Source organism: Brevundimonas sp. (assembly GCF_032055285.1).
Taxonomy (GTDB): domain Bacteria; phylum Pseudomonadota; class Alphaproteobacteria; order Caulobacterales; family Caulobacteraceae; genus Brevundimonas.
The window spans coordinates 227,547-339,857 of record NZ_DAMBRE010000003.1; the positions used below are offsets into that span (position 1 = coordinate 227,547).

General features: G+C 66.9%; 107 protein-coding genes and 1 tRNA gene (2 of these 108 running past the window's edge). 58 read left to right on the plus strand and 50 right to left on the minus strand.

All coding sequences use genetic code 11. From position 1 onward, the window contains the following. The 3 genes from RTY13_RS09285 to RTY13_RS09295 all read left to right on the plus strand — a co-directional run. On the plus strand, nt 1-1,476 hold the 3' portion of the coding sequence (locus tag RTY13_RS09285) for a glycosyltransferase (protein ID WP_312782884.1). It extends 330 nt beyond the left edge of the window; only the last 1,476 of its 1,806 coding nucleotides appear in the window; its start codon lies beyond the left edge, outside the window; the stop codon is at nt 1,474-1,476. Nucleotides 1,477-1,621: 145 nt separating this feature from the next. Beyond that, nucleotides 1,622-2,587: a glycosyltransferase family 1 protein gene (locus RTY13_RS09290; protein WP_312782885.1), complete on the plus strand. Its 966-nt coding sequence runs from the start codon at nt 1,622-1,624 to the stop codon at nt 2,585-2,587. Then, on the plus strand, nt 2,587-3,255 hold the full coding sequence (locus RTY13_RS09295) for a hypothetical protein (RefSeq protein WP_312782886.1): 669 nt from the start codon (nt 2,587-2,589) through the stop codon (nt 3,253-3,255). Before RTY13_RS09290 ends, RTY13_RS09295 begins: the two co-directional genes overlap by 1 nt. A gap of 45 nt (nt 3,256-3,300) precedes the next feature. Here RTY13_RS09295 and RTY13_RS09300 read toward each other — a convergent pair whose 3' ends face one another. Beyond that, nucleotides 3,301-5,517: an AGE family epimerase/isomerase gene (locus RTY13_RS09300; protein WP_312782887.1), complete on the minus strand. Its 2,217-nt coding sequence runs from the start codon at nt 5,515-5,517 to the stop codon at nt 3,301-3,303. A gap of 318 nt (nt 5,518-5,835) precedes the next feature. Between RTY13_RS09300 and RTY13_RS09305 the strand changes: the two genes are divergently transcribed. Together RTY13_RS09305 and RTY13_RS09310 are read left to right on the plus strand one after the other, a co-directional pair. Continuing rightward, on the plus strand, nt 5,836-8,490 hold the full coding sequence (locus RTY13_RS09305; RefSeq protein WP_312782889.1) for a DUF4214 domain-containing protein: 2,655 nt from the start codon (nt 5,836-5,838) through the stop codon (nt 8,488-8,490). Between the two features lie 64 nt (nt 8,491-8,554). Continuing rightward, a complete protein-coding gene (locus RTY13_RS09310) occupies nt 8,555-9,382 on the plus strand; it encodes a hypothetical protein (RefSeq protein ID WP_312782891.1) in 828 nt (275 codons plus the stop codon). Nucleotides 9,383-9,395: 13 nt separating this feature from the next. Here the strand turns inward: RTY13_RS09310 and RTY13_RS09315 are convergent, their stop codons facing one another. Beyond that, the gene (locus tag RTY13_RS09315) at nt 9,396-9,593 is read right to left on the minus strand and encodes a hypothetical protein (RefSeq protein ID WP_312782893.1); all 198 of its coding nucleotides are present in this window, start codon (nt 9,591-9,593) and stop codon (nt 9,396-9,398) included. Nucleotides 9,594-9,667: 74 nt separating this feature from the next. Between RTY13_RS09315 and argB the strand changes: the two genes are divergently transcribed. The 3 genes from argB to dapD are packed head-to-tail and all read left to right on the plus strand — an operon-like array spanning nt 9,668 to nt 12,158. Next, nucleotides 9,668-10,597, plus strand: a complete 930-nt coding sequence (gene argB / locus RTY13_RS09320) for an acetylglutamate kinase (protein ID WP_312782895.1) — start codon at nt 9,668-9,670, stop codon at nt 10,595-10,597. Beyond that, nucleotides 10,594-11,292, plus strand: coding sequence for a pyrimidine 5'-nucleotidase (locus tag RTY13_RS09325; protein WP_312782897.1), 699 nt, complete (start codon nt 10,594-10,596; stop codon nt 11,290-11,292). Before argB ends, RTY13_RS09325 begins: the two co-directional genes overlap by 4 nt. Next, nucleotides 11,289-12,158, plus strand: coding sequence for a 2,3,4,5-tetrahydropyridine-2,6-dicarboxylate N-succinyltransferase (gene dapD, locus RTY13_RS09330; protein ID WP_312782900.1), 870 nt, complete (start codon nt 11,289-11,291; stop codon nt 12,156-12,158). The genes RTY13_RS09325 and dapD overlap by 4 nt, the downstream gene beginning before the upstream one ends. A gap of 81 nt (nt 12,159-12,239) precedes the next feature. Here the strand turns inward: dapD and RTY13_RS09335 are convergent, their stop codons facing one another. Next, complete coding sequence (locus tag RTY13_RS09335; protein WP_312782902.1) at nt 12,240-13,412, minus strand: acetyl-CoA C-acetyltransferase; 1,173 nt, start codon at nt 13,410-13,412, stop codon at nt 12,240-12,242. Nucleotides 13,413-13,560: 148 nt separating this feature from the next. Between RTY13_RS09335 and trhA the strand changes: the two genes are divergently transcribed. The 3 genes from trhA (at nt 13,561) to RTY13_RS09350 (ending at nt 15,332) form a co-directional block, all read left to right on the plus strand. Beyond that, nucleotides 13,561-14,271, plus strand: coding sequence for a PAQR family membrane homeostasis protein TrhA (gene trhA, locus RTY13_RS09340; RefSeq protein WP_312782904.1), 711 nt, complete (start codon nt 13,561-13,563; stop codon nt 14,269-14,271). Between the two features lie 72 nt (nt 14,272-14,343). Further along, nucleotides 14,344-14,973 (plus strand): polyhydroxyalkanoate synthesis repressor PhaR, encoded by a 630-nt coding sequence (gene phaR / locus RTY13_RS09345; RefSeq protein ID WP_312782906.1) that lies wholly within the window; start codon nt 14,344-14,346, stop codon nt 14,971-14,973. Then, the gene (locus RTY13_RS09350; protein WP_312782908.1) at nt 14,970-15,332 is read left to right on the plus strand and encodes a hypothetical protein; all 363 of its coding nucleotides are present in this window, start codon (nt 14,970-14,972) and stop codon (nt 15,330-15,332) included. Before phaR ends, RTY13_RS09350 begins: the two co-directional genes overlap by 4 nt. A 145-nt stretch (nt 15,333-15,477) precedes the next feature. Here the strand turns inward: RTY13_RS09350 and RTY13_RS09355 are convergent, their stop codons facing one another. The 4 genes from RTY13_RS09355 to RTY13_RS09370 all read right to left on the minus strand — a co-directional run bounded on the left by RTY13_RS09355 (nt 15,478) and on the right by RTY13_RS09370 (nt 20,905). Continuing rightward, complete coding sequence (locus RTY13_RS09355) at nt 15,478-16,782, minus strand: GSCFA domain-containing protein (RefSeq protein WP_312782910.1); 1,305 nt, start codon at nt 16,780-16,782, stop codon at nt 15,478-15,480. Next, nucleotides 16,779-17,675, minus strand: coding sequence for a WcbI family polysaccharide biosynthesis putative acetyltransferase (locus RTY13_RS09360; RefSeq protein WP_312782912.1), 897 nt, complete (start codon nt 17,673-17,675; stop codon nt 16,779-16,781). The genes RTY13_RS09355 and RTY13_RS09360 overlap by 4 nt, the downstream gene beginning before the upstream one ends. 165 nt (nt 17,676-17,840) lie before the next feature. Continuing rightward, nucleotides 17,841-19,175 (minus strand): HlyD family type I secretion periplasmic adaptor subunit, encoded by a 1,335-nt coding sequence (locus tag RTY13_RS09365; RefSeq protein ID WP_312782914.1) that lies wholly within the window; start codon nt 19,173-19,175, stop codon nt 17,841-17,843. Beyond that, nucleotides 19,172-20,905, minus strand: a complete 1,734-nt coding sequence (locus RTY13_RS09370) for a type I secretion system permease/ATPase (RefSeq protein WP_312782916.1) — start codon at nt 20,903-20,905, stop codon at nt 19,172-19,174. Before RTY13_RS09370 ends, RTY13_RS09365 begins: the two co-directional genes overlap by 4 nt. Before the next feature lie 209 nt (nt 20,906-21,114). Here RTY13_RS09370 and RTY13_RS09375 point away from each other — a divergent pair, with 209 nt between their 5' ends. Next, the gene (locus RTY13_RS09375) at nt 21,115-21,438 is read left to right on the plus strand and encodes an AprI/Inh family metalloprotease inhibitor (protein WP_312782917.1); all 324 of its coding nucleotides are present in this window, start codon (nt 21,115-21,117) and stop codon (nt 21,436-21,438) included. 2 nt (nt 21,439-21,440) lie between these two features. Here RTY13_RS09375 and RTY13_RS09380 read toward each other — a convergent pair whose 3' ends face one another. Both RTY13_RS09380 and RTY13_RS09385 read right to left on the minus strand, forming a co-directional pair. Beyond that, on the minus strand, nt 21,441-21,866 hold the full coding sequence (locus RTY13_RS09380; RefSeq protein WP_312782918.1) for a hypothetical protein: 426 nt from the start codon (nt 21,864-21,866) through the stop codon (nt 21,441-21,443). Nucleotides 21,867-21,945: 79 nt separating this feature from the next. Further along, complete coding sequence (locus RTY13_RS09385; protein WP_312782919.1) at nt 21,946-22,683, minus strand: glycosyltransferase family 2 protein; 738 nt, start codon at nt 22,681-22,683, stop codon at nt 21,946-21,948. Between the two features lie 105 nt (nt 22,684-22,788). On the opposite strand from RTY13_RS09385, the gene RTY13_RS09390 reads away from it, so the two are divergent. From RTY13_RS09390 to RTY13_RS09405, 4 genes are read left to right on the plus strand one after another with little or no spacing between them, the layout of a single operon-like run. Further along, nucleotides 22,789-24,462 (plus strand): glycosyltransferase family 39 protein, encoded by a 1,674-nt coding sequence (locus RTY13_RS09390; RefSeq protein WP_312782920.1) that lies wholly within the window; start codon nt 22,789-22,791, stop codon nt 24,460-24,462. Further along, nucleotides 24,462-25,385 carry a hydroxymethylglutaryl-CoA lyase gene (locus RTY13_RS09395; RefSeq protein ID WP_312782921.1) on the plus strand — a complete coding sequence of 308 codons (924 nt, stop codon included), beginning with the start codon at nt 24,462-24,464 and terminating at the stop codon, nt 25,383-25,385. Before RTY13_RS09390 ends, RTY13_RS09395 begins: the two co-directional genes overlap by 1 nt. 56 nt (nt 25,386-25,441) lie before the next feature. Beyond that, nucleotides 25,442-26,452 carry a class I SAM-dependent methyltransferase gene (locus tag RTY13_RS09400; RefSeq protein ID WP_312782923.1) on the plus strand — a complete coding sequence of 337 codons (1,011 nt, stop codon included), beginning with the start codon at nt 25,442-25,444 and terminating at the stop codon, nt 26,450-26,452. An 11-nt stretch (nt 26,453-26,463) separates the two neighbouring features. Then, complete coding sequence (locus tag RTY13_RS09405; RefSeq protein ID WP_312783151.1) at nt 26,464-27,324, plus strand: FkbM family methyltransferase; 861 nt, start codon at nt 26,464-26,466, stop codon at nt 27,322-27,324. Here RTY13_RS09405 and RTY13_RS09410 read toward each other — a convergent pair. Further along, nucleotides 27,321-28,556, minus strand: coding sequence for a tetratricopeptide repeat protein (locus tag RTY13_RS09410; RefSeq protein ID WP_312782925.1), 1,236 nt, complete (start codon nt 28,554-28,556; stop codon nt 27,321-27,323). The genes RTY13_RS09405 and RTY13_RS09410 overlap by 4 nt on opposite strands. A 79-nt stretch (nt 28,557-28,635) precedes the next feature. Beyond that, entirely contained in the window at nt 28,636-31,752 is a 3,117-nt protein-coding gene (gene putA / locus RTY13_RS09415; RefSeq protein WP_312782927.1) for a bifunctional proline dehydrogenase/L-glutamate gamma-semialdehyde dehydrogenase PutA, read from the minus strand. A gap of 117 nt (nt 31,753-31,869) precedes the next feature. On the opposite strand from putA, the gene RTY13_RS09420 reads away from it, so the two are divergent. Next, the gene (locus tag RTY13_RS09420) at nt 31,870-32,331 is read left to right on the plus strand and encodes an Lrp/AsnC ligand binding domain-containing protein (RefSeq protein ID WP_207823431.1); all 462 of its coding nucleotides are present in this window, start codon (nt 31,870-31,872) and stop codon (nt 32,329-32,331) included. Nucleotides 32,332-32,404: 73 nt separating this feature from the next. Further along, on the plus strand, nt 32,405-33,490 hold the full coding sequence (locus RTY13_RS09425; RefSeq protein WP_312782930.1) for a glycosyltransferase family 1 protein: 1,086 nt from the start codon (nt 32,405-32,407) through the stop codon (nt 33,488-33,490). An 81-nt stretch (nt 33,491-33,571) separates the two neighbouring features. Here RTY13_RS09425 and RTY13_RS09430 read toward each other — a convergent pair whose 3' ends face one another. The 4 genes from RTY13_RS09430 to phnC form a co-directional block, all read right to left on the minus strand. Further along, on the minus strand, nt 33,572-34,657 hold the full coding sequence (locus RTY13_RS09430) for a substrate-binding domain-containing protein (protein WP_312782932.1): 1,086 nt from the start codon (nt 34,655-34,657) through the stop codon (nt 33,572-33,574). Nucleotides 34,658-34,773: 116 nt separating this feature from the next. Then, entirely contained in the window at nt 34,774-35,517 is a 744-nt protein-coding gene (gene phnE, locus RTY13_RS09435; RefSeq protein ID WP_312783153.1) for a phosphonate ABC transporter, permease protein PhnE, read from the minus strand. A gap of 77 nt (nt 35,518-35,594) precedes the next feature. After that, entirely contained in the window at nt 35,595-36,602 is a 1,008-nt protein-coding gene (gene phnD / locus RTY13_RS09440) for a phosphate/phosphite/phosphonate ABC transporter substrate-binding protein (RefSeq protein ID WP_312782933.1), read from the minus strand. Beyond that, nucleotides 36,599-37,396 carry a phosphonate ABC transporter ATP-binding protein gene (phnC, locus tag RTY13_RS09445; protein ID WP_312782934.1) on the minus strand — a complete coding sequence of 266 codons (798 nt, stop codon included), beginning with the start codon at nt 37,394-37,396 and terminating at the stop codon, nt 36,599-36,601. Before phnC ends, phnD begins: the two co-directional genes overlap by 4 nt. A 273-nt stretch (nt 37,397-37,669) precedes the next feature. Between phnC and RTY13_RS09450 the strand changes: the two genes are divergently transcribed. From RTY13_RS09450 to RTY13_RS09475, 6 genes are all read left to right on the plus strand, one after another. Beyond that, a complete protein-coding gene (locus RTY13_RS09450) occupies nt 37,670-38,932 on the plus strand; it encodes a type III PLP-dependent enzyme (RefSeq protein WP_312062168.1) in 1,263 nt (420 codons plus the stop codon). A gap of 118 nt (nt 38,933-39,050) precedes the next feature. Then, nucleotides 39,051-40,103, plus strand: a complete 1,053-nt coding sequence (locus tag RTY13_RS09455) for a 1,9-bis(guanidino)-5-aza-nonane synthase (protein WP_312782937.1) — start codon at nt 39,051-39,053, stop codon at nt 40,101-40,103. Between the two features lie 108 nt (nt 40,104-40,211). Further along, on the plus strand, nt 40,212-40,532 hold the full coding sequence (locus RTY13_RS09460; protein ID WP_312782938.1) for a ribonuclease: 321 nt from the start codon (nt 40,212-40,214) through the stop codon (nt 40,530-40,532). Nucleotides 40,533-40,604: 72 nt separating this feature from the next. Beyond that, nucleotides 40,605-41,099 (plus strand): hypothetical protein, encoded by a 495-nt coding sequence (locus RTY13_RS09465; protein WP_312782939.1) that lies wholly within the window; start codon nt 40,605-40,607, stop codon nt 41,097-41,099. Next, nucleotides 41,099-41,917 carry a phosphatase PAP2 family protein gene (locus RTY13_RS09470; RefSeq protein WP_312782940.1) on the plus strand — a complete coding sequence of 273 codons (819 nt, stop codon included), beginning with the start codon at nt 41,099-41,101 and terminating at the stop codon, nt 41,915-41,917. Before RTY13_RS09465 ends, RTY13_RS09470 begins: the two co-directional genes overlap by 1 nt. Continuing rightward, complete coding sequence (locus tag RTY13_RS09475; protein ID WP_312782941.1) at nt 41,917-42,888, plus strand: right-handed parallel beta-helix repeat-containing protein; 972 nt, start codon at nt 41,917-41,919, stop codon at nt 42,886-42,888. Before RTY13_RS09470 ends, RTY13_RS09475 begins: the two co-directional genes overlap by 1 nt. Here RTY13_RS09475 and aguB read toward each other — a convergent pair. The 5 genes from aguB to RTY13_RS09500 all read right to left on the minus strand — a co-directional run bounded on the left by aguB (nt 42,885) and on the right by RTY13_RS09500 (nt 50,142). After that, the gene (aguB, locus tag RTY13_RS09480) at nt 42,885-43,751 is read right to left on the minus strand and encodes an N-carbamoylputrescine amidase (protein WP_312782943.1); all 867 of its coding nucleotides are present in this window, start codon (nt 43,749-43,751) and stop codon (nt 42,885-42,887) included. The genes RTY13_RS09475 and aguB overlap by 4 nt on opposite strands. Beyond that, nucleotides 43,752-44,765: an agmatine deiminase family protein gene (locus RTY13_RS09485; RefSeq protein WP_312782944.1), complete on the minus strand. Its 1,014-nt coding sequence runs from the start codon at nt 44,763-44,765 to the stop codon at nt 43,752-43,754. A gap of 201 nt (nt 44,766-44,966) precedes the next feature. Continuing rightward, the gene (locus RTY13_RS09490) at nt 44,967-47,348 is read right to left on the minus strand and encodes a TonB-dependent receptor (RefSeq protein WP_312782945.1); all 2,382 of its coding nucleotides are present in this window, start codon (nt 47,346-47,348) and stop codon (nt 44,967-44,969) included. Between the two features lie 193 nt (nt 47,349-47,541). Next, complete coding sequence (locus RTY13_RS09495; protein WP_312782947.1) at nt 47,542-48,729, minus strand: capsular biosynthesis protein; 1,188 nt, start codon at nt 48,727-48,729, stop codon at nt 47,542-47,544. 261 nt (nt 48,730-48,990) lie between these two features. Next, complete coding sequence (locus RTY13_RS09500; protein WP_312782949.1) at nt 48,991-50,142, minus strand: OmpA family protein; 1,152 nt, start codon at nt 50,140-50,142, stop codon at nt 48,991-48,993. A gap of 199 nt (nt 50,143-50,341) precedes the next feature. Between RTY13_RS09500 and RTY13_RS09505 the strand changes: the two genes are divergently transcribed. Together RTY13_RS09505 and RTY13_RS09510 are read left to right on the plus strand one after the other, a co-directional pair. Beyond that, the gene (locus RTY13_RS09505) at nt 50,342-51,250 is read left to right on the plus strand and encodes an SDR family NAD(P)-dependent oxidoreductase (protein ID WP_312782951.1); all 909 of its coding nucleotides are present in this window, start codon (nt 50,342-50,344) and stop codon (nt 51,248-51,250) included. Between the two features lie 173 nt (nt 51,251-51,423). Then, nucleotides 51,424-52,626, plus strand: coding sequence for an acetyl-CoA C-acyltransferase (locus tag RTY13_RS09510; RefSeq protein ID WP_312782953.1), 1,203 nt, complete (start codon nt 51,424-51,426; stop codon nt 52,624-52,626). On the opposite strand, the gene RTY13_RS09515 is transcribed toward RTY13_RS09510, so the two are convergent. After that, the gene (locus tag RTY13_RS09515) at nt 52,620-53,327 is read right to left on the minus strand and encodes a YafY family protein (RefSeq protein WP_312782955.1); all 708 of its coding nucleotides are present in this window, start codon (nt 53,325-53,327) and stop codon (nt 52,620-52,622) included. The two genes, RTY13_RS09510 and RTY13_RS09515, sit on opposite strands and share 7 nt — an antisense overlap. Before the next feature lie 111 nt (nt 53,328-53,438). Here RTY13_RS09515 and RTY13_RS09520 point away from each other — a divergent pair, with 111 nt between their 5' ends. After that, on the plus strand, nt 53,439-54,050 hold the full coding sequence (locus tag RTY13_RS09520; RefSeq protein ID WP_312782957.1) for a glutathione S-transferase family protein: 612 nt from the start codon (nt 53,439-53,441) through the stop codon (nt 54,048-54,050). Between the two features lie 6 nt (nt 54,051-54,056). Here RTY13_RS09520 and RTY13_RS09525 read toward each other — a convergent pair whose 3' ends face one another. The 3 genes from RTY13_RS09525 to otsB are packed head-to-tail and all read right to left on the minus strand — an operon-like array spanning nt 54,057 to nt 58,014. Beyond that, complete coding sequence (locus tag RTY13_RS09525) at nt 54,057-55,469, minus strand: trehalose-6-phosphate synthase (protein ID WP_312782959.1); 1,413 nt, start codon at nt 55,467-55,469, stop codon at nt 54,057-54,059. Further along, nucleotides 55,466-57,253 (minus strand): glycoside hydrolase family 15 protein, encoded by a 1,788-nt coding sequence (locus RTY13_RS09530; RefSeq protein ID WP_312782960.1) that lies wholly within the window; start codon nt 57,251-57,253, stop codon nt 55,466-55,468. The genes RTY13_RS09525 and RTY13_RS09530 overlap by 4 nt, the downstream gene beginning before the upstream one ends. Beyond that, on the minus strand, nt 57,250-58,014 hold the full coding sequence (gene otsB / locus RTY13_RS09535) for a trehalose-phosphatase (protein WP_312782962.1): 765 nt from the start codon (nt 58,012-58,014) through the stop codon (nt 57,250-57,252). Before otsB ends, RTY13_RS09530 begins: the two co-directional genes overlap by 4 nt. A 185-nt stretch (nt 58,015-58,199) precedes the next feature. Between otsB and RTY13_RS09540 the strand changes: the two genes are divergently transcribed. The 4 genes from RTY13_RS09540 to RTY13_RS09555 are packed head-to-tail and all read left to right on the plus strand — an operon-like array spanning nt 58,200 to nt 62,164. Next, nucleotides 58,200-59,192 (plus strand): KpsF/GutQ family sugar-phosphate isomerase, encoded by a 993-nt coding sequence (locus RTY13_RS09540; protein ID WP_312782964.1) that lies wholly within the window; start codon nt 58,200-58,202, stop codon nt 59,190-59,192. Continuing rightward, nucleotides 59,192-60,463, plus strand: a complete 1,272-nt coding sequence (locus tag RTY13_RS09545) for a glycosyltransferase family 1 protein (protein WP_312782966.1) — start codon at nt 59,192-59,194, stop codon at nt 60,461-60,463. The genes RTY13_RS09540 and RTY13_RS09545 overlap by 1 nt, the downstream gene beginning before the upstream one ends. A 30-nt stretch (nt 60,464-60,493) precedes the next feature. Further along, on the plus strand, nt 60,494-61,642 hold the full coding sequence (locus RTY13_RS09550; RefSeq protein WP_312782968.1) for a polysaccharide biosynthesis/export family protein: 1,149 nt from the start codon (nt 60,494-60,496) through the stop codon (nt 61,640-61,642). A gap of 51 nt (nt 61,643-61,693) precedes the next feature. After that, nucleotides 61,694-62,164 (plus strand): hypothetical protein, encoded by a 471-nt coding sequence (locus RTY13_RS09555; protein WP_312782970.1) that lies wholly within the window; start codon nt 61,694-61,696, stop codon nt 62,162-62,164. A 3-nt stretch (nt 62,165-62,167) separates the two neighbouring features. On the opposite strand, the gene RTY13_RS09560 is transcribed toward RTY13_RS09555, so the two are convergent. The 6 genes from RTY13_RS09560 to rpmH all read right to left on the minus strand — a co-directional run bounded on the left by RTY13_RS09560 (nt 62,168) and on the right by rpmH (nt 66,868). Further along, nucleotides 62,168-63,157 carry an LLM class flavin-dependent oxidoreductase gene (locus tag RTY13_RS09560; protein WP_312782972.1) on the minus strand — a complete coding sequence of 330 codons (990 nt, stop codon included), beginning with the start codon at nt 63,155-63,157 and terminating at the stop codon, nt 62,168-62,170. Between the two features lie 60 nt (nt 63,158-63,217). Beyond that, the gene (locus RTY13_RS09565; RefSeq protein WP_312782973.1) at nt 63,218-63,724 is read right to left on the minus strand and encodes a DUF3617 family protein; all 507 of its coding nucleotides are present in this window, start codon (nt 63,722-63,724) and stop codon (nt 63,218-63,220) included. A gap of 72 nt (nt 63,725-63,796) precedes the next feature. After that, complete coding sequence (yihA, locus tag RTY13_RS09570; RefSeq protein WP_312782975.1) at nt 63,797-64,468, minus strand: ribosome biogenesis GTP-binding protein YihA/YsxC; 672 nt, start codon at nt 64,466-64,468, stop codon at nt 63,797-63,799. Nucleotides 64,469-64,472: 4 nt separating this feature from the next. Continuing rightward, nucleotides 64,473-66,266: a membrane protein insertase YidC gene (yidC, locus tag RTY13_RS09575; protein WP_312782976.1), complete on the minus strand. Its 1,794-nt coding sequence runs from the start codon at nt 66,264-66,266 to the stop codon at nt 64,473-64,475. 5 nt (nt 66,267-66,271) lie between these two features. Then, entirely contained in the window at nt 66,272-66,700 is a 429-nt protein-coding gene (gene rnpA / locus RTY13_RS09580; protein ID WP_312782977.1) for a ribonuclease P protein component, read from the minus strand. Between the two features lie 33 nt (nt 66,701-66,733). Further along, nucleotides 66,734-66,868, minus strand: a complete 135-nt coding sequence (gene rpmH, locus RTY13_RS09585; RefSeq protein ID WP_003164000.1) for a 50S ribosomal protein L34 — start codon at nt 66,866-66,868, stop codon at nt 66,734-66,736. Between the two features lie 168 nt (nt 66,869-67,036). Between rpmH and RTY13_RS09590 the strand changes: the two genes are divergently transcribed. From RTY13_RS09590 to RTY13_RS09600, 3 genes are all read left to right on the plus strand, one after another. Continuing rightward, nucleotides 67,037-67,765, plus strand: a complete 729-nt coding sequence (locus RTY13_RS09590; protein WP_312782978.1) for a TVP38/TMEM64 family protein — start codon at nt 67,037-67,039, stop codon at nt 67,763-67,765. Continuing rightward, on the plus strand, nt 67,762-69,270 hold the full coding sequence (locus RTY13_RS09595; RefSeq protein WP_312782980.1) for a HAMP domain-containing sensor histidine kinase: 1,509 nt from the start codon (nt 67,762-67,764) through the stop codon (nt 69,268-69,270). Before RTY13_RS09590 ends, RTY13_RS09595 begins: the two co-directional genes overlap by 4 nt. A gap of 94 nt (nt 69,271-69,364) precedes the next feature. Beyond that, the gene (locus RTY13_RS09600; protein ID WP_312782982.1) at nt 69,365-69,865 is read left to right on the plus strand and encodes a cell wall hydrolase; all 501 of its coding nucleotides are present in this window, start codon (nt 69,365-69,367) and stop codon (nt 69,863-69,865) included. 9 nt (nt 69,866-69,874) lie between these two features. On the opposite strand, the gene RTY13_RS09605 is transcribed toward RTY13_RS09600, so the two are convergent. Continuing rightward, nucleotides 69,875-70,906: an oxidoreductase gene (locus RTY13_RS09605; RefSeq protein WP_312782984.1), complete on the minus strand. Its 1,032-nt coding sequence runs from the start codon at nt 70,904-70,906 to the stop codon at nt 69,875-69,877. Nucleotides 70,907-70,911: 5 nt separating this feature from the next. Continuing rightward, on the minus strand, nt 70,912-71,955 hold the full coding sequence (locus RTY13_RS09610) for a ribonucleotide-diphosphate reductase subunit beta (protein WP_312782986.1): 1,044 nt from the start codon (nt 71,953-71,955) through the stop codon (nt 70,912-70,914). Nucleotides 71,956-72,110: 155 nt separating this feature from the next. Between RTY13_RS09610 and RTY13_RS09615 the strand changes: the two genes are divergently transcribed. Next, nucleotides 72,111-72,755 (plus strand): glutathione S-transferase family protein, encoded by a 645-nt coding sequence (locus tag RTY13_RS09615; RefSeq protein WP_312782988.1) that lies wholly within the window; start codon nt 72,111-72,113, stop codon nt 72,753-72,755. Here RTY13_RS09615 and RTY13_RS09620 read toward each other — a convergent pair. The 3 genes from RTY13_RS09620 to RTY13_RS09630 all read right to left on the minus strand — a co-directional run bounded on the left by RTY13_RS09620 (nt 72,752) and on the right by RTY13_RS09630 (nt 77,104). Continuing rightward, nucleotides 72,752-74,848, minus strand: coding sequence for a response regulator (locus RTY13_RS09620; RefSeq protein ID WP_312782990.1), 2,097 nt, complete (start codon nt 74,846-74,848; stop codon nt 72,752-72,754). The two genes, RTY13_RS09615 and RTY13_RS09620, sit on opposite strands and share 4 nt — an antisense overlap. Before the next feature lie 119 nt (nt 74,849-74,967). Continuing rightward, complete coding sequence (locus RTY13_RS09625; protein WP_312782992.1) at nt 74,968-76,287, minus strand: acetyl-CoA hydrolase/transferase C-terminal domain-containing protein; 1,320 nt, start codon at nt 76,285-76,287, stop codon at nt 74,968-74,970. A 67-nt stretch (nt 76,288-76,354) separates the two neighbouring features. Next, entirely contained in the window at nt 76,355-77,104 is a 750-nt protein-coding gene (locus tag RTY13_RS09630) for a phosphatase PAP2 family protein (protein ID WP_312782993.1), read from the minus strand. A gap of 274 nt (nt 77,105-77,378) precedes the next feature. Between RTY13_RS09630 and RTY13_RS09635 the strand changes: the two genes are divergently transcribed. Beyond that, nucleotides 77,379-79,268, plus strand: coding sequence for a ribonucleoside-diphosphate reductase subunit alpha (locus tag RTY13_RS09635; RefSeq protein WP_312783155.1), 1,890 nt, complete (start codon nt 77,379-77,381; stop codon nt 79,266-79,268). Between the two features lie 162 nt (nt 79,269-79,430). Next, entirely contained in the window at nt 79,431-80,300 is an 870-nt protein-coding gene (locus tag RTY13_RS09640; RefSeq protein WP_312782994.1) for a lipid A-modifier LpxR family protein, read from the plus strand. A gap of 5 nt (nt 80,301-80,305) precedes the next feature. On the opposite strand, the gene RTY13_RS09645 is transcribed toward RTY13_RS09640, so the two are convergent. Then, nucleotides 80,306-82,069, minus strand: a complete 1,764-nt coding sequence (locus RTY13_RS09645; protein ID WP_312782996.1) for a gamma-glutamyltransferase family protein — start codon at nt 82,067-82,069, stop codon at nt 80,306-80,308. Nucleotides 82,070-82,221: 152 nt separating this feature from the next. On the opposite strand from RTY13_RS09645, the gene RTY13_RS09650 reads away from it, so the two are divergent. The 3 genes from RTY13_RS09650 to RTY13_RS17700 all read left to right on the plus strand — a co-directional run bounded on the left by RTY13_RS09650 (nt 82,222) and on the right by RTY13_RS17700 (nt 83,506). Further along, nucleotides 82,222-82,298: transfer RNA gene (locus tag RTY13_RS09650), tRNA-Arg, on the plus strand. A 315-nt stretch (nt 82,299-82,613) separates the two neighbouring features. After that, a complete protein-coding gene (gene trxC, locus RTY13_RS09655) occupies nt 82,614-83,078 on the plus strand; it encodes a thioredoxin TrxC (RefSeq protein ID WP_312782998.1) in 465 nt (154 codons plus the stop codon). A gap of 134 nt (nt 83,079-83,212) precedes the next feature. Beyond that, nucleotides 83,213-83,506, plus strand: coding sequence for an excalibur calcium-binding domain-containing protein (locus RTY13_RS17700; protein WP_409450302.1), 294 nt, complete (start codon nt 83,213-83,215; stop codon nt 83,504-83,506). Between the two features lie 126 nt (nt 83,507-83,632). On the opposite strand, the gene RTY13_RS09660 is transcribed toward RTY13_RS17700, so the two are convergent. Both RTY13_RS09660 and bdcA read right to left on the minus strand, forming a co-directional pair. Beyond that, nucleotides 83,633-84,286 carry an NAD(P)-binding domain-containing protein gene (locus RTY13_RS09660; protein ID WP_312783000.1) on the minus strand — a complete coding sequence of 218 codons (654 nt, stop codon included), beginning with the start codon at nt 84,284-84,286 and terminating at the stop codon, nt 83,633-83,635. Between the two features lie 19 nt (nt 84,287-84,305). Then, a complete protein-coding gene (gene bdcA / locus RTY13_RS09665; RefSeq protein WP_312783002.1) occupies nt 84,306-85,019 on the minus strand; it encodes an SDR family oxidoreductase in 714 nt (237 codons plus the stop codon). A 72-nt stretch (nt 85,020-85,091) separates the two neighbouring features. Here bdcA and RTY13_RS09670 point away from each other — a divergent pair, with 72 nt between their 5' ends. Beyond that, nucleotides 85,092-85,685 (plus strand): TetR/AcrR family transcriptional regulator, encoded by a 594-nt coding sequence (locus tag RTY13_RS09670; protein WP_312783004.1) that lies wholly within the window; start codon nt 85,092-85,094, stop codon nt 85,683-85,685. A 218-nt stretch (nt 85,686-85,903) separates the two neighbouring features. On the opposite strand, the gene RTY13_RS09675 is transcribed toward RTY13_RS09670, so the two are convergent. Genes RTY13_RS09675 through RTY13_RS09685 form a run of 3 tightly spaced genes read right to left on the minus strand, consistent with a single transcriptional unit; the run spans nt 85,904 to nt 88,444 of the window. Next, complete coding sequence (locus tag RTY13_RS09675; RefSeq protein ID WP_312783006.1) at nt 85,904-86,281, minus strand: DUF427 domain-containing protein; 378 nt, start codon at nt 86,279-86,281, stop codon at nt 85,904-85,906. Continuing rightward, on the minus strand, nt 86,278-87,783 hold the full coding sequence (locus tag RTY13_RS09680; protein WP_312783008.1) for an FAD-containing oxidoreductase: 1,506 nt from the start codon (nt 87,781-87,783) through the stop codon (nt 86,278-86,280). The genes RTY13_RS09675 and RTY13_RS09680 overlap by 4 nt, the downstream gene beginning before the upstream one ends. Before the next feature lie 58 nt (nt 87,784-87,841). Continuing rightward, nucleotides 87,842-88,444 carry a peroxiredoxin-like family protein gene (locus tag RTY13_RS09685; RefSeq protein WP_312783009.1) on the minus strand — a complete coding sequence of 201 codons (603 nt, stop codon included), beginning with the start codon at nt 88,442-88,444 and terminating at the stop codon, nt 87,842-87,844. Between the two features lie 376 nt (nt 88,445-88,820). On the opposite strand from RTY13_RS09685, the gene RTY13_RS09690 reads away from it, so the two are divergent. Then, nucleotides 88,821-89,378: a DUF4439 domain-containing protein gene (locus RTY13_RS09690; protein WP_312783010.1), complete on the plus strand. Its 558-nt coding sequence runs from the start codon at nt 88,821-88,823 to the stop codon at nt 89,376-89,378. A gap of 3 nt (nt 89,379-89,381) precedes the next feature. Next, complete coding sequence (locus RTY13_RS09695; protein ID WP_312783011.1) at nt 89,382-89,792, plus strand: c-type cytochrome; 411 nt, start codon at nt 89,382-89,384, stop codon at nt 89,790-89,792. A gap of 73 nt (nt 89,793-89,865) precedes the next feature. On the opposite strand, the gene RTY13_RS09700 is transcribed toward RTY13_RS09695, so the two are convergent. Further along, complete coding sequence (locus RTY13_RS09700; protein WP_312783012.1) at nt 89,866-90,762, minus strand: LysR family transcriptional regulator; 897 nt, start codon at nt 90,760-90,762, stop codon at nt 89,866-89,868. 79 nt (nt 90,763-90,841) lie between these two features. Here RTY13_RS09700 and RTY13_RS09705 point away from each other — a divergent pair, with 79 nt between their 5' ends. The 7 genes from RTY13_RS09705 (at nt 90,842) to egtB (ending at nt 98,635) form a co-directional block, all read left to right on the plus strand. After that, the gene (locus RTY13_RS09705; protein ID WP_312783014.1) at nt 90,842-91,633 is read left to right on the plus strand and encodes a class III extradiol ring-cleavage dioxygenase; all 792 of its coding nucleotides are present in this window, start codon (nt 90,842-90,844) and stop codon (nt 91,631-91,633) included. Nucleotides 91,634-91,662: 29 nt separating this feature from the next. Continuing rightward, nucleotides 91,663-92,277 (plus strand): NAD(P)H-dependent oxidoreductase, encoded by a 615-nt coding sequence (locus RTY13_RS09710; RefSeq protein WP_312783015.1) that lies wholly within the window; start codon nt 91,663-91,665, stop codon nt 92,275-92,277. A 28-nt stretch (nt 92,278-92,305) separates the two neighbouring features. After that, nucleotides 92,306-92,749 carry a GNAT family N-acetyltransferase gene (locus tag RTY13_RS09715; RefSeq protein WP_312783016.1) on the plus strand — a complete coding sequence of 148 codons (444 nt, stop codon included), beginning with the start codon at nt 92,306-92,308 and terminating at the stop codon, nt 92,747-92,749. 176 nt (nt 92,750-92,925) lie between these two features. Further along, nucleotides 92,926-94,542 (plus strand): FAD-dependent oxidoreductase, encoded by a 1,617-nt coding sequence (locus RTY13_RS09720; RefSeq protein ID WP_312783018.1) that lies wholly within the window; start codon nt 92,926-92,928, stop codon nt 94,540-94,542. A 153-nt stretch (nt 94,543-94,695) separates the two neighbouring features. Continuing rightward, nucleotides 94,696-95,673 (plus strand): phosphogluconate dehydrogenase (NAD(+)-dependent, decarboxylating), encoded by a 978-nt coding sequence (gene gnd, locus RTY13_RS09725; RefSeq protein ID WP_312783020.1) that lies wholly within the window; start codon nt 94,696-94,698, stop codon nt 95,671-95,673. Nucleotides 95,674-95,917: 244 nt separating this feature from the next. Then, nucleotides 95,918-96,391, plus strand: a complete 474-nt coding sequence (locus tag RTY13_RS09730) for a GatB/YqeY domain-containing protein (protein WP_312783021.1) — start codon at nt 95,918-95,920, stop codon at nt 96,389-96,391. Between the two features lie 87 nt (nt 96,392-96,478). Continuing rightward, nucleotides 96,479-98,635 (plus strand): ergothioneine biosynthesis protein EgtB, encoded by a 2,157-nt coding sequence (gene egtB, locus RTY13_RS09735; protein WP_312783022.1) that lies wholly within the window; start codon nt 96,479-96,481, stop codon nt 98,633-98,635. 174 nt (nt 98,636-98,809) lie between these two features. On the opposite strand, the gene RTY13_RS09740 is transcribed toward egtB, so the two are convergent. Genes RTY13_RS09740 through modA form a run of 3 tightly spaced genes read right to left on the minus strand, consistent with a single transcriptional unit; the run spans nt 98,810 to nt 100,914 of the window. Then, nucleotides 98,810-99,457: an ATP-binding cassette domain-containing protein gene (locus tag RTY13_RS09740; RefSeq protein WP_312783023.1), complete on the minus strand. Its 648-nt coding sequence runs from the start codon at nt 99,455-99,457 to the stop codon at nt 98,810-98,812. Beyond that, nucleotides 99,454-100,149, minus strand: coding sequence for a molybdate ABC transporter permease subunit (gene modB, locus RTY13_RS09745; RefSeq protein ID WP_312783024.1), 696 nt, complete (start codon nt 100,147-100,149; stop codon nt 99,454-99,456). The genes RTY13_RS09740 and modB overlap by 4 nt, the downstream gene beginning before the upstream one ends. Beyond that, nucleotides 100,150-100,914 carry a molybdate ABC transporter substrate-binding protein gene (gene modA / locus RTY13_RS09750; protein ID WP_312783025.1) on the minus strand — a complete coding sequence of 255 codons (765 nt, stop codon included), beginning with the start codon at nt 100,912-100,914 and terminating at the stop codon, nt 100,150-100,152. Nucleotides 100,915-100,964: 50 nt separating this feature from the next. On the opposite strand from modA, the gene moaA reads away from it, so the two are divergent. From moaA to RTY13_RS09785, 7 genes are all read left to right on the plus strand, one after another. After that, nucleotides 100,965-102,017: a GTP 3',8-cyclase MoaA gene (moaA, locus tag RTY13_RS09755; protein WP_312783026.1), complete on the plus strand. Its 1,053-nt coding sequence runs from the start codon at nt 100,965-100,967 to the stop codon at nt 102,015-102,017. Nucleotide 102,018: 1 nt separating this feature from the next. Then, on the plus strand, nt 102,019-102,273 hold the full coding sequence (locus RTY13_RS09760) for a MoaD/ThiS family protein (protein WP_312783027.1): 255 nt from the start codon (nt 102,019-102,021) through the stop codon (nt 102,271-102,273). Between the two features lie 4 nt (nt 102,274-102,277). Further along, entirely contained in the window at nt 102,278-102,736 is a 459-nt protein-coding gene (locus RTY13_RS09765) for a molybdenum cofactor biosynthesis protein MoaE (protein WP_312783028.1), read from the plus strand. Next, on the plus strand, nt 102,733-103,299 hold the full coding sequence (gene moaB, locus RTY13_RS09770) for a molybdenum cofactor biosynthesis protein B (protein WP_312783029.1): 567 nt from the start codon (nt 102,733-102,735) through the stop codon (nt 103,297-103,299). Before RTY13_RS09765 ends, moaB begins: the two co-directional genes overlap by 4 nt. Next, nucleotides 103,299-103,799, plus strand: coding sequence for a cyclic pyranopterin monophosphate synthase MoaC (gene moaC / locus RTY13_RS09775; protein ID WP_312783030.1), 501 nt, complete (start codon nt 103,299-103,301; stop codon nt 103,797-103,799). The genes moaB and moaC overlap by 1 nt, the downstream gene beginning before the upstream one ends. Then, nucleotides 103,796-104,995, plus strand: coding sequence for a gephyrin-like molybdotransferase Glp (gene glp, locus RTY13_RS09780; protein WP_312783031.1), 1,200 nt, complete (start codon nt 103,796-103,798; stop codon nt 104,993-104,995). Before moaC ends, glp begins: the two co-directional genes overlap by 4 nt. A gap of 138 nt (nt 104,996-105,133) precedes the next feature. Next, nucleotides 105,134-105,475: a LysR family transcriptional regulator gene (locus RTY13_RS09785; RefSeq protein WP_312783033.1), complete on the plus strand. Its 342-nt coding sequence runs from the start codon at nt 105,134-105,136 to the stop codon at nt 105,473-105,475. Between the two features lie 94 nt (nt 105,476-105,569). On the opposite strand, the gene RTY13_RS09790 is transcribed toward RTY13_RS09785, so the two are convergent. The 3 genes from RTY13_RS09790 to cysS form a co-directional block, all read right to left on the minus strand. Beyond that, complete coding sequence (locus tag RTY13_RS09790) at nt 105,570-106,115, minus strand: carboxymuconolactone decarboxylase family protein (RefSeq protein ID WP_312783035.1); 546 nt, start codon at nt 106,113-106,115, stop codon at nt 105,570-105,572. Between the two features lie 213 nt (nt 106,116-106,328). Beyond that, nucleotides 106,329-107,771 (minus strand): aldehyde dehydrogenase family protein, encoded by a 1,443-nt coding sequence (locus tag RTY13_RS09795; RefSeq protein ID WP_312783036.1) that lies wholly within the window; start codon nt 107,769-107,771, stop codon nt 106,329-106,331. After that, on the minus strand, nt 107,764-109,230 hold the full coding sequence (gene cysS, locus RTY13_RS09800; RefSeq protein WP_312783037.1) for a cysteine--tRNA ligase: 1,467 nt from the start codon (nt 109,228-109,230) through the stop codon (nt 107,764-107,766). The genes RTY13_RS09795 and cysS overlap by 8 nt, the downstream gene beginning before the upstream one ends. A gap of 313 nt (nt 109,231-109,543) precedes the next feature. On the opposite strand from cysS, the gene RTY13_RS09805 reads away from it, so the two are divergent. Further along, entirely contained in the window at nt 109,544-111,178 is a 1,635-nt protein-coding gene (locus tag RTY13_RS09805) for a Na+/H+ antiporter (protein ID WP_312783039.1), read from the plus strand. A gap of 59 nt (nt 111,179-111,237) precedes the next feature. Here RTY13_RS09805 and RTY13_RS09810 read toward each other — a convergent pair whose 3' ends face one another. After that, nucleotides 111,238-111,597 carry a hypothetical protein gene (locus RTY13_RS09810; protein ID WP_312783040.1) on the minus strand — a complete coding sequence of 120 codons (360 nt, stop codon included), beginning with the start codon at nt 111,595-111,597 and terminating at the stop codon, nt 111,238-111,240. Between the two features lie 192 nt (nt 111,598-111,789). Then, a protein-coding gene (locus tag RTY13_RS09815) for an epoxide hydrolase (RefSeq protein ID WP_312783042.1) crosses the window boundary here: on the minus strand, nt 111,790-112,311 show its 3' end. It continues 630 nt past the right edge of the window; 522 of the gene's 1,152 nt are visible here — the last part of the coding sequence; its start codon lies off the right edge, out of view; its stop codon occupies nt 111,790-111,792.

Genomic DNA, 112,311 nt, shown 5'->3' on the forward strand with positions numbered 1-112,311 from the left:
GATTTCCAAACGGCCGCGCGCGAGTTCGCGACGGCTTCGGACCTCGGTCATGTCGATGTCGAACGGCTCGCCTTCGAGCAGAAACTCCTGCGCAAGATCGACAACAGCATCGTCTTCCGCGGCGTCAATCCCAGCGCGCCGAAGTCGGCGCTACGCGTCTTTCTGTCGGTTCCCGGCGGCGTGGTGCACGAGGACAGCAAGGAAACCGCGGGCGCAGGCCTCGGGGTCGCCGACTATTCCTACTCGTTCGCCATGCGCGGGTTCATTCAGGCCTTTGAAGAACTGGAAGTCGATTACACCGTCATCGACAAGCCCGAGTACATCGCGGATATCCGGGATCGTTCAGGGGCGAGCATCAACATTCACCTCGGCTTCTATCCGCCCGAGCGGATGCGCGTCCTGAAGGGAGCCTACAACATCAACTGCTTCGCCTGGGAGTTCGACCGTCTCCGGGCGCCCACCGAAGGTCTCAGCCACCACGCCTTCGCCGATCAGGCGCAAATGCTCGATGTGGCGGACGCTTTGTGGATTCCTTCCCAGCATGGCGCGGACACGGTTCGCGCCAGCGTGTCCAAGCCGGTGGAACGTGTCGCTGCTCCGGTCCTGTCCAATCTCGCTCGGCGTCCGCGCACGCGCCGCCCGGATCTGCGCGAGTTGGAACGCATCGGTCGAGACCTGGCGAGCATCAGTTGGGAGCCCCTGAGCATCTTGCCGCGCATGCAGCCGGCATTCGACACCACGGCGCGGGCCAAGGCCGCTTCCCTGCCCGCCATTCTATCGACCCTCGCCGGTGATGAACGGCCTGAGATCTTCCTGACCGTCTTCAACGTCCACGACTATCGCAAACAGATCGAACCCCTGCTGACGGGGTTCATGCGCCTGCTGGAAAAACACCCGAACGCCCTGCTGTTGCTCAAGATGACGACACCGCACCGGGCGGCGCGGGTCGCCAATCGCAATCTGATGGAGGAGCAGGTGTTCGACGTCGGACGGCTGATCCCGCCCATGGTCAGCGATCGAATCTGGATGACCGAAGCCGTCCTGACACGGGCGGAATTGAACCGCCTCTATGACGCAGCCACCTATTACGTCTGCACCTCGCACGCCGAGGGTCAGAACCTGCCTTTGATCGAAGCCATGGGCCGCGGCGTCGTGCCCGTGACGGTGGATCACACCGCCATGAGCGACTACATCTCGGACAACGACGCCATCGTCATTCCGTCAGAAGTGCGACCATTGGATATCAGACTGTCCAAACGCTATCAGATGTTTGGAACTCACACACACTACGTCACCCCGGCGGACGTCACTACAGCGCTCGAAAAAGCGATGTCGATTGAAGAGGGCGACTACGCCCATCGCTCGGCCGCCGCCTTTGAAGAAGTGCGAACCCAGTTCGGCCTCGCCCCCTTCGCCGAGCGCTTCTGGAGCATCGTCGACGCGCTCAAGGCCCAGGAAATCAAGCATGACGCATAAGGCCGTTCTGGATGTGAGCGCTCTTTTTGAAGAGCACTGGACCGGCATCCCAAACGTCGTCGCGGCCATCGTCCGTCACGCCCTGGATGACGGGGCCATCGATTGGACCTTCACCTATGAAACCGTGCCCGTCCCCCGCGACGTGGTGATCAACTTCCTGCGCCAAAAATCCGGCGCCGGCGGACTGGATCTCCTCTCTCGGCTGGTTTGGGATGCTCCCGCCATTTCCCAAGAGGTCGCGGCGGAAACGGTCGCCATCTTCCCCAGCATCAAGCCGGTCCAGCGCTACTTCCGCAAGGAAGCCGCCATCATCCACGACCTGAGCCCGCTGGTGACGCCGCAGTTCCACAATGCGGACAACATCAACCACTTCGCCAACCGCATCCGGTCCGATGTGGAGTTTTCCGATCATCTGTTCTGCGTGTCCGAAGCGACCTTGACGGACGTGGAGGCCTACTTCCGCAAGCCGCGCTCCCAGATGTCCGTCATTCGTCTGGGCTGTGAATTCGAGCCCAATGAACTGAGCGCCGGCGCGTTGCAGGTCCGGCCCGATGTCCTCGTCGAGCCCTACGTCGTCGTCATCGGCACGCTCGAACCCCGCAAGAACGGCAGCCTCATCTTCGACTACCTGATGACCAATCCGGGCTTCGCTTCGCAGTTCCGGATCGTCTTTGTCGGACGTGACGGCTGGCTTGATGAAAAGACGCGGCTGATCAAACGCCTGGATGGCGCGGGCGTGTCCGCCGACCGCATCCTCTTCACCGGCTTCATCTCCAACGAAGAGCGCACCGCGCTCATGCTGAACAGCGCCTTCTGCATCTACCCCTCCTTCTTCGAGGGATTCGGCCTGCCCATTCTGGAAGCCGGCGCCCTCGGGAAGACCACGGTATGCTCCAATAGCTCCAGCATGCCCGAAGTCATGCCCGAGCAATGCGTCTTCTTCGATCCGACCGAACCGTTCGAATTCGCCCAGGCCCTACGCACAGCAGAGCTTCGCGCCGCTCAGACGCGCGCTTCGCATCAGTCCGTTTCGGATCTTATGAACAGAACCGCATCGCACGGCTGGGAACGCTGCTATGGCGAGATCGCGCGCTGGGTGAAGGATCAGTGATGACCAATTCCTACTCCTCCTATACGCCGGTTTCAGTATTCGATTGTGATATCAAGGGCGATCGGATCGTCGGCTACGCCATGCCGCAAGCCGTCGGTCCGTGCCTTCTGCGACTATCGAGCGACGACACGCCCATAAGCTACGCCACAGCGACAGCCTATTCCGAAGCCGCCGCCGAGCAGGGGCTTCGCGGCGGTTGGTGCGGGTTTGAGCTGCATGGCCTCAGGCTCGCCATGGGGCTGGGAGAGCGCGTGGAGATCAGTTGCGCAGTATCCGGCCGTATCTTGAAGTCCGTGCCCGCGACCCTCGCAGACATGCCGACGGCGCCGGCGGCGAGCCGCACCTTGACGGTTGAGGGGCTGCTCCGTCTGGTGCGGGAGCCCCGCTCCTGCGCCAGCACCGCCCAGTTGTTGCCGTTTGCGTTGAACCACTACCGTCGCCACGGCGCGCAATCGTTCCGGGACCGGGCCTACCTCACGATTCTCGGCCGCTGGCCGGACGCCTTGGCGCCCTATCCGGACGACAGCATCGCGGAAGAGGAACTGCGGATCGCCACCTATATCGAGGATCTGGCGGAAAGCGCGGAGCTTACCGAAAAATGGACAGAAGGAACCCTCATCGGCCCCTTCCATCCGGACTTCCGCTTCGACACCACCGGACTGCTCTAGCCTTGCGGCGGGCTGACATGGCGACAGGCCGTATCAGCCCTGCCCCTACCCCAGAGGCATGCTCGCATCGCTTAGCGAGAAGTCCAGCCGACGCGCGCTGGCGCTGATCTGCCCGAACGCCCCCATGATGTGATAGAAGGAACTGGCGGGTGCGGCTTCGTTGATGAATCCCTTGCGCCCCAGTTGCTTGTCTCGCCACGCGCCAGTCGGCGTCAGGTAAAGCCACAGGGCGCGAAGGGCGTCGGCGGCGTCATTCAGGTAGCGTCGGCGCTCCCCGTCATCGGACACTTCAGCAAGAAGCAGCGCAGCCTTCAGCCATTCCGTTTGGGGCCACAGCCGTGCGCGGTCGCCGCGCGGGCGACCTTCGACATTCAAGACGTCAAGCGCGACCCGAGCGTCGCTTACGCCGCGGGCGCCGAACTCGTACAGTCGGCGCGCGGGAGCCAGCAAGCGATTGTCACCGCGCATCCGGGCATGACGCGCCAGGAGCCAGGCCCACTCAAACTGATGTCCTGGCTCGACGAGCCGCCCGTCGTCACCCGACGCCGGGTTCCAATGCTCGTCGAAAAACTCAAGAAGGCAGCCGGATTGGGCGTTGATGAAACGCGAATGAGCCAGTTCGACGATGTGATCCGCCATCTCGCGCCAAACCGCATCCCCTCCCCCTTCCTCCCAGGCCAGGCAGGCCTCGAGAAGATGCATATGGGCGTTGGCCTGGAAGGGATGCTCCCCATTCTCCTTCCAGCCGCCCTGGCTCCGCCGTTGCGACAGAAGGGTGTCGCGAATGCGCAAGGCCTGCCGCTCCAGGCCGCTTCCATCCTCGACCACATGGCGAGCCGACTGCAAGGCCAGCATGACAAACGCCTGATCGTAAACCATGAAGGTTTCATCCAGAGGCGCGCCGGTCGGCGTGAGCAGAGTTCGACACAGACCGTCTGGTCGCAAATATTCAGCTTCCAGGCACTGGACGCCCAAGGCCGTCGCCCGGCGCCATGGCCCCCCCCACCCCAGGCGACCCGCTTCGGCATAGGTCCAGATCTGGCGGCCCTGGACGCGCGCGCGCCTGGCGACCTTCATGGCCCGCCCGTCGAGGCTTAGGGATTCAGCAAACCGTCCGGCCTCATCCTGTCCGATAGTCGCCCAGAGCGGCAAAGCCGACTGCCGCAACCAATCCGCCAACCGACGAGCACCCGCCTCCAGAGTCTCCGGCTTCGGCTTGCTGAAATCGAGATACTGAGGGAAGCCGACGCGCACCCGCTCGACCACCCCTTTGACATCCTGCGCTCGCTTGAGATCGCAAACCAAGATGGCGTCGTCTTCGGCGATGATGGCGAGATCACTGACGCCAAGCACGCCCACCAGCACGCCCTCCGGCGCCCGGACCAGGCACCGTTCGGAGTCCTCGAAGATATGGGCGCCGAACTCTCCTTCTCCGGTCTCAGCGATCGCGTCCCAGGCGCCCAGGTCCGACCAGGCGAAATCGACCGCCAGCACCGATGCGCGCTGCGTCTTCTCCATGACCGCGTAGTCGATCGAGATCTTGGGCGCATCGCGGAAGGCGTCGCCCAGCACTTCTACATGCCCTTGCGGCATGTCGCTCAAGGCTCGGCTGGCGGCGTCCGCAACGGCCGGCGCCCTTTCCTGCAACTCCGCTACAAGCGTGGCTGCTGATACGATGAAGTTGCCGCTGTTCCACAGATAGCCGTCGCGAATGTACTCCTGCGCGCTTTCGCGATCAGGCTTCTCCCGGAAGGTCCGGACTTCCGACAACCCTTCACCCTCAGGGCAGATATAGCCGTATGCGGTCGACGGAGACGTCGGTTTGACGCCCAAGGTGACAATGCGTCCCAGACGTGCAGCTTCCGCCGCCTGGACGACCGCGCGTTGAAACGCCCCCCGATCAGGGATGTGGTGATCCGAGGCGACGAAGATGTTCACGGCCTCGGGATCCCGGTTCATGGTCCAGCACGCCGCGGCGGCCATGGCGGCCGCCGAATCGCGCGCTTCCGGCTCCAGCAGGATTTGGCAACGATCCAGCAGGTTCAGTTGCTCGATCTGCTCGAGCACCAGTTCGCGGTGGCGGAGTCCTGCGACGACGACCAAGACCCCGTCCCCAAGAAGAGGCGCGATCCGCATCGCTGTTTCCTGAAACAGAGAACGATTGCCTGCGAGCGGTATGAACTGTTTGGGCCGCGAGGGTCGAGACGTGGGCCACAGCCGCGTGCCGGAACCGCCACACATGATTACAGGGTAGAGAGCCATACCCCCTGCTAGACCGTGCCGCGACTGTTGCAAAGGGCGGGCCCGAACTTCGTGGGAGTCACTCACGCGCCTCAATCGAGCATCAAAGACGACAAGGACACCAAAAGCATGCCGACAACTGAGGACATGTCTCAATTCCACAATCGCTCAACAAAGCACGCGCTCATCTCTCAAGTTTGATCCTAGAGACGCAGCCGGGCGCATATATTGTTGATACTATAAGGTCACGATCGACGCTCGCCGCTGTAAATTAAAGCGCCGCTTGCCAGGCACGAGCCAACCTTTACGATGCTGAACGTTCATTTTCGGCAGGTGCGTATGTCCCCGTTTCAGACTGATCAAGCTGGCTCGGCCAATCTCTCCGACGATCCGGCCGATCGGCTCTACTTCCTGAACGCAGACCAACGCGGTCAGGGCGCAGGCCCTGGCGGAAAGCCGTCGCTGTCGACCAACGACGCCGCCATTCAACTGACGCGGACGGGCGCCACCTGGCTAGGAGGCCAGCCGCTGGGGTCCGGCGTCACGGTCAGCTTCGCCTTCCGCAGCAATGCACCCGCCGCCATGCCCGGCGATACTGCGGGCTTCAGCCAATTTTCCGCCGTTCAGATCGCCGCCACGCTTCTGGCGCTGCAGTCTTGGTCCGATGCGGCCAATATTCGCTTCGTCCGCGTCGATGACGGAAACGGCTATTCGGACAACGCCACCCTGCTGTTCAGCAACTATTCCAGCGGCGAAAACGGCGCGGCCGCCTTCGCCTACATGCCCGGCTCCAGCGCGGTGGGATCGGTCTCCGGCGATGTCTGGATCAACAACAGCCTCAGCTATAACGCTTCGCCGATCCAGCTGGGATATGGCGCTCACACCCTGGTCCACGAGATAGGGCACGCCCTCGGCCTCAGCCACCCGGCCGCCTATAACGCGACCAAGGACGAGTCCATCACCTATAACCAGCACGCCACCTATTATGAAGATTCTCGCCAATACACGGTGATGAGCTACTTCAGCGAGAGCAATACCGGCGCCTCCTTCTACCGCGCCTATTCCTCGGCTCCGCTGCTTGACGACATCGCCGCGATCCAGCGCCTGTACGGCGCCAATATGACCACGCGGACCGGCGACACCGTCTATGGGTTCAACTCCAACACCGGCCAGCCCTGGTTCACGGCCAACAATTCCAGCATCGGCGTCATCTTCAGCGTCTGGGACGCCGGCGGCGTCGATACCCTGGACTTCTCACAGTACAGCCAGGTCCAAGTCATCGATCTGCGTCAGGGGCATTTCTCGAACGTCGGCGGCATGGTCGGCAATGTCTCCATCGCCATGGGCGCCGTGATCGAAAATGCGATCGGCGGCAGCGGGGCCGACGTCATCATCGGCAACGCCGCCAACAACCGCCTGGATGGCGGCGGCGGCAGCGATCAGATCGACGGAGGCGACGGTATCGACACGGCTGTCTTCAATGGCAACAGAGGGGACTTCACGATCTCGGCGACGCCCTATGGCCTCAGGGTCGATGGCGCAACGGGCTCCGTCCTCCTCAACAACGTCGAATTCCTGGCCTTCAAGGATCAGACGATCTCCATTGCTGATGCTGGCGGCGTCCACCTCACCGGCACCGACGGCAACGACTTCCTGACCGGGACCCGATTCGACGACATATTGAAGGGAGGCTACGGCAATGATCTTCTCATTGGCTTGGAAGGCAATGACTATCTTGACGGAGGCCCCGGCAACGACATCCTCATCGGAGGATCAGGCGACAATCACCTCATAGGCGGCGATGGCATCGACACCGCTGTGTTCAGCGGAATGTACCAAGGCTATGCCTATGTCACCCGTAGCACTGCGGGCGGAGGACGTGATGGTGGCCACAACGTCTTCGATGTCGAAAGAGTCCAGTTCCTCGACGGAGTACGATCATTCGTATCCGATGACCTGTTCGCCACGGCCTACCGCCTCTACGACGCAGCCTTCGATCGCGAGCCCGATCCGGGCGGACTGGCCGCCTACGTCCACATGCTGGCGAACGGCACCACCGCCGCGGATATTCTCAAGGCCTTCTCAGCCTCCGCCGAGTTCCAGGCCAGATACGGCGGCACGGACAATGAGACCTTTGTCCGGCGAATGTATCAGTACTCTCTTGATCGGGAGCCCGATGCCGGCGGGCTGGCTCACAACGTCGCCGCTCTGAACAACGGCATGTCTCGCGCTGAACTTCTGACCATCTTCAGCGAATCCGACGAGCATAAGAATCTGATTAAGAATCAGATCGAAAGTCGCGGCATATGGATCCAGGACGAAGGCACCCTGGCCGTTGCTCGGCTCTATGACAGCATTCTGGACCGCGTGCCTGATCTGGGCGGTCTGGAGGCGTATCGCGGCCTCCTGGATCGTGGGTACACCCTCCAGCAGCTTGCGGACTCCATGGTCCAGTCGGTTGAATTCCAGACACGCTACGGCAATCTGTCCAACGGCGACTTCGTCAAGCAACTGTATCGGTTCGTTCTGGATCGCGAGGCCGATCCGCAGGGCCTCGACGTCTACGTCTCCGCACTCGAACGGGGCATGACGCGCGCCGAACTGACGGTCATTCTCTCGGAATCCGCGGAACACCGCGCGTCCTACCAATCGACTTGGGAAAATCAGGTCCGCACGCTCGAGAACGGCCTCTACAGGACCCCCGCCGCCGAAGCATCGGCAGACGCCGGCGCGCCGCAAACCCTGCCGCTCGCCGACGACCATTTCGCCGCTCAGAGCGACGACTGGGGCCATCGCGACGCTTTCGTCCTGCCCGCCCTTGTGGAAACGCCGCTGGTTCAACCGGCCCTGGCGTCCGATGAGGCCTATGATTTCCAGCCGCTGACGCAACCCCTGTTCGAACAGATGGATCTGACGCTGACGATCAACGGCCCGCACCCGGACCTGGGACTGCTCGATCATGGTCAGCACAATGACTGGTTCCTTGCCGCCTGACGCCGACAGCGACTAACAAGCGCGGGGCCGGCCGCATCGCCGGGGCGCAGACAGGGTCAATCGAATGAGCGGCAAGACGGCCCTGGTGGTTCTGGGGATGCATCGCAGCGGCACCTCGTCAGTGGCGGGCGCGCTCGCCCTGCTGGGCGCCACCGCGCCGCAGACCCTGATGCAACCCGCCGAGGACAACCCCAAGGGCTTTTGGGAGAGCGAGGTCCTGGCCGGTCTCAACGACCGCCTGCTGGCGGCGGGCGGTTCGACCTGGCACGACTGGCGGCGCTTCGACCTGGCGAGCGTCGGCGAGGCCCTGGCCGGCTTCCGCGCCGAGGCCGCGGACAAGCTGGCGGCCGAGTTCGGCGACGCCGACCTGATCGTGCTCAAGGATCCGCGCATCTGCCGTCTGTTCGGCTTCTGGCGCGGCGTACTGGAGGACAGCGGCTATCGCGTCGTCGTCGTCAGTCCAGTGAGGCCCCCGGCCGAGGTGGCCGCCTCGCTGATGACCCGCAACGCCATGTCGCGCAGCCACGCCCTGCGGCTGTGGCTGCGCCACGTCTCCGACGCCGAGCGCGCCAGCCGCACCCTGCCGCGCCGCGTCCTGGCCTGGTCCGACTTCATCGCCGACTGGCGCCGGCAGGTCGACCGGATGAGCCGTGATCTCGGCGTCGCCTTTGATCGCAGCCCCCAGGCCGAGGCCCGCGTGGATGACTTCCTGTCCGCCGAGCTGAAACGTCAGAACGCCGATGAACGGGTTCCTGATCAGGTCCGACGCGCGCACCAGCTTCTGCTGCTGACCGCCCGCGACGGCGACCACCCCGATCTGCAGCGCGCGCTGGACGACATCCGCCAGGCGTTTGATCAGGCTTGCGACCTCTTCCAGGATGCGCCCTGCTGAGGCCCGCCAAGCCTCAGCCGCCGCCCGTGCGACCGACCGCCTTGCCGGTCCCCTCGCACACGGGGCAGGTCTCGCCTGAAACCAGCGCGCCTGTGCCCTGACATTCAGGACACAGGGTCGCGTCGGGATGCTGCAGCGACGCCGGATCGACGGGATCGCCCGGCCCCATGTCGCGGTCGTCGATCTCCATGGGGTCTATGGACGGGCTCATGAGAGGCGAACGCCCGGTCGCCGCCCCGGTTTCATCGTGACTCGCGCGGCCTTCGACGCTATCGAGCGGCCATCATGCAAGAGACCGAACGGCAATCCGAGGAACGCAGCTGGGAGACGGCGAAGACGCTCGCCGAGGCCCTGCCCTATATCCAGGTTTATGATCGCGAGACCGTGGTCATCAAATACGGCGGCCACGCCATGGGCGAGAGCGCCGTGGCCAAGCAGTTCGCCGCCGACGTGGTGCTGTTGAAACTGATGGGCGTGAACCCCGTGGTGGTCCACGGCGGCGGGCCGCAGATCAGCGCCATGCTGGACAAGGCGGGCGTGAAGTCGGCCTTCGTCGACGGCCTGCGCGTGACGGACAAGGACACCATGCAGGTGGCCGAGATGGTCCTGTCGGGTGCGGTCAATAAGGAGATCGCCCACTGGATCACCGTCGCCGGCAAGGAAGCCGACGTGCGCGGCGTCGGCCTGTCGGGCAAGGACGCCGGCCTGCTGACGGTCGAAAAGACCAAGCGCACCAAGCGCGACCCCGACAGCATGATCGAGCACGAGGTCGATCTGGGCTTCGTCGGCGAACCGACCAAGGTCGATCCCAAGCTGATCAAGGGCCTGATCGCCTCGGAGACCGAGGACTGGGTGCCGGTCATCGCCCCCATTGGGGTCGCCGAGGACGGCATGACCTATAACGTCAACGCCGACACGGTGGCCGGCGCCGTCGCCGGGTCGCTGGGCGCCAAGCGGATGCTGCTGCTGACCGACGTGGCGGGCGTGAAAGGCGCGGACGGCGAGATCATCCGCCAGATGAACCTGGAAGAGGCCCAGGGCCTGATCGACACCGGTGTCGCCAACGGCGGCATGATCCCCAAGCTGGAGACGGCCATGGCCGCCGTCCGCGCGGGCGTCGAGGCCGTGGTCATCCTGGACGGGCGTCGCCCCCACGCCATGCTGGTCGAGCTGTTCACCGAGTTCGGCGCCGGCACCCTGGTGAAGGCGAAGTGACCATTTCGCCGCTGGCGGCGAGCACCGAGATCGGCGCCGACCTGCGCCACGTCCGGTCCTGGGTGTTCGACCTCGACAACACCCTCTACCCGCCAGAAAGCCTGTTCCTCAAACAGGTCGAGCAGCGCATCAACGCCTATGTCGTGCGTACCTCGGGTCTTGAATCAGCCGAGGCCCTGGCGGTGCAGCGCGGCTATCTGCACGACTACGGCACCTCGCTGGCCGGGTTGATGATGCATTATCAGATCGACCCGCACGACTTCCTGGCCGAGGTCCACGACGTGCCGCTGGACGTGCTGACGCCGGATCCTGGCCTGCACGCCGCGCTGGAGCGTCTGAGCGGCCCGCGCCTGATCTTCACCAACGGCTCGATCGGCCACGCCCGCCGGGTGATGGAAAAGCTGGAGCTGACGCGCTTCTTCGACGGGGTCTTCGCCCTGGAGGACGCCGACCTGATCCCCAAACCGGACCCACGCACCTTCGACAAGATGCTCGCCCGCTTCGGCGTCGATCCGACCACCGCCTGCTTCTTCGAGGACACGCCCAAGAACCTGGAGCCGGCGCACGCCATCGGCATGACCACGGTTCTGGTCGGTCCCAAGGCCTTCATCGCTGAAGGTGAGCACATCCAACACCGGGCCGTCAGCGTCGGCCCCTTCCTGACCACCGCCATGCTGGACGGAGATCCGCAATGACCGACCTGACCCATCTGGAATCCGTGATCGAAGCCGCCTGGGAGGCCCGCGCCGAGGTCTCGGCCGCCACGCGCGGCGAGGTGCGCGACGCCGTCGACACCGCCCTGGCCCTGCTCGACGCCGGTCAGGCCCGCGTCGCCACGCGCGACGAGGACGGCGTCTGGACCACGCACCAGTGGCTGAAGAAGGCCGTGCTGCTGTCCTTCCGCCTGAACGACAACGTCATCATGCGCGCGGGCCACGCGCCCACCCTGCCGCTGTCGGCCGACCACCCCGTCGCCGTCGGCCCCTTCTGGGACAAGGTGCCCAACAAGTTCGGCGACTGGAGCGCCGCCGACTATCAGGCCGCCGGCTTCCGCTCGGTGCCGGGCGCCATCGTCCGCCGCGGCGCGCACATCGCCAAGAACGTCGTGCTGATGCCGTCCTTCGTGAACATCGGCGCCTTCGTTGATGAGGGCTCGATGGTCGATGCCTGGGCCACGGTCGGCTCCTGCGCTCAGATCGGCAAGAACGTCCACCTGTCGGGCGGCGCCGGCATCGGCGGCGTGCTGGAGCCGCTGCAGGCCAATCCGACCATCATCGAGGACGGCTGCTTCATCGGCGCCCGCGCCGAGGTGGCCGAGGGCGTCATCGTCCGTGAAGGCGCGGTCCTGGCCATGGGCGTCTATCTGTCGGGCTCGACCAAGATCGTCGACCGCGCCACCGGCGAGATCTTCCGCGGCGAGGTTCCGGCCTATTCGGTCGTCGTGCCGGGCGCCCTGCCCGACCCGAACGGCGGCCCGTCGCTGTATTGCGCCGTCATCGTCAAGCGCGTCGACGCCCAGACCCGCGCCAAGACCGGGGTCAATGAACTGCTGCGCGACTGATCCGGAGCGCCGCTCCGAACGGACAAAAGGCCGGTGGATCGCTCCACCGGCCTTTTTCGTATCAGCCTGCCGTCTGAAGACTTAGCGCTCGACGCACATGGCCACGCCCATGCCGCCGCCGATGCACAGGGTCGCCAGACCCTTCTTCGCGCCCGAGCGCTTCATCTCGTGCAGCAGGGTGGTCAGGACGCGGGCGCCCGAGGCCCCGACCGGGTGGCCGATGGCGATGGCGCCGCCGTTGACGTTCACCTTGGCCGTATCCAGACCCAGTTCCTTGACCACGCACAGCGACTGGGCGGCGAAGGCTTCGTTGGACTCGATCAGGTCCAGGTCAGCGACGGTCCAGCCCGCCTTCTCCAGCGCCTTCTTCGAGGCCGGGATCGGGCCGGTGCCCATGATCGACGGATCGACGCCCGCCGTAGCCCACGACGCGATGCGGGCCAGGGGCTCCAGGCCCCGCGCCTTGGCTTCATCGGCCGACATCAACACCAGGGCGGCGGCGCCGTCGTTGATGCCCGAGGCGTTGGCGGCGGTCACCGAGCCGTCCTTAACGAAGGCCGGCTTCAGCTTCTCCATCGCCTCGATGGTGGCGCCTTGGCGGATGTATTCGTCCTGATCCACGACCACGTCGCCCTTGCGGGTGGCGATCGTGACCGGAGCGATTTCGTCGACGAACTTGCCGGCCTTCTGGGCGGCCTCGGCCTTGTTCTGCGAGGCGACGGCGAAGGCGTCCTGGGCGGCGCGGTCGATCGACCACTTGTTGGCGATGTTCTCGGCCGTCTGGCCCATGTGATAGCCGTGGAAGGCGTCGATCAGGCCGTCCTGCAGCATGCTGTCCTTGAAGCCCAGCTCGCCCATCTTCTGGCCGTTGCGCAGCTGGGCGGTGTGGGGCGACTGGCTCATGCTTTCCTGACCGCCGGCGACGACGATCTTCGCATCACCCTCGCGGATCTGCTGATAGGCCAAAGCCACAGCGCGCAGGCCCGAGCCGCACAGCTGGTTCAGGCTCCAGGCCGGGGTCTCGTTGGGCAGGCCCGCGCCGATCGACGCCTGACGCGCCGGACCTTGCCCCGCGCCGGCCTGCAGGACCTGCCCCAGAATGACTTCCTCGACGTCGGCGGGGGCCACGCCCGCGCGTTCCAGCGCCGCCTTGATGGCGACCTCGCCCAGCTTGGAAGCGGGCAGGCTGGACAGGGCGCCGAGGAAGGAGCCGACCGGGGTCCGGGCGGCGGAAACGATCACTACGTCAGTCATGATATTCACTCCGGGGAGAAATTCTGATCGAGGTTGTGCCGCATTGCACACTCCGCGTCACGTCTCGCAAGTGCGAAGTTCAGCACTTCGTCATCATCCGGGCGCATTCTGACGGGAACGATCCCCGCGGCGAACGCTTTCAGGAGTGATGCTGGTGCGGCTGAAATCCTTGGCGAGACGGGTGTGGACGCCCGACGACCTCGACATGATCGAGCATTATCAGTCGCGCGCCGAGCGTCTGGCCGATCTGTGGGTTCATATCGTGGGCCTGGGTCTGGCGGCGGTCGGCGGCGTCATCCTGGCGGTCCTGGCCGGGCTCTACAGCGGCATCAGCGCGGTCGTGGCCACCGCCATCTACGCCGTCTGCCTGCTGGCCATGCTGACGGCCTCGACCATCTACAACCAGACCCATCCCTGCGCCGCCCGGCCTGTGCTGCGACGCCTGGACGAGGCGGCCATCTTCCTGATGATCGCCGGCAGCTACACCCCCTTCACCACCCAGAGGTTCGAGGGCGCCTGGTCGATCGGCTTCACCATCGCCGTCTGGACCATCGCCCTGTCGGGCGTGGCGGTGAAGATGTTCGCCCCGCGCCTCTCCGACGCCTTCTGGAGCGCGGTCTATGTCCTGTTCGGCTGGGTGGCGATCTTCGCGCTGAAGCCGATGATCGAGACGGTCCATCCTCTGGCTCTGGGGCTCCTGGTCGCAGGGGGGGTGATCTACACCTCGGGCGTCTTCGTCTTCATCAGCCGGACGGTGAAATTCCGCCGCGCCATCTGGCACGGCTTCGTCGTCGCCGGCGCCGGCGTGCACTGGGCCGCCATCCTGATCGGGGTGGTCCTGGCGCCCGGCGCGGCCTGACCTGACGGCGCCCTCTAGTCTTCGCGCGCGCAACGCGTGATAGTGCGGCGTTGCAACAACGCGAGAACAAGCGTGAACGACAAGAAATCCGAGGGCGGAAAAACCCGTGACGGCGTCGTCGTCATCAAGAAGTATGCGAACCGGCGGCTCTACAACACCGCCACCAGCGCCTATGTGACGCTGGAAGACCTGGCGCAGATGGTGCGCGAGGGGGTCGAGTTCGTCGTCTATGACGCCAAGACCAATGACGAGCTGACGCGTCAGATCCTGACGCAGATCATCTTCGAGGAAGAGAGCCGCGGCGAGGCCCTGCTGCCCGTGCAGTTCCTGCGCCAGCTGATCGGCTTCTACGGCAATTCCATGCAGTCGGTCCTGCCGTCCTATCTGGAGATGTCGCTGGACAGCTTCACCCGCCAACAGGAGCAACTGCGCAGCCAGTTCAGCCGCGCCTTCGCCAACACGCCGGGCGGCGGACTGATGGAAGAGGCCGTGCGCCAGAACATGGCCATGTTCGAGCGCGCCATGAAGATGTTCCCCGGCATGGCCGCCTATGGCCGTCCTGAGGCCGAGGCGGAGAAGGCGTCCGCACCGGAACCCGCGCCCGCGTCCGCGCCCAAGGCAGACCCCGCCCTGGACGAGATGCGCCGTCAGATGGACGAGATGCGGGCCCAGATCGAGCGCCTGGCCGGCGCCGGCAAATGACTGACGGCGTGCGCCCGGTCGGCCCGATCGAGGGCCACACGGTGCACGAGCGCCGCGAAGGCGACCGGCGCGGCCGTGACCGGCGCGCCGCCGCCGAGGCCGAAACGACGTCGCGCGCCGTCATCCCGGCCGGCGAGCGGGTCGATCATGCCGCCTCCCCGGCAAAGCCTGCCGTGTCGCCAACCGCCCCTCCGGCCCTGTTCGCCGCCCAGGTGATCGGACAGACAGGCCAGAAACGCGGCCTGAAGGGCGGACCGCCGGTGCTGGACGCGGCCCGCTCCACCTATCTGGGTGCGGAATACTCGGGCAAACGCGACCGTCGCCCCCGCGTCGGCAAGGCGACCCAGACCGAAATCTAGGTCCCTTCGGCCGCTGGCACGGCCCTTGCGACGGCTCCGGCGTCTTCGACCGGAGTTTCCCCCATGGCCGCCCTCAACCTCGCCGCCCGCCTGTTCGACGTGACCGTGGTCGCCCTGGTCTTCGTCGCCTTCAGCTAGGCAGCCGTCAGAACGACCATTCGATGAGCCGACGTAGACGCGCGGCCTCTTCGGGGCCGACCCGGGTTTGGAACTCCTCAGACTGGATCAAGGTCGAGACGAGGGATCGTCGGTCCTTCTGCCTGCGGTGAGCATCGATGGCATCCTCGGACTCCGGCTCCCGCCCAAGGAACAGTTGATAGCCCGCACGCACTTCACGCTCTGAAAGCGCCATCACCGGCTCGTCGGTGCTCTGCGCCTTGCCATGCTTGACCTCGATCTTGCTGACCTGCAGAGCCGCCTCGATCACATCTTCATCACAGACGATGTCCCCGTCGGAACGTTGGCTGGCGATGACGATCGGCGCGACGCTGGCGGCGCCTTCCCCCCGAATGAAGTGCTGTTCGAAAATGCGCATCACATGGGCCACACCGACATCGCGGACCTCGCGCAGGTCGGGCGCATAATATCGACCGGCGCTCCCTGGGCCCGAGATGATCTCGAAGGACGGGAAGTAGGCCACGCCCTCATGGGTATCAGCAGCATGCTGCGCGGCCACGCGGAGCACTGACTTGCTATAGACCGTCGACTGCAGGACGTGGCGATCTTCAAACGTCGCCTTCAGCGGCACAGGCGACACAGTCAGGATCACGCGCATGCCCGGATTGACCGAACGCGCCTTGGCGATGAATTGGTCAAGGTCGGCGATGACCTCCTGAACCTTGAAGTTCACAGGCTCGAACAGGCTCGGATCGAACGCCCCGCCAGTCACCCCCGGCGCCGTCGGATAGACCGCACCGCTTTCCTTCGAGCGCCAGGCTTCTGTCAGGCCCAGGGTGAAGACCATGACGTCCGCTTCTTCAAACACACGGCGCACAGCTGCGAGATGCGCCTGGCGAGAGCTCTCGAGGCTTTCGCGATCCGCAAAGCCCTCAGGTTCGATCTGCGGGCGGAAGGGGTCCACCCAATGATCCGCCTTTTCCCAGACCTCGTCGAAAGTCGAGATCCCGAAGGCGCGGTCGAATAGCTGCACCGCCTGTTTGACGGTGTACAGGTTTCCATAACGCGCGGAAAAAACGCCGTAGTTGGCCTTCTTCGCCTCAGTCGCCGACATGCCCTCGGGCGCGGTTTCCGGCACGAAATAGTTGAAGCCGGCCGCCTGAAGGCGACGCGAAATATGCTGGGCGAAGCAACTTCCCATGGTCGCCACCTTGTCCGACGGCGCAATCAGGAAGGGAGCATTGGACATGGGATCGATCTGGGCAGGATGCACCCAGGTGATGCCCCGGCTCCAGAAACAGTAGTCAGGCAAAGAGCTGTAGGGATTCGTCATCGCGTGGCCGCCACTCGCATTACGGCATCAAAACCAGGGGCATCGGTCATGTGGCAATCTACATGGGCGCCGACAGCGTCCAGTGCTCGGAACTGCTCATTCAGGTAGCCATCCAGATCGTAGAAGGCGTTTCCGAACTTCCACGACAGGCTGGGCGGCAGGGCGAGCGACTCGGCGACGCCCGGATAGATGGGCCAGATCGCGCCCATTCCCAGGGCGTCCGGCACGACGGTCTCGACAGCTTGCCTCAGGTTCGCTTCTTCCGCCCCCAGCAGCCGCGCGACGCCGCGGGCGAGCTGTGCGATCGCCGAAATATTGGGGTGGTTGAAGGTATGCATGAAGGGCCGGCCCGAGGCCTGAAGCGGCAGGAAGAAATCGGCGAATGCGACCGGACTGCCTTGGAAATGCGCGCGCATCTGCGCGACGGCAGCGTTCCATGAACGGTCAAAGCCCAGGGCGGCCATCGTTTCCACGGTGAACAGCCTGCGCGTCTGCTCGAGGTCCAGCCCCTGCTTCCAGCACCATACCCCGATTGCGGATTGATACGGCGCTCCGAAAATCCCGCTGACCAGTTTTCCGCCGCTGAAGGCGTTGGTCAGGTCCGGGTGGAAACCGGGGAAGAAGAGGCTGGGCACGACCAGACACTTGGCTTCATCGAAGCCATGCTCATCGGCCAATCGCGCCAGAATCTCCGGCGGGGCGTTGGTGACGACGACATCAGATTCGGCTGCCGCATCCGCGACCTCGGCCTGTCCCTTGCCGGCATCCCAGGGCAAACCGCTGACGACGTCCTTGGGCAGGAAAAGACTCAGACAGGAGGTCAGTCCGCCGGTCTGGCAGTTCGCCAGGACAAGGATACGCCTGCCCTCTGGCGGAAGAGTTCGGAAATCCATGTCAGCAGGCATCCCTTTACCGCAGCCCGGAGAACCGACGCGTCCGAGCAGGAAGGCAGATACACGCCGTCTTGCTAAGGGACCACAAAAACTCACACGGCAGATTTCTGGGCGTCGGTCGATCAGTTGCCTGCGCTTGCCCGTCAGGTACGGCAGACGCGAGATCTAGCGTTCGCTTCCCGCGCGGAACAGGCTCCTGGCCAGAGGCTCGAACAGATACTGCAAGGCCGTGCGCTTGCGCGTGACGACCACTACCTCGACCGGCATGCCTGGACGGATGTTGGCAGCGGACGGCCCGAGCTGGTTCATCTCGCCGGCCGGCACGATGATCTCCACCCGATAGAAGGGATGCGCTCCTGACGGCGTCTCGGAGGTCAGGCGGTCGGCGGATATGCGTGTGACGCGGCCGTGAACAATGGGTGGATTGCGGTCGCGCAGGCCGGGGAATTTCACCTCGGTCATCAGGCCGGGACGCAGATTGTCGATGTCGCCTGGGCTAACCGAGGCGACGATCACCTGAGACGCGTCGTCCGGCACGATCTCCATCAGGATCTGACCGGGCTGGATCACGCCGCCGACGGTAAAGACGCTGAGGCCGACCACCTGACCGGTGGAAGGCGCCCGGACCTGGTTGCGGGCGATCTGCGCCCGGGCCTCGGCCAGACGGGGGCGCAACTCGTTCAACTGCACCTCGACCTGCTTCAACTGCTCGGCGACGTCCTCGTTCAGCTTGGTCGTCACACCGGACATCTCCAACCGGGTCTCGCCTATGGCTTCGCGGGCGCGGGCGACCTGGGCGCGTAGCGAGCCCTCTTCGCCTTCCAGCGAAGCGGCCGTGCGCTCCAACGCCCGGACGCGGGTCAGGGGCGCGTATCCCTGGGCCGCGAGAGAGCGCACGCCGTCCAGTTCCTCGACGATCAAACGACGCTGTTCCAGGTTGGACGCGATCTGGCGCTCCAGTCCTGCGATCTGCTGCTCCAACTGCTGCCCACGTTGCGACAGGACCCCCGTCTCTGTGCCGCGCCCGACACGACGAGCGGCGAACTGCAGTCGTTGCAGGCGCATGGCTTCATCGGCCAAGGCCTGGTCCTCGGGCGCCAGACCGGTCAGATCGAGCGGGATGGGAACAGCGCCCAGCCGATCACGCTCGGCTGTCATGCGCGCTCTTTGCGCCAGGAGGGCGTAGACCTGCCCCGCCAGTCCGCGCTCGGCGGCGATCAGTTCGCCAGACGCCAGTTCGACCAGGACCTGACCGCGCGCGACATGATCGCCCTCGGACACCTTGAGCGCTGAAACAGTCCCGCCCTCACGGTGCTGAACAGCCTGACGGTTGCCTGACACGGCGACCTCGCCCTGGGCGTAGGCGCCCGCGTCCAGTCGCGCAAAGGCGGCCCAACCCAGAAAGACGACGAAGAAGGCGACGAATATCGCCGCGCCCAGGCGGATGTCGCGGCCCGGCGCGTCGCTGACGGCGACCTGTGACGATGGCGCGGCGGTCATGCTGCCGTGCTCCGATTGGAGCTTGCGTGACGCAAGCGTTCCAGCACGGTCTCACGCGGGCCTTCAAGCTGAACGGAGCCGTCAGCCAGCACCAAGAGCCGATCGACCTGAGCCAGAACCCCGGCCCGATGGGCCACCACCACCACGGCAGCCCCGCGCGCCGCCGCGCTTTTGACGGCGGCCAGGAGGGCGATCTCCCCCTCTTGATCCAGGTTGGAATTGGGTTCGTCCAGCACCAGCAGGACCGGGTCGCGGAACATGGCCCGCGCCAGGGCGACGCGCTGGGCCTGTCCCGCCGACAGACCGGCGCCGAAGGGCCCCAGCAGGGTGTCATAGCCCTTGGGCAGCCGCAGGATCATGTCATGCGCGCCCGCCGCCTGGGCTGCGGCGACGGCGTCGCGATCCACTTGCGCCGGATCCTGCTCCAGCGTCGAGGCGAAGCGGGCGATGTTGTCCTTCACCGTCCCGGCGAAGAGGCTGGGCGTCTGGGGCAGGTAGCCGATATGCCGCGCCAGGTCGTCGCCGGGCCGCGCCTCATAGGCGGCGCCGTCAAGGCGGATGACCCCCGCGGTCGGCTTCATGCCCCCCGCCAGAATGCGCGCCAGAGTGGTCTTGCCCGAACCGCTGGCCCCGATGACGCCCAGCACTTCGCCGGGCGTCAAGACCAGCGACACCTGCCGAAGTTGCGGCGCCTCCGTATCGGCGTAGCGCTGGGACACGCCCTCCAAGGTCACACGGCCAATTGGCTTGGGCAGCGCCGTCCGCTCGGCGTCCTGGGCCGCCGTCGAAGAGAAAAGATCCACCAGCGCACGCCAGCTGGTGCGGGCCTGGACCAGACCCGGCCAGGCGCCGACCAGCAGCTCGACCGGCGCAACGGCCCGGCTGAGAAGGACGGAGGAGGCGATGATGGCCCCTGGCGACAACTGGCCCCGCACGGCCAGCAGGGCCGCCACGCCGAGCGCCAGAGACTGCAGCGTCAGGCGCACGAACTTGATGGCGCCGCTGTATCGTCCGCCGGTCAGTTGGGCGTCTGCCTGGCTGGACACAGCTTCGCGACGCTGGCCGACCTGCCGGGCGATGCTGGCTTCGCGCATGCCCAGGGCGCGCACGACCTCCGCCTGACCAGCGATGGCCTCCTGAGCCGCGTAGGCGGCGTTGGCCGCCTTGATGGAACTGCTTAAGCGCGCGCGGCTGTCACGCTCATTGGCGACAGCCAAGGCCACCAGAACCGCCCCGCCAACCAGGGTCAGCACGCCGATGGCCGGGTGCAGCAAAAAACAGCACAGCAGATAGATCGGCGTCCACGGAGCATCGAACAGGGCCAGCGCGCCCTGCCCCGCCACGGCGGAACGGACATTGTCGAACTCACGCAAGACCTGGGCGCCGGGCGCCGGCCCTTGCTTGTCGGTGATCCGCGCCAGGATACGCGCCGACAACAGGCGGTCCAGACGCAAACCGGCGCGCAACAGCAGCCGCCCCCGTATCCAGTCCAGCCCCGACAGCGCCGCCAGGGCCAGGACGGCGATCACCGTCAGGAAGGCCAGGGTCGTCAGCCCGCCGGTCGGCACGACCCGGTCATAGACCTGCATCATGTAAAGGGTCGGCGTCAGGTAGAGCAGATTGACCAGGGCGCTGAAGCCTGCCGCCCACAGGAAGTGGGTCCGGCACGCTCGAAAGGCGTCAGCCAGAGGCTGGGTCCCCGGTCCATCAGGCAATAGGCTTTTGAACACGCAGCTTTCCAAAAGGCCCGAAGCAGAAACCCGTGGGCGAAAGCAGACAACCTATCGTGTCGGTTGCTGTCGGGATAGACTGACCGCCAACGACCGGATCGCCGAGAGGCCCCGTCACGGACAGACCCATGCGCCGCCTCTCCTTTCTCGCCGTTCCGATCCTTGTCTGGGCCGCCTCCGCTGCAGCCTGCCGTTCAGAGGCGCCGTCCGTGACCCCTGCCGCTCCCGCCTCCGCTTCCGTCACGCCTCAGGACGCCGTGGGCCTGTGGCGCATTTCGGCGGCGGACGAGGCTCGGTCCTGCCTTCTGGCGCTCAATCTCAAGGCCTCGGACGGGGGCTATGAGGTGATGCTGGAAGAGTGCCGCCTGCCGGATCTGAGCAAGGCGAGCAGTTGGCGCCTGACGGCAGACGGCCTGGAGTTTCGCGCCGCCGACGGCGTCGTGCTGGTCCGCCTGCGCCGCGAAACCTTGGATGCCTATAGAGCCGTCGACGGCGGACCGGCCTACCGCATGGAACGCGCCCCGCTGGCCTGACCTCAGCGCGGGTTCAGGTCGAAATCACGCCGCGAGGCGATGATGGTGACGATGAAGCCCGCCAGCACATCCAGCAGCACCATGGTCAGGATCAGGAAGAAGACCGATCCGGCGAACCCCGGCAACAGCAGGAACTCGACCAGGCAGACCACGAACAGCGCCATCGACAGGGCGTGATTGACGATGGCGACCCGCTGGCTGGAGGTCGATTTCAGCAGCTCCACGAACAGCAGGATCAGCGACAGGAAGAGGATCAGGTCGCCGATGCTGACGCTCCAGACCGCGCCCGAGGTCATGGGCACGCGGAACAGGACCTCGCCCAGCACCGCCGTCGGTCCCAGCAGCGGATCAGCGCCCGCTCCGCCGAGCAGGATCACCAGATTATAGATCACGACCGGCACGATCAGCAGCGGTATGGCGATCAGCATGGGCGGCCCCTCCAGATCACCCTGCTTAACCCTGTTTCCGGCGCACGGCCATATGGCCCTAAAGGCCAGAATGTCGGGGTCAGAACTCGCTGATCGGGCCCGGCCGGCGCGAGCGCGACTTCAACCACATCACACCCAGCAGGTCCGAGAAGGAGGCCCGCAACCGGCCCCAGTTGGTGTATTTCGACCGGCCCGTCTCGCGGTGACGGTGATCGACGTCGAGGTAGCGGTTCTCATAGCCTTCGCGGATGGTCAGCGCCGGCAGGTAGCGGTGGATATGATCGAAGTAGGGCAGCCGCAGGAAGACGTCGCGACGGAAGGCCTTGAGCCCGCAGCCAGTGTCGTCGGCGTCGTCGGACAGCAGCTTCTTGCGGATGCGGTTTGCCCACAAGGAGGCCTGACGCTTGGCGTTGCTGTCCTGACGCTTGGCGCGGACGCCGCCGACCAGGGCCACATTGGCTGGGGCGGCGATCAGGGCGTCAGCCAAGCGCGGCGCATCGGCGGGCGGGTTCTGACCGTCGCCGTCCAGGGTGACCACGATGGGCGCCCGCGCCGCCAGGACGCCGGTGCGCACCGCGCGGCTCTGGCCGGCGTTGGTGGCGTGAGACAGCACCCGCAGAGCCGGCAGTTCCGCCATCGCCGCCTGAAGCTCGGCCAGGGTCGAATCCCGGCTGGCGTCGTTGACGAAGATCATTTCATAGGACCGACCGGCGAAGGCCTCGGCGATCTCGCGCGCCAGAGGCACGGCGGCGCCGGATTCGTCATGCACCGGCACGACGACGGAGATGTCAGGAATGGAAGCAGGGCTGTCGGTCATTTGTCGCTCTGTAGCGCATCGCCGGGTCTGAGGAAAACCGGGCCGCGCGAAGAGGTTACAAGCTGAAGCTTCCGGGGGGCGCCGTCGGCGTGATACGACAGCGCCATGAACCGCCCGAACCTGGATCACCTCATCGCCGGTTGGCGCGGCCCCGTTCTGGCGGCCCTGCTGACCCTGCTTGCCGGCCTGCCCAGCCTGATGCTGCTGCCGCCGCTGGATCGCGACGAGAGCCGCTTTGCTCAGGCCACGGCGCAGATGCTGGAAAGCGGCGACTTCGTCGACATCCGCTTCCAGGACGAACCGCGCTGGAAGAAGCCGGTCGGCATCTACTGGATGCAGGCCGTCGCCGTCGGCCTGACCTCGGACGTCGAGGACCGCGCCATCCAGCCCTATCGCCTGCCGTCGCTGTTCGGGGCCATGCTGGCCGCCTGGGCCACAGCCTGGGCGGGGGCGGCCCTGTTCGGCAATCGCGCGGGCTTCTTGGCGGGCGCCATGCTTGGCGCCACCTTCCTGCTGTCGTCCGAGGCGGGCATCGCCAAGACCGACGCCATGCTGTGCGGCCTGACCACCCTGTCGATGGCGGCGCTGGCGCGGATCTATATGGCGACGCGGGCGGGCGAGAAGCCGGTGCGCTGGCACAAGCTGCTGTTCTGGCTGGGCATCGGCCTGTCGATCCTGATCAAGGGACCGATCGGCCTGCTGGTCGTGGCCCTGTCGATCATCGCCCTGTCGGTCTGGGACCGAAACATCAAGTGGCTGGGCAAGCTGGGCTGGGGCTGGGGCCTGCCTCTGGTGGCCCTGCTGGTCGGTCCCTGGGCCATCGCCATCACCATCGCCACCGACGGCGGTTTCTGGCGTGAAGCCATCGGCGGCGACCTGGCGCCCAAGCTGGCCGGCGCCCACGAAAGCCACGGCGGCTTCATCGGCATGTACGCCCTGCTGTCGCCCCTGCTGCTCTTCCCCGTCACCCTGATGCTGCCCGCCGCCTTGTCGACCGGCTGGCATCGTCGGGCCGAGCCGGCCATCCGTTTCGCCGTCTGCTGGCTGATCCCGGCCTGGCTGATGTTCGAGATCGCCCCGACCAAGCTGTGGCACTATACTCTGCCCACCTTCGGCGCGATCGCCCTGCTGGCCGCCGCCGCCTTGACCCAGCCGATCGGCAAGGTCTCGCGCATTTCCGGCGCCCTGCTGGGTCTGTTCGCCGCTGTCGTCATCTGCGCCATCACCGTCTATGGCCTGACCGAGTTCGGGCGTTCGACAGCCCAGACCTGGGCCACGGTGACCATCGTCTTCGCCGTCATGGCGGCGGCGGTCGGCGGCTTCCTGCTGCTCAACCGTGCGGCGATCACCGGGGTTCTGGCCGCCATCGCGTGCGGCGTCATCGCCCACGCCGGTCTGGCCGGGACCATCCGCCAGCTGCGCCCCCTGTCCATCGCCCCACGTCTGGTGAAGACCATGGAGTCGGCCGAGTTGAGCCCCGCCCAGGGCCGCTATCCCGGCCCGGTGGCCATCACCACCTTCCATGAGCCCAGCTTCGTCTTCCTGACCGGACGCGACACCCAGCTGACCGACGGTCCCGGCGCCGCGCGTGCGCTGGCCGAGGGCCGCCCCGCCATCGTCGAGGCTCACGACGACGAAGAATTCCGTCGCGCCCTGGCCGACCTCGGCGCCGCCGGACGCGCGGTCGGCGTGGTCAGCGGCCACAACTATTCCTCGGGCGACGACGTGCGCCTGACCGTCTATGCGCCTGCCGGCGCGGGCGAGCGGAGCGCCCGCTAATGGGTCGCTTCATCCAGATCGTCGAGGTCGGGCCGCGCGACGGCCTGCAGAACGAAAAGGCGGTGCTGAGCCCCGCCGTCCGCGCCGACTTCGTGCGCCGCCTCGAAGCTGCGGGCGCCAAGCGCATCGAGGCCGTCAGCTTCGTCCATCCCAAGTATGTGCCCCAGATGGCCGGCGCCGAAGAGGTCATGGCCGCCCTGCCCCCCGCACCGGGTCACAGCCGCATCGGTCTGGTCCTGAACGGCAAGGGCTATGACCGGGCGCTCGGCACGGCGGTGGACGAGGTCAATGTCGCCATGTCCGCCACCGACGGCTTCGGCCTGAAGAACCAGGGGCTGAACGTCGACCAGCAGGTGCAGATGCTGGCCGACATCATGGCTGGCCGCGCCAATGCATCCGGCGCGCCGGGCGCGACGCCGAAGCTGTCGGCCACCCTGTCCTGCGTCTGGGGCTGCCCCTTCGACGGCGAGGTCTCGGTCGAACAGGTCGGCGATCTGGTCACCCGCATCGCCGCCCTGGGCGTCGAGGAAATCGCCCTGGCCGACACCATCGGCGTCGGCGACCCGTGGAGCGTGACCAGGAAGGTCGAGGCCGCGCGCAAGGCCGCGCCTGATGCGACCTTACGCCTGCACTTCCACGACACCCGCAACACCGGCCTGGCCAACGCCTATGCCGGGGTCGAGGCGGGCGTGGATATTCTGGACGCCTCGGCCGGCGGCATCGGCGGCTGCCCGTTTGCGCCCGGCGCCACCGGAAACATCGCCACCGAGGACCTGGTCTATATGCTGGAACGCGCCGGCTTCTCGACCGGCTACGACCTCGACAAACTGATCGATAGCGCCCGCTGGATCGGCGACCAGATCGACAAGCCGCGCCTCAGCGCCCTGAGCCGGGCGGGGGGATGGCCAAAGCAGGCCGGTTAGGACAGAAGCTCAGTCGCCCGCTCGCTCGAGTTGCTGCAGTCGCCATCGAGGTTCCCTTGTTCAATCCCTTCTCGAAACGCTCGGCTCGTTTTCGTCAGCGACTCGCCCAGTCCCCCGCCCGGCTGGAAGTGCTGGAAACCCAGGTGGCGCGCCTGACCCAGGCGCTTGAGGAGCATCGCCGTGAAACCCGCCTGCTCTACAGCGTGCTGGCCCTGCCCGAACGCCGCGCCTGGGACGGCCAACCGCCGCTCCTGGAGGGACAGCCCGGTCAGAACGTCTTTCCTTTCAGCACGGTCTGCCGGCAAGACAGCTTCGAAACCCCGGCCTTTTCCTATTGGTGCCGGCGGCTGGACGAAGGTCTGCGCTATCACCGCAAGCTGTGGGAGTTCGTCTTCATCTGCCAGGCTCTGTGGGAACGCGGCGCAATACGCCCCGGCGCGCGCGGGCTCGGTTTCGGCGTCGGGTCGGAACCGCTCAGCGCCTATTTCGCCTCCGAGGGCTGTCGGATCACGGCGACCGACATGGCGGTCGAGCGCGCTGAGGAAATGGGCTGGATCCTCACCAACGAACACGCCGAGGGCAAGGCGGCGCTGCGCAAGCCGGTGGTCTGTCCCGACGATCTTTTCGAGGCCAATGTCGAGTTCCGCACCTGCGACATGAACCACGTGCCGGACGATCTGACGGGCTATGATTTCTGCTGGTCGGCCTGCGCCTTCGAACACCTGGGCTCCATCGAAAAGGGCCTCGCCTTCGTCGAACGTTCCATCGACTGCCTCAAGCCCGGCGGCTGGGCCGTGCACACCTCCGAATACAACTACGGCTCCAACACCGAGACCATCGACCATCAGGACACCGTCCTGTTCCGACGTCGGGATCTGGAAGAACTGGCGGCGCGCCTTCAGGCCAAGGGCCACCGCGCGGCCCCGTTCGACTTCTCCATGGGCAATGGGCTGGTCGAGCAGTACGTCGACGTCATGCCCTATCGCGACCAACCGCATCTGAGGATGTCGCTGTGGGGGCACCCGACCACCTCGGTCGGCATCATTGTTCAACGCGGCGAGGCCTGATCGTGACGACCATGAGAAAGCGCCTGGCGCGCGCACGTCGACGTCTGCTGGGGACCGCGCCGGCGCCCGTTTGCAATTGCAGCGGCAAGGCTGAGCGCTACTTCTATCTCGCGCCCGATCTGGCGATGGTGCGGCTCAACTGCGGCCATATGCTCTACGTGGACCCGCTGGACGAGCACGTCAGCGCCAACATCATCGCCAACGGCGCGTGGGAGGCTCATATCCATCGGGCCTTGCTGGCGCTTATCCGCCCCGGTTTCAGGATCGTCGAAGTGGGAGCCAACGTCGGCTACTACACGACGACCATGGCCGGCGCCGTCGGAGCAGAAGGCTTCGTCACCGCCTTCGAGGGTAATCCGCGATTGGCCGGACTGGTGCAAAGGTCGGTGCTGCTGAACGGCTATGCGCCCCGCAGCCGGATCATCCCCAAGGCCGCCCTGGATCAGCCGGGCCACATCGATTTTGTGGTGTCCCGCAGGAACTCCGGCGGCGGCTTTGTCACCCTCTGGGAAGGCAATCCCTACGAAGACGGCGAAACCCTGAAGGTCGAGGCCGTGCGCATCGACGATCAGGACGTCGGGCGCGTGGACCTGATCCGCATCGACGCCGAAGGCTCGGAGCCCTTCATCCTGCGCGGCGCCGAGGCGGCCCTGCGCGCCAACCCCGACATCATCATTGTCCTGGAGTGGAGCGTGATCCAGATGGGATCACGGACCTCGGTGCCCGACTTCGTCGCCTGGATGGACGGCATGGGCTTCAAGTTCTGGCGTATCGGAGGCGATTCCCGCCTGACGGAGATGCCGATCGACACGCTGGCGTCGTTGGAGAACTGCGACCTTGTCGCGGCGCGGCGGCTTCCCCAGAAACCCTAGCGGGCGCTGCGCAGCAACCGGGCCGGCCCGCTGGCACGCGTTGTCCGGGCGCTGCGACGGACGAAGCGCAACAAGCGCCCGAAAGCCCCGTCGCCGCCTGTCCGTTCATCCCTCTCGCGATAGCGTTCAAGCGTGTGGAGATAGCGGGGTTGATGCGGATCCAACGCGATCGCCTCCTCGATCGCATTGATCGCCGGATCGACCGAACCAAGCTGCCACAGAATCAGACTGCGCCAAGCCCGCAGGTGAGCCTGTTCCGGCAATTGTTCGATGACTTCGTCGGCAAGGGCCAGGGCTTCTTCCAGGCGCCCCGCCGCTACGAGGGCGTTGCCGTGCGACACAAGGCAGTTGGCTGCGCGCTGACTGACTTCCGTGGCGCGCTCATGCAAGGCCACCGCCTGCTCATGATCGCCAGCATCACCGCAATATCGTCCCAGAACGCCTAGGGCGATCGGATCATTGGGCGCGATCTCGCAAGCCCGTCGAGCCAAGGCCATGCCGGTCTTGTGGCGTCGCGGCGGCTGCAACTCCGCCAACCGGGAAAGATAGGTCGAGCTGTGCCGTCGGCGTTCGCCCGCCTCCTTCTTGAAGGCGCCCGCGTCGAAGGCGCCGGACAGGACGTCGAACACCAGGGACTTCAGCAGGCCGGTCTCGAGCAGATAGGTGGTCGATGGATGCTTGCTGTAGCGAATATCCACCGGAACGATGTTGATCTCCGCCTCGATGCGGCGAATATGGGGGCCGTCCTCGCCCGCCGGATCGAACACGATCACGGGGCGGCAGCCGCAGACCAACAGGCCGTCGATCTCGGGCAACCATTGGATGCGGTGGCTGTCTTGCAGCCAGCGTGTCTCGAACGGCACCTTGGCGGGATCGATCGAATACTGGGGCGAAATGGCCAAGGCTGTATTGGCGCCGGCGGCGTCAGCAAAGCGAAGCGCCGCATAGGCGCCCATGCTGGTGCCATAGGTCATAACACGATCAGCCTGCGCCGTGGCCCGACGCACGGCGGCCATGGCCTCGGCCATCTCAGGGTACTGATACCAGTCCTCGCGGCGCCCCATGACGTGGATGGCCGACACGCCCGATTGTCGGAGGAAATCCTCTCCGAACCCTGGGCGGTCAAAGCCGGGGCCAATGCCGTAGTGGTCAAAGGTGACGACCCAGCGGCTGACGTCCTCCGCAGGCACGCTGCGGACCACGACATTATTGCTACGAAACAGGTCGATCATCCAGGCCCCTTAAGCGCACGCCTTAGACCGATTTGCGGCGAAGCGCGACGAAAGCCGCCGCGCTTCGCCGCCTTTGTGATCAAAGGTTCAGCAAAGCCGGATCGCCGCCCTGGGCGGCGATGTTGACGCTGATGGCCTTTTCGGCGGCATAGCGGATCAGGCTGTTGGGGCCGCCAGCCTTCGGGCCTGTGCCCGACAGGCCCTCGCCGCCGAAGGGCTGAACGCCGACCACGGCGCCGATGATCGAGCGGTTCACATAGACATTGCCCGCCGGGACCAGACGCACGACTTCGTCGGCGAAGGCCTCGATGCGGCTGTGGACGCCCAGGGTCAGGCCGTAGCCGCGCGCGGCCAGCTTGGCGGCGACCGACTTCAGGTCCTTCGAGTCATAGCGATAGACGTGCAGGATCGGGCCGAAGACCTCGCGCTCGAGGAAGTCGGGCGTCGGGATCTCGGCGATGGTCGGGGCGAACAGGTCGCCCTTGTCCGCACCGGCGGCCAGTTCGGCGCGGGCGACGATCTTGGCTTCCTTGGACAAGCGCTCGACGTGGGCTTCCAGATTGGCGCGGCTCTCTGCGTCGATGACGGGACCGATGTCGGTCTTCGGGTCGGTCGGGTCGCCGATCACCTGGGTGGCCAGCGCGCCCTTCAGGCCCTCGATCAGGGCGTCGGCGGCTTCCCTGGGCGCATAGAGGATACGCAGGGCCGAGCAGCGCTGACCGGCCGAACCAAAGGCCGACAGGATGACGTCGTCGATGACCTGTTCCTTCAGCGCCGTGGTGTCCACGAACATGGCGTTCAGGCCGCCGGTCTCGGCGATGAAGGGGATGATGGCGCCCGGGCGCGCGGCCAGACCGCGGTTGATGGCGGCGGCGGTGTCGGTGCCGCCGGTGAAGGCCACGCCGTCGATGCCCGGATGGGCCGTCAGGGCCGCGCCGACGATCTCGCCGCGACCGGGGACCAGGGCCAGCAGGTCGGGGTTCAGACCGGCCTTGAAGAAGAGGCGGACGGCCTCGGCGGCGATCAGCGGGGTCTGTTCGGCCGGCTTGGCGACCACGGCGTTTCCGGCGGCCAGGGCGGCGGCGATCTGGCCGGCGAAGATGGCCAGAGGGAAGTTCCACGGGCTGATGGCGGCGAAGACGCCGCGGCCGTGCAGGACCAGTTCATTGGTCTCGCCCGTCGGACCCTTCAGGGTCTGACGGCCGCCGAAGTCGCGCTCGGCCAAGAGGGCGTAGTAGCGGCAGAAGTCGGCGGCTTCGCGCACCTCGGCCACGCCATCGTTCAGCGTCTTGCCCGCTTCACGCGACAGCAGGGCGACCAGACGGTCCATGTCGGCTTCCAGCACGTCGGCCATGGCGCGCAGGATCGGGGCGCGACCGGCCCCGCCGATGCGGTCCCAGGCGACCTGGGCCTCAGCGGCGGCGATGACGGCCGCGTCCACGTCCTCGACCGAGGCTTCGGACACATGGCCCAGGACCTGCGAACGGTCGAAGGGGTTGGTCACGTCCTGCGGGTTCACGCCGGCCTTCAGCTTGCCGCCGATGATGGGGCCCGAGGTCAGCTTCTCGCTGTCGACGCGCTCCAGGGCCTTGGCGTGGCGTTCACGGTCGGCGGCCTGCGAGTAGTCGCGGCCGAGGGAGTTCTGGCGATCGCCGTAGATGTTCATGGGAACCGGAATCCTGGGGTGACGGTCGGGCTGGGCCTCGACGGCGGTGATGGGGTCGGCGGCCACGGCAGCCGCCGGAACGCGCTCGTCCAGCAGGGCGTGGACGAAGGAGGAGTTGGCGCCGTTTTCCAGCAGGCGGCGCACCAGATAGGGCAGCAGTTCTTCGTGGCCGCCGACCGGAGCGTAGGCGCGAACGATGACCTGCTCGTCGGCCCAGGCCTCGTGCGCGGCGTCATACAGGGCCTCGCCCATGCCGTGCAGGCGCTGGTGCTCGATGGTCACGCCACGATCGCGGGCCATGCGGCGCACCGCCGCCAGGGTATGGGCGTTGTGGGTGGCGAACTGGGCGTAGATATAGGGCGACGCCTCGATCAGGGCCTTGGCGCAGACCAGGTAATTGAGGTCGGTCGCGGGCTTGGTGGTGAAGACCGGATAGTCGGTCCGGCCGTTGACCTGGGCCAGCTTGATTTCGGTGTCCCAATAGGCGCCCTTGACCAGGCGCACCATCAGGCGGCGGCCCGAGGACCTGGCCAGTTCGGCCAGCTTCTGCACCGTTTCGGTCGTGCGCTTCTGATAGGCTTGGACGGCCAGGCCGAGACCCTTCCAGTCGCCCAGCTCCGGCTCGCGGGCCAGCCGCTCCAGCAGCTTCAGCGACAGGGCCAGGCGGTCGGCCTCTTCGGCGTCGATGGTGTAGTTGATGTCGTATTTGGCGGCGATCAGAGCCAGGCGCAGGATGCGGGGATAGAGCTCTTCCCAGACGCGGTCTTCCTGCACCGCCTGATAGCGGGGCGACAGGGCCGACAGCTTGACCGAAACCCCGTGGCCGGCTTCCGGCCCCTGCCCCTTGGCGGTCTTGCCCACGGCCTCGATGGCGTCGGCGTAGATCTTTTCATAGCGTTCGGCGTCGGCGACGGTGCGGGCGCCCTCGCCCAGCATGTCGAAGCTGCACAGCCAACCCTCGCGGTCCGACCGCTTCAGCGCCGCCTCGATGGTGCGGCCGACGACGAACTGCTCGCCCATGATCTTGACGGCGGTGGCCACGGCCTGACGGATGACCGGCTCGCCCAGACGCCCGGCGATGCGCTTGAGGAAGCCCGACAGGTCGGTCCTGGCCTCATCGTCCACGTCGACCAGCTTGCCGGTCAGCATCAGGCCCCAGGTCGAGGCGTTGACGAACAGGCTGTCCGACTGCCCCATGTGCGAGGCCCAGTCGGCCGAGCCGATCTTCTCGGCAATCAGGCGGTCGCGGGTGTCGGCGTCGGGGGTGCGCAGCAGGGCCTCGGCCAGGCACATCAGGGCCAGACCCTCGCGGGTGCCCAGCGAAAACTCCTGCAGGAAGCTCTCGACCACGCCCTGCTTCTTCTGGCTGGCCCGGGCCTGATCGACCAGGGCGATGGCGTCGCGCAGCACGTCCGCCCGCTCGGCCGTGGTCAGGCCGGGCTCAGCCAGCAGTTCGGCGACCACGGCGCCTTCGTCGCGAAACTTGTTCCGGTCCAGATCGTCCCAGTGCTTGAGGTCGTTCGGCGTCATCATCTCACCCTGGGATCAAACCCTTCGATTTGCGGCATATATGGCGGACTTGGCCAAATGTGCATTGTATGATGGCGACCTGAACCAGAGATTATTCGGCAATCAGGCTCATTCGCCATGCAAATTCTTGACGACACCGACCGCCGTTTGCTGCGCGTGCTGCAGATCGACGGCCGCATCTCCAACGCGGAACTGGCGCGAAGGTGCAATCTGTCGCCTGCCGCCTGCTTCGAGCGGGTCAAGCGGTTGAAGGACCGCAAGGTCATTACCGGCTACGCCGCCCTGATCGACCCCGCTTCGGCGGACAGGGCCCTGCTGATCTTCATCGAGGTGCTGCTGGACCGGACCACGGGCGACGTCTTCGACGCCTTCGCCGACGCCGTGCGCCGCCAGCCCGAGGTGCTGGAGTGCCACATGGTCGCCGGCGGCTTCGACTATCTGATCAAGGCGCGGGTCGCCGACATGGACGCCTATCGCGTCTTCCTCGGCGATATTCTGGTGCGGATGCCCGGCGTGCGCGAGACGCGAACCTATGCTGTTCTCGAAGAGGTGAAGTCCACGACGGTCTTGCCGCTGTAACCCGTCTCGCCTTCGTCATGCGAAGCGGCTAGAACTTCCCGCTCAGCGAAACGGCCCGGGCCCACTCGACTTCATGCGCATTGTTCTGGTCACCGACGCCTGGGAACCCCAGGTCAACGGCGTCGTCCGCACCCTGACCCGCACCGTGGCCGAATGCCGCGCCATGGGCCATGAGGTCGACGTCATTGAACCCAGCCAGTTCAAGACCATCCCCTGCCCCACCTATCCCGAGATCCGGCTGGCCCTGGGCGCAGAAGAAGAGATTCGCGAACGCCTGCGCGCCTTCGAGCCCGAGGCCGTCCACATCGCCACCGAAGGCCCGCTGGGCATCGCCACGCGCCGCATCTGCGTGGAGTGGAAGCTGCCGTTCACGACCAGCTATCACACCAAGTTCCCGGAATACGTCTCGGCCCGGTTCCCGATCCCGGTCCAGGTCGGCTACGCCTATATGAAGTGGTTCCACAAGCCGTCGGGCCGACTGATGGTGGCGACGCCCACCCTGCGCGACGAACTGGTCGAGCACGGCTTCCGCAACGTCTCGCCCTGGACGCGTGGTGTCGACACCGAGCTGTTCCGGCCCGACCTGGAGCCCATCTACAAGGAGATGGGCGGCGAGAACTGGCCCCGGCCCTTCTTCCTCAACGTCGGCCGCGTGGCGGTCGAGAAGAACATCGAGACCTTCCTGGAACTGGACCTGCCCGGCACCAAGATCGTGGTCGGCGACGGCCCGGCCCGCGCCGAACTGGAAGAGAAATATCCTGACGCCAAGTTCCTGGGGGCGCGCTTCGGCGACGAACTGGCCCGCTGCTTCGCCGACGCCGATGTCTTCGTCTTCCCCAGTTGGACCGACACCTTCGGCCTGGTGATCCTGGAGGCCATGGGCGCCGGCACCCCGGTGGCCGCCTATCCGGCCCACGGCCCCATCGACATCATCCCGGGTTCGGGCGCGGGCTTCATCGACGACGACCTGAAGACGGCCTGCCTGAAAGCCCTGGAGCTGGATCGCAAGGATGTGCGCGCCTACGCCGAGAAGTTCAGCTGGCGCGCCTCGGCCGAACAGTTCGTAGAGAACCTGCAACCCTATCCCGACCCCGCGCGCGGCCGCTTCTGGCGCCGCCTGCGCCGCATCGCCCGGCTTAGGCGCAGGGCGGCGGCCTGAGTCGCTTCATCCAGGATCCAGACAGCAAGACGCCCCGGACGATGATCGTCCGGGGCGTCTGTTTTTCGACCGTCAGAACCCTTAGTTCGGGCGAGCCATCGAGGTCATGGCGGCGGCCTTGGCGCGTTCCGCCGTCAGTTGGTCGGCGGGCAGCGGCACCAGACCGCGGTCCTGCAGGTAGCCGCCGCGCGCGGCGGAGCCTTCGGACATGAACTCCTGGACGAACTGCTCCAGACCCGGCGTCACGCCCACGTGGGCCTTCTTGACGTAGATGTAGAGGCTGCGGGCCAGAGGGTAGCTGCCGTCGGCGATGGTCTCGGCCGAGGGGGCGACGCCGTCGATGGTCTCGGCCTTCACCGTATCCATGTTCTGCTCCAGGAAGGAGAAGCCGAACACGCCCAGCGAACCCGGGGTGCGGGTCAGGGTCTGGACGATGGCGTTGTCGTTCTCGCCCGAATCGACCCAGGCGCCGTCTTCACGCAGGGTGTGGGTCAGGGTCTCGAACCTGGTCTTGTCGTCCTTGAAAGCGGCGACGGCGGGGATCAGCTTGCCGCCTGGGGCCATGCCCAGCTCCAGGAAGGCGTCGCGCGTGCCCGAGGTGGGCGGCGGGCCATAGACCTGGATGCGCTGGTTCGGCAGGGCCTTGTTGACCTGGTTCCATGTCGTCGCCGGATTGGCGACGAAGGTCCCGTTCGGGCCGGGAACCTCCTTGGCCAGACCTTCATAGAGGTCGTTCAGCTCGAAGTTGAAGCTGTTGCCGGTACGCGCCGTGGCGATGACGATGCCGTCGAAGCCGATCTTGATCTCGACGATGTCGGTGACGCCGTTGGCGACGCAGCGGTCGAACTCGCCCTGCTTCATCGGGCGCGAGGCGTTGGCGATGTCGGGGGTCGAGGGGCCGACGCCGGCGCAAAAGGCCTGGATGCCGCCGCCGGTGCCCAGCGACTCGATGCGCGGGGCCGCCGTGCTGCCCGAGGTGCGGGCGAAGTTCTCAGCCACGCGGGTGGCGAAAGGGAAGACGGTCGAGGAACCGGCGGCCCAGATGCCCGCGCGGGCCTTCTGGCTGCCAGGGGCGGCGCCGCCCTCGTTGTTGCCGCAGGCGGCGAGCGCGACCAGGGCGGCGGCGCAAGCGCCGAATTTGGCGGTGAGTTTCAGGGAACGGATCATGGCCGGACCTCTCCAAGTCGTCAGTATGCGACGCTTTAGAGCAGCAGAGTGTGACGGTCCGGCCAGACCTTTGTGACAGTCAGAGCAAACCTTGCGGCCGCCCCCGCAGACGCCCGCTACAGCAGGCGCTTGCGCATGACCTGCGACAGGGTGTCGATCAGGGTCACGGCCACGACCACGATGATGACGATGGCCGACACCGCGCGGAAGTTGAAGGCGTTCATGCTGTCGAACAGCACCTGGCCGATGCCGCCGGCGCCGATCAGGCCCAGCACGGTGGCCGAGCGGCTGTTGGACTCGAAGCGATAGAGGGCGAACGAGGTCCACAGGGGCGCCACCTGAGGGATCACCCCCCAGACGATCTCATGCAGCTTCGAACCGCCGGTGGCGCGCACGCCCTCGACCGGGCCCTTGTCGATCGACTCGACGGCTTCGGAAAACAGCTTGGCCAGAACGCCGGCCGTGTTCAGGGTGATGGCGAGCACGCCGGCCAGGGGGCCGAGGCCCACGGCGGTGACGAACAACAGGCCGATCACCAGATCGGGCACCGAGCGCAACAGGTTCATGACCCAGCGCACCGGCGTCACGACCCAAGCGGGGGCCATGTTGCGCGCGGCGGCCAGCCCCAGTGGGATGCCGAACAGCACGGCCAGGAAGGTGCCCCACAGGGCGATCTGCACCGTCTCCCACATCTTGGCGACGAACATCTTCCATTCGGAGAAGTCAGGACGCAGCAGGTCGTGGACGAACAGACGGGTGCTCTCATTGCCCGAGAACAGGCGCGAGATATTGCCCAGGTCGACAGCGTCGATGCTGTAGAGCAGGACGGCGATCACGCCGCCCCAGACCAGGACGTCCATCGCCCAGGAGAGGGCGGACTTTTGCGGCGCGGCCGGAACGGCGCCCGCCGTCGAAGGGGGCGTCAGCGGAGCAGAGGTCAAGGCTGGACCTCACGCAGGCTGCGCAAGCGCTGGAGCTCGGCGGTCGCGGCGGCGGCGCCTGCCTTGTCGCCCTTGGCTTCGGCTTCACCGCGCTTCTGGTCGGCGATCATTTCACGGATCGGGTTCAAATAGCTGTCGTCGGCGGCGGCGAAGCGCGAATATTCCAGACCGGCCAGAACCTTGCGCTGACGCTCGGCTTCCGGGCCTTCGCCCTGGCCATAGGTCAGGAAGAAGCTGCGGATTTTTTCCTTCAAGACCGGGTCCAGGTCCTCGCGGATGACGATGCCGCTTTCCGGGATCGGCGGCGAGACCCAGATCTCTTCGATCTGATCGGCCAGTTGCGGGTTCTCGCGGCGGATGAAGATGGTGTTGACGCTGTTCGAGGTCGCCACGTCGATCACGCCAGTGGCCACGCCGAAGGCGTTGGCCTGATGGTTGGCCGAACGAACCGTCTTGAAGCACTGCGACGGCACGACGCCGCGCGCGTTGAACAGGAAGGTCATGGGCGCCAGGGTGCCCGAGGTCGACTGGGCGTCGCCGATGCCGAAATTGTACTGTTTGCCGCAGGCCAGGACCTTGTCCAGCGTGATGCCGGAGCCCTTCTTGACGATCAGGGTCGACTGATAGCTGTCCAGGCCCTCGCGGTTGACCGTGCGGGCGATGACCTCGGCATTGGCGCGATCAATGGCCTCGACCTCGGGCTTGGCCGAGAACCAGCCCACCTGGGTATGGTTGCCGCGCATGGCTTCAACCAGAACCGTGTAGTTCGAGCCGAAATAGGGCTTCACCGTCACGCCGATCGCCTTGGACATGTCGTCCAGCAGCGGTTGCCACAGCGGACCCGACGAGGCCTGGCCCTCGGCCGACAGGATGGAGAAGGTGATCTCGGTCGGGGCGGCGCCCGAGGCCTTTTCCTCGCCTTTGCCGCAGGCGGCGAGACCGAGGGTCAGGGCGGCGACGGCGGCGACGCCCATGAGGCGGCGAGTGATTAGGGTGCGGGTCATGCCTTGGCTTCCCAGAACGCGTCCTCGTACTCGGGACCGTAGATTTCAATCAGGCGCTTGGAGTCCAGACCGGTCGAGGGGCCGTCATAGACCACCTTGCCCTTTTGCAGGGCGATGACGCGGTTGCAGTAGCGGATGGCGTAGTCGACCTGGTGCAGGGTGACGATCACGCCCATGCCGTCGCGCTTGTTCAACTCGACCAGCAGTTCCATGACCTTGCGGGCCGAAACCGGGTCCAGCGAGGCGACCGGTTCGTCGGCCAGGATGGCTTGCGCGCCCTGGACGATGGCGCGGGCGATGGCCCCGCGCTGCTGCTGCCCGCCCGACAGAGTGTTGGCGCGCTGAGGCGCGTACTCGGACACCCCGACGCGGTGCAGAGCCGCCATGGCCCGCTCCTTGTCCGCCTTGGGCCAGACGCCGAACACGCCCCGCCAGCCCGGCAGACGCCCAAGGGCGCCCAGCATGACATTGGAGAAGAGCGACAGACGCCCCACCAGATTGAACTGCTGGAAGATCATGCCCATACGGCCGCGCGCCTTGCGCACGGCGCCGGTGATGCGGCCGTTCTGCTGAACGGTCTCCCCGAACACCTGAATCGTCCCCTTGCCGGGATCGATCGGATGCAGGCCGGTGATGGAGCGCAGCAGGGTGGACTTGCCCGATCCGGACGGACCGATCAGGGCGACCATCTCGCCGGCGGCCACTTCGACGGACACGCCGTCGAGCGCCTTTCGGGCTCCGTAGGTCTTTGACACATCCTTTACGGACGCGACAGCGGCGGTTGAAGAACTCATGAACCCGTGGGTGGCGGTTGCAACAGGGGGCGCCGCATGACGCGCCACGCGCGTTTCGACAAGTCTTAATGACATGGCTGCGTCGATTTCGTCCAGTGCGAGCCCCCTTTGCGCCCCTTCCCCTGTGGATCGGATGTGGATCAGGTCACGAAATTACCGCTTTACATGACGGTCGAGCATCCCTACATCGCGCGTTCCGGCGGACCCCGTGGTCTAACCGTTAAGCGCTGCTAACGCCGGTCTGGGTTAACAATTAGCAGGGGGTTACGTGAATTGCGCACGTACCAACTTCCCCTGGACCTGGTCCGTGAGCGGTCCCCTGAACGTCCCGTCGCCCTCGTGCGGCCGCGTTCGGTTTCCGTAGCGGCGCGCTGGTTCCAGGATAATCTGAAAGCCGACGTCTTCTATGCAGTGAAGGCGAACCCCTCGCGCTGGGTCATCGAGACCCTGGTCGAGCAGGGCGTCAACGCCTTCGACGTCGCCTCCCTGGCTGAGATCGAGCTGGTTCGCTCGGTCAGCCCGAACGCGCGTCTGGCCTTCATGCACCCGGTCAAGAGCCGCGGCGCGATCCGTGCCGCCTACGCCGACCACGGCGTGCGCACCTTCGTGCTCGACAGCCACGACGAGCTGCAGAAGATCATCGAGGCGACCGACAACGCCGACGACCTGAACCTGGTCGTGCGCATGGCCGTCTCGGCCGACGGCGCCGCCTATTCCCTGTCGGGCAAGTTCGGCGTCTCGCCGGATCAGGCCCCCGCCCTGCTGCTGGCCGTGCGCCAGGCGGTTCAGGACGGCCTGATGGGCGTGTCGTTCCACGTCGGTTCGCAATGCATGCGTCCCTCGGCCTATGAAGCCGCCATGTCGCAGGTCGGCCGCGCCATCAAGAAGGCGGGCGTCTTCGTCGACATCGTCGACGTCGGCGGCGGCTTCCCCTCGGTCTATCCGGGCATGGTCCCGCCGGACCTGAGCGAATACGCCGACGCCATCCATCGCGGCTTCAACGAGATGCCGGTGTCGGAAACGACCGAGCTGTGGTGCGAACCCGGCCGGGCCTTGGTGGCCGAGTCGTCCTCGGTGCTGTGCCGCGTGGACCTGCGCAAGGGCGACGCCCTGTATCTGAACGACGGCTCCTACGGCTCGCTGTTCGACGCCACCCACTCGCGCTGGCCCTTCCCGACCAAGCTGGTCCGGGACGGCGAAAGCTCGGGCGAGCTGAAGCCCTTCCGCTTCTACGGCCCGACCTGCGACAGCATCGACCACATGCCGGGTCCGTTCTGGCTGCCGGCCGATGTGCAGGAAGGCGACTTCATCGAGATCGGCATGCTCGGCGCCTACGGCGTGGCCATGACGACGGGCTTCAACGGCTATGGCGAGCACGAGATCGCCGCGGTCGAGGACGCCCCGATGGCTTCGCTCTACGGCTTGGCCCCGCGTTCGATCCCCACGGTCCGCACCTCGGCCGAGGAAGCCGCCCGCAAGGTGGTCCGCCTGTCACGCCCCAAGGGCAAGGCCGGCGCGCGCAAGCGCAAGCGCTGATCGCCTGACCCAGAACCGTCTTCGGACGTTGGTATGAGATCCGCAGCGGCCCGTCGCTCCGTCCGGGCCGCTGCGTCTGCTTGACGACGGGCGCTCATATCCTAGGGAAACCGCCGAAATGAACGCTCCCGTTCAGTCGAACCAGAAGGCTGCGCTGCTTCAGAACACCGTCGAGCACGTCGACATGACCAGCTTCGACGCGCGTCCGATCATCGACAGCATGCGCAAGATGAGCTTCAGCTCGCGCGACACGGCTCGCGCCGCCGACATCTTCAACATGGCCCTTGAGGACAAGGCCTGTTCGCCCTGGCTGATCCTGGCCGGCTCGACCTCGGCCGGCGGCTGCATGCATGTCTATCGCGATATGGTGAAGTTCGGCATGGTCGACGCCATCGTCGCCACCGGCGCCTCGATCGTGGACATGGATTTCTTCGAGGCCCTGGGCTTCAAGCACTATCAGGCCGCCGGCGAGGTGGACGACAACGTCCTGCGCGACAACTACATCGACCGGATCTACGACACCTATATCGACGAGGAAGAGCTCCAGGCCTGCGACCACACCATCCTGGAGATCGCCAACCGTCTGGAGCCGCGCGGCTATTCCAGCCGCGAGTTCATCTGGGAGATGGGCAAGTGGCTGTCCGAGGGCAACGCCAAGAAGCCCGGCTCGCTGATCCAGACCGCCTATGAAGAGGGCGTGCCGATCTTCTGCCCGGCCTTTGTCGACAGCTCCGCCGGCTTCGGTCTGGTCAAGCACCAGAAGGAGCGCGCCGCCGCCGGTCTGCCCTATCTGATGCTGGACGCCATCGCCGACTTCCGCGAACTGACCGACATCAAGATCGCCGCCGGCGTGACCGGCCTGTTCATGGTCGGCGGCGGCGTGCCCAAGAACTTCGCCCAGGACACCGTCGTCTGCGCCGAAATCCTGGGCGTCGAAGCCGAAATGCACCGCTATGCGGTGCAGATCACGGTCGCCGACGTGCGCGACGGCGCCTGCTCGTCCTCGACGCTGAAAGAGGCGGCGTCGTGGGGCAAGGTCCAGACTACACACGAGCAGATGGTCTTCGCCGAAGCTACGACCGTCGTCCCCCTGATCGGATCGGACGCCTGGCATCGGGGCGCCTGGAAGACCCGCGAGAAGCGCCGCTGGAACAAGCTGTTCGGCAAGTAGGAAAAGGTCCGGTTGCGGATCAAAGGCCGGTGGAGCGATCCACCGGCCTTTTCATTGGCGGAACCATCGCCCTGCCGCCTCGCGTTATCCTCACACAAGGAGACGATGATGGCCGATCCCAAGACCGACACCGAGGAAGCCCGCGAAGCCGCCGCCATGGGCGAAAAGCCCGACCTGGGCCATACTCAGGACGCGCTGAAGAAAGCGCTAGAGGGCAGCGACATGGGCTCTGATACGCGCGCCGGCTCCTTGCGCGGTGGCTCTGCGTCCGGCTCGGACATTGATCCGGACCAGGATGTCATCAACGAGGCCCTGGCCGCCGAGGGCCGCCGCGTCAAGGGCGAAGGCTCCAGACCTGCAGGCGGTCCCGCCGAGGCCCGCAAGTCCACCGGCCAGCCCGGCGACGATGTGGATGCTCCAACCGGTTGAACCGCCTTGCTGCCGCCGCACGGATGGGCCACGGTGTTCATCAAGTTGAACAGTCTCAAGGACGTAGGCGGGATGAAGCGTAGCGTGGCAGCCGTCGCCGTGGCCCTCACGGTCGGTCTCGTCGGATGCGATGAGCGCAGTGAAGCTGCGCCCGAGACCAGCCTGCCCCCGCCTGCCGACGCCCCCGCCGAGATCGCGCCGGCGACCGCCGCGGCCCCTGCTCCCGCCGCACCTGCCGACGCCGCGCCGATCGACGGCGCCCCGGCCTTCGCCGCCCTCTATCCCGGCGCCCAGGCCGACGGCCCGGCCACGGTCGCCAACGGCCCGACCGGACCCGGCGGCCTGATCACCTTCACCACGGACGCCGACCCTGACGCCGTCGTCGCCTTCTACAAACAGCGCGCCGAGGCCGCCGGCCTGGCCCCCGTCATGGCCATGAATCAGGGCGAGGCCCGCGCCTATGGCGCCGCCGCCCGCAAGGCTGACGGCGCCACCCTGCAGGTCGTGGCCTCGCCCGGCGAAGGCGGCCTGACCTCGGTCCAGCTGACCTGGAGCGCCGGGGCTTGATGAACCGCCGGGGGGCCTTCATCATCGCCGCTGTCGCTGCCGGGCTCTCGGCCTGCGCGGGCACCCCCGCCGCCCTGCGCCCGCAAGCGGTTCAGGCCGCCGCCCCGGAAGCCAAGGGCTATCTGACCGGGCCGCTGATCCAGGCCCTCGCCGACGCTGTGCCGCCGTCGCCTGTCGCCGGCTCACCGACCGATCTGGCCGACAAGGCGCGATCTGCTCAGTTCAGGACGCTGGAGGACAGCGACCGCTGGCTGCTGGCCACCGCCCACGCCGAGTTGCGCCCGCCTCTGGCGCTACAGCATTTCGACTGCGCCCTGGGCGTGCGCCTGGGCTCGGCGACGACGCCGAACCTGAACCGGCTGATGCAGCGGTTGTTCGACGATTCCGACGCGGCCGCCGAACTGGTCAAGGCGCGCGGCTTCCGCGCCCGCCCGGTCGGCGACGATCCCGAGCGCCGCCCCTGCCAGCGCGTCAGCGAGGCAGGCCGCAGAAGCGCCTCCTATCCTTCCGGCAGCTCGACCGTGGCCACCGTCTATGGCGAAGCCTTCGCCGCGCTGGAGCCCCAGCGCGCGACTGAGGCCCGACGCACTGCCCACGAGATGGGCCTGAGCCGTCTGGTCTGCGGCATGCACTATCCCAGCGACGTCGCCGCCGGCGAAACGCTCGGCAAGGCTGTGTTCGAAGCCGCCGCCGCAACGCCCGGTTTCGACGCCGATCTGGTCGCCGCTCGCGCCGAACTGGCGGCCGCGCGCGCCACCGGCCTGACCAGCCCCGGTTGCGCCTCAGAGCGTCTGGCCCTGGCCACGCCCCTGCCCTGATGACGGCGCCGCTGGCGGCCTTGTGGCTGAGCGCCTTTGCCGACCTCTGGTCTCTGCCGGCCGCCCGCCCCTGCTCCGCCGCTGAACTCGCCGAGCTGACCGCCGAGGCGCCCACGCCCTACCGCCTGACCTGCCGCGCGATGCTGGCGCCGGGCCAGAGCATCCGTCGCTCCTTGCTGATCGAAGGCGCCGAAGCTTCCGGCGCCGGGCTGGATTGCAACGGCGGCGCGGTCGGACGACCGGGCGTCGTCACCACCACGCGACAGCCGACCCTCGCCATCTGGTCGCGCCGCCTCGACGCCCGGCACTGGAGCCGTCCGACCGATATCCGAATCAAGAACTGCACAGTCCATGGAGCCGTGCGCGTCTGGGGCATGGGGGCGGATGGGGGCTATGACGACCTGCGCGCCTCGTCGCGCACCGCCGAACATACGACGACAACCCAAGGCGCGGCGCCCAGCCATGTTGAGCTGGAACGGGTGACCATCGTCGGGACCGGCTCCATCCCCCTCTATGTCGGACCAGGGGTGACGCGCCTCAGCCTGACCAACTCGACGCTGACGGGGCGCAGCGATGCGACCGCCCTCTATCTGGACGCCGAGAGCGCCGATAACCGCATCGAGAACAACTCCATCGCCGTCGCCACCCGGCGCGAAGCCGTCGCCGTGGACGGCTCGGCCCGCAACCGCATCATGGGCAATCGCTTGACGCTCGCCGGGCGAGGCGGGGTCTTCCTCTATCGCAACTGCGGCGAGCGCGGCGTGATCCGGCACCAAACGCCGTCGGATAATCAGATCACGGACAATGTCTTTTCCGGCGCCGCATGGCTGCGCCCGCAACTGGTCGTGGTCGGATCACGCGAAGGCCGCAGGTCCTACTGCGGCGCGGACCGCGGCTACCCCTGGGGCAGCAGCGCCGACGACGGCGACCGCGCCACGGGCAATGTCGTGGCGCGGAACACGCGTCGTTAGGCCGGACGGCCGGTCGCCAGGGCGCCGTACAGTTCCGGGCGGCGGTCACGGAAGAAGCCCCAGGCGGCGCGGTACTGATCCAGGAAGTCCAGGTCGAAGGTGTGGACCAGCACGCCCTCTTCGCCCGCCAGGCTCTCGACCAGATCGCCGCGATGATCGGCGATGAAGGAGTGGCCGTAGAAGCTCTGGCCGGCCTCGGTCAGGGTCTCATGGCCGATGCGGTTCGAGGCGATGACCGGCATGGCGTTGGACACGGCGTGGCCCTGCATGGCGCGCTGCCAGGGGGCGGCGGTGTCCAGGGTGGCGTCATGCGGCTCCGAGCCGATGGCGGTCGGATACATCAGGATGTCGGCGCCCTGCAGGGCCATGGCGCGGGCGGCCTCGGGGTACCATTGGTCCCAGCAGATGCCGACGCCGATGCGACCGAAGCGGGTGCTCCAGACCTTGAAGCCGGTGTCGCCGGGACGGAAGTAGTACTTCTCCTGATAGCCGGGGCCGTCGGGGATGTGGCTCTTGCGATAGACGCCCAGGGCCTCGCCGTCGGCGTCCAGCATGACCATCGAGTTGAAGTAGTGCGGGCCCTCCTTCTCGAAGATCGAGACGGGGATGACCACGCCCAGTTCCTTGGCCACCGGCTGCAACTGGACCACCGCCGGATGCTCGCGCCACGGATAGGCCGAGGCGAACCAGTGCTCCTCCTGCGTGACGCAGAAGTAGGGCCCCTGGAACAGCTCCGACGGCAGGATGACCTGCGCGCCCCTGGCCGCGGCCTGGCGGATCAGGCCGATGGTCTTGTCGATATTGGCCTGCATGTCCTCGCCGTACGAGGTCTGGAGGGCGGCGACGGTGACGGTGCGGGTCATTTACGCGGGCTCCTGCTGGCTGATGCAGTGGAAGGATCCGCCGCCGGTCAGGACGGCGTTCGACGGCGACAGGACGATCTCGCGGTCGGGGAAGACGGTCGCGAGAGCTTCACCGGCCAGACGCGCGGCCGTGTCGTCGCCATAGGTCGGCACCACGACGGCGCCGTTGGCGATCAGGAAGTTCATGTGGCTGGCCGGGATCGGGCGCTCGTCGGCGTCCAGCACCAGACCCGGCGACGGGATGCGCAGCACCTTCAGCTTGCGGCCCATGGCGTCGGTCGTCTCCATCAGGGTGCGGGCGGTCTCGTCATAGACCTCGGCGTTGGGGTCCTTGCGGCCGAAGGCGATGGGACAGGCCACCACGCCGGGCGCGACGAAGCGAGCCAGGTTGTCGACGTGGCCGTCGGTGTGGTCGTTCAGCAGTCCGTCGCCCAGCCAGACCACCACCTTGGCGCCGACCGAAGCGGCCAGCGCGGCCTCGGCGTCGGCCTGGGTCCAGGTCTTGTTGCGGTTCCTGTTCAGCAGGCACTGGCGGGTGGTCAGGACCGTGCCCTCGCCGTCGTGATCCAGGGCGCCCCCTTCGAGGATATACTCATGGCGCGTGGTCGGCACGCCCGAGAAGGCGGCGATCTGATCGGCGACCTCGTCGTCGTGGGGATAGTCGTACTTGCCGCCCCATCCGTTGACGCTGAAGGTCTGGGCCGTCTTCGAACCCGCGTTGAAGATCGGGCCGGTGTCGCGCAGCCAGATGTCGCCGAAGCGGGCGGCCACGACCTCGACGCCGTCGACGCCGTCCAGACGGGCGCGGGCACCCGGCAGGGCCTCGTCATTGCCGACCATCAGCTTGACCTGCTCGCGGCCCGGACCGGCCAGAGCGCGCACCAGGGCTTCAACCTCGTCCTGGGCCTGAGCGAAATACTCGCCCCACAGCTCGACATGGCTGGGCCAGCCGACCCACATGGCGCGGTGCGGCGTCCATTCGGCGGGGATGGCCAAGGTCGAGGGCGAGGTCATGGGCGAGGTCGATCCGAACGGGAGAAAAGGCAGACCGCGCCAGATAGGCCGAGACGCCCCCCGGTTCAATGTTTGCGGGCGATCGGCCGCAGCGACGGCCTTCCCCGCACGGGCCTCAAGTAGCGCAAGGCGCGGCAGGCCCAAAAAGAAAGGGCGGCCCGTCGCCGGACCGCCCTTCCGTGTCTTGATGCAGGCTGCCTCTTAGAAGGAAGCGCGCAGGGTGACCATGGCCGTGCGCGGGGCGCCCAGCTGGTACTGGGCCGAACCCGTCGTCGAGGTCGAGATGTCGCCCAGGTACTCTTCGTCGAAGAGGTTGATGACGTTCAGCTGGATGTAGGAACCGCCAGCGCCGACCGAAGCCAGGTTGTAGCGGACGTCCAGGTCGAAGGTCAGGTAGTCAGGAGCGACTTCCGTATTGATGTCGTTCGAGAAACGCTCGCCGACGAACTTGCCCTGCAGACCCAGGTCAAACTTGCCGATCGTATAGGCCGCACGGGCGCCGAACTGCCAATCAGGCGTTTCAACCAGCTGATTGCCGGCGATCTTGATGAAGATCGGATTGCCGTTGCTGTCCGTGCCGTTCGGCAGGTCGTTCTTCACTTCGCTGTCGGTGTAGGTGAACGAACCGGTCAGGTTCAGGTTCTCCATCGGCGACCAGCCGATCTGACCGTCGACGCCCTGCAGGGTCACGTCGCCGACGTTACGCGTCAGGAACAGGCCAGCGGCTTCGTCGAAGGTGCGCACGATGCGGTTCGCATAGTCCGTCTTCCACACGGCGACCGAGGCGATCACCGAACCCGACTGGTAGCGGTAGCCCAGGTCGTAGGAATTGGTGGTTTCCGGTTCCGGGTTCACATCAACGACGTCGTACAGGTCGTCGGTGCGCGGGGCCGAGAAGCCTTCAGCATACGAGGCATAGATCGACTGGTTCGGCGCAAACTTCCAGGTCACGCCGGCGTTCGGCAGGAAGGCGTCGTACTTCTTCTCGAACGAGCGCGGCTTGCCGTACTCGTTGTTGGCGCTGCCGTTCATCGACGACACCGGGAAGGTGACCAGACCGTCGTTGTCGGCGTCGACGCCGACCTGCGTGGTGCAGTAGGCGTTGAAGGTGTCGCGCTGGTAGCAGTAGTTGTTCAGTTCGCGGTCGAAGAAGGGAGCGCGGGCGCCCAGCGTCACATCAACCGAGTCATTGAAGAACGAACCGCGGTACTCAGCCGCGATCTGATTCAGCATGGCGTAGGACAAACGGTTGCGGCGTTGCAGGATGGTGCCGTCGGGCAGCTCGACCGGGCGACCGTTGCGACCCGCGAACGGATCTTCCGGGAAACCGTTGGCGTCGATGTAGCCGAACTGGCCGGTCTGGCGGTGACGACCCCAGTCGAAGGTGTAGGCCAGGCGGAACTGATGATCCTCAGCCGCGTCCCAGATCAGCGAGCTGGTGACGCCGTAGCGGTGCGTGTTGGTGATGTTCGGACGGAACAGGGTCACGCGCGTGGCGCCGTTGATCACGCCGTCGCCGTTCAGGTCGACCCCGGCAGCCGACGAGTTGCCGATCAGTTGCGGATCGGTTTCGCTCATCGTCTGAGTGCCGCCCCCGTGGGCCAGGGTGTACTGGAACGACGGGTCGATCGTCAGCTTCAGCGTATCGCTCAGGGTGAAGCGCGACTGGCCGCGGATGTTGCCGGTGTTCGACGGGTTGATCGCCGTGGCCTGCGAACGAACCGTGTTGTAGTCGTCCTTGTCGTAAGCGCCGCCTGCGTTGAACTGCGCCAGCGTGACGCGCGGCATGAACTCGTTGCGGTTCTCGTTGTAGTGACCGGTGACAGCGATGAAGTCACCGTTGTCGCCCAGGGGCTGATAGATGCGGCCGTTCAGTTGCATCTTGTCGACGCCGCCGGCGCCCACGAAGTGATCATAGACGGTCTTCGAGGCCGAGAACCAGGCCGAGGTGCCCCACGGGCCGACTTCGCCGGTGTCCACCAGGGCGAAGATGCGCTTGTAGCCGTACTCGCCCAGCGAGGGCTGCAGGATGACGCCGAAGTCCTTGGCCGGACGACGCGTGATGTAGTTGACGGTGCCGCCGGTGGCCGAAGCCGTCGGGCTGTCCACGTCAGTCGTGCCCAGGTTGACCGAGGCGCGTTGGATCAGTTCGGGATCCAACTGCTGGTTCGAGTAGATGGCGTAGTTGCCGGTGTCGTTAAGCGGAATGCCGTCTTGCGTCAGCGAAACGCGCGCAGCATCAAAACCGCGGATGGTCAGGTCGCCGCCGGCCGAGCCGTAGGCGTCGTTGTTGGTGAAGTTGACGCCCGGCAGCAGGTTGATCGAGTTCAGGATCGTCTGGCCGGCAGCCTGGGTGCCGATAAAGGCTTCCGTGATGGTCGCACGCGACTTCGGATTGTTTTCAACCACAACGCCTTCGATGGCGCGCGGGCCACGAGCGCCGGTGACGACGACGTCGCCGACTTGCGTGGCGCGATCTTCAACAGCCTGCGAAGCGGTCGACTGGGCCGAGGCGGCGCCGGCCATGAGAACGCCGCTCATGAGGGCGGTGGTCGCCCAGAACAGCTGTTTGCGGTTGGTCATCTGTTGGTATCCCCAGTGATGAAGGCGAAGCGCCATGCGCGGCAGGCCAATGGCGCCTGTCGAGATGGGCTGGGCCTTAAGGCCGCTGCGGGAAGTTTGGACGACAGTCGTGTGACAGTGATATGACAGTCATCGGGGGTGGCTATAACGCCACACCCCTGTGGACGATTGTCTGCTGTCAATTTTCGCCGGGTCAGCCGCCGCGCAGGGCGAAGGCGTCCGCGACGAGTCCGGCCGTCGGCCGCATGGCCCGCGGCTCGTGATAATTGCCGTTGATCTGACTGCGGGCGATCACATGCGCCCTGAAGGCTGTGAACAGCTTGGGATCGGCGGCGACCGGCGCCTTCCAGAAGCCGTCCAGCGGCTGCTGATCGGTCAGCCCCTCGAAATCGAAGAAGGCGTCGCCTAGGACCTTGACCGGCGTGCGGAACCCAAGCGCCGACAGGGCCGCGCTGGAATTGTTGACCACCATCCCTTGAGAGGCGCGACACAGCTGGGCCAGGTTGCCGCCATCGATAAAGTCGACCCGATCATCCAGACCGCGTTCGACCGCCAGACACCGGGTCATATGCTCCAGGTCCGACAGCCCGGGATCCAGCGGATGGTTCTTGACCACCAACCGACTGTCCTTGGGCGCATAGCGGGCGAAACTGCCCATGACCTCGGCCAGGAAGGCGGTGTTGTCGGCATAGGAGGAATAGCGCAGCAACTGGGCGTCGCCTTCACGCTGAAGACAGGCAATGAAGAAGGGCCCCCGCGCGCGGATCACATCCGCGTCGCAGGACTGCTTGGGACGCGTCGCCAGGCCGAAGTAGCGGCGGACATGACCGAAAAACTGCCGCCAGGGCGAAACCGTATAGGGGTGTCGATAGCGCGGGAAAGCCAAACGCCCCAGCGGCTGAACCGCGTGATAGAAGCTGATGTTGAACACATGGTGCGGCAGGATCTTGCCCACCGGACGCGTCACCGGCAGCTCCGGCCCGGGCATGGCGTAGCCGGAGGCCGAGCGCGGCAGACTGCTGGAACCGTTGACCCCATTCTGCTCCAGCGTGATCCAGTCGGGCCGGAAGTAGCCGTTCTCCAACACCCAGACGCGGGCGCTCAGAGCGTCGGCTTGCGACAGGACGCCCTGATTGTAGGGCCCGCCCTCGCCGAACACGACAATGTCGGAGAACTCCGCCGCCAGCGCGCGAACACGCACAGGCCAGCGCCGAACATGATCGCGGAAGGTCACGCCGCCGGCGCGACGCCAGGTCACGAAATCGCCGGCGTTGAAGATCATGCGGCTGACTTCACCGCCCCGCGCCACGATAGCCTCGGCCAACAGTCGCCCGAAGCCGCCGAATGGAGCGGTCACGATCAGAAAACGGCGGCCGCGCAAGTCCGCCTGCACCAGCGGGATCGCGTTCGGCTGATCAGGATCAAATGGCGCGAGCAAACGCTGAGTGTCTTTCCAAGAAACGAGCCCTTCTCCTAGTGCCAAGACTATGTCGATGACAAGGCGGCCCGGAGGGGGATCGAGTCTGCATTACAAAACTAGAAGGCCGCCGGCTCTGAAAGAAACCGACGGCCTGCTTGCTCGACATCTGGTGAAGCCGCCCTCCGAAGCCTTACCTTTCGGTCAGCCTCGGAGGGCGCTCCCTTAGAAGTTGATGTCGATGGTGGCGCGACGGTTGAGCGGCTCGCGCACGCCGTCAGCGGTAGCCTTGGCCAGGGCGGTTTCACCCTTGCCGTCGAGGGCGATGACGCCGCCGTTGACGCCTTGGGCGACCAGGGCGTCGGCGACGGTGCGCGAACGACGGTTCGACAGGCCGAGGTTGTAGGCGGCGTTACCCGAGGTGTCGGCGTGGCCGACGACCAGGATACGGGTCGGGGCGCCCGACTTGGCGTAGTTGGCGGCTTGGGTAACCACCGAACGGGCTTCCGCCGTCAGGTCCGAGCGATCCCAGTCGAAGTAGACCACGAACTGACGCGCAGCCGGCTTGGCCGGAGGCGGCGGAGGCGGCGGCGGGGGCGGCGGGGGCGGCGGGGGCGGCGGCGGCGGCGGCGGAGGCGGCGGCGGGGGAGCCGCCGGCTCGGCGCCGAAGGCGTAGCGCAGACCCAGGGTCACGGTGTGCGACTGGTCGTAGTCGCCGGCCATTTCGCCGAAGGCGTTGGTCGCCGTGTTCGTGAAGGTCGCGAACTCGGCGTCGCCCGTCAGGTAGCGGTAGGTCAGGTCGATGTTGGCGCGATCGCCAACAGCCCAGGCCAGACCGGCGATCGCCTGAGCGGCGAACTTGGTCGAGCTGTCGTCAGCGCCGAAGGCCACGGTCGGGTTCTGACGCAGACGGCCGACGACGTCGGTGTTGACGTGGTTGGCGCCGACGCCCAGGCCGACGAAGGGACGGATGCCCCAGGCCGAGCGGCCGAAGTCATAGATGACGTTGGCCATCAGGGTGGTCGAGGTGATGTCGCCTTCGGGCGAGTAGCACGGACCGGTGGCCGGCGTGACGTTGCACAGGCCTTGCGGACCCGAGACGGCGCGCACGGTGCCGACGTCGCCCGAGCGGTAGCCGCCTTCCAGTTCAACGCGCCAGTTGGGGTTGAAGCGGTAGCCGAGGCGGGCGAAGGCGGCCCAGCCGTCGTTGACTTCCCAGTTCCAGTTGGAACCGCGGGTCGACGACTCGGTGTTGATGTCATCGATGATGTGGTAGCCGGCGTCGACGGCGCCGTACCAGCCGTCCGGCTCAGCCGACGCAGCGCCGGCGACAAACAGCCCGGCCGCAGCGACACTGGCGAGAAGTTTGAGCTTCATAGTGTCCTCACACTCAAGTTGATCCGAAAGCCGTCGTCGATGACGTCAGCACTCAGGGGGCTTCAACGGCACGAGACCGCTCAGGTTCCGCCATCTTTCCCCGCATTGTGACAACTGTGGCGCCCTTTCAACACATCCGGCCGTTTTTTCCCTCAATCGAGCCTGCTAGGACCATTTTGAAACACAACGGAGGCAAGGGATGACGATCACGTTCGACGGCCAGGTAGCGATTGTGACGGGCGCGGGCGGCGGATTGGGCCGCGAACACGCCCTGGCCCTGGCGGCGCGGGGTGCCAAGGTGGTGGTCAACGACCTGGGCGGCGCGCGCGACGGCTCGGGCGGATCAGCCACGGCGGCCGAGGCCGTGGTGGCCGAGATCATCGCGGCAGGCGGCGAGGCCATGGCCAATGCGGCCTCCGTCACCGACGCCGAAGCGGTCGAGGCCATGGTGGCCGAAGTCATGGCCCGCTGGGGCCGCATAGACATTCTGGTGAACAACGCCGGCATCCTGCGCGACAAGAGCTTCGCCAAGATGGAACTGGCCGATTTCCGCCTGGTCATGGATGTCCACCTGATGGGCGCGGTCCATTGCACCAAGGCGGTGTGGGACATCATGCGGGCCCAGAACTACGGCCGCATCGTCATGACCACTTCGTCGTCCGGCCTGTTCGGCAACTTCGGCCAGGCCAACTACGGCGCGGCCAAGATGGCCCTGGTCGGCCTGATGCAGACCCTGGCGATCGAGGGGGCCAAGAACGACATCCGCGTCAACGCCCTGGCCCCGACCGCCCACACCCGCATGACCGAGGACCTCGGCGCCGCCCTGCCGCTGGAGGCCCTGGGCCCGGAGCTGGTCTCGCCGGGTCTGCTCTATCTGGTCAGCCGCGACGCCCCGACCCGCGCGATCCTGGCCGCCGGCGCCGGCGGCTTCGAACGCGCCTACGTCACCCTGACCCAGGGCGACTTCGCCGTCGGCCCCGACGCCGCCGAACAGGTCGCCGCCCGCTTCGACGCCATCTCGGACCGCGCCAATGAGATCGTCCCGGACATGGGCGCCGCCCAAGGCATGATCGAACTGACCAAGGCCCAGAAGCATCACTCTTCTTAAGGGGCCTGCCGCGCTTCGCGAGACTTGAGGCCGCATTCACTTCTCAAAAGACGCCTTGCGTTGACCCGACGTGAGGCGCCTATCCTCTCCTTGTTAGGCAGGAAACGCGCTCATGCAGCGAGCGACCGCGTCGCGAGCGATAGCGCCCTCAAAACAAAGAAGGAGCATCGCAGATGCGTGAAGCCGTCATCGTCTCCACCGCCCGCACCCCGATCGGCCGGGCCTATCGCGGGGCCTTCAATGACACCCAGGCGCAGCAACTCGGCGCCCACGCGGTGAAGCACGCGGTCGCCCGCGCCGGCGTCGATCCCGCCGAGATCGAGGACGTCATCATGGGCGCGGCCCTGCAGCAGGGCTCGACCGGGACCAATGTGGCGCGTCAGGTAGCCCTGGCGGCGGGCCTCCCCTCCTCCGTTCCCGGCATGAGCCTGGACCGCCAGTGCGCCTCGGGCCTGATGGGCATAGCCACGGCGGCCAAGCAGGTCGTCTTCGACAACCAGAAGATGGCGGTCGGCGGCGGGCTGGAGAGCATCTCCCTGGTCCAGAACCAGCACATGAACCTGTATCGGATGAAGGACGAGGCCCTGCTGAAGCTGTCGCCCCACATCTATATGTCGATGCTGGAGACCGCCGAGGTCGTCGCCCGTCGTTACAACATCAGCCGCGACGCCCAGGACGAATACGCCCTGCAGTCGCAGCAGCGCACGGCGGCGGCCCAGGCCGAAGGCCTCTTCGACGCCGAGATCGTGCCCATGACCACCAGCATGCTGGTTATGGACAAGGCGACCGGCGAGACCACCTCCAAGGAAGTCACGCTGGCCAAGGACGAGGGCAATCGCCCCGACACCACGCTTGAGGGCCTGCAATCGCTGAAGCCCGTCTTCGGCGGCGGCGAGGAAATCCAGCAGGGCGAGTTCATCACCGCCGGCAACGCCTCGCAACTGTCGGACGGCGCCTCGGCGGCGGTCATCATGGAGGCGGGCGAGGCGGTGAAGCGCAACCTGCAGCCGCTCGGCGCCTATCGCGGCATGGCCGTTGCCGGATGCGAACCCGACGAGATGGGCATCGGCCCCGTCTTCGCCGTGCCCAAGCTGCTGAAACGCCACGGCCTGACCATGGACGACATCGGCATCTGGGAGCTGAACGAAGCCTTCGCCGTGCAGGTCCTCTACTGCCGCGACAAACTCGGCATCCCCAACGACCGGCTGAACGTCTCGGGCGGCGCCGTCTCCATCGGCCACCCCTACGGCATGTCGGGCGCGCGAATGACCGGCCACGTCCTGATCGAGGGCAAGCGGCGCGGGGCCAAATACGGCGTCGTCACCATGTGCATCGGCGGCGGCATGGGGGCCGCCGGGTTGTTTGAAATCTACTGAGGTCCGCACTCAGCGGCCCGCCGCGCCTCCATCGCTGCGAACCAGCGCTGGCGCAGGACGGCGGGCCGACCCGGATAGCGGTCGTCCAGAAACTCCGCGTCAACCACCCGGTCGGCGCGGAAGCTGCGGAAGTCCTCACGCGTCTCGCACCAGGCCAGCAGCAGGCGCGCCCTCTCATGATAGCCGATCAGGAAGGGCCAGATGACGCGCGTCGTCTCGCGCCCCTGCTCGTCGGCGTAGTGCAGCCGCAGCTTGCGCCCGGCGTGGATCCAGGCCCGCACCTGGGCCAGGTCCACCGTCTCGATCTTCTGCTCCCATGGCGGGGGCGTGGCCACCGAAGGCTCCAGCACCACCGGCCGCAGACGCTCAGGCACGATGGCGGCGATCTTGGCGGTCAGGTCGCGCGCCGCTCGCGCCAGGGCCGGATCGCCGCGCGCCGCCACCCATTGCGCCCCCAGCACAACCGCCTCGATCTCGTCCGAGGTCAGCATCAGCGGCGGCAGGTCGAAACCGCCGTCCAGCACATAGCCCAGCCCCGCCTCGCCCCGGATCGGCACCCGCTGGCCCAGCAGGGCGGCGATGTCGCGATAGATGGTGCGTTTGGAGGTCTCCAGCTCGGCCGCGATGGCGTCGGCCGTCACCGGACGCGAGGCCCGGCGCAGCACCTGGATGATCTGGAACAGTCGGTCGGCGCGTCTCATGTCTCCACCCTCGCCGAACACTGCTGACAGCATGGTGGCAGCAGGGTGTCAGTAGTCAAGACGGACTGCCGCCGACGCTCCGTCGCGGCGCGATATCTGGGAGGACTATCGATGCTGACCCTGTTCCACGCCCCCTGGTCCCGTTCCTCGCGCCTGGTCTGGCTGGTCGAGGAACTGGGGGCCGACTGCCGCATCGAATACTGCGACATCCGCCGCATGGACGGCACGGGCGCCGCCGATCCGAAGAACCCCCATCCCGACGGCAAGGTCCCGGCCCTGCTGCACGACGGCGCCCTGATCACCGAGTCGGCGGCGGTGGCCCTCTATCTGACCGGATTGCACCCCGAGGCGGGTCTCGGCTTCCCGCCGGACTCGCCGCAGCGCGGGCCGCTGCTAACCTGGATGTTCTGGGCCTCGGGCGAGCTGGAGCCGTCGCTGTGGAACAAGATCACCGGCGCGGTGGAGGTCGACACCTACGCCCGCGCCCGCTACGACGCCGCCATGACCCGGCTGCTGGAGGCCCTGTGGGAAGGCCCCTGGCTGATGGGCGACCGCTTCACCGTGGCCGACGTCCTGATCGGCAGCACCGTGGCCTGGGCGCGCGAGCATCTGCCGGAAAGCCCCCTGCTGGACGCCTATGTCGAGCGGCTGGCGGCGCGTCCCGCCCATGCCCGCGCCATCGCCCGGGACGGCGCCCCGGCGCAGTATGCTCAAGCCAGCTAGGCCCGATCAGACCGCGTCGGCGACCGCCTCGTCATCGGCGCGGATCGCCACCTTTCTGAGCGCACCGACATAGCTGTCGCGCCAGACGGCGACGTCGGTGTCGCGCACCACCTGCATCAACGCCTCCCATTTTCGGATGCGCTCCTTCAGCGGCATGGTCAGGGCCTTCTTGATGGCTTCGGACAGCTCCTCGCGGCTGAAGGGATTGACCAGCAGGGCCTCGCCCATCTGCTCGGCGGCGCCGGCGAAGCGCGACAGGATCAGCACGCCGGGGTCCTCAGGGTTCTGGGCCGCGACATATTCCTTGGCCACCAGGTTCATGCCGTCGCGCAGGGGCGTGACCAGTCCAACCTTGGCCGCACGATAGAGACCGGCCAGCTGGTCCCGGCGAAAGGTGCGGTTCAGATAGCGGATCGGCTGCCAGTCCATGTCGGCATAGGCGCCGTTGATGCGCCCGGCCAGGGCGTCCAGCCGTCCGCGAATGTCCTGATAGGTATCGACATCATCACGAGAGATGGGCGTCACCTGCAGCAGGAAGACCTCGCCGCGCATGGCCGGATTGTCCTCAAGGAACTGCTCGAAGCCCAGCAGCCGCTGCTCCAGCCCCTTGGAATAGTCCAGCCTGTCCACGCCGACGATCATCGAGCGGAAGGCCGCCGAGGCCGCCATGCGGTCATAGGTCTTGCCGCCCAGCACCGAGTCGCGCGCGGCCAGGAAGCCGTCCACGTCGATGCCGATGGGAAAGACACCGCCCTGGACCCGGCGGCCGAAGGCCTCGATCACGTGATCAGGCGACACCCGTCCCCGCGCCTCGACCTCGACGTAGCGTTCGAACAGGCCGAGCCATTCCTGGGTGTGGAAGCCGATCAGGTCGAAGTAAAACATCGACTCCACCAGCCGCCGATGATGCGGCAGGGTCACCAGCAGCTGCCGCGCCGGCCAGGGCGTGTGCAGGAAGAAGCCGATCCGGTTCTTCACGCCCAGGCGGCGCAGGTCCCGCGCCATGGGGATCATGTGATAGTCGTGGATCCAGATGATGTCGTCGGGCCGGATCAACGGCTGCAGCACCTCGGCGAAGCGGCGATTGGTGCGTTCATAGCCCTCGCCATAGGATCGCTCATAGGCGGTCAGGTCGACCCGGTGATGGAACAGGGGCCATAGGGTCTTGTTGGCGTAGCCGTTGTAATATTCGTCGACGTCCTGCGGCTCCAGATCGACGGTGGCGACGGTGACGCCGGCGCGGTCCTCGATGTTCAGCTCGCCGGTGAATTGCTCGACCGTTTCGCCAGACCAGCCGAACCACAGGCCGTCGTATTTCCTCAGCGCCGCCGACAGGGCCATGGCCAGGCCGCCGACCGAACCCGAGGCGGGGTCCTTGGGCGCCGAGACGCGGTTCGAGACGACGATAAGCCGGCTCATCGTGCATCCTGCCACGAGCGGCTGAGCAGGACGGCGCAGTTTATGATCCCGACCAGGGAATAGGTCTGCGGGTAGTTGCCCCACAGTTCGCCGTCCTGAAGCGCGATATCCTCGCTGAGCAGACCCGCATGGGTTCTCCGGCTCAGCATCTCGTCGAAAATAGCCCGCGCCTCCTCGGTGCGCCCGTTCAGATGGAGGGCCTCGATGAACCAGAAGGTGCAGAAGTTGAACGCCGTCTCCGGCTCGCCGAAGTCGTCGGGGTGGATGTAGCGGAACAGATAGGGGCCGCGCTTCAGGTCGCGCTCCACGGCCTCGAAGGTCCGGACCTGACGCGGATCGCGGGCGTCGAGGAAGCCCAGATCGGTCATCTGCAAAAGCGACGCGTCCAACTCGGTCCCGCCGAAGCTGGCGGCGAAGCGGCCCTCGTCCGGCAGATAGGCCTCGGCCTCGATCCGCGCCCGGATCAGACGCGCCCGCTCGTCCCACATCTCGCCGCGCTCGGTCAGGCCCAGATGCCGCGCCGCCTTGGCCAGCCGGTCACAGGCGGCCCAGCACATGACCGAGGAATAGGTGTGAACCCGGGCGATGGTGCGGAACTCCCACAGACCCGCATCGGTCTGATCGTGCATGGAGAAGGCGCGGTCGCCGACCTTTTCCAGGGCGTGGAAGTCGTCGATCGTGCCGGGTCGCAGCATCCGCTCGTCAAAGAAGGCCTGCACCAGGGGCAGGACGATCTGGCCATAGACGTCGTGCTGCAGATGCTCGTGCGCCTGATTGCCGACCCGCACCGGCTTCATGCCGCGATAGCCCTCGACGCTATCGACGACGCGCTCGCCAATGTCGGCCTCCAGGCCCACGCCATAGACGGGCTGGACGTGGCCGCCCTTGGCGTCGTCCACCAGATTGCGCAGATAGCCGAGATAGTTCTCAAGGATGTCCACCGCGCCCAGCCGGTTCAGCGCCCGCACCGTGTAATAGGCGTCGCGCACCCAGCAGAAACGATAGTCCCAGTTGCGCCCGCTCTCGGGGAACTCGGGCACAGAGGTGGTCATGGCGGCGACGATGGCCCCGGTCTCTTCATAGACACAGAGCTTCAGGGTGATGGCGGCGCGGATCACCGCCTCCTGCCAGTCCAGCGGCACATAGAGGGTCCGCGTCCACAGCTTCCAGTGCTGTATGGTCTGGTCCAAGGCCGCCGACACCCCCGCCATCACCGACTGGTCGTAGCCCTCGTCCGGGCCGAGGAAGAAGGCCAGTTCGCCTTCCAGCCGGAAGGTTCGCTCGTTCTGGACATGGGTGACGGGACAGTTGGTGGTCAGCCGCAGCGTCAAGTCGGTGCACAGATAGCGGATGTGGTTGGAGCCCGAGGTCTGCTCGGCCCGGCGCGCGCCCCAATCGGCCGAGGGCCGCAGCCGCACCGTGATGCGCGGCGCCCCCGAGAGGGGCCGCACCACGCGAGCGAAGGCGATGGGCCGATAGATGCGCGAGTGCTTCAGATGGCGCGGCGCGAAGTCGAGGATCTCGACCGAGGCCCCGCGTTCGTCGGTCATGACCGTGCGCAGGACGGCGGTGTTGCGCACATAGGCCTGCTCGATGGACGTCTGATCCGCCAATTCGATGGACCAGAAGCCATGCTCAGGGTCGTCGCCGTCCATCAGGGCCGAAAAGACCGGGTCGCCGTCCACGCGCGGGGCGCAGGCCCAGACGAAACGGCCCGTGCGGTCGATCAGGGCGCTGACCGAGCAGTTGCCGATGGGGGCGAGGTCGAGGTTGGGGCGGCTCATGCGGCGCCTCCTTCAATCTGATCCAACCACTCGAGAACGGCGACGACGTCTTCCAGCCGATAGAGGGCCGCCGTCGGCCGCTCAGGCCCCACCAGGACGCCGAACCCGCCCAGAGCCGCCGCCGCCTCGAAGCCGTGTTCGTCGGTCAGGTCGTCGCCGACCATGACGGGAACCGCGCCGCTGAACGGCGCCTCGGCCATAAAGGCGCTCAGGGCCGCGCCCTTGTCCGTGCCGGGGGTCTTCAGTTCCAGCACCATGGAGCCGGGCTGCAGGGCCAGTCCGGTCTCCTGCGCCAGGGCCGCCGCCAGGGCCAGGGCCTCGGCCGAGACGCCGGGCGCCTGGCGATAGTGCAGACCTGCCGCCAGGGTCTTGTCCTCGACGATCACCCCCGGCCGGTCGGCGGCGAAGGCGTCGAAGGCCGCCACGGCCCGACGCACCGCCGGGTCCGGCGCCCTGTTGGCGAAGGTGCCGTCGCCGCGTCGCCTCTGCAGGCCGTGCACGCCCGAGGCCGCCCGCGCCGCCCCATCGCTGATGCGGTCGATCTCACTGAGCGTCCGCCCGCTGACAATGGCGACGCGCCCCTCCAGCCGATCCGTCAGCCGCCTCAGCACCTCGGTCCGGCGCGCATCCGGCCCCACCGCGTCCGGCGTCGGCGCCAGGGGCGCCAGCACACCGTCCAGATCCAGAAACAGGGCGGGCTTTTTCAGCGCGACGGGCGGATGGGACAGGCGTGGGGCGGTCGCCCCGAATGCAGACGGCATAAGGTCCGGACTCGATTCTTGGCTGTTGTTGAGACGCTCACAACGCACAAGGACCCGGAAGGTTGTCCCTTTCGGTGACAATTCCGTCCCATCCTCGCCATTGTGCGAACAATCCAGATGGGGCAATTCGCGAATGCGCCACGAAGAACCGCCGCAGCGGTCCGGCGTCTCAGGAGCCGATGCCCATGCCCAACACGCTTCACTCGTCGCCCGAGCAGATCGCTGCGATGACGGACCGAGCGCGCGAGGTCGTGCGTCTGAACATCGAGGCGCTTGAGGCGCTGGAGCGCTCCATCGACGTCTCGATCGCCCGCGCCTGCGACATCATCCTGTCGCGCCCCGGCTATCTGGTCGTCACCGGCATGGGCAAATCGGGGCATATCGGCGGCAAGATCGCCGCCACCCTGGCCTCGACCGGCACCAACTCCTTTTTCGTCCACCCGGCGGAGATGAGCCACGGCGACCTGGGCATGCTGCGTCCCGACACCACCCTGCTGGCCATCTCCAACTCGGGCGAGAGCCGCGAACTGCGCGACCCCCTGCTCTATTGCCAGCGCAACGACATTCCGGTCATCGGCATCACCCAGCGGGCCGGCAGCTTCCTGGGCCGCCACTCGGCGGTCAGCCTGACCATGCCCAAGGTGGCCGAGGCCTGCCCCAACGGCCTGGCGCCGACCACCTCGACCCTGATGACCCTGGCCATCGGCGACGCCCTGGCCATGGTGCTGATGGACCGTCGCGGCTTCACCCGGGAAGACTTCGGCCTGCACCACCCTGGGGGCGCCCTGGGCATGAGCCTGCAGAGCGTGCGCGAATGGATGGGCGACAACGCCGCCACCCCGGCCAGCGTGCCGATGGATGCGGACTTCAGCGCCGTGGTCTCGGCGGTGTCGGCGGGCCGAAAGGGCGCGGTCGCGGTCCTGCACTCCGACGGCAGCCTGGCGGGCATGATCACCGACGGCGACATCCGCCGCGCCTTCACCAGCGACATCTCGGCCCTGCGCGCCGAGGACATCATGAGCCGCACCCCCATCACGGTGGATCCCGACGCCCGCATGAGCGACGTGGTCGACCTGCTGAGCGCGAACAAGATCGCCAACCTCTTCGTGGTCGAGAACGACCGACCGGTCGCCATCATCCACATCGCCGAACTGATGCAGGCCGGCTACGTCTCCTGATGAGCCGGGACATCCTCTTTGACGCCAGCCGTCTGCTGAGCCGCACCGACCGCAGCGCCCCCACGGGCGTCGATCGCGTCTGCCTGGCCTATGCCGAATGGCTGGTCGATCACCCTGGCTACCGCATGGTGCCGGTCCGTTCGCGGCACGATCAGTTGGCGGTGGTGGACGACGCCTGGTTCCGTGATTGCATGGTGGAACTGCGCCAGCGCTGGACCGGCGGATCGGGCGCCCGCGCCCTGAACAGCAATGAGCGCCGGCTGTTCGCCGCTCTGGAGGCCGACCGGCCGACCGCCTCGGTGATCGGCGAAGCGCCGGACCCGCACCAGCCCAAGGCGAAAAAGAAGAGTCGCGTCTGGAAACAATATTTCCGCTCGCGTCGGATCGCCGCCCCGCCGCCGGCCAAGCTCTATTTCAACGTCGGACACACCAGCCTGAACACGCCGGACATCCTGGCCGGCCTGGGCGCCCAGGGCATCGAGCGCGTGGTCATGCTGCACGACCTGATCCCGATCACCCATCCCGAGTTCTGCCGCCCCGGCGACGGCGCCAAGCACCGCCGACGCGTCGTGACGGCCCTGCGTCATGCGTCGCGCATCGTTGTCAACTCCCACTACACCGCCCACGAGCTGCTGACCTTCGCCGAGCGGGAAAGGATGCCTGCCCCGCCCATCGACGTCGCCCACCTGGGGCTTGAGCCCATCTTCATGCAGGCTGAGCCCAGCGCCGCGCGGCGCCCCTACTTCGTCCATGTCGGCACGATCGAGGCGCGCAAGAACCTGGCCTTCCTTCTGACCATCTGGCGGCGCCTGCATGAGAAGATGGGCGACCAGGCCCCCCGTCTGGTCCTGATCGGGCGATACGGCTGGGAAAACGAGGCTGTTCTGGACCACCTGCAGCGCTCGCCCAATCTTCAGGGCCTGGTGCACCAGGTCGAGAACCTGCCCGACACCGCCCTGGCCGACCTGATGAGCGGCGCCCAAGCCGTGCTCGCCCCCTCCTCCGTCGAGGGTTTCGATCTGCCCGCCGTCGAAGCCTGCGCGCTCGGCGTGCCTCTGATCGCCTCGGACATACCCGCCCACCGCGAACTGGTGCCGCAGGCGACCCTGATCGATCCGCTCGACGGTCTGGGATGGCTGGAGGCCCTGGAAGCGGCGACACGACAGCGTCCGGTCGCCCCCGCCTACCGCGCACCGACCTGGAAAGCCCATTTCTCCTCGATCGAGGAACAACTGCTGCCCCCTCTGGCGGCGACCGCCTCAGCCGGGTAAGCATTCGGCGAGAAGCAAAGCAGAGCTGCAATGACCCGTACCGCCGCCAGTCTGATGATCGTCGCCCTGCTCGCCGGCTGCTCGACCTTGCCGCGCGACGGACCGTCCGGCTCGGGCGTGGTGAAGCGCGCCAGCACCGCTGAACAGCAGGGCGACTACGCCCTCGTCGATCTCGACTTCGCCATGAGCGAGCGCCTGAAGACCGCACCGTCACGCTCGTTCAGCACCCTGGCCTTGGCGTCCAGCGAAGCGCCGACCGACGTCATCGGCGTCGGCGACACCTTGTCGGTGACCATTTTCGAGCCCAGCGGCAATCTGTTCGGCGGGCGCAGCTCCGGCCAGAACGTCCAGTCGGGCAACCAGTCGCTGCCGCCTCTGGTGGTGGACCGCAACGGCGCGATCCCCGTGCCCTTCGCCGGAAGCGTCGCAGTGCAGGGCCTGACGCCGGCTCAAGCTTCCGCCGCCGTCCGTCGCGCCCTGGTCGGCAAGGTCGGCAATCCCCAGGTCATCGTGACGACCGCGGGCAACACCTCCAACGCCGTCACCGTGCTGGGCGAAGTACGCAACCCCGGTCGTCAGCCGCTCTCGGCCAACCATGACCGCATCCTGGATGTGATCGCCGCCGCGGGCGGGTCGTCGCGTTCGGTCTATGACGTCACCGTCCGCATCCAGCGCGGCGGCCAGACCTATGCCGCGCCGATGTCGATCGTCACGACCGAATTCAATGAGAATGTCCGTCTGCAGCGGGGCGACCAGGTGAACCTGGTCTATCAACCCCGCCGGTTCAGCTCCTTCGGCGCTTTCAACGCCGTGGCGCGCACTGATCTGCCGCCGGGCCCGCTGACCCTGGCCGAGGCCCTGAGCGGCGTCGGCGGCCTGGATTCCAACCTGGCGGACGCCAAGTCGGTGCTGATCTTCCGCTTCGAACGCCCCGAAGTCGCCCAGGCGCTCGGCATCCAGCAGCCGTCCACCCCGCGCGGGGTCCCTGTGGTCTATCGCCTCAACCTGAATGAAGGCTCGGGCTTCTTCATCGCCAGCAACGTCCAGATCGAACCTGACGACGTGATCTACGCCCCGCGTTCGGGCGCAGCTGAAGCCCGCAAATTCTTCGAGTTCGTTCAGAGCGTTACCCGCGTGATCTACGACGTCTCGGTCACCAGCGCGATCAACGTCGACTAGATCGTGTTCGGCCGCTTCGGACGCCGTCAGCCCCAGTCGTCGTCGACAGCTTTGGCGGATGACAAACCCGGGGCGGCAGTCAGCGCTCACGATCTCGTCGAGCTTCTGACGGCGATCGAGACGACGGCCGGAACCGTTTACGGGCGCCACGGCCTGCCGCAACGCCCCGGCCATTACCGTCGCCGCGCCGACGGGGGCGCTTGGGAAGCACTGGGCGACACCCTGTCGCCAGCCGAAAAATGGGCGCTGATCGAGGCTGGCGCCGACGGTGAGCGCTGGCGCTACTGCGCCTATGAGGGCCTGGGCGCCCATTCCGACATTCCCGCCGTCCGGCAGGCCTCGGCGATTCTGGCGGCCTGCCAGGGGCTACGTCAGCGCCTTGCCGACCGGGCGATCATTTCGGCTCAGGACCTGGCCGATTCCATCCGCCTAGGCGAAGCCTGGCGCCGCTTGGCCGAAAACGCCAGCTTTGGCGAGCCCGGAGCGGCGGCCCTGCACTTCCTCCCGCCCGACGAATCCTGAGAGTCAGGCCTGGCCAGCCGCCTGAGACAGAAGTTCGATCGAGCGCACCCGGGCGGCGGGATCCCATATCTGGCTGGTGACCATCAGTTCGTCCGCACCGGTACGGGCGATGAAAGCCTCCGTCTGGGCGCGCACCGTCTCGGGCGAACCGACGGCGGAACAGGCCAGGGCGGCGTCGATCATGCCGCGCGCGGCGCCGTCCAGCCGTTCGTAGTAGCCCTCGACCGGGGCGGGCAGCTTGCCGGGGTGGCCGGTTCTCAGATTGACGAAGGCCTGCTGGACCGAGGTGAACAACAGACGCGCGGCCTCATCCGTCTCGGCGGCGAAGACGTTGTAGCCCAGCATGGCGTAGGGCTTTTCCAGATGCTCGGACGGCCGGAAGGTCTGACGATAGACGTCCAGGGCCCGCATCATCTCGCCGGGCGCGAAATGGCTGGCGAAGGCGTAGGGCAGGCCCAGATGGGCCGCCAGCTGCGCTCCATAGGTCGAAGAACCCAGAATCCAGATCGGCACGGCCTGGCCCTCGCCCGGATTGGCGATGATGCGCTGGTCGGGCGTGGCCGGAGCGAACCACTGCATCAGCTCCATCACATCCTGGGGGAAGGCGTCGACGTCGCCCTGAAGCGTACGGCGTAGCGCCCGCGCCGTGGCCTGGTCCGAACCGGGCGCGCGGCCTAGGCCCAGATCGATGCGGCCGGGATGCAGGGCGTTCAGGGTGCCGAACTGCTCGGCGATGACCAGAGGCGCGTGGTTGGGCAGCATGACGCCGCCGGCGCCGACGCGGATGGTCTTGGTCGCCGCCGCCACCGCGCCAATGACGACCGAGGTCGCGGCGCTGGCGATGCCCGGCATGTTGTGATGCTCGGCCAGCCAGAAGCGCTTGTAGCCCAAGCGCTCGGCGTGGCGGGCCAGGTCGAGGGTGTTGGCCAGCGACTGCGAGACATCGGAGCCTTCCGGCACCGGAGCGAGGTCGAGAATGGAAAGCGGGATCATCCGACCGATATGGGGCCGCTTTTCAGCGGCGCCATACCGGCCGGAACGATAGCGCCGTTCTTAGCCGGCGGGGCAGTCGCCGATGCGCTCGGCGGTCATGGTGACCTTGGTCTCAGCCATCTGCGGCGTGGGCGGCGGGGTCAGCCTGGTGGTCACCTCGGTGACGTAGCGGCTGTTGAAATCGCCGGTGACGCGAATGGTCGAGTCCATCTTCATGGCGCCTGGCAGGGTGCAGGACGTGGCGGCCACCATGGCGTCGCCCTGGCGGGCGAAGGCCTGGGTGGTGCAGTCCGCGCCAGGCTGCTGCGTATTCGCCGGGGGCTCCAGCTTGGCCTCGGTGATGCAGACCTCCTGCGGCGGGATGGTCGCTCCGCCGGGCTGCCCCTCCATGGCGGTCGTCACGCGCCACAGGCCGGGCCGGGGTGCGTCCAGAGCCGCCTCGACCGAACCGGGGACAGCCTTCGCTCCCTCGCCCGCCGGCGCCTCGGTCTTGCTGTCGTTGTTTCCGCAGGCCGACAGGCCCAGCAGGCAGGCGACGGCCGCGCCGCCGATGATGACTGAACGCATGGAGCGCTCCCCTCTGGTTGAAACCGAGGGGTCAACGCCGCTCAAGCGTCGCGGTTCACCCACGCGCCATGTTTAAGTCAGATCGACGCCCGTGGTGCGCATGATCTCGGCGCGCAGTTCGGGGATGCCGAAGCCCTTTTCGGACGAGGTGACCAGCACCGCCGGATAGGCGGCGGGACGCTTGGCGATGGCCTTTAGCGTCGCCGCCTGGACCTTCTCGGCCTCGCCCTTCTTCAGCTTGTCGGCCTTGGTCAGGACGATCTGATAGCTGACGGCGGCCAGATCGAGGGCGTCCAGAGCCTCGTCGTCGACCTTCTTGAGGCCGTGACGGGCGTCGATCAGCAGATAGACCCGCTTCAGCGTCACCCGTCCGCGCAGGTAGTCGCGGCCCAGGTCCTGGAACTTCTTGACCGTGGTCTTGGACGCCTTGGCCCAGCCGTAGCCGGGCAGGTCGACCAGACGCATCCGGCCGTCCAGATCGAAGAAGTTGACCTCGCGCGTGCGGCCCGGCTCGTTCGAGGCGCGCGCCAGCTTGTGCATCCCGACCAGGGCGTTGATCAGGCTGGACTTGCCGACGTTCGAGCGTCCGGCGAACGAGATCTCGGGCAGGTCGGGATCGGGCAGTTGCTCGATCTTGGCGCAGCCCAGGACGAAGGTGGCCTGGCGCGAGAACAGCACGCGCGCGGCCTCGATCTCGGCGTCCGAGTATTCTCCGACCTTGGGCTCGTCCGACGGATATTCCAAACGATCAGGCCTTCTTGAAGCGGGCGAAGAAGGTGTCGATCGGGTTCTCGGCCTTGAAGCGGTGCATGATGACGTACTGCTGCGCGATCGAGAGGATGTTGTTCCAGGCCCAGTAGATCAGCAGGCCGGCCGCGAACGGGGCCATGATGAAGGTGAAGATGAAGGGCAGGAAGGCGAAGATCTGACGCTGCATCGGATCCTGAGCCGGCGGGTTCATCGACTGCTGCAGCCACATGGTCAGGCCATAGACGATCGGCAGGACGCCGAGGTGCAGCGGGCCGTTCAGCAGGCTGCCGACCAGAGGCAGGGTCGCCGGGTCCCACGGAATGGCGCCGAACAGGTTCCAGATCGTCGACGGGTCGCGCGCCGACAGGTCGCGGATCCAGCCAAAGAAGGGCGCGTGACGCATTTCGATGGTGACGAACAATACCTTGTACAGGGCGTAGAAGACCGGGATCTGCACGAGGATGGGCAGGCAGCCCGCCAGGGGATTGATCTTCTCCCGCTGATACAGGGCCATCGTCTCCTGCTGCTGCTTCTGCGGGTCGTCCTTAAATTTCTTTTTGATCTCCTCCATCTTGGGCTGGAGGGTCCGCATCTTGGACAGGCTCTCGTAGGACTTGTTGGCCAGGGGGAACATGACCAGCTTGACCACGACGGTCAGGGCCAGGATGGCCAGGCCGAAGTTGCCCAAGACGCCGTAGAAGAATTCCACGATCATGAAGATCGGGCGCGTCAGGAAGAAGAGGTGCCCCCAGTCGATGGCGTAGATGAAGCGCGGCACGCCCAGGCTCTTTTCATAACCGGCCAGGATCTCGTTGCGCTTGACGCCCGCGAACAGACGCTGGGTCTCTTCGATCTGGCGGCCCGGCTGGATGGTGCGGGTGGCGCCCAGCATGGCGGCTTCGTGGACGTTCAGGCCCTCGGCGTCGCGAACCGAGAAGCGGCCCTCGATCTTTTCCTTCTGGTCCGGGATGAGGGCGGCCATCCAGTACTTGTCGGTGATGCCCAGCCAGCCGCCGGTCGACTCGTTCTCGATGCGCGGCTTCTTGGCCCAGTCCTTGTACTTGACCTGCTCGGTCGTGAACTTGCCGTCCGCGCCGAAGGTGCCGATGGCGCCTTCGTGCAGAATCATCTGCTTGCCCAGGTCAGCCGGCACGCCCTGGCGCTCGACGCGGCCGTAGGGGGCGATGGTGATGGCCTGGTCGCTCAGGTTGGCGACGGTGTCGGTGACGGTGAAGACGTACTGGGCGTCGACCGCGATGACCCGCGTGAAGCGCAGGCCCGCGCCATTATCCCAGGTCAGCTCGACCGGGGTGGTCTGGGTCAAGGTCGCGCCCTTGGTCAGGCTCCAGACCGTGTTCGGACCGGGGACGCCGCCGGGGACGTTGGGGCCGCTCCAGCCGAACTGGGCGAAGTAGGCGTGCTCCATGCCCTGCGGGCGGAACAGTTCGACCGGGGGCGAATTCCTGTCCAGGGTTTCCTTGTAGTCGGTCAGGTACAGGTCATCGATGCGCGCGCCCTGCAGCGACAGCGAACCCTTCAAGGTGCCCGTCTGGATCGGCACGCGGGCGACCTTGCCCAGGGCCTGAACACGGTCGGTGACGAAGGCGGCGGGCGCGGCCGAGCCCGAGGTCAGGCCGGCGTCCGTCGCGGCGGCCTTCTCCTCGGCGGCGACGACCTGCTGCTGGCGGCGCATCTCGGCCTGCGGGCGCATCACCATGAAGTAGTACACAATCATGATCACGAACGCGCACGCGAAGAAGATGATGGTGTTGCGCGAATTCTCGTTCTTCATCGGGGTCAGCGGTCCTGGCCGGAGGGGCGCGAATCGTCAGAGGCGCGGGCGGTCGATTTCACCTCGTCTCCCATATCGGGAGCCGCGCGCGGGGTTGCGAGCCTTGTAAGGGCCGATTTCACATCGTCAAGCAGACGGTCCCAATCGCGGTCCGCCGTGCCCATGCGAGCGATGAACACATAGTCGCAGCCGGGGCGCCCGTGCAGGGGCGCCAACAGGCGTGCAGCCTCGCGCAGGCGGCGTTTGCAGCGGTTGCGGACAACCGCACCGCCCACCTTGCGCGTGGCGGTGAAGCCCAGGCCAATGGCGGGATTGCCGTCGCGTCGATCCAGTTGCTGGACCACCACGGCGCCGCGAGCCTGAGAAACACCTTTGGCGGCCGCCAGAAACTGGGGCCGCCGTGTCAGGCGATCGATTTTCATCGGATCGGTCATGCGCCCGCCCTGAAGGGTAATGGGCGCGTGACGTTAGGCCGTCAGGCGCTTACGGCCTTTGGCGCGGCGACGCGCAACAATCTTTTGACCGTTCTTGGTGGCCATCCGCGAACGGAAGCCGTGACGGCGCTTGCGCACGAGTCGCGACGGCTGATAGGTCCGCTTCACGTTCGGCTCCAGGGCTACAGGGTTGCACAACGGACAACAGTCATCCGCTGCAGGAGGCGGGCGTATAAGCGGCGACGACGGACGAGTCAACGCCGACAAGCGATCTGAAACCCCGCAACCTGCCTGAAACCGCTAGAGAAGCTGGGCCACGTCGGTTACGGAGCAGGGATGAACCGGGTCAAACGATTTCTGCCCCTCGCCGTCCTGCTGGCGGCGATCGCGCTGATCTTCGGCATGGGATGGAATCGCTACCTGTCGCTGGACACCCTGCGCGAGCACGGCGCGGCCTTTCAGGCCCTGGCGGACGAGCACTATGTCTTGATGCTTCTGGCCCTGATGCTGGTCTTCGCCCTGCTGACGGCCAGCGTGGTGCCAGGCGTGGTCTTCATCACCGTGACGGCCGGCTATCTGTTCGGCCCCTGGGTCGGGGGCGTGGCCACGGCCTTCGCCGCCACCATCGGCGCCCTGGCCGTCTATTACGTGGGCCGCACGGCGCTCGGCGAATCCCTGCGCCGTCGCGCGGCCCAGGACACCGGCCTGCTGAACAAGGTCTGCGCGGGCGTGGACAGGAACACCTTCTGGTACGTCCTGGTGGCGCGTCTGGTGGTGTCGGTGCCCTTCCACCTCATCAATGTGGCGGCGGGCGTCATGGCGGCCCCGCTGCGGCCCTATATGATCGCCACCTTCATCGGCCTGCTGCCGGCCCACATCATCTATTGCTGGATCGGGGCCGGGTTGAACGACATTCTGGTCGATGACCCCAATCCGAACCTGCAGAGCCTGTTCGCCGAGTTCATGTGGCCGCTGCTCGGCGTGGCCTTCCTGTCGATGTTGCTGCCCCTGACGCTCAAATTGGTGCAGAAATGGCGGGCTCGGCACGGCATGGACGCCGCATGACGGAACGGAACGCGATCGAGACCCGGCTGCCCCTACGCCCCCGCGACGAGACGGGCCTGACCGCGCGCCTGCGGACGGCGCGCCTGCCGGAACGCCTGCCTGACGTCTGGCGCGAGCGCCTGACGCCGCGCGCCCCCGACGGCCTGTCCAGCCGGCTGCTGCTGCTGACCGTGGCCTTCACCCTGGCCGTCGCCGCCCTCATCATCGTACCCAGCGCCGCCTCCTTCCAGGAGCGCTGGCTGATGGACCGGCTGCAGGCCGCCGAACTGGCCTCGGTCGGGGTCGAGGCCCTGCCCTATTCCGCCGTCGAGGATTCCACCGCCGAACAGCTGCTGAGCATCGGCGGGGTCCAGTCCGTGGTCGTCGGCGAGCAGGGCGTGCGTCGTCTGCTGCTGCAGGCGCCCAACCTGCCGCGCACGCCCGACCTGATCGACCTGCGCCAGCGCAATGTCGGCGCCCGGCTGCTGGACCCGTGGAAGACCCTGTTCGGCCACCCCGACCGCTCGCTGCGGGTTCAGGCCAAGCCCCGCTATCGCTCGGGCGACTTCATCGAGATCCTTGCCCCGGCTCAGCCGCTGAAGACCGAGCTGAAGAGCTTCCTGCTGAACAGCCTGACCATGTCCCTGCTGATCGCGGTGGTTGCAGGCGGCCTGCTCTACGCCTCCCTCTCCTTCCTGGTTCTGGCCCCGCTTCGCCGCGTGACACGCTCGATCGAGCGCTTCGCCGCCGACCCCGAAAGTCCTGCCGAGACGCCGTCGGACCGCAAGGACGAGATCGGCCGGGTCGAACGCGAACTGGCGCGGATGCAGGAGGAAGTGCGCCAGTCCCTGCGTTCGCGCGCCCGCCTGGTGGCCCTGGGCGAGGCGGTGGCCAAGATCAACCACGACCTGCGCAACATGCTGACCTCGGCCCAGATGGCGTCCGAGCGCCTGTCCAGCTCGTCCGACCCCCTGGTGGCCAAGGCCCTGCCCCGGCTTGAGCGCGCGCTCGGCCGCGCCGCCGCCCTGGCGCGCAATGTGCTGGAATACGGCAAGTCCGAAGAGGCCGCGCCGCAGCTGCAGAAGATGCTGCTGGCCCGCGTCGTCGCCGTCGCCGCCGAGGATGCGGGACTGGAGGACGATGGGGTGCGCCTGATCCGCGACCTGCCCCCCCGCTTCACCGTCAACGCCGACAGCGACCAACTGCATCGCATTCTGGTCAATCTGATGCGCAATGCCCGCCAGGCCATCGAGAGCGATCCGGCGCGTGAAAGAAAGGGCCAGATCACCGTCCGCGCCGAGGCCCGAGACGGCGTGATCGCCGTGCGCGTCATCGACGACGGCCCAGGCATTCCCGAGCGTTTGGCCGGACGCCTGTTCGAGCCCTTCGTCAGCGGCCGCGCGTCGGAGGGCACCGGCCTGGGCCTGACCATCTCACGCGAACTGGCGGCCAACCACGGCGGCGAGCTGCGCCTGCTGGACACCGGCCCGGAGGGCACGACCTTCGAGCTGTGCCTGCCCGCCTGAAACAAGGGCAGCCATTTGCCCGCCGGAGCGTTGTTTGTCCGGATTGGAAAGGCCAAGCTTCTATCCAGCCTCATTTGTTCGGCAAGGACAGACCATGACCCAAACCGCTCACCGCGCCGTACTGCTTGCAGCCTGCCTCAGCGCGCTCATGACGGCGCCGACATCGGCCCAGACCCCAAAGCCCTCCAAGCCCGTCCAGGCCATCCAAACCGCCCCCGCCGACCCGGTTGGCGACCTGCTACGAAGCCAGGGCGAGCGTTACCATCGCGCCCCGGACTCGTCCCAGGACCCCGACGAACTGCGCCGCACCCAGGCCCTCAACGCCGAGATCACGGCCCAGAACGATCTGGCCGAAAATGAGGATCGCGCCAACGCCGCCGCCCACGCCAAGGCTCAGGCCCGATATCAGGCGGAACTGGAAACCGCCGAAGCCGAGGCCCGCGCGACCCGCGAACGGCACGAGGCCGACCTGCGGACCGCCGCTGAAGCCCAGGCCGCCTATGACCGTCAGATGGCGGACTGGCGCGCCACCGTGGCCGCCTGCGAGCGCGGCGACCGCGCCCGCTGCAACGCCGGGCGTCAGACCCCGAACTAGGCCGCCGCGCTAGAGCGCGATCTCGGCCCGGCGTTCGGCGCTGAGCAGGCCCGCTTCCAGCACCTCCATCACGGCCACGGCCTCGGACGGCGGGACCGGATTGGGCGCCCGGTCGCGGATGGCGCGGGCCACGGCCGAGTAATAGACGGGATAGTCGCCGGGCCGTTCCGCCACGGCCTCGCGTGCACCGGTCGCACCGTCCACGACGACGCCGGGGCGAGGATCGACACCCCAGCCCGCAGCACCGGGCGTCCAATCCGACTTCAGCTGGTCTTCCTGAACGTCCAGCCCGGTCTTGAGCCAACTGGCGCGCGCGCCATGGACGGCGAAACGGGCCTCGGGCGCAGGCGTCATCATGTCGGCGTGCAGGATGACCCGCTTGTCGGCATAGCGCAGCACGGCGTGGGCGTAGTCGGCAGCGCGACCGCCGGGGCGCAGGTTGGCCAAATCGCAGCTCACGCCCAGCGGCCGTCCGAACAGGACCAGGGCCTGATCGATCAGATGCGGCCCCAGATCATACCAGAGGCCCGCCCCCGGCCCGTCGCCTTCACGCCATCGGTCGCGCACCTCGGGCCGATAGCGGTTGAAGCTGCTCGCGAAACGCACCACCGGCCCCAGCCGATCCTCAGCGATCAGGGCCTGCACGGTCAGGAAGTCGGCGTCCCAGCGTCGGTTATGGAAGACGGACAACAGCAGGCCGCGCGCCTCTGCGAGGGCCGCCAGCCGACGCGCCTCGGCGGCGGTCAGGGTGAAGGGCTTGTCGACCACCACCGCCTTGCCGGCCTTCAACGCCGCCTCAGCCTGAGCCGCGTGCAGGTCGTTAGGCGTGGCCAGGACGATCAGGTCGATGGCGGGATCGGCCAGCGCCTGATCATACGAGGCCAGCCCACGCACCCCAGGCCAGGCGTCGGCCACAGCCTCGGCCTGACGGCTGACCACCGCCGACAGACGCAGGTCCGGGCAGGCGGCGATCAGCGGGGCATGAAAGGTCCGCCCGGCATAGCCGAACCCGACCAGCGCCGCGCGAACCGGAGAGGTCACGGAGATCAGCCCTCGGCGGTCTCGCGGCGCTTCATCATGGCGTCGAAGCTGTCCCAGACGCCGTCGGCGCCGTGCCACGACCCTTGCGTCGCGGCCTTGGAATATTCGGTGGCGCGGGCCTCGAAGAAGTTGGCGTGCTCGACGCCCGACAGCAGCGACTGCAGCCAGGGCAGCGGGTTTTCCGTCACGCCGTAAACTTCCGGCAGTTGCAGTTGCCGCAGGCGCCAGTCGGCGATGAAGCGGATGTACTGCTTGATGTCGTCCGGCGTCATGCCGTTCACCGGGCCCATTTCGAAGGCCAGGTCGATGAACTTGTCCTCCATCTCGACCACGGTCCTGCAGCAGTCGACGATGTCGTCGGCCACGGCCTTGGTGACGGCGCCCGTCTCCTTGTTGAAGGCGTGGTACAGCTTGATGATGCCTTCGCAGTGCAGGCTCTCGTCGCGCACCGACCAGCTGACGATCTGACCCATGCCCTTCATCTTCGACTGGCGCGGGAAGTTCATCAGCATGGCGAAGCTGGCGAACAGCTGCAGGCCCTCAGAGAAGCCCCCGAACATGGCGAGCGTCCGGCAGATGTCGGCGTCCGTCTCGACCCCGAACTGGCCCATGAAGTCATGCTTGTCACGCATGGCCTCGTATTCCATGAAGGCGCCGAACTCGCTCTCGGGCATGCCGATGGTTTCGAGCAGCAGGGCGTAGGCCGCGATATGGATGGTCTCCATATTGGCGAAGGAGGCCAGCATCATCTTCACTTCGGTCGGTTTGAAGACCCGACCGTAGCGCTCCATGTAGTTGTCCTGGACCTCGATGTCGGCCTGGGTGAAGAAGCGGAAGATCTGCGTCAGCAGGTTGCGCTCGCTGTCGGTCAGGCTGGTGGCCCAGTCCTTGACGTCCTCGCCCAGCGGCACCTCTTCGGGCATCCAGTGGACCTGCTGCTGCTTCTTCCACATGTCGAAGGCCCACGGATAGCGGAAGGGCTTGTAGGCGGCCGAAGGGGTCAGCAGTCCGGCCGTTCCGGGGCGGATGATCGAGGCGTGGGCGTTCATCAAAATGACCTGAAGCGAATCCGGGAGAAGTGAGTTTCACCATGCGGCCCGGCGCGCGCGGCGCCAAGTCGGAATACGCCTATCTTGCGATCACATTTTCATCTGACCGCTAGATGTGGTGGTCGAAGACGAATCAGATGGGGAGAAGCCTGGGGATGAACATCACGCTTTACGGCGCCGCCGGCTCGGGATCGGTCCCGGTCGAGGCGGCCATGAGCCTGATCGGGCTGGACTATCGCGTCATCGAGGCCGTGACCTGGGAGGGCGAGACGGAGCGCGACAAGGTCGCCGCCGTCAACCCGATGCGCCAGATCCCCGCCCTGATCACGCCAGGTGGCGAAACCCTGACCGAAAGCGCCGCCATCCTGATCTGGCTGGCCGACAGCCATCCCGAAGCCCGCCTGGCCCCAAAGCTGGACGACCCGCGCCGGGCCCAATTCCTGCGCTGGATGACCTTCATTCCCGCCGCCATCTACTCGATGTTCTGGGTGCGCGACGTGCCGTCGCGACTGGTCGGAGAGGACAAGGCGGCGCAAGAAGAGGTGAAGCGGCGCACCGCCGAACGCATCGCCGAATGCTGGCGCGTGATGGACGGCCAGATCGAGCCGGGCCGCTTCCTGCTGGGCGACGACCCGAGCGTGCTCGACCTCTATGTCGCCGTCGCCAGCCGCTGGACGCCGCGCCGGGCGCGCTTCTATGTCGAGGCGCCGCGCATGGCAGAGGTCGTGCGTCGGGTCGACGCCCTGCCCTCATTGCAGACTTTCTGGGCCGCCCGCTTCCCGTTCGAGGACGAGACCTAGGCCGCTTGCTCCATGCGGGTGGCCGCCGCCTGCATGGCCTGGTCGATGGCGGCATAGAGCCGGACATGGGTGATCGGCTTGGCCAGGTGGCCGTCCATGCCGGCCTTGCGGCAACGCACGGCGTCCTCGGGCATGGCGTCGGCGGTCACGGCCAGGATCGGGGCGGACGAAACGGGCATGGCCAGAGCGCGAATCCGCTCCGTCGCCGCAAGGCCGTCGAGATGCGGCATCCGCACATCCATCAGGATCAGGTCGAAGTCGCCCTCCCTGGCGCGCTGAACCGCCTCCAGACCATCGGTCGCCTCGACCGTCTCGCAATCAGCCGCAGCCAGCATCAGCCGCATCATCTCGCGGTTCACCGGATGATCATCGACGATCAGCACCCGCATGGCGCGCTCCACGTCGCTCGGAACCGGCTCCGCCTGCTCGACCATGGTCGCCAGGGGAATGCTGAACGTAAAGGTCGATCCCGCGCCCGGCGTGCTGACCACGTCGATACGCCCGCCCATGCGCCGTACCTGGGCCAGGGCCAACGGCAAGCCCACGCCGGCCCCCATATGCTCGCGACGCAGCGAATCATCACTCTGTGCAAAAGCGTCGAAAAGCCGGGGCATGAAGGCGGGGTCGATTCCGCACCCCGTGTCGGAAACGACGACGGTCAAGTTCACACCGTCATGGGCGGCCGTGACGCGCACCTCGCCGCGGTCCGTGAACTTGACCGCGTTGGAGATCAGATGATGCAGAACCTGGCGCAGGCGACGGCGGTCCCCGCTGAAGACTCCCAGAGCCGCCGGCTCCACGTCGAAATACAACGGCAGCCCCTTGGCCTCGGCGTTGATGCGCGCCGGCGCCGCCGCCTCATGCAAAAGTTCCGCCACGGTCAAGCGCTCGCTGGCGATCTCCTCGCCGCCGCGCGAGAACTCCAGCACGTCCTCAACCAGCATCAGCATGGCTTCGCCGGATCGACTGATCGCCTCTACCTGCGGCATGACCTCGGGCGACAGATCTCTGCGCCGCGACAGGAGGTCGGCGTAGCCGGCGATGCCGTTCAAGGGGGTGCGCATCTCGTGGCTCATGAGGGCCAGGAAGCGGGATTTGGCGGCGTCGGAACGCTCCGCCCGCGCCTGGGCCTCGATGGCTGCGGCGTGCTTCGCCTGCAGTCGCTCCACCAATCGACTCCTCTGGCTCATCAGCGTGCTGAGCGGCAGGGCCGTGAGCACGGTCACCAGAAGAAAGACGTAGTAGGCGCCCATCTGGCGCATCCGCAGCGGCACGCTCGCCAACTCGGCCACGTCAGGAACCGCCGCCAGCATAATGGGGCCATGGCCGGTCAGGGTGCCGATCCCGCTGATCAGCGTCACTACGATCAGGGCCAATGCCGTCCATGGCGGCGACAGGCGAAAGGCGATCAGCATCAGCGGCGGCAGGACCGCAAAGGCCATGGCGGCCGGCTGGCTGAAGACCCAGGCGGTGACCGCCCCCAGCAGAAGGAACAGGGCCGCCGCCTCGGCGACGCCCGCCGTACTTGCCGCTCGATCCAGACTGAAGCGATGGATCCGCGCCAGCAACAAGAGGGTCGGCGTGACGATCAACAGACCCAGCAGCTCCATGCCGAACATGTGTTGCCACACGAATCCGGCCATGACGGGCGTATAGCCCCGCACCCAGGTTCCCAGCCCGACGGCGACTGTGGTGCTGAGCATGACCGCAGGCGCCGCCGCCAGAAGGGCGAAGGCGAACAGTCGCCGCGGACGCCGCATGTCCAGAGCCGCGCCACCGAGGCGACGCGCCAACAGACCGGCCACCAGAACCTGGCCGAGGTTCAGCGCCACATTGGCCCAGAGAAAGGGCGGGTTGTCGCCGCGCAGGACGTTGCTGCCGAGGTTCAGCAGAGCGCAGGCCAAGAGGACGGCGATCGCCTGACGCCGTCGCAGTTGCAACAAGGCGGCCAGCATGACGCCGTTGGCGGGCCAGACGATCACGGCCTGAAAGGTTTCAGTACTCCATTGGCCGAGTAGAAGACAGATGACGAACAGAAGGACATAGGCGACCGGGGGCGGCCCCGCCTCTCGTCCTGCGTCATGGCGAAACAACCGCCAGCGTCCTGCCATGCTCGAACCTCGCCCCATCCCCGCACTGATCGTGGGGGCCAAGTGTAAAAAAATCCTGTTCTTCGGGCTGCGCGAAATCGCTTAGGACAAAGGTCTAGGGCCTAGATCAGGCCCATACTCCGCGCTTCTCCTGCCAGATATTCACGGAACTGAGGCGCGGCTAGGCCGATCAAGGCGTGGGCGCGTTGATCCACCGTCAGACCCCGCAGATTGACCCAGCCGTGCTCGGTGACGACGATCTGGACGTCATTGCGCGGCGTGGTCACCGGCCCGTCCAGCCGGGCGACGATGCGCGAGGCCGTCCCCTTGGCCGCCGTCGAATGACAGGCGATGATCGACCGACCGCCCGCCGACGCCGAGGCGCCGCGCACGAAGTCCAGCTGGCCGCCCGCCGCCGTATACTGCCGCCCGTTCAGGTATTCCGAACAGCAGGCGCCGAAGAGATCGACCTGCAAGGTGGCGTTGACCGACACCATCTTGTCGTTGCGGGCGATGACGGCGGGGTCGTTCACATAATCGACCGGATGCGCCTCCAGCGCAGGGTTCTCGTGCAGGAACTCGTAGGTCGAGCGGTCGCCCATGGCGAAGGTGAAGACCGTCTTGCCCGGATGCAGGCTCTTCTTGGCGTTGGTGACGACCCCGGCGCGCATCAACTCGACCAGGCCCGGCGTCAGCAGTTCGGTGTGGATGCCCAGATCGACATGGTCATGCAGGGCGGCGCAGACCGCGTCCGGCAAGGCGCCTATGCCCATCTGCAAGGTCGAACCGTTCTCGATCAGACCGGCGATGAGGCCGCCGATGACCAGATCCTGCGGCTGCTGCGGCGCCTTGCCCGCCTCCAGCAGGGGCGCGGCGTGTTCGACAAGGGCCGTGACCTGGGACACATGGACCCGGCAGTCGCCGAACACGCGCGGCATGTGCGGATTGACCTCCAGGATCACCCGCTCGGCCGTCATCGACGCCGCCAGGGCGTAGTCGGTGTTGGTGCCGAAGCTGAAGAATCCGTCGGCGTCCATCGGCGAGACGGTGGCCAGCAGAGTGTCGACCCCGATCTCGCGCGTCAGGACCTTGGGCGTCTGCTGGAAACCGGTCGGGATGAACCAGACGGCCCGGCGGCCTTCCTCGATCCCGCGCGCCTCCAGCCTCCGCTCGATGGCGCCGTGGAACAGGCTGTGGGGACGCAGGCGGTCGGTCAGTTCGTAGCGCAGCACCGTCTCGCCCGCGATGGCGGTGGACAGCAGATAGTAGATATTGACGTCGCCGACCTCTCTCGCCTCGGCCCGGTCGGCCAGGGCCTTCAGCAGGGCCGGCGGCTGGCCGACGCCGAGCGCCATGGCCACCTTGGCCCCGGAAGGAACCAGGGCCGCGGCGGCGGCAGGCGTGGTCAGGCGCTGGGCGTAATGCGTGGCGTGATCGGTCATGGCGTTTCCTCGAACGGCCGTTCGGCTCTCTTCGATCCGTTATCCGGCGCCCGGCGCGTCCCGACCGCTAGACATTGGTCGAAGGCGCGTCCTGCAACGGAGCGTGGTGCAGCCGCTGGCGGCGTTCGACCGCATAGGCAGCGAGCCACAGCGTCATGGCCCAGGCCGCCCCCACGCTCCATCCGGCGAAGACGTCCGAGGCCCAGTGCGCGCCCAGATAGATCCGTGTCAGACCGATCAGCAGGGCGATCAGCACCGCGCATCCCAGGACATAGGCCTTGAGCCGCTTTCGGGGGAAGGCGCGGGTCAGCATGACCCCGAGCGTCAGATAGAAGACGGTCGACAACAGGGCGTGACCCGAGGGGAAGCTGGCGTTCAGGGTCTCCACCGCCTGAAACTCCAGCGGCGGACGTTCGCGCTCGAACAGGGCCTTGAGACCTTCGCTCAGCGCCACCCCGCCCGCCAGGCCGAAGACCAGCAGCAGGGCCGACAGCCGCTTGCCCTGAATCATCAGGAAGCCCAGGGCCACCAGGGCGAACAGTGTCAGAACCGAAATCCCGCCCAGAGAGGTCAGGTCCGCCGCCGCCTCGTGCAGCCACCACGGCCCCCAAGGGCGGCCCGGATCGTCGGCGAAGGGGCGCACCGCCTGCAGCACCGCCTGGTCGAAGGCCTGGCCGTCGGCCTCGCGCATGTCGTCGGCCACTTCGATGAATGTGAGCGTGCCCAGGGCGAGCACCAGCAGGGCGGCGACGGCGGCGATTTCGGTGCGGGCCACGCGCAGGGCGCGGGTCAGGAAGGCGGTGGGATGCGGAGCCATGGCCCGCTAACGGTCAAGCTGAAGCTGTGTTCCCGCCTCGGCGATATCACACGCTTGTGATCACGCAGACCGCGCGGCTTGACGGTTGTCTTTTCCGACTTTTCCACAGGGCGCGCCCGGTGAATCTGTGGACCCCACATCCCCCGACCAAGATCAAGTCTTTACCTGGCATTAGCGATATGCGCCCATACATCTAGCCGAGCACGGGAACAGAGACACCATATCTAGTGTTTCAAACCGGCACGGTCTTCATACGATTTTGATCGGGGCAAGGATCAACATGGCTGGCGGCGAAGCTCTGCAGACGACGGAATTCACGACGGTTTCTGCGCCGCCGCCCGAAGGCAAGCCGCAGCTGAAGGTGGTCTCCGGCCTGAAGCTGGACCGTTCGCGCGACGCCGTTCTGACCGACTTCGGCAAGAAGACTCTCGAAGATCGCTACCTGCTGGCGGGCGAGAGCTATCAGGACATGTTCGCCCGCGTCTCGACGGCCTACGCCGACGACGCCGAGCACGCCCAGCGCATCTACGACTACATGTCCAAGCTGTGGTTCATGCCCGCTACGCCGGTCCTGTCGAACGGCGGCGCCGACCGCGGCCTGCCGATCAGCTGCTTCCTGAACGCCGTGGGCGACAGCCTGGACGGCATCCAGAACGTCTGGAACGAGAACGTCGCCCTGGCCTCCAACGGCGGCGGCATCGGCACCTACTGGGGCGGCGTGCGCTCCATCGGCGAGAAGGTCAAGGGCGCCGGCAAGACCAGCGGCATCATCCCCTTCATCCGCGTGATGGACTCCATGACCCTGGCGATCTCGCAAGGGTCCCTGCGCCGCGGCTCGGCCGCCGTCTATCTGGACATCCACCACCCGGAGATCGAGGAGTTCCTCGAGATCCGCAAACCCTCGGGCGACTTCAACCGCAAGTCCCTGAACCTGCACCACGGCATCAACATCACCGACGAGTTCATGGAAGCCGTAAAGACCGGCTCCACCTTCGACCTGAAGTCGCCGAAGAACGGCGAGGTCATGAAGACCGTCGACGCCCGTTCGCTGTGGACCAAGCTGCTCGACATCCGCATGCAAACGGGCGAGCCCTATCTGATCTTCTCGGACACGGTGAACCGCCAGATGGCGCCGCACCAGCGCGACCTGGGCCTCAAGGTCAAGCAGTCGAACCTGTGCGCCGAAATCATGCTGCACACCGGCCGCGACCACCTGGGCGTCGACCGCACCGCCGTCTGCTGCCTGTCCTCGGTCAACGCCGAGACCTTCCTGGAATGGCGCGAAGAGCCGAAGTTCATCGAAGACATCATGCGCTTCCTGGACAATGTCCTGGAGGACTTCATCCATCGCGCGCCCCCCGCCATGGCGGCGGCCGTCTATTCGGCCAAGCGCGAACGGTCGGTGGGTCTGGGCCTGATGGGCTTCCACTCCTTCTTGCAGTCGCAGGGCGTGGCTTTCGAGTCGGCCATGGCCAAGTCCTGGAACATGCGCCTGTTCAAGCACCTGCGCCGCGAGGCCGACAAGGCCAGCCGCCTGCTGGCCGAGGAAAAGGGCGCCTGCCTGGACGCCGCAGAACGCGGCATGATGGAGCGCTTCTCGCACAAGCTGGCCATCGCCCCGACCGCCTCGATCTCGATCATCTGCGGCGGCACCTCGGCGGGCATCGAGCCGATCCCGGCCAACATCTATACGCACAAGACCCTGTCGGGCTCGTTCGCGGTCAAGAACCCCTATCTGAAGAAGCTTCTGGGCGAGAAGGGCATCGACACCGAGGCCGTGTGGAACTCGATCCTCGAACACGAGGGCTCGGTTCAGCATCTGGACGCCCTGTCGGACGATGAAAAGGGCGTGTTCAAGACCGCCTTCGAACTGGACCAGCGCTGGGTGGTCGAACTGGCCGCCGACCGCGCGCCGGAAATCTGCCAGGCCCAGTCGCTGAACCTCTTCATCCCCGGCGACGTGAACAAGTGGGACCTGCACATGCTGCACTGGTCCGCCTGGGAGCGCGGCGTGAAGTCCCTCTACTATCTGCGCTCCAAGTCGGTGCAACGCGCCGCCTTCGCCGGCGCAGAGGACAAGGCCGAGGTCGAGATCGATCCGAACCAGCCGGACCTCTTCTCGGCGGCCCGCACCGACTATGACGAGTGCCTGGCCTGCCAATAGGGCGCGGTCACTTCATCACGATCCGCTGATCCAGCCGCCCGGAGGAACCGTCCTCCGGGCGGTTTCGTTTGAGCTAGGCAGATTGTGACATGAAAGAGGCCGTTGCAGTTCCCCCGCGTTAGTGCAGAGTGCGACTGTTAACGGCTTTGGGAGGGACCGTTGGTGCGTAGGGAGGCTTGCCTCGTTGGTGTTCTGATCGTCGTGGCCCTGCCCATGACGGCAAGCGCGCAGGCGACCGCCTCGTTCACCGGTCCTCTGGCCGCCCCCATAGCCGTCCGCAGCAGCGACGCCGTCCAGTTCGAGGACGCCGCAGCCCGGCTGGACAACGACATCGCCATCACGGCTTCCGACACGCCCTTCGGCGCGCCCTTGGCCCTGTCCGGCTCGCCAGCGGGGCGCGACGCCTTCATCGCCAGCCAGAGCGAAGCCTGGTTCGCCGGCGACGGCTTCACCGACCGGCTGCGCGTCACCGCCCGTGGCGAACTGCGTCGCGCCGATGGCGCGCCCGTGCCGCCGCGCGCCCTGGACGCCCGCGCCTATGACAGCGAAGCCTATGACGTCACCTATACGCGGGGCTGGGTCGCAGCTCAGGGTCGCACGGCCTCGGGCCTGGAGGTCTCGCTGACGCCCCACGCCGGCGTCGGCTTCGGCAGCGACGGCACGACGGCCGAGGCCGGCGCCACCTTGAAGATCGGTGAAGGCCTGGACCGCCTGGCCCCCGACGGCGACGAAGCCTTCGGCGAGCGCGCCCGCTGGTATGTCTACGCCGCCGGGTCCAAGCGCGCGGTCGGCTATAACTTCGCCCGCACCCGCGACGGCGATTTCGCCCGCTCGGGGATGAGCCACGACGAGGGCGCCTTCCTGGGCGACGCCTCGATCGGCGTGGCCTATCGTCGGGGCGCGGTGCACAGCTCGTTCGGTGTCGTCTATCGCGAGATCGAGGCCAACGGCATCCGCGCCTACAACGGCATCAAGACCGACGTGTCGGAAGGCCTGGTGGCCTTCCAACTGACGATCCGCCCCCGCGAGTAGAAGACCTACTGCGTGCGGGCCACGCCCTCGCGGCGCGTATCCGCCCCGCCGTCCCAGCGTCCATTGCGCCACAGGCCGCCATGCAAGCCCGAGGTCTCGGTGGTGTTCGGCCGCAGCACCACCCCGCGCGCCGCCATGCCGTCGCGCACCGACGCCGGGAAGCCCTCGGTGTCGGCGCCGAAGCCGTCGCCCTTGGCCACCAGATTCGGCAGGTCGAAGGCCTCCTGCAGAGGCAGATCCCAGCCCAGTGCGCCGATCAGGGCCTTGGCGTTATAGGCCAGGATGGACGAACCGCCGGGCGAGCCCAGAGCCCCAACCAGTCGCCCCTCGCGATCCAGCACGATGACCGGCGACATGGACGAGCGCGGACGCTTGCCCGCCGCCACGGCGTTGGCCGCCGGCGTGCCGTCCGCCGCCGTCGGGACCAGAGAGAAGTCGGTCAGTTGGTTGTTGAGGAAAAAGCCCCCGGCCATCCGGCCCGAGCCGAACAGGCTCTCGACCGTGGTGGTCATGCTGACGGCGTTACCCTTGGCGTCGACGATAACAAAGTGCGAAGTCCCGGCCGGTTCACGGGTGGCGTCAGCGCCGACGCGCGGCGCACCGGGCGGCGTCCCGAACGGGGCGGCCCCGCGCAGGGCTGGGGCCAGGGCCGCGCGTTCGGCGGCATAGGCCGGATCCAGCAAACCGGCGACCGGCACCGACACAAAGGCCGGATCGCCGAAATAGCGGTCGCGGTCGGCGTACATCAGCCGCTGCAGCTGGCCGAAGGCGGCCCAGGCCTCGGGGCTCGGCGCCCCCTTGTCGAGGTCTGGCGTCGTTTCGCCCATGGCCAGGAGCTGCAGGATGGAGGCGCCGCTGGACGGCGGCGGCGGCACGCAGACGACATAGACCTTGTAGGGGCCGCACACGGCCTCACGCACGACGGGGCGATAGGCGGCGATGTCGGCGGTGGTCAGCCCGCCCGGACGCGGCCCCTCGGCCACGGCGGCGGCGATGGCCTCGGCCAGAGGCCCGGTCTGCAAGCCCGCCGCGCCTTCGCGCGCCAAGGTCCGCACCGTCTCGGCATAGGCGGGGTTCTTCAGCACGTCGCCCGCGACATAGCGCGCGCCGTCCGGCTTGGTGAAATAGGCGGTCGCCCAGCGCGTCTTCGCCTGGGGCGCATTGCTGCTGATCATCCCCGCCAGACGAGGGCTGACGACGAAGCCGTCCTGCGCCAGCTTCTCGGCGTCGCCGAACAACTCGGCCCAGGGCAGCACGCCGTGTTGTTTTTGCGCCATCGCCAGCATCGGCACGGCGCCCGGCGCGCCGGTCGAGCGGCCGCTCAGCACCGCATCGACGAAAGGCAGGGGCCGGCCGTTCTCGTAAAACAGCTCCGGGGTGGCCGAGGCCGGCGCCGTCTCACGCCCGTCATAGACGGTGATGGCCGCGCTGTCGGCGTCGTAGAACATCATGAAGGCGCCGCCGCCCAGACCCGAGGATTGCGGTTCCACCAGGCCCAGGACCGCCTGCACGGCCACCGCGGCGTCCACCGCCGAGCCGCCGCGAGCCAGAACTTTCATCCCCGCCTCGACCGCCAGAGGATTGGCCGCCGAGACGAAGGGCCCGCGCGCGGGTGCTTCCACCTTCGCCGCAACCGATTCCACCGCCGTCGACTCGGCTACCGGCGCCGTGGCGCACCCTGTCAGCATAAATGCGCCGAGTGCCGCCCCCGTCAGAATGAGCGAAATCTTGCGCCGACGGTTCGACGAGGGGATGGAATAGGCGCGCACGAACAGGCTCCTGCGGGGTTCAGGGAGAGGTTCATGCCTAGTGTCCCAGGCCCCTCTCGCCAAGCCTGCATTTTCTATCGGCATTTTCAGAAAAGCCGCTTGCCAGCCCCGGCCCCGCCCGCTAGATAGCCGCCCTGCCCGCAAGGCAGTGCGCACCCGTAGCTCAGCTGGATAGAGCACCAGACTACGAATCTGGGGGTCAGGAGTTCGAATCTCTTCGGGTGCGCCATTTTCTCCAATAAAATGAATGGTTTATCACCACCCTATCCGGGGCGGTTTTCGGCCGTTCGCGAGTTGGGGCACATATGGGGCACGCCTTCACCGGCTGGTCGCCACTCTGAAAAAAAATCCTCAGGACGGCCTGTCCACGTCGTCGCAGACGGTTTCACCCTGTATCCTGCGGACGCTTGACCTCGCGGCCGCGCGACAGCGGTACAAACCGCTGAACCTCCACCGTTCTGTCGCCGTTCTTCTGGACCCGCCCGGAGCCCCCCATGACCACCGCCAATCCACCCATCCTCTCCCTTGCGGCGACACATCCGGCATGACCGCCGACACAGGCGCCACCCCGGGAGCGGTCCAGATCGTCGCCTGTCCGAAAGACGGGGCCCTGAACCGGGTGCCTGTGGTCCGGCTCGACAGCAGCCCGAAGTGCGGCACATGCGGCCACAGCCTGTTCAAGGGCGGCGCAGTGGCGCTCACCGCAGCGACCTTCGATCGCCATGCGCTGAAGGCGGACATCCCCCTCGTCATCGACTTCTGGGCGCCCTGGTGCGGTCCCTGCCGCACCATGTCACCGAACTTCGAGGCGGCCGCCGCCATGCTCGAACCCCGGGTCAGGCTGGCCAAGCTCGACACCGAGGCCCAGCCGGCGATCGCGGCGCGCTACGGCGTCCGCAGCATCCCGAGCCTGATCCTGATCCATAAGGGTCTTGAGATCGCGAGGACCTCCGGGGTCATGCCCACTGCCGCCATCGTGGCCTGGGTCCGGCAACATCTGCCATCCTGATCGAGCTGGACTCCGGTTCTCGGCGGATAGCTCCCGGTCGCTCGTGGCGAAACTCGCTGTCGCGTTCGAGCCTGGACGCGTCATTCACTTTGCTGATCGACGTTCCGGAAACCTCGTTCCCTCACTCTGGAGGGATGGCGCGATACGCTCGAGCACGGCGAAAGACATCCAAACCGTTGCCAATCTGGCTCGTTGGATCCGGAGCCTTCGCTCTCGCCTTTGCCGGCGCGACCTACGCCATCACGCCGAACGCGATCGGCAAGGCAGAGCTACGACGAGAATGGATCAAACGAACGACGGACCAGCACTACTCCGGTTGTGCACAAGCCCGCGGGAATGGTCATGAAGACATAGGTTCATGGGAGCCGAGTTACCGCGAGCGGATGGATGGTGATGGTGACGGATTAGCGTGTGAGCCCTATCGCTGAAGGTCGACGCCTGCAGCGACCGCTCACCTCCGCTGAGCCTGGCAGACGGAGATAAGGCCTGAAGTCTAGCGGCCCGGATATGCGACACCCAGTTAGGGCGCTGTGGTCAGGCAGAGGCCGCCTGCCCTATCTTGGTGGGAGCGGTGTCGCCTTGGCAAGGTTCGAAACCAGCTCGGGAAGCGTTTGATGCTCGTGCGCGTGCCATGCGGGCTGACCCGGACCGCTACGCCAGGACTCGCTAAGCGGGCTGTTGTCCGCCGTGTCGAAGCCGAACTGGTCGTACAGTCGCGTGACCAGCGCCACCGCTTCGGGATAGTCGCTCGACACCGACAGCGCGTGCCGCCCCGGCGTGCCAGCGGGCCGCGCCGACAGCAACAGGCGCGGCGCCTGGATATGCGTGAACGCCTTCGCGACCTTGGACGTTGGCAGCTGGTCCTGCCGCAGTTCGTGCTCGGTCTTCGCGCCGGTATCGACGAGGGCATAGCGCCCGTCGCGCCACGGCATATAGTTGTTGGTGTCGAGCACGATCTTGTTCGCCAGTTGCGCCACGGGCATGTCGTTGACCAGCTTGAGCGGGGCCGCGATCACGACGAACTCTCCCGCTTCCGCCGCACCGGCAGCGGTCGCGGCGCGGGCAGACGGCCCGAGCTCCGCGACCAGCCCGGCCAGGGTCTCGGGCCCGCGCGAGTTGGCGATGACCACCCGATAGCCGTTGGCGATGGCGGCGCGGGCAATCTGTCTACCGACCTCGCCCGCGCCGATGATGCCGATGGTGGTCATCGGCGTTTGCGCCGCCGGATCAGGCACCGAACGCGCCGTCGATGGTGTGCATGGCGCCCGTAACGAACCCCGCCTCCGGGCCGGCGAGCCACGCCACCATGCCCGCGACTTCTTCCGGCCGGCCGTGGCGCTTGATCGCCATGAAGCCGTGCAACAGCTCCTTCATCGGTCCGTCCGCCGGATTGGCGTCGGTGTCGATCGGGCCGGGCTGCACCACGTTGATCGTGATGCCACGGGACCCGAAGTCACGTGCGAGCCCGCGCGCCATCCCTTGCAGCGCAGACTTGCTGAGCGCGTAGGAGGCCATGCCGGGAACGGGCATCCGGTCGCCGTTCACCGATCCGATGACGATGATCCGGCCGCCCTCGGGCATCTGGCGCGCGGCCTCGACCGACGCATGATAGGGCGCGTGGATATTGATCCGGAACAGCCGGTCGATTGCGTCCGGATCCTGCTCCAGCGAATCGCCGAAAACACCGATTCCGGCATTGACGACCAGCACGTCGAGCGGGCCACTGTTCTTCACACGCGCGATCACCGCGTCGCGATCCGCGCTGTCCGTCTCGACAGCGGTACTGCCCGTTTCGGCCGCCAGCGCGTGCGCCGCGTCAGGCGAGCCGGAATAGGTAAAGGTCACGTTCGCGCCATCGGCCACAAAACGCCGAACGATCGCCGCGCCGATCCCCCGACTGCCACCCAGCACGAGAACGGATTTCGCCTCAAACACACCCATCGGACTTTTCCTTGATTAATAACTTACGACTCGCTACATAATCAGTTCGAGACATCCGTCAAGGTATTTGTAGTGGCTCATACAAAACTAAACCGCGCACGCGGCAGACCGCGCCTGTTCGACCCGGACGAAGCGGTCGCGACCGCCCAGCATCTGTTCCATTCGCGTGGCTATGATGCCGTCAGCATCGCGCACCTTACGCAGGCGATCGGGATAAACCCGCCCAGCTTCTACGCCGCCTTCGGTAGCAAGGCTGAGCTCTACAGCCGCATTCTCGATCGCTATGCCGGTACCGGCGCGGTCCCGCTGTCCGATCTGCTGAACGCCGATCGCCCGGTCGCGGAATGCCTCGTCGCGGTGCTGGAAGCGGCGGCGCGGCGCTACGCCGCCGATCCGGACGCGGCGGGGTGCCTCGTTATCGAGGGGGTGCGCTGCACCGACCGCGAGGCACGCGAGGCGGCCGGAACGTTCCTTGCGGCGGCGGAGGGGGCGATCCATCGCTTCGTCGCCGCGCGCCATCCCGACCAGGCCGAGCGCGTGACCGACTATATGAGCACCGTCATGGCCGGCCTGTCCGCCAGCGCTCGCAACGGGCACGATCTCGATCGCCTGCTCGCCGCCGCCCGGCTCGCCGGGGCTGGTCTTGAACAGGTGGTTAGCGGCTAATCTGCAAGCTCGGCAGATGACCAGGACGTCATCGACCGGCAAGGCTGGTCGCGAACACTGCGCCGCGCTGCCACTTCTCTCAACCGGAAGGCAGACATTGGGGGGTCAGGGCTTGCGAGCGTTCGAGGCCTTGTAGCGTAGATACGGGGTTGGCTCCCTCAGCCTTCGACCCGTCAGACGCCGCTCTCGAACGCCTGAAAAGATGCAGGCGGACCCGATCAGCTCTCCCGGAAAATGAGCTCGGTGTGGCCAGGGAAGAAGGCGATATAATCCGCGATAGGGGCGACGGCGGGATAGGGCGTCTCGTAGGACCAGGCCGCATCCGGATGGACTTCATCTCCCACCGCCAGTGAGAAGTAACTCGCCTCGCCCTTGTAGGGGCAGAACGTCATGGTGGCGGTTCGGGTCAGGAGGTTCATGTCCAGGTCCCCACGCGGAACGTAGTGGACGGGGGCATAGGCGGACTCGTGCAGCGTCAACACGTCGCCGGTCTCTCCAATCTGGCGACCCCCCGCCCGGATGACGGCGCGCGACATCTCACGCACCAGCGTGATCGGATGATCGGGACCGGGGATCCTCATTCGGGCGTCGCTCATGGTTTCTCCTGCGAGATCCGGATCGAAGGCTCCTTGCCTTCGGGGGACGTCAGCGCTGAAGCTTGGAGAGGCCGTGGACGCTGAACAGGGCTTGCAGTCTGCGCCTCCTGGGTCAGCTCCACCAGCAGGGTCGGAATGAGTTCCGAAACTGTGGGATGGATCGGCACGGCCCAGCGAAGCGCTTCGATCGTCTGATCGGCCGCCATCATGTCGAGGATGCCGTGGATCGCCTCGTCCCCACCGACGCCCAGAATAGCGGCGCCCAGAATCCGGCGCGTGTCGGCGTCCGTCACCACCTTCATGAAGCCCCGGGTCTCGCCCTTTTCGACCGCCCGTCCGACGCGCGTCATCGGTCGTTTCGAAAACAGCAGCCGACGTCCGCTCTTCAGCGCTTCGGCGTCCGTCATCCCGACCCGGCCAAGCGGCGGATCGATATAGAGGGCGTAACCGGGCAGTCTCTGGCTGACCCGCCGATCCTCGCCATCAAGAAGGTTGGCGGCCACGATCTCGAAATCGTTGTAGGCGGTGTGGGTGAAGGCGCCGCGACCGTTGCAGTCGCCCAGCGCCCAGACGCCTTCGGCCGTGGTCCGCAGCTGCTCGTCGACCCTTATGTAGCCCCGGGCGTCCGTTGCGATGTCTGCGGCCTTCAGACCCAGATCGTCCGTGTTCGGACGACGGCCGATCGCCAGCAGGACGTGAGTGCCGACCGAAGCGGGCGCCCCTTCGGCGCAATCCACCGAAACCGACACCCCCTCCTCCGCCGGGGCGAACCCGATACAGTCGGCCCCGGTCCGGACGGTCACGCCTTCGGCCTCTAGAATCTCGCGCACGGCCTGGGAAACATCCGGGTCTTCGCGACTGATCAGCCTGTCTCCCCGCTCGATGATCGTCACCTCCGCGCCGAAGCGGCGATACATCTGGGCGAACTCCAGACCGATGTAGCTGCCGCCCACGATGATCAGATGCCGGGGCAGGACATCCAGGCCGACGATCCCGGTGTTGGTCATCCAGGGCACGTCGTACAGCCCGGGCAAGTCGGGGACGACGGCCCGGCCGCCGACGTTGATGAAGATCCGGGGCGCCGTCAACCGCCGACCTTCGACGACGACCGTGTCGGCGCTTTCGAACCGCGCGTGGCCGCGGATCAGATCGACATTGTCCATGCCGGTCAGCCAGCCCTCGCTACCCGTCCGCGAGTCGAGGATGACCTTGCCCGCGCGAGCCGCAACGGCGGCCATATCGACCCTCACCTCGCCTGTAGAGAAACCGTACTCTGCGCCGCGCTGCGCGGTGCGGATTGCCTGGGCGCTGGCGACGAGCGCCTTGGTCGGCTTGCAGCCCGTGTTGACGCAGGTGCCCCCTACGAGATGGCGCTCAATGATCGCGACCGTCATCCCGGCCGCATTCAGCCGTCCCGCAAGGGCGGGCCCGGCCTGGCCGGCGCCGATGATGATGGCGTCATACCGCTCCGTCGCGATGCTGTCTGCTGTGGGTTTCGACACGAGAAGAGTCCTTTGAAAGGCTTACGAACGCCAATGCCGCGAAACCGCAGCGAGCCGATCAGGCCTCAAGGCTGGCGATCACCTCAAGGATATCTCCGGGATCGGTTCGACAGGTGAAGTCGGGGTCCACAAAGGCGGCGGCGACAGCGCCATTCCGGTCAATCACATAGGTCGCCGGGATCGGCAGCATCCAGGTCCGGGAGCCGTGAAGCTCGCCGAGATTGATTCCACGGGCCTCGAGGTGGGCGCGCATGAACGGCGGCACCACGAAGATGACGCCGAACAGCAGGCCTATCGCGTAGTCGACATCCGACAACACGGGAATCGAGAGTTCCGACTGCAGGCGACGCGCCGGTTCGGATGTCTCGGGAGAGATGGCGATAATGCCGACTGACTGTGCGGCGAATTGCGGAAGGGCGGCGTCGAGGGCTCGAAGCTCCTCCACGCAGAACGTGCACCAGGCGCCGCGAAAGAAGCTGATGACCAGCGGGCCGCTGCGCACGAGTTCCCCGGACGACACGAGGCGACCGTCGATCGTCCGCGCCAGGAAGACCGGCATGGGATCACCCGGCTTAAGCGTGCGCTCCATAACGTCAGACGCGGTGATCCACTCCTCCAGATCGCCGTAAAAGGCCGACGAATCTGTCTGCGGAGCAGCCATTGTGATCTCACCTTTTCCACTATCTCGTCGTGGACACCGGTCCCGCGACCACCGTCAGATGAACGGGATATCACTCGGCGGCAAGTAGGAGACCGTCGCGTTGCCGGGGACCGCCACCGACCTGGATCTGCGTCGTGAAGCAATCAACAGGGGCTCGCTGCTTTCTTCGCCTGCTCGCTAAGCATGGACGCATGATCGGCCGGTGATGACTTCCGGGAAGGGTCGAGCTTGTTGGCCCAATAGCCGACGGGCATCGAAAGCATGCCCCCCCGAAGTCTGTCGCCGTGGGTGACGCGCTGATACGCTGCGGCGGCCGGCCTGAGAAGTCGACGTCTGAAGCGGCGAGGACGGGGTCTTCGTCCAAAGGAGACTCAAGGTGACCACAGAACCAGCCCATCTCGGCCGTAGAGACCTTTTCATCGCTGCGGGATCCCTGGCGGGAGCGGGGCTCTTCGCCTCCGCTGGCGCCGCCCTTGCGCAGCCCGGTGACGGCGATGTCGGCATCCTGAACGGCGCCCTCGCCATCGAGCACGAGGGGATCGCGGCCTATCGGCTTGCCGCTGCTAGCGGGTTGTTGTCCGCCGGCACTTTGAAGGTCGCCACAGTGTTCATGGGACACCACCAGCAACATCGTGACGCCCTCGCCCGCGTGGTCCGTGAGGCGGGCGGCACGCCGGTGGAGGCCCGATCGGACGCGGACTACGTCGAGGCGCTCGCGCTCGCAACCTTGACGTCCGAAGCTGACGTCGTGGCGCTCGCCACGCGTCTCGAGCAGGGGGCGACCAACGCCTACACCGGACAGGTGGCGGCCCTGTCCGACAAGGGCCTGGTGCACCTGTTCACCCAGCTCTCCGCCGATGAAGCCGTTCACTGGGCGACCTTGAATAATGCGGCTGGGACAGCGATCCCGGCCCAGGCCTTCCTGTTCGTCTGAACCGTGAAGCGCCTGACCTGGGAGGGGTTGGTCCTCGTCTTCGCCGTCATCTCCTCCCTGGCGAATGCCATTATCCACTCGCCGGCGGCCTTCGCGCAAAGCGGCGGGGATGCCACGCGTGGACGCGCGCTGTACGACGGCCGCTGTGGCGCCTGCCACTCGCTCGACGTCAACCGCACCGGCCCAAGACATCGGGGTGTCGTGGGCCGGCGCGTGGCATCGGCGAACGGCTATGACTACTCGCCGGCGCTGCGGCAGGTCGGCGGCGTCTGGACGTCTGACAGGCTTGATGCCTGGCTTCAGGGTCCGCAGCGCATGGCTCCCGGCTCGCGGATGTACCTGACCGTTCCGGACGCGAACCAACGCCGCGACATCATCGCTTACCTGGAGACGACGGACGGTTCAGGACGCTGACCAGACTCCGCCATGATCGGGCGGTGATGGCGGAGGCAGGCGCCAAGCCGCGCCATAGCTGGCCGTCCACCCGTCACGCTCCAATCAAACGCAGTTTCAGGTCATTCAAAAGCCAGCGTCCGGCAGGCCCCAGGGGTCGGTCCCGCATGTGGGCGGCGTAGATGGTGAGGTCTTCGCGGGCGCCGTCATCGGCCAACTCAAGGCGGACCAGCCTGCCGTCCGCCAACAGCTGCGTGATCAGATGCTCGGGCATGCGGCACCAGCCGAAGCCGGCCAGCAACATGTCCAGGCGCCGCTGGAGATCCACGAAACGCCAGAGACGCGCGCTGGCCAGACCGTAGGACGGTCCTGTGGCGTCGATCGGGTCCGACAGGACCAGCTGGATGTGCGGATCGAGATCCGCCCGGGTGATGGGTCGACCCAGGCGAGCCAGCGGATGGTCAGGCACAGCCACCGGCGCAAGCTTGACGCTGAGCAGCGGCAGGGCGGCGATATCGTCCGGCGGTGAAGGCAGCAGGAGGCAGATGGCGAGGGCCGCGGAGCCCTGGCGCAACCGCCGCTCCGCTCCGCCGAGCCCCTCGGTCGAAAAGCTGACCGGCAGGTCGGGATAGGTGTCGCGAAGCGCCCGCAGGCTCTCGATCAGGGGGGCGGAGGGCACGAGCGGATCGATGGCCAGCGCCAGTTCCGGCTCCAGCCCTGAGCGGGTGTTCGCCGCCACGGCCTCGAACCGCGCGGCGCTCGCCAGCACCATCCGGGCCTGGTCCACCAGAAGCCGTCCGATCTCGGTCAGCTGCGGGCGATGACCGCTGCGGTCGAAGAGCTGAACGCCCTGGGTCGCTTCCAGCCCGGCCACGGCCTGGCTGATGGCCGACTGGGCGCGGCCGATCCGACGCCCGGCGGCCGAGAAGCTGCCGGCGTCGGCGATCGCGACGAGTACGCGCAGCTGATCGAGCGAGAGGTTTCCGATCACGATCCATCATCCAGACCGATGGACATCATCATAACTTCATCGCTCCCACAAGGGAGCTGTCGACCCTATCTCCCTTGGCATGCAACCAACCTATTTCATCAATCACGGCGGCGGACCCTGCTTCTTCCTGGAGCCGGGTCCGATGCGCTCGGCCTGGCGCGAACTGGAGGATTACCTGCGCGGGTTCGTCGGAGAGCTCACCGAACGGCCTCGCGGGATCCTTGTCATCTCGGGCCATTGGGAAGCGGCTCGGCCGACGGTCAACAGCGGAGGCACGCCGCCCCTTCTGTACGACTATGGCGGCTTCCCGGAGAACACCTACCGCCTGCAATGGCCTGCGCCCGGATCGCCCGTGCTGGCGGCCGAGGTTCGCGCACGGTTGGCGGCGGCCGGGATCGCCAGTGCATCGGACGACCAGCGCGGGTGGGACCACGGCGTCTTCGTCCCCTTCAAGGTGATGTTCCCGCAAGCCGACATCCCCGTGGTGCAGTTGTCGCTGCAGCAGGCTCTGGACCCCGCGACCCATATCGCCATCGGGCGGGCGCTGACCTCGTTGCGCAACGACGGCGTGCTGATCATCGGAAGCGGCCAGACCTATCACAACATGCGCGGCTTCGGCGACGGTCAGGCGCCTGATCCGGCGGCGGAGGCCTTCGACGCCTGGCTGCGCGAGGCGATGGTCGATCCGTCCCGGCGCGACGAGGCCCTCGTCGCCTGGGAACAGGCGCTGGGCGCCCGCGCGGCGCAGCCGCACGAAGATCATCTGTTGCCGCTGATGGTCGCCGCCGGCGCGGCGCCGGGCGAGCCCGGCGAGGTCGTCTTCCACGGCCGCGTCCTCGGCAAGCCGATTTCCGGCTTCCGCTTCGGCTGAATCCTTCCCCTCTTTCAAAGGACAATCCCATGACCAGACTGCTCGTCGTCGAGACCAGCCCGCGCGGGGATCATTCGATCTCGCGCAATCTCACGCGTCGCTTCGTCGCGAGGTGGCGGACGGCCCACCCTGACGGAGAGATCGTCATCCGCGACCTGATGGAGACCGACCTGGCGTTCGTGAACGCGCCGTGGCTCCAGGCCTATTTCACGCCGTCCGAGCAGCATTCGCCCGAGATGAAGGAGGCGATGCGGCTGTCCGACGAACTGGTGGCCGAACTGCTCGCCGCCGACCACTTCGTCATCGCCACCCCGGTCTATAACTACAATGTGCCGGCCGCGCTGAAGGCCTGGATCGACCATATCGTGCGCAAGGGGCTGACGCTCGGCTTCGACGGCAAAGGTCTATTGTCCGGCAAGACGGCGACCGTTCTGATGGCCTCCGGCGGCATCTATACCGAAGGCTCGCCGATCCGGGATCGCGACCTCGCGACCCAGTATCTGCGGCTCATCCTGAACGTGATCGGCATCACCGACGTCACCGTCATCGCGGCCGGCGGCGCCAAGATGGTGGACCTGGGCGAGGTGACGCGCGAGGACTTCCTCCAGCGCTTCGATCCAGAGATCGATCGCGCGGCCGCCTGAGTGCAACGCCTTCAGATCGCAGGGACCTTTGACCAACGACTACACGCTTCACGTCGGAACCCCTGCGAAGGAAGACTATCTCGGACTTCGCATAAGGGCGGGCCTCACACCCAAGACGGCTGAAGGCGCAGCCGCCGGCCTGCCCAACACCGTCTTCGCCGTCGTCATCCGCAAGGACGGCGAAGCTGTGGGGATGGGCCGGGTGGTCGGCGATGGCGGCCTCTTCTTTCAGGTGGTCGATATCGCCGTCCTTCCCGAGCATCAGGGGCGTGGACTGGGCAAGGCCATCGTGGGGGCGCTGGTCGATCACCTGCGCGCCACGGCGCCGGAGGGCGCCCATGTCAGCCTGATGGCCGACGGCGAAGCGCACCGGCTCTACGCCCAGTTCGGCTTCGCCCTGACGGCGCCGCGCTCGGTCGGAATGGCTTTCGTGGTGCAGGAGCGGCGGGCGGGAGTTGTCCCGAAGCAATAGCGTCGAGACATAGCTTCCATACCCAAGTTGAGATCACCTATTGGATTACGCGAATTCAGCAACGTCTGCCGCCATACGTGAACCGCGTAATATAATCAGGAACCCCGCCAAGCTTGGTCTTGCGAAGTCAGGCCGCCTGGCCGACTGTCGCTCAGGCGGCAAGAAGGGCACGACGCATGGAATCCATCGGGCGCGATTTGCGCGAGATGCAACGCGTCCCCCTTTCGGTGACGCACGTCGCGGCGTTGCAGGCGGTCGGCACGGTCCGCCGCTATCCTGCAGGCGCGTTCGTCGCCCGGGCCGGGGAACCGGCCAACCGCTTCGTCTACGTCCAGGAAGGCGAGATCGAGGTCGTGAACCCCTTCACGGACGGGCGCCATATCGCATCCACGCTCGGGCCAACCCAGTTCATGGCGGAGATCTCGTTCCTGAACGGCGGCAGCTGGCTGATGCCGATGCGAGCCGTGACCGACACGACCGTGATCGAAGTGCCGCGGATCGACATGCTGCGATTGATGTCCGAGATCCCGGAGATGTCCGACATCGTCATCACCGTGCTCGCGGCGCGACGGCGCCAGCAGGTCGACAGACGTTACGGCACGCTTGTTCTGATCGGCGAGGACGAGGACCGGGCGGTCCGCCGGATCGCGGACTTCGCCAGCCGCAACCGTCTGCCGTACATGTCCTACGCGCTCGGGAGTCCGGAGGCGGCGGCTGTCGCCACGAGCTGTTCGGTCTCACCGGACGAGCCGGCGGTGATCTTCGGCCGCGATGTGGTCGTCGCCGACCCGACGCCCGACAAGGTCGCCCGCCTGCTCGGCCTCAACCACGATCTCGTCGACGATGAGGCCTTCGACGTCCTGATCGTCGGCGGGGGCCCCGCAGGCGTGTCGGCAGGCGTCTACGCCGGAGCCGAAGGGCTTCGCGCCCTGGTGATCGAGGATGTCGCGATTGGAGGGCAGGCGGGCGCGTCGAGCCGGATCGAAAACTACATGGGCTTCCCGACCGGAATCTCCGGCGCCGATCTGGTGTGGCGCGGCGAGGTCCAGGCGATGAAGTTCGGCACGCGTTTCGCAATGCCGCGGCGGGTGGTGAAACTGGAACGTCTGGAAGACCGGACGTTCTGCGCCACCTTCGACAACGAACAGCGGGTCCGGGGACGGGCCGTCGTGGTGGCGACCGGCGTCCAGTATCGCCGGCTCCCGATCGATCGGCTCGAAGCGTTCGAAGGCGCGGGCGTCTATTACGCGGCGACCGAGAGCGAGGCGCGGTATTGCCGGGACACCGAGGCCATCATCATCGGCGGCGGCAACTCCGCCGGCCAGGCTGCGATGTTTCTCAGCCGAACCGCCAAACATGTCCGCGTCCTGGTTCGCGGGAACTCGCTCGCGTCGTCGATGTCCAGTTACCTGTCCAGCCGGCTGAATGCAGATCCGGCGATCACGATAGAATACGGGACTGAAGTCAGCGTCCTTCACGGCTCGGACAAGCTCGAGTCGGTCACGATCCGCGACGTGCATGACGGCTCGACCCGCATGATCGAGTCCTGCGCGGTTTTCGTGATGGTCGGCGCGGCTCCCAATACCGCCTGGCTCTCGGGGCTTGTCGACCTCGACCCCCGCGGCTTTGTCCTGACCGGGGAACAGGTAGGGGGTTGCTCGCCCTATGAAACCTCGCAAGCCGGCATCTTCGCGGTGGGGGATGTCCGTGCGAGCTCCGTCAAGCGGGTCGCATCGTCAGTGGGCGAGGGCTCCGTCGTGATCTCCAAGGTCTGGGATCATGTTCGTGCCTGACGCCGACGATGCCCTTCCCCCGTTCCGCCGCTCTCCTTTCGGCGGACATCCTGCCGGCCGCGGTCGAAGACAGGCGCCGCGCCATCGTCCAGGGCGCTTCAGCCTGACCTGTCATCTCATCACTCGCCCGCAACAGCGTGAAGGATTCCCGTCATGAAGATCGGTGTGATCGGCCTCGGCCGCATGGGCGCCAATATCGCGCGCCGTCTGATGCGCGGCGGCCATGAGGTGGTGGTGCATAACCGCTCGCCGGAACCCGTCCAGGAACTCGCCAGGGAAGGCGCCATCGCCTCGACCGACTTCAGGGACATGCAGTCCAGGCTCGGGGAGAAGGCGATCTACTGGGTCATGCTGCCGGCCGGCGCTCTCACCGAAGAGACGATCGACGAGATCGCGGGCATCGCCAGACCCGGCGACATCCTCATCGACGGCGGCAACAGCTACTACAAGGACGACATCCGTCGTGCGAAGGCGCTGCGCGACAAGGGGCTCGACTATGTCGACATCGGCGTCTCCGGCGGTGTCTGGGGGCTGCAGCGCGGCTACTGCATGATGATCGGGGGAGACGCCGAGGTGGTCAGAGCTCTCGACCCGATCTTCGAGACCCTGGCCCCCGGTTATGGCGACATCGTCCGCACCACGGGTCGCGACGCCCCCGATGACCGGGCCGAGAAGGGCTATATCCACGCCGGTCCCGCCGGAGCCGGTCATTTCGTCAAGATGGTCCACAACGGCATCGAGTACGGGTTGATGCAGGCCTATGCCGAGGGCTTCGACATCCTGAAGAACAAGACGTCCGAACGCCTGCCTGAGGACGAACGCTTCACCCTCGACCTGCCCGACATCGCCGAGGTCTGGCGGCGCGGCAGCGTGATCAGTTCCTGGCTCCTGGACCTCAGCGCCTCGGCCCTGGCCAGGGACAAGTCGCTGGAGCAGTTCACCGGCAAGGTGGCCGACAGCGGCGAGGGCCGCTGGACCATTGAGGCGGCGATGGAAGAGGCCGTGCCCGCCAATGTTCTCTCTGCCGCGCTATATGCCCGCTATCGCTCGCGCAGCGAGAACACCTACGGCGACAGGCTGCTGTCGGCCATGCGCCTCGGGTTCGGCGGCCACGTCGAGATGCCGCAGTGAGCGTGGACCGCGATGGTCGATACGGCGAACGCATCCGCGGTTCTGCGCCGGAGGTCCATGCCGGTCCGGAGGTCTGCGACGGCCGAGCAGCGTCGTCGTCCACCCGATGGCCAGCGGCGTGCGGGCAGACCAAACCCGGACGCGTCTCCGCTGGAAGGCGACGCTTCTTCCGAGCCTGACCGTCTCCGCCCATATTCAAGCCTAGCGGGGCAGGATCGAACAGATGAACTGAAGGGATATGGATATGGATTTACTCGACGAAATCAAAGCGGACCAACTGGCGGCGCGCAAGCTGGGCGACCGCCTTAAGGCTGATGTGCTGACCACATTGATCGGCGAGGCGACCCAGATCACGACCGAGGAATTCAAGCGCGGCGTGACGAAGGTCACCGACGAGAAGGTTGTCGCAACCGTCGCGAAGTTCTCGAAGAACACGAAGCTGACGCTGGAGAACCTCGCGACCGAGCGCGCGCGTCTGATCCAGGCTGGTGGCGATGTGTCGAAGGTGGACGAGCGGGTCGGGGCGGCTGAAACCGAACTCGCGATCCTGTCCGCCTATGGCCCGAAGCAGATGACGGAATCGGAACTGCGCGAGGCCATCAACGACTTCCGGGCCAGGAACCCCGGGGCCAACGTCGGGACGATCATGGCGCACCTGAAGACCAGCTTCGGCGGCCAGTATGACGGGAAGGCGGCCAGCGCCCTGGCCAGGGCCTGAGTTGAGAGCCGCCACGCAATCGCGCGACAGGACGGCCAGGCGGCGCCTTGCTGATTGGCGGACGGTTGCCGAAAGCCCGTCGCGATCATGAGCGAGCTCCCGCAGTTTCAGTCGTCCTGGTCGAACGACGTTGCGGCTTACCGCGCCGTCCGCGATCGCATGACCGAACTGGCCGCGGGTCTCTCGGCCGAGGACCTCGCCGCCCAGCCGATGGCTGACGCCAGCCCCGGCAAGTGGCATCTTGCCCATACCAGTTGGTTCTTCGAGGCGATGATCCTGTCCAACGAGCCGGGATATCAGCCCGTAGATCCGCGCTTCCAGCAGCTGTTCAACTCCTACTACGAAGCGCTCGGCCATCGGGTGAACCGGCACGAGCGCGGCCTGATGACCCGCCCCAACCTCGACGATGTCCTCGCCTACCGCCGCGAGATCGACCGCCGCATGATCGACCGCCTGTCACGTGGCCTGACCTCGGGCGCGGACCGCTACCTGTTCGTCCTCGGCCTGCATCACGACCAGCAGCATCAGGAACTGTTCCTGATGGATCTGCTCTATCTGATGTCGCGGTCGCCGCTCGATCCCGCCGCCTATGACATCGAGCCTCGCGAGGCCCCGGTCCAGCCCTCCGTCGGCGGCGTGACCCGTCTCAACGGCGGTCTGATCACCATCGGCCATGATGGCGAGGGCTTCGCCTTCGACAACGAGGGCCCGGCGCACCAGACCTTGCTGCGCCCATACACCCTCGCCAATGACCTCGTCACCAACGCCGACTGGATCCGCTTCATCGAGGACGACGGTTATTCCCGTCCCGAGCTCTGGCTCGCCGATGGCTGGGCCACGGTGAAGGCCGAGCAGTGGATTGCACCGCTGTACTGGCATGCGGCGGAAGCCGGCTGGTCCGTCTTCGGTCTTGCCGGCGCTGCGCCGGTCGATCCATCGGCCCCTGTTCGTCACATTAGTTTCTACGAGGCCGACGCCTACGCGCGCTGGGCCGGCAAGCGTCTGCCGACCGAGGCCGAGTGGGAACACGCCGCCGTCACCGACGCCGCGCCGTTCTCCAACCTGTTCGGCGAGGTCTGGCAACACACCGCCAGCGCCTACGCTCCCTATCCCGGGTTCCGCCCGACCGACGGCACGGCGTCCGAGTACAACGGCAAGTTCATGGCCAATCAGATGATCCTGCGCGGGTCATGCTTCGCCATGCCGCCGGGCCACGCCCGCGCGACCTATCGCAATTTCTTTTATCCGCATCAAAGGTGGGCGTTCATGGGCCTCAGGCTTGCCGAAGACATTGTCGCCGACCCATCAAGGGCTGACGAAAATGACGAGACAGCGGAGTTCCGCGCGGAGCTCATCGCCGGCCTGTCGAAACCCCAGAAGGCGGTCTCGCCGAAATGGTTCTACGACGCCGAGGGCTCGCGCCTTTTCGAGGACATCACCCGCCTGCCGGAATACTATCCGACGCGGCAGGAGGCCTCGTTGCTCAAGGCGCTGGCCCCGCGCCTGACGCAGGATTTCGGCGACAACGCCGTTCTGGTCGAGTTCGGTTCGGGGGCCAGCGAAAAGACCCGCATTCTGCTGGACGCGGCCCCGGCCCTTTCGACCTATATCCCCATCGACATCAGCTCAGACGCCCTGAACGAGGCGGCGGAGCGGATTACCGAGGCCTATCCCTCCATTGAGGTCGTGCCGGTCGTCGGCGATTTCCTGAACCTGCCGGCGCTGCCGGAACTGGGCCGGGGTCGTCGCATCGGCTTCTTCCCCGGCTCGACCATCGGCAATCTGGATCGCGACGCCGCGGTCGAGTTCCTCAAGGTCGCGCGCGCCCGGCTGGACGATGGCTCGCTGTTCATTCTCGGCGTCGATCTGGTCAAGGCGCCCGAACTGCTGGTCGCCGCCTATGACGACGCCCAGGGCGTGACCGCGGCTTTCAACAGGAACCTGCTCGTTCGGGCCAATGCCGAGCTGGGCGCCGACTTCGACCTCGACGCCTTCGAGCATCTGGCGCTGTGGAATCCGGCGGAATCGCGCATGGAGATGCACCTGCGTTCGATCCGCGACCAACATGTGGCCATCGGCGACACGGTGATCGCCTTCTCCAGGGGCGAGACCATCCACACCGAGAGCTCGCGCAAATACACCCGCGCCTCGGTCACGGAACTGGCGGAAGCGGCGGGCTGGACGGTGTCGCTGTTCGAAGAAAGCGCCGATCCTTCGGTCGCTCTGGCGCTACTCAGAGCCTGAGACAGAAGAAGCGGCGACACCCGATGGAACGCCGGCGCAGCCCTTACGGGCGATCTCCAGCTGTTGAAGCGTTGAAACGCTGGACAGCCGACCGCAGGCGTTCACGGTAGAAGTCACGAGCAGGCTCTGTCAAAGACCGGACCCTCTGCGGACGTCCTCAACCGCCGCACCGCGTCAGCACCGGTTATCGGCGACTGTCATCTCGACGCCCTCGGCGATGTGGACGACATCCTCCGCGATCAGATCCAAGTCCCGGGGGTCGTGGGAAACGATGATCATCGGCAGCGCGGCCTCCTCCCGCAGACGCAGGAGATAGGGCGCCAGCCGCTCGCGACGCCGCACGTCGAGACCGGTGAAGGGCTCGTCCAGCAGAAGCAGTTTGGGTCGCGCGGCAAAGGCCCGGGCAAGGGCCACGCGGCGCGCTTCCCCGCCCGACAGGCTGGCGGGTCGGCGGCGCTCGAAGCCCCGAAGGTCCATGAGATCGAGCGCATGGCCGACGGTCAGTTCATCTCCGCCGTAGGGCCGGGCGAAGGCGATGTTCTCCTCGACGGTCATGTGCGGGAACAGCCGGACGTCCTGAAACACATAGCCGATCGATCGCCGGTGAGCCGGCCGACGGAGCACCGCGTCGTCGAGGAGGACGTCTCCGTCGATCCGCACGCGGGCCGTGCTGTCGCCGAGAAGCCCTGCGAGACCGTGGAGAAACGTGGTCTTGCCGCAGCCCGAGGGGCCCACGACCGCGACCGCCCGGGCGGAGCTGTCGAACCCGATGTCGAAGGCGAAGTCGCCCCGGCGCCCGGCGGCGTGACAGGACAGGGTCATGCCCGCCTCGCCTGCAGGATTCGGCGGTTGCACATCTCCGAACCGACGACGGCCACGACGGAAACCAGCACGGCCACGACGGACAGGCGCAGCGCGACCTGGTCGCCGCCCGGGCTCTGGAGCACGGAATAGATGGCCAGCGGCAAGGTCTGGGTCTCGCCGGGGATGGCGCCGGCGAACGTCACCGTGGCGCCGAACTCACCGAATGCGCGGGCGAACCCCAGCAGCCCCGCCCCGACGAGACCGGGCGCCGCCAGAGGCAGGGTGATGCGGGCGAACACCGACAGGGGTGGCGCGCCCAGCACCGCTGCAGCGTCCTCAAGCCCGCGATCCACACCCTCGATCGCCAGCCGCAAAGGTCGCACGACCAGCGGAAGCGCCATGATGGTCGCGGCGAGGGCCGCCCCCGTCCAGTGGAAGGCCAGGGAGACGCCGAAGACCTCGTATAGCGCCCGTCCGATCGGCCCCCTGACGCCGAACAGGCTGAGCAGGATCAGTCCCGTCACGACCGGCGGCAGGACGAGAGGGATGTTGACGGCCGCCTCGATGATCCAGCGGCCGGGGAATCGGCCCCGGGCGAGGATCAGGGCCAGGGCCAGGCCAAGTGGCAGGCAGACCGCCAGGGAGGCCGTGGCGACCTTGAGGGACAGCCAGAGCGCCTCGAGCTCGAAGGCGGAGAGGGGCTCGAACATTCAGGCGACCGGCTCGAAGCCGTGACGACGGAAGACCGCCGCCGCCCGCGGCGTGCGCAGATAGTCCAGAAAGGCCCGTCCCTCCGTCCCGCCGTCCGCCGTCTCGGCCGCCGGGTAGACGATCGCGGGCTGCTCCGGAGGCGGGGGCTCCAGCACGATCCTGACCTCGTCCTGCCCCACGACGTCACTGCGATAGACGATCCCCAGCGCCGCTTCGTGTCGGGCGACGAAAGCGCGCACGCCGCGCACGTCCGCCGCGAAGACAAGGCGATCCCGGACGGCCTCCCAACGACCCGTGGCCTGCAGCCAGGTCCGGGCGTAGGCGCCGGCGGGCACGCTCTCCGGGTCCCCGATGGCGAGACGTCCGCCGCCGGAAAGGACTTCGAAGACGTCCTGGCTCGCCGCGGCGTCGACCGGGGCGATCACCACCAGGGCGTTGGCGAGCAGGTCGAAGCGTTGCCGGCCCAAGCGTCCCGCGGCGGCCAGTCGGTCCATCCAGATCGGGTCGGCCAGGATGACCACATCGGCCGGCGCGCCGGCCTGGACCTGACGCGCCACCGCACCGCTGGCGCCGAACGACAGCCGGACACGGGTCCCTCCGGCGCGTTCGTAGTCGGCGGCGATCTCGGTCAGGGCGTCGGTCAGGGAGGCCGCTGCAAAGACGGTCACGGTGGCCCCTGATCCGGAGGATGGCGCAGGGGTGCAGGCCGCGATGGCGACGAAGACCAGGCCGGCCAGCACCGTCTTCGGGAAGGTCCAGGTCATGAGAGGAAAGAACGCGCCCTTCAGTGAAGACCCGTTATAGTCGCCGGAACATGACGGTCATCTACCAATCTGACAGAGCGATGCCGACCGGCGTCGTCGCTCCGGCTTCGCTGGTCGATCCGTTCGGCCGCACGGTCAACTATGTCCGGATCTCGGTGACTGACCGCTGCGACCTGCGCTGCCTCTACTGCATGGCCGAGAACCCGGTCTTCCTGCCCAAGGCCGACCTCCTCAGCCTGGAGGAGCTCGAGCGGATGTGCGGCGCCTTCATCGACCTCGGCTGCCGCCGGCTCCGTCTGACCGGCGGCGAACCCCTGGTCCGCAAGGGGATGATGGATCTCGTCGCCGCCCTGTCCCGTCGCCTCAGGGCCGGCGATCTCGAGGAGATCACCCTCACCACCAACGGGACCCAGCTCGCGCGTCACGCCGAGACGCTCGCCGGTCATGGCGTGCGCCGCATCAACGTCTCGCTGGACACGCTCGACCCTGACACGTTCCGGCGCATCACCCGCGGCGGCGACCTGAACGTGGTGATGGACGGATTGGCGGCGGCCCGCGCGGCGGGACTGAGCGTCAAGATCAATACCGTCGCCCTGAAGGGCGACAACGCCGACGAACTCCCCGACCTGATCCGCTGGGCCCATGGCCTGGGCATGGACATCACCCTGATCGAGACCATGCCGCTGGGCGAGATCGGCGCCGATCGCACGGACCAGTACCTGTCCCTCGCCACGGTCCGCGAGGACCTGGGCCGGATCTGGACCCTGACACCATCGACGCGACGCACCAGCGGTCCGGCCCGCTATATGGAGGTCGAGGAGACCGGCGGGACGCTGGGCTTCATCACCCCGCTGAGCCACACCTTCTGCGAGGCCTGCAACCGGGTGCGGGTGACCTGCACCGGCCAGCTCTTCCTCTGCCTGGGCCAGGACGATCAGGCGGACCTGCGCCAGGTCCTGCGCGACCATCCCGGAGACGACGCGCCGCTGTGCGAGGCGATCCGGACCGCGATCGGCTTCAAGCCCAGGGGGCACGACTTCAGGATCGACCGTCCGGGCGCCGCGCCGGCGGTGCTGCGCACCATGTCGACGACGGGAGGATGAGATGGCGGTCGTGAAACTGTTCGGGACCCTCGGGGACATCGCCGGCTGGAGCGAGGCGACGCTCGACGGCGCGACCCTCGGCGAGATCAAGGCGGCGGCCGCGGGCGACAACGGCCGTCTCGCCGAACATCTCGATCATCGCAGCACCCTGGTGATCCTCAACACCACCCTCACCCCGTTCAGCCTGCGCAGCGACGAGCTGGCGATCGGCCCGGAGGACGAGGTGGCCTTCGGCTCTCCGGTCGGCGGAGGCTGACGCCTTGATCCGCATCACCCAGGATCCGCTCGACGCCGCCGCCCTGTTGCAGGACTTCAGCCGCGATCGCCTCGACACCGGGGCTGTGGTCTCCTTCACCGGCCTGACCCGCGGCCGAACCGGCGACCGGACCGTCGACACCCTGACCCTTGAAGCCTACCCCGGTTTCACCGAACGGGTGATGGAGGAGATCGAGGCCGACGCCCGCGCGCGCTTCGAGATCCAGGACGCCCTGACCGTGCACCGCTGGGGCAGGATCAACGTCGGCGAGCCGGTGATCTTCGTCGCCGTCGCCGCCGCGCACAGACGGCCCGCCTTCGAGGCCGCCGACTTCCTCATGGACCATTTCAAGACCCGGGCGCCGTTCTGGAAGCGGGAGGACGGTCCGGACGGCCGCCTCTGGATCGAACCCCGGGACCAGGACCACGCCGATCTGGCCCGCTGGGCCGAGGAGACCCCATGACCGACACCCATCCCGACCTGCAGCCACCCGCCCCCGGTGGTCGTCTGGTCGACCTGCCATTCACGCCGGTGCGGATCGCCGTCCTCACCATCTCCGACACCAGGGACGAGGAGAGCGACACCTCCGGCAAGATCCTGGCCGACCGGATCGCCGAAGCCGGGCACAGCCCCGTCCTGCGCGACATCGTTCCGGACGACGTCGAAGCCATCCGTGCGCGGGTGCGGCGCTGGATCGCCGACGGTGCGGTGGACGCGATCATCACCACCGGCGGCACCGGCCTGACGGGCCGGGACGTCACGCCGGAGGCGCTCGAGCCCTTGTTCGACAAGCGGATCGACGGCTTCTCGGTGATCTTTCACCAGGTCAGCTACCAGACCATCGGCCTGTCGACCCTCCAGTCCCGCGCGACCGCAGGCCTGATCGACGGTGTGTTCGTGTTCTGCCTGCCGGGATCGAACGGGGCCATCCGCGACGGCTGGGACAAGGTCATCCGCTGGCAACTCGACAGCCGTCACAAGCCCTGCAACATGGTCGAGCTGATGCCCCGGCTGCTGGAGCGATGATGCCGGATCCGAAGACACCCGTCGGGGCCGCACTCACCCATATCGACGCCGACGGACGCGCCCGCATGGTCGACGTCTCGGGAAAGGCGGTGACGACACGCGAGGCGACGGCGCGCGGCCGGATCACCATGCGGCCTGAAACCCTGGCGCTCGCCTTGTCGGGCGGCGGCAAGAAGGGCGACGTGCGCGCCGTGGCCGAGATCGCCGGCGTCATGGCGGCGAAGCGAACCTCCGACCTGATCCCCATGTGTCACCCCCTGATGCTGACTTCGGTCAAGGTCGCTGTCCGCCCGACCGAGGACGGATCGGGTCTCGAGGCGACGGCGACGGCCCGGACCCAGGGCCAGACCGGGGTCGAGATGGAGGCCCTGACGGCGGCGTCCGTGGCCCTCCTCACCCTCTACGACATGCTCAAGGCGGTCGACCGCGAAATGATCGTCACCGACATCGCCCTTCTGGCCAAGTCCGGCGGGGCCTCCGGCGACTGGAGGCGGGCATGAGCCTGCCGTCCGTCGAGAACGCCCGCGCGACCATGCTCTCGGCGATCGTCCCGCTGACGGCGGAAGCCGTGCCCCTGGCGGAGGCGGACGGCAGCTGGCTGGCGGAACCGGTCACGGCCGGACGCGATCAGCCCCCGTTCGACGCCTCGGCCATGGACGGCTGGGCGGTTAGAAGCGTGGACGTCCGCCTGGGCGCGCGCCTCCAGATCGTCGGCGAGAGCGCCGCAGGCCACGACGCCGGCGTGACCGTTCAATCGGGCCAGGCCGCCCGCATCTTCACCGGTGCTGCCCTGCCGCCCGGGACCGACCGGGTGGTGATCCAGGAAGAGGCGAAACGTCGGAACGAGACGGTCGTTCTGGCCGCCGCGCCGGACGGCCCCGCTTGGGTGCGTCCGCAGGGATGCGACTTCCGCGCCGGCGCGATCCTCCTCGAGCCGGGAACGCGGCTCAATCCCTGGCGCCTGGCCCTCGCCGCCTCGGCGGGGCGAGCGACGGTGACCTGCCGACGCCGGCCAGTCGTCGCAATTCTTTCGACCGGCGACGAACTCGTCGCCCCCGGAGAGCCCGCCGGCCCGCACCAGATCTACGACGCGTGCGGCCCGGCCCTGGCGGCCTTCGTGCGCCGCAGCGGCGGGACGCCAACCCTTCTTGGCCGGGCGAGGGACAATGACGCCTCCATTCTGGCCGCCGTGGATGCCGGAGTGTTCGATCTTCTGGTGACCGTCGGCGGCGCCTCGGTCGGCGATCATGATCGCGTCAAGCCGGTGATCCGATCGGCCGGCGGGGTGCTTTCGGTCGAAGGCGTCGCCATGCGTCCCGGCAAGCCTGTCTGGTTCGCGCATCTGGCCGACGGCCGACCCTTGCTTGGCCTGCCCGGCAATCCCGCCTCCGCCCTGGTCTGTGCGGAGCTGTTCCTGGCCCCCCTGATCGCCGCCCTCCAGGGCGGAACGGCGGCTCCGGACACGGGCCTTGCCGTTCTCGACGGCCCGCTTTCCGCCAATGGTCCGCGCGAACACTATATGCGCGCCATCGTCGATAACGGTCCTGATGGCGTGCGCCGCGTCCGTCCGATGAGCGAACAGGACTCCTCCCTCGTCACGGTGATGGCGGCCGCCAACGCGTTGGTGCGCCGTCTCCCCGGCGCACCAGCGCTGGAGGCCGGGGCAAGGGTGGAGGTCTTGGTCCCGAAACGCTGAAGCTCTCCGGAGAGCCGGTCCCTTTCCAGTCGACAGTCTTCCTGTCACCCGACTGGGGGGCCTAAGAGGATCACGGGGAATGCGAGGAGGCGGAAGATGCTGACACGGATCGGTCCGGTTAAACTGAGACTCCAGGTCATGAGCGCGGAAACCAGCGCCATGGGGCCGGGCAAGGCCGCCGTCCTGGAGGCCATCACGGCGACGGGCTCCATCTCGGCAGCGGGACGGGCTCTGCAGATGAGCTACAAACGCTGCTGGGCGCTGGTGGATGAGATGAACCGGTGCTGGAAGACCCCGCTTGTAAGCGCCACGCGCGGCGGGCCTGCCCAGGGCGCCTGTCTTACTGAGGAGGGGCGCCTCGTCCTGGACGCGTTCCGGGATCTGGAACGTCGGTTGTCGGACGTCACCCGGGACGATCCCGCCTATGGGACCCTGGTCGACAACCTTCGCGATGCGCCCCTGCCGAGTACGGCGTCCTGATCAACGGTCATACCCTCGGCGCGACGTCACGGCGATTGAGCCTGCTTGGGGCGACGCCCCGACAGCGGCGCCTGGCCGCCGGCGGGGGATCCGATCACGCCAGTTCGGCGGCGCGGACAACGGGGAAGTCGATCTCGGTCCCGGCGACGTTGTTCAGGAAGTTGGTGAAGACGTTCTCGACGACCACGCCGACGATCTCGACGATCTGGGCGTCGGTGTAGCCGGCGTCGCGAACAGCCGCGATGTCGGCGTCCGAAACATGGCCGCGCGAACGGGTCACTGCTGCGGCAAACGCCACGGCGGCGTTGGCCATCGGGTCCGACGAGGCTCCACCGCGATTGAGCGCGATCTCGTCGGCGTCGATTTTCGCCATGTTCAGGCCAATGTAGGTATGCGCCGACAGGCAGTAGTCGCAGCCGTTGATCTGCGCGACGGCGAGGGCAATGCGCTCACGGGTCTTGACGTTCAGAGTCTTGGCAAGCGCGCCGCTCAAGCCCAGGAACCCCTGCAGCACCGGCGGGCTGAGGGCGATCAGGCGGAACATGTTCGGTACAATGCCCAGTTGCTTCTCAACCGCATCGAGCAGGGGCTGGGCAGCAGCAGGGGTGTCTTCACGGGCGGTGACGGCGATGCGTGACATGAGCTCTCCAGGACTGGAACGCGGCGGCTGCCGTCGCTGAGCAAAACCGTAGCATCACCTTATGTATGCGCCAAGCATACAGTATGGGCTGGGCGCTGTTGGGCGCTGGTTGAAGAGATGAACCGGTGCGGGAAGACTCCGCTCGTAACCGCCACGCGAGGTGGGCAAGCCCAAGGCGCTTTTCTCACCGAGGAGGGGCGCGCCGAAGCGCGCTCAGCTCCAGCTGTAGGCTGTTTTCTGCTGGGTAAAGAACTCAACCGCTGCGAAACCCTGTTCCCGCGCGCCATAGCTGGACTTCTTGGATCCGCCGAACGGCACGTGATATTCCACGCCGGCGGTGGGCAGGTTGACCATGACCATTCCGGCCTGGGCGCGGCGCTGGAAGTCGCGGGCGTATTTCAACGACGTCGTGGCGATGCCCGCCGACAGGCCGAACTCAACCCCGTTCGCTATCCCGAGGGCCTCTTCGTAGTCCTTGACCCGGATCGTCGAGGCGACGGGGCCGAAGACCTCCTCGTTGTTGATCTGCGAGGTCGCGTCGGTGTCGGCGATCAGGGTCGGCTGGACGTACCAGCCGGGATTGTCGAGGGTCAGTCGCTCTCCACCGGTGACGATCCGGCCGCCGGCCGAACGGGCGATGTCGATGTATCTGTAGCTGTTCTCCATCTGCTTCTCGGACACGGCCGGACCCATCTGGGTGACGGGATCGAGCGCGTCGCCGACCTTCAGCGCGCGGACCTTCTCTCCCAGCATCTGCACGAAGCGATCGTGGATGCCGTCCTGCACGATCAGTCGGCTGGAGGCGGTGCAGCGCTGACCGGTGGAGAAGAACGAACCATCGAGGGCGATGGCGACGGCGCGCTCCAGATCCGCGTCGTCCAGGATGACAAGGGGGTTCTTCCCGCCCATCTCAAGCTGCACCCGCGCCTGGCGCTCCATCGCACCCTTGCCGACGCTGGCGCCGACACCCTGAGATCCGGTGAAGCTGAGACCGTCGACGTCCTTGTGGGCCACGATCGCCCGCCCGACTTCCGCTTCTCCAATCACCATATTGACGACCCCCCTGGGCAGTCCCGCCTCGTGCAGAATGGCGACCAGGGCCTCGGCCGTCGCGGATGAGAACCCGGCGGGCTTTATGACGACTGTGTTGCCGAACGCGATCGCCGGCGCGATCTTCCAGGCAGGAATGGCGACGGGAAAATTCCACGGCGTGATCAGGCCAAACACGCCGACCGCCTGGCGATAGGTCTGGATCTCCACCCCGGGGCGTACCGACATCAGGTTCTGCCCATGGACGCGCAGCGCCTCGCCCGCGAAATACTTCAGGATGCGTGCCGACCGCGCGGTCTCGCCGATGCTTTCCTGCAGCGTCTTGCCCTCTTCGCGCGCCATAAGCCGGCCGACTTGCTCGCGGCGGTCCATCAGGATGTTGGACGCCCTGTCGAGGATGTCCGAGCGCACCTCGGGCGAGGCCTCTGACCAGGCGGGGAAAGCCGCCTTCGCCGCCGCGACGGCGGCGTCCACCTCGGCCGCCGCGCCCTGGGGCACGCGAGCCACGATCTCGTTGGTGTTGGAGGGATTGAGGCTCTCGCCCGGACGCTCGGAGGAGACCTTCTCGCCGTTGATCCAGTGTGAAAGGTCGAGGGTGTCAGTCATGATCTTCTCCTTGGAAAGGATTCGCCGTCTGGCTGGGGACGGACGACGATGATTCGTTCAACCGCCAGGTCGCGCCGGTGGGCGAATCCATCACCACGACGTTGAGTTCGGTCAGGCGGTCGCGGATGCGGTCGGCGGCGGGCCAGTCCCTGGCGGCGCGCGCCCGGACTCTTTCGCCTAGGAGGGCCTCGACCTCGGCCCTCAGCGCATCGTCTGCGCCGCCCTCGAACCACTGGTCGGGCGTGGACAGCAGCACCCCCATGATCCGCCCGGCGGCCAGCAGGTTGGCCTTGGCGATCCCCACGGCGTTCAGATCGCCAGCCGTCATGGCCCGCTCGATCTCGCTCGACAGGGCGAACAGGGTCGCCATGGCGCCCGGCGTGTTCAGGTCGTCCGAGATGGCCTCAAGAAACTCGGGCGATGGCTTGTCGCCCAGTGCTTCCACCCCCTCTGCGCGGCGCAAGGCTCCATACAGGCGGTCCAGGTTCTTCCGCGACTGATCCAGCAGCGCCTGGTTCCAGTCGAGCGGCTGACGGTAGTGGGCCGACAGAAGCGCCCAGCGGACCACCTCGCCCGGGATCGTCTGCACCAAATCGTGCAGCAGCAGGACATTGCCGACCGACTTGGCCATCTTCTCGGCGTCCATCGTCAGGAAGCCGTTGTGCATCCAGTAGCGGCTGTATTCGGCGGGCGCGGTCGTCTCTTGGGCATGGCCGTGGGCGCAGACCCCCTGGGCGATCTCGTTCTCATGGTGGGGGAAGACCAGATCGATGCCGCCGCCGTGGATGTCGATCGGCAGGCCCAGGACCGCCTCGATCATGGACGAGCATCCGATATGCCAGCCGGGCCGTCCCTCGCCCCAGGGTGACGGCCAGGACGGTTCGTCGGGTTTGGATGGTTTCCACAGGACGAAGTCGTGCGGGTTCTTCTTGTAGGGCGCGACCTCGACCCGCGCCCCGGCGATCATGTCGTCGAGGTTCCGCCCCGACAGGGCGCCGTAGGCCGGGTAGCTCGAGACATCGAACAGCACATGGCCTTCGGCCGCATAGGCGCAGCCGGCGTCGATGATCTGGCCGATCTGGGCGACCATGGCCTCGATGTGGTCCGTGACATGGGGCGCGATGTCCGGCGGCGAGACGTTCAGCAGCCCCATGTCGGCGAGGTAGGCGGCCTCGTAGCGGGCCGTGACGTCGCCGATCGGCACGCCTTCCCGATGCGCCTTCGCATTGATCTTGTCGTCCACGTCGGTGACGTTGCGGGCATAGATGACGCTGTCCGCGCCGTATTCGCGCCGCAGCAGCCGCACCAGCACGTCGAACACCACCGGCGGGCGGGCATTGCCGATATGGGCGTAGTCATAGACGGTCGGTCCGCAGACATAGAGGGTCACCCGATCGGGATTCCGCGGCCTGAACTCACGCTTCTCGCGATGCAGGGTGTCGTAAAGGGAAAGCATCATGGGACGTCGGCGGCCTCGAAGATGATCTTGCGGGACGCACTGGATGTTCCGCGTCCCACAAGGTCACCTATGCTTTTAGATGGGCCTTCGCCATGGCGGAGGACACCTGTCGTCTCAGAGTTTCCAGCGCGGTCCGGTCTCCAGAGGGAACGCCGCGAATGTCTTCGGCCTGCGCCCGGTCACCGCCTCGACCGTATCGGTGACCCGGTCCTCGGCGCCGTGGGCGATCGCGATCCGACAGGTTCAGGCCACAAAACAGCCGCCTGGCGGTCAGATCGCTGGCTAGCCGGTTGAGGGCGTCCTAGGCAGAGGCATGGACTCCGTCGGAACCATCCTCTTCCTGCTTCTCGCGGTCGTCGTCAGCGGCAAGCTCGCGCGTCTGACCCGCGCGCCCCTGCCCCTGGTGCAGATCGTGCTGGGCGTCGCGGTGGCGCTCTCGATGGCGCCCACCGTCACCCTGGATCCCGAGATATTCTTCGTCCTCTTCCTGCCGCCTCTCCTGTTCCTCGACGGGTGGCGCATCCCAAAGGACGACCTGCTGCGCGATCGCAGCACCATCATCGAACTGGCCCTCGGCCTGGTCATCCTGACCGTGCTCGGCGTGGGGCTTTTCATCCACTGGCTGATCCCCGCCATGCCGCTGCCGGTCGCGTTCGCCCTCGCGGCGGTGGTCTCGCCGACGGATCCGATTGCCGTTTCCGCGATCGCCGCGCGAACGCGGATTCCCAAGCGGATGATGCACATCCTTGAGGGCGAGTCCCTGCTCAACGACGCGTCCGGACTGGTCTGCATGCGTTTCGCGGTCGCAGCGATGCTGACCGGATCCTTCTCGCTTCAACAGGCGATCGGGTCTTTCCTCTGGGTCGCCCTCGGCGGCGTCGCGATCGGGATCGCCCTGACCTGGCTGATCTCCAAAGGAAAGACATGGCTCGCAACCCAGCTCGGTGAGGACACGAGCGCCCAGATCCTCGTCAGTCTTCTGATCCCGTTCGGCGCCTACCTCCTGGCGGAGGAACTGCACTGCTCCGGCATCCTCGCCGCCGTCGCGGCGGGCGTGACCATGGGGTTCACGGAGCAGGGCGGGCAGGCGCTCGCCGCGACCCGCGTGCAGCGCACGGCAGTGTGGGATGTCGTCCAGTTCGCCGCCAATGGCGTCATCTTCGTGCTTCTGGGCGAGCAGCTGCCCGGCATTATCGCCCAGGCTCACGAGACGGTGCGCATGACCGGCCATGTCGAGGTGTGGTGGCTTGGCGTCTACGTCCTGGCCATCAGCCTGGCCCTCGGCGCCCTGCGTTTCGCCTGGGTCTGGACGTCGCTGAAACTGACCTGGTTCAGACGCCACGCCGAAGCGCCCCCGCAACGTGTGGGACTGCGCCTCGTCGCGGCCATGTCGTTCGCCGGCGTGCGCGGCGCCATCACCCTGGCCGGCGTCCTGACCCTGCCCATGACCCTGCTCGACGGAACGGCCTTCCCCGCACGGGACCTCGCCATCTTCCTCGCCGCGGGGGTCATCATCGTCTCGATGATCGTCGCCACCATCGGTCTCCCCCGCCTGCTCGAACATCTGGAACTACCGCCGGAGCCGTCCCACGACGCGCAGATCCAGAGCGTCCGCACCGCCGCCTCCGAGGCCGCCATCCAGGCCATCGAAGCCGAGCAGCACCGACTTGCGGAAGACCAGGCGGACGCCGACCTCTACACCGACGCCTCGGCCCGGATCATGGATCACTACCGTCGGCGCATCGACGGCCGGCTTCAATCCATCGAGACGGAGGCGATCGCGAGACGCACGGCGAGGATCGAAAGCCGGTTGAGGCTGGCCGGGCTCAAGGCCGAACGGGCCGAGATCTTCCGGGCGGCGCGCGAGCGCGAGGTGAACGGCGAGGCCGCACTCCGAATGATCCGTGACATCGATCTGCTCGAGGCGCGTCTTCGCGCCAAGCCCTGAAGGTCGTCACCCGCCGCTTCCGCCGCCGGAGCGCAGGCTGTGACGCCTCAACCGGTCGGTCAGCGCCCGGCCGCCGCTGTGACCCCGCGCTCCAGCTCAGCGATCCGAACATCGTACGACCGGCGGATACAGGCGATGTTGGCCCCGCAGAGTTCGCGTTGGCCCAGCCATTCGCTCTGGCGATCGCGCATCGCAGCCAGCGCGCCCATCCCGCCCTGGAACTGGCGCACGACCGAATAGAGGGTCGCCATCTTGACGTCGCGATCCTCAAGCGAGCGGTTCCCACAGATTGCGCGCTCGCTGGCCGATCGCGCCCGGGCGCAGTCGAAACTGGCCGCGTCGGCCCGGTTCGGGGCGAACAGAATGGCGGAGGACAACAGACCCGCAGCGACGAGAACCGAACCCAGAACACAGCGCATATGACGGCCTTGGAAAGCGCAGCCTCTGCGCTGCGTCCCGTCAACGCGTCGCCCGCCACAGTGTTGCCCACGAACCGATCCGGCCGGGCGCCTGATCACGATCGCAGCTCGGCGGTTGATCGCGGCTCTGCTCGCCGGCGCCGTGGAACGATCAATGGGCGTCTGACGTCATCATCGGCCTTACGGTAAACCTCATCGTACTGTTCGCATCGCGGCCCTGATGTCTTCCGCGAGCACCCGGGGCTGTTCGGCCGCTGCGAAGTGACCGCCGGCGGGCATCACCGTCCATCGCCGAACATCGAAGACCCTCTCCACCCAAGATCGGGGCGGCATCGGCAACTCGCGGGGGAACAGCGCCACGCTGAGCGGCGATGTGATCCGCTCGCCGTGATGGAAGACGAGGGGATCCAGAGCGCCCTCCTTGTAGATCCGGACCGCATCGCCCGCGGCGCCGGAGAACCAGTAGAGCGACAGGGTGGTGAGGAGGTGGTCCAGATCGAACACCCGCTCGAGATTCCCGTCGCAATCGCTCCAGGACTGAGATTTCTCGATCAGCCAGGCCGCCAGTCCGATGGGGGAATCCGTCAGTACGTAGGCGAGGGTCTGAGGCCTGGTGGCGTGGATATGGGCGTAGGCGCCCTCGGCCTTCGACCAGTCCGCCGCCGTGAGCTGGAAGGCCGCTTCCTCCCGCGACAGGGGCGCCGCCTCGGGAGA

Excerpts from the sequence above, each read along its gene's own strand:
- RTY13_RS09315 (WP_312782893.1), bottom strand. The coding sequence starts at position 9,593 with ATGAGCCCGTCCATAGACCCCATGGAGATCGACGACCGCGACATGGGG.
- RTY13_RS09560 (WP_312782972.1), bottom strand. The coding sequence starts at position 63,157 with ATGATCCCGCTTTCCATTCTCGACCTCGCTCCGGTGCCGGAAGGCTCC.
- RTY13_RS09460 (WP_312782938.1), top strand. The coding sequence starts at position 40,212 with ATGGCCGATCCCAAGACCGACACCGAGGAAGCCCGCGAAGCCGCCGCC.
- RTY13_RS09600 (WP_312782982.1), top strand. The coding sequence starts at position 69,365 with ATGACCCAAACCGCTCACCGCGCCGTACTGCTTGCAGCCTGCCTCAGC.
- RTY13_RS09360 (WP_312782912.1), bottom strand. The coding sequence starts at position 17,675 with ATGGATTTCCGAACTCTTCCGCCAGAGGGCAGGCGTATCCTTGTCCTG.
- RTY13_RS09305 (WP_312782889.1), top strand. The coding sequence starts at position 5,836 with ATGTCCCCGTTTCAGACTGATCAAGCTGGCTCGGCCAATCTCTCCGAC.
- RTY13_RS09380 (WP_312782918.1), bottom strand. The coding sequence starts at position 21,866 with ATGCTGATCGCCATACCGCTGCTGATCGTGCCGGTCGTGATCTATAAT.
- otsB (WP_312782962.1), bottom strand. The coding sequence starts at position 58,014 with ATGCCGTCTGCATTCGGGGCGACCGCCCCACGCCTGTCCCATCCGCCC.
- RTY13_RS09790 (WP_312783035.1), bottom strand. The coding sequence starts at position 106,115 with ATGTCACGCATCGCCGTCACCGCCCGTGAAGACACCCCTGCTGCTGCC.
- RTY13_RS09520 (WP_312782957.1), top strand. The coding sequence starts at position 53,439 with ATGCTGACCCTGTTCCACGCCCCCTGGTCCCGTTCCTCGCGCCTGGTC.
- RTY13_RS09805 (WP_312783039.1), top strand. The coding sequence starts at position 109,544 with ATGGACTCCGTCGGAACCATCCTCTTCCTGCTTCTCGCGGTCGTCGTC.
- RTY13_RS09500 (WP_312782949.1), bottom strand. The coding sequence starts at position 50,142 with ATGAAGCTCAAACTTCTCGCCAGTGTCGCTGCGGCCGGGCTGTTTGTC.
- gnd (WP_312783020.1), top strand. The coding sequence starts at position 94,696 with ATGAAGATCGGTGTGATCGGCCTCGGCCGCATGGGCGCCAATATCGCG.
- RTY13_RS09420 (WP_207823431.1), top strand. The coding sequence starts at position 31,870 with ATGCAAATTCTTGACGACACCGACCGCCGTTTGCTGCGCGTGCTGCAG.
- RTY13_RS09395 (WP_312782921.1), top strand. The coding sequence starts at position 24,462 with ATGGGTCGCTTCATCCAGATCGTCGAGGTCGGGCCGCGCGACGGCCTG.
- RTY13_RS09465 (WP_312782939.1), top strand. The coding sequence starts at position 40,605 with ATGAAGCGTAGCGTGGCAGCCGTCGCCGTGGCCCTCACGGTCGGTCTC.
- RTY13_RS09545 (WP_312782966.1), top strand. The coding sequence starts at position 59,192 with ATGAGCCGGGACATCCTCTTTGACGCCAGCCGTCTGCTGAGCCGCACC.
- rnpA (WP_312782977.1), bottom strand. The coding sequence starts at position 66,700 with ATGACCGATCCGATGAAAATCGATCGCCTGACACGGCGGCCCCAGTTT.
- RTY13_RS09710 (WP_312783015.1), top strand. The coding sequence starts at position 91,663 with ATGACCAGACTGCTCGTCGTCGAGACCAGCCCGCGCGGGGATCATTCG.
- RTY13_RS09455 (WP_312782937.1), top strand. The coding sequence starts at position 39,051 with ATGAACGCTCCCGTTCAGTCGAACCAGAAGGCTGCGCTGCTTCAGAAC.
- bdcA (WP_312783002.1), bottom strand. The coding sequence starts at position 85,019 with ATGGGTGTGTTTGAGGCGAAATCCGTTCTCGTGCTGGGTGGCAGTCGG.
- RTY13_RS09490 (WP_312782945.1), bottom strand. The coding sequence starts at position 47,348 with ATGACCAACCGCAAACAGCTGTTCTGGGCGACCACCGCCCTCATGAGC.
- RTY13_RS09515 (WP_312782955.1), bottom strand. The coding sequence starts at position 53,327 with ATGAGACGCGCCGACCGACTGTTCCAGATCATCCAGGTGCTGCGCCGG.
- moaA (WP_312783026.1), top strand. The coding sequence starts at position 100,965 with ATGACGGTCATCTACCAATCTGACAGAGCGATGCCGACCGGCGTCGTC.
- RTY13_RS09525 (WP_312782959.1), bottom strand. The coding sequence starts at position 55,469 with ATGAGCCGGCTTATCGTCGTCTCGAACCGCGTCTCGGCGCCCAAGGAC.
- RTY13_RS09630 (WP_312782993.1), bottom strand. The coding sequence starts at position 77,104 with ATGGCTCCGCATCCCACCGCCTTCCTGACCCGCGCCCTGCGCGTGGCC.
- RTY13_RS09660 (WP_312783000.1), bottom strand. The coding sequence starts at position 84,286 with ATGACCACCATCGGCATCATCGGCGCGGGCGAGGTCGGTAGACAGATT.
- RTY13_RS09610 (WP_312782986.1), bottom strand. The coding sequence starts at position 71,955 with ATGAACGCCCACGCCTCGATCATCCGCCCCGGAACGGCCGGACTGCTG.
- RTY13_RS09785 (WP_312783033.1), top strand. The coding sequence starts at position 105,134 with ATGAGCGCGGAAACCAGCGCCATGGGGCCGGGCAAGGCCGCCGTCCTG.
- phnE (WP_312783153.1), bottom strand. The coding sequence starts at position 35,517 with ATGGACGTCCTGGTCTGGGGCGGCGTGATCGCCGTCCTGCTCTACAGC.
- RTY13_RS09705 (WP_312783014.1), top strand. The coding sequence starts at position 90,842 with ATGCAACCAACCTATTTCATCAATCACGGCGGCGGACCCTGCTTCTTC.
- RTY13_RS09810 (WP_312783040.1), bottom strand. The coding sequence starts at position 111,597 with ATGCGCTGTGTTCTGGGTTCGGTTCTCGTCGCTGCGGGTCTGTTGTCC.
- RTY13_RS09795 (WP_312783036.1), bottom strand. The coding sequence starts at position 107,771 with ATGACTGACACCCTCGACCTTTCACACTGGATCAACGGCGAGAAGGTC.
- RTY13_RS09615 (WP_312782988.1), top strand. The coding sequence starts at position 72,111 with ATGAACATCACGCTTTACGGCGCCGCCGGCTCGGGATCGGTCCCGGTC.
- RTY13_RS09350 (WP_312782908.1), top strand. The coding sequence starts at position 14,970 with ATGACTGACGGCGTGCGCCCGGTCGGCCCGATCGAGGGCCACACGGTG.
- RTY13_RS09300 (WP_312782887.1), bottom strand. The coding sequence starts at position 5,517 with ATGGCTCTCTACCCTGTAATCATGTGTGGCGGTTCCGGCACGCGGCTG.
- moaC (WP_312783030.1), top strand. The coding sequence starts at position 103,299 with ATGCCGGATCCGAAGACACCCGTCGGGGCCGCACTCACCCATATCGAC.
- modA (WP_312783025.1), bottom strand. The coding sequence starts at position 100,914 with ATGACCTGGACCTTCCCGAAGACGGTGCTGGCCGGCCTGGTCTTCGTC.
- RTY13_RS09365 (WP_312782914.1), bottom strand. The coding sequence starts at position 19,175 with ATGACCGCCGCGCCATCGTCACAGGTCGCCGTCAGCGACGCGCCGGGC.
- RTY13_RS09335 (WP_312782902.1), bottom strand. The coding sequence starts at position 13,412 with ATGACTGACGTAGTGATCGTTTCCGCCGCCCGGACCCCGGTCGGCTCC.
- dapD (WP_312782900.1), top strand. The coding sequence starts at position 11,289 with ATGACCGACCTGACCCATCTGGAATCCGTGATCGAAGCCGCCTGGGAG.
- RTY13_RS09505 (WP_312782951.1), top strand. The coding sequence starts at position 50,342 with ATGACGATCACGTTCGACGGCCAGGTAGCGATTGTGACGGGCGCGGGC.
- moaB (WP_312783029.1), top strand. The coding sequence starts at position 102,733 with ATGACCGACACCCATCCCGACCTGCAGCCACCCGCCCCCGGTGGTCGT.
- trhA (WP_312782904.1), top strand. The coding sequence starts at position 13,561 with ATGCTGGTGCGGCTGAAATCCTTGGCGAGACGGGTGTGGACGCCCGAC.
- RTY13_RS09625 (WP_312782992.1), bottom strand. The coding sequence starts at position 76,287 with ATGACCGATCACGCCACGCATTACGCCCAGCGCCTGACCACGCCTGCC.
- RTY13_RS09540 (WP_312782964.1), top strand. The coding sequence starts at position 58,200 with ATGCCCAACACGCTTCACTCGTCGCCCGAGCAGATCGCTGCGATGACG.
- RTY13_RS09295 (WP_312782886.1), top strand. The coding sequence starts at position 2,587 with ATGACCAATTCCTACTCCTCCTATACGCCGGTTTCAGTATTCGATTGT.
- RTY13_RS09720 (WP_312783018.1), top strand. The coding sequence starts at position 92,926 with ATGGAATCCATCGGGCGCGATTTGCGCGAGATGCAACGCGTCCCCCTT.
- RTY13_RS09730 (WP_312783021.1), top strand. The coding sequence starts at position 95,918 with ATGGATTTACTCGACGAAATCAAAGCGGACCAACTGGCGGCGCGCAAG.
- RTY13_RS09405 (WP_312783151.1), top strand. The coding sequence starts at position 26,464 with ATGAGAAAGCGCCTGGCGCGCGCACGTCGACGTCTGCTGGGGACCGCG.
- trxC (WP_312782998.1), top strand. The coding sequence starts at position 82,614 with ATGACCGCCGACACAGGCGCCACCCCGGGAGCGGTCCAGATCGTCGCC.
- putA (WP_312782927.1), bottom strand. The coding sequence starts at position 31,752 with ATGACGCCGAACGACCTCAAGCACTGGGACGATCTGGACCGGAACAAG.
- phnD (WP_312782933.1), bottom strand. The coding sequence starts at position 36,602 with ATGACCCGCACCCTAATCACTCGCCGCCTCATGGGCGTCGCCGCCGTC.
- RTY13_RS09740 (WP_312783023.1), bottom strand. The coding sequence starts at position 99,457 with ATGACCCTGTCCTGTCACGCCGCCGGGCGCCGGGGCGACTTCGCCTTC.
- RTY13_RS09760 (WP_312783027.1), top strand. The coding sequence starts at position 102,019 with ATGGCGGTCGTGAAACTGTTCGGGACCCTCGGGGACATCGCCGGCTGG.
- RTY13_RS09355 (WP_312782910.1), bottom strand. The coding sequence starts at position 16,782 with ATGACGAATCCCTACAGCTCTTTGCCTGACTACTGTTTCTGGAGCCGG.
- aguB (WP_312782943.1), bottom strand. The coding sequence starts at position 43,751 with ATGACCCGCACCGTCACCGTCGCCGCCCTCCAGACCTCGTACGGCGAG.
- egtB (WP_312783022.1), top strand. The coding sequence starts at position 96,479 with ATGAGCGAGCTCCCGCAGTTTCAGTCGTCCTGGTCGAACGACGTTGCG.
- cysS (WP_312783037.1), bottom strand. The coding sequence starts at position 109,230 with ATGATGCTTTCCCTTTACGACACCCTGCATCGCGAGAAGCGTGAGTTC.
- RTY13_RS09310 (WP_312782891.1), top strand. The coding sequence starts at position 8,555 with ATGAGCGGCAAGACGGCCCTGGTGGTTCTGGGGATGCATCGCAGCGGC.
- modB (WP_312783024.1), bottom strand. The coding sequence starts at position 100,149 with ATGTTCGAGCCCCTCTCCGCCTTCGAGCTCGAGGCGCTCTGGCTGTCC.
- RTY13_RS17700 (WP_409450302.1), top strand. The coding sequence starts at position 83,213 with ATGGCGCGATACGCTCGAGCACGGCGAAAGACATCCAAACCGTTGCCA.
- RTY13_RS09595 (WP_312782980.1), top strand. The coding sequence starts at position 67,762 with ATGACGGAACGGAACGCGATCGAGACCCGGCTGCCCCTACGCCCCCGC.
- glp (WP_312783031.1), top strand. The coding sequence starts at position 103,796 with ATGAGCCTGCCGTCCGTCGAGAACGCCCGCGCGACCATGCTCTCGGCG.
- phnC (WP_312782934.1), bottom strand. The coding sequence starts at position 37,396 with ATGAGTTCTTCAACCGCCGCTGTCGCGTCCGTAAAGGATGTGTCAAAG.
- RTY13_RS09410 (WP_312782925.1), bottom strand. The coding sequence starts at position 28,556 with ATGATCGACCTGTTTCGTAGCAATAATGTCGTGGTCCGCAGCGTGCCT.
- yidC (WP_312782976.1), bottom strand. The coding sequence starts at position 66,266 with ATGAAGAACGAGAATTCGCGCAACACCATCATCTTCTTCGCGTGCGCG.
- RTY13_RS09470 (WP_312782940.1), top strand. The coding sequence starts at position 41,099 with ATGAACCGCCGGGGGGCCTTCATCATCGCCGCTGTCGCTGCCGGGCTC.
- RTY13_RS09565 (WP_312782973.1), bottom strand. The coding sequence starts at position 63,724 with ATGCGTTCAGTCATCATCGGCGGCGCGGCCGTCGCCTGCCTGCTGGGC.
- RTY13_RS09385 (WP_312782919.1), bottom strand. The coding sequence starts at position 22,683 with ATGACCGACAGCCCTGCTTCCATTCCTGACATCTCCGTCGTCGTGCCG.
- RTY13_RS09530 (WP_312782960.1), bottom strand. The coding sequence starts at position 57,253 with ATGAGCCGCCCCAACCTCGACCTCGCCCCCATCGGCAACTGCTCGGTC.
- RTY13_RS09550 (WP_312782968.1), top strand. The coding sequence starts at position 60,494 with ATGACCCGTACCGCCGCCAGTCTGATGATCGTCGCCCTGCTCGCCGGC.
- RTY13_RS09590 (WP_312782978.1), top strand. The coding sequence starts at position 67,037 with ATGAACCGGGTCAAACGATTTCTGCCCCTCGCCGTCCTGCTGGCGGCG.
- RTY13_RS09430 (WP_312782932.1), bottom strand. The coding sequence starts at position 34,657 with ATGATCCGTTCCCTGAAACTCACCGCCAAATTCGGCGCTTGCGCCGCC.
- RTY13_RS09475 (WP_312782941.1), top strand. The coding sequence starts at position 41,917 with ATGACGGCGCCGCTGGCGGCCTTGTGGCTGAGCGCCTTTGCCGACCTC.
- RTY13_RS09685 (WP_312783009.1), bottom strand. The coding sequence starts at position 88,444 with ATGGCTGCTCCGCAGACAGATTCGTCGGCCTTTTACGGCGATCTGGAG.
- argB (WP_312782895.1), top strand. The coding sequence starts at position 9,668 with ATGCAAGAGACCGAACGGCAATCCGAGGAACGCAGCTGGGAGACGGCG.
- RTY13_RS09485 (WP_312782944.1), bottom strand. The coding sequence starts at position 44,765 with ATGACCTCGCCCTCGACCTTGGCCATCCCCGCCGAATGGACGCCGCAC.
- RTY13_RS09675 (WP_312783006.1), bottom strand. The coding sequence starts at position 86,281 with ATGAGCGACGCCCGAATGAGGATCCCCGGTCCCGATCATCCGATCACG.
- RTY13_RS09510 (WP_312782953.1), top strand. The coding sequence starts at position 51,424 with ATGCGTGAAGCCGTCATCGTCTCCACCGCCCGCACCCCGATCGGCCGG.
- RTY13_RS09390 (WP_312782920.1), top strand. The coding sequence starts at position 22,789 with ATGAACCGCCCGAACCTGGATCACCTCATCGCCGGTTGGCGCGGCCCC.
- RTY13_RS09425 (WP_312782930.1), top strand. The coding sequence starts at position 32,405 with ATGCGCATTGTTCTGGTCACCGACGCCTGGGAACCCCAGGTCAACGGC.